The organism is Enterobacter sp. 4974935 (genome assembly GCF_058661735.1).
In genome coordinates, this window is sequence record NZ_JBZWGT010000003.1 from 678,470 (window position 1) to 793,110 (window position 114,641).

At 56.9% G+C, this 114,641-nt stretch carries 102 protein-coding genes, 3 tRNA genes and 1 pseudogene (2 of these 106 running past the window's edge); 71 read left to right on the forward strand and 35 right to left on the reverse strand.

Annotation, left to right across the window (positions count from 1 at the left end):
* Positions 1–728 carry the 3' portion of a lysophospholipid transporter LplT gene (lplT, locus tag AC4OVS_RS04475; RefSeq protein ID WP_022649240.1) on the forward strand. It extends 466 nt beyond the left edge of the window, so 728 of the gene's 1,194 nt are visible here — the last part of the coding sequence; its start codon lies beyond the left edge, outside the window; the stop codon is at positions 726–728.
* Between the two features lie 105 nt (positions 729–833).
* On the opposite strand, the gene AC4OVS_RS04480 is transcribed toward lplT, so the two are convergent.
* From AC4OVS_RS04480 to AC4OVS_RS04495, 4 genes and pseudogenes are all read right to left on the reverse strand, one after another.
* Positions 834–1,874: an NADP(H)-dependent aldo-keto reductase gene (locus tag AC4OVS_RS04480; protein ID WP_015571754.1), complete on the reverse strand. Its 1,041-nt coding sequence runs from the start codon at positions 1,872–1,874 to the stop codon at positions 834–836.
* A 132-nt stretch (positions 1,875–2,006) separates the two neighbouring features.
* A complete protein-coding gene (locus tag AC4OVS_RS04485; RefSeq protein WP_003862794.1) occupies positions 2,007–2,225 on the reverse strand; it encodes a YgdI/YgdR family lipoprotein in 219 nt (72 codons plus the stop codon).
* Between the two features lie 128 nt (positions 2,226–2,353).
* Positions 2,354–3,046 (reverse strand): DNA mismatch repair endonuclease MutH, encoded by a 693-nt coding sequence (mutH, locus tag AC4OVS_RS04490; RefSeq protein WP_022649239.1) that lies wholly within the window; start codon positions 3,044–3,046, stop codon positions 2,354–2,356.
* A gap of 155 nt (positions 3,047–3,201) precedes the next feature.
* Positions 3,202–3,276: pseudogene (locus AC4OVS_RS04495) on the reverse strand (hypothetical protein); the annotation flags it as partial.
* A 454-nt stretch (positions 3,277–3,730) separates the two neighbouring features.
* Here AC4OVS_RS04495 and rppH point away from each other — a divergent pair.
* The 12 genes from rppH to recD all read left to right on the forward strand — a co-directional run bounded on the left by rppH (position 3,731) and on the right by recD (position 22,093).
* The gene (gene rppH, locus AC4OVS_RS04500) at positions 3,731–4,261 is read left to right on the forward strand and encodes an RNA pyrophosphohydrolase (protein ID WP_032622373.1); all 531 of its coding nucleotides are present in this window, start codon (positions 3,731–3,733) and stop codon (positions 4,259–4,261) included.
* 12 nt (positions 4,262–4,273) lie between these two features.
* On the forward strand, positions 4,274–6,520 hold the full coding sequence (gene ptsP / locus AC4OVS_RS04505) for a phosphoenolpyruvate--protein phosphotransferase (protein WP_023306854.1): 2,247 nt from the start codon (positions 4,274–4,276) through the stop codon (positions 6,518–6,520).
* A gap of 228 nt (positions 6,521–6,748) precedes the next feature.
* Positions 6,749–7,624 carry a prolipoprotein diacylglyceryl transferase gene (gene lgt, locus AC4OVS_RS04510; protein WP_022649236.1) on the forward strand — a complete coding sequence of 292 codons (876 nt, stop codon included), beginning with the start codon at positions 6,749–6,751 and terminating at the stop codon, positions 7,622–7,624.
* 6 nt (positions 7,625–7,630) lie between these two features.
* Positions 7,631–8,425, forward strand: coding sequence for a thymidylate synthase (thyA, locus tag AC4OVS_RS04515; protein WP_006811817.1), 795 nt, complete (start codon positions 7,631–7,633; stop codon positions 8,423–8,425).
* Positions 8,426–8,609: 184 nt separating this feature from the next.
* A complete protein-coding gene (locus tag AC4OVS_RS04520; RefSeq protein WP_284097944.1) occupies positions 8,610–9,074 on the forward strand; it encodes a prepilin peptidase-dependent protein in 465 nt (154 codons plus the stop codon).
* A complete protein-coding gene (locus tag AC4OVS_RS04525) occupies positions 9,065–9,625 on the forward strand; it encodes a prepilin peptidase-dependent protein (protein WP_032626039.1) in 561 nt (186 codons plus the stop codon). Before AC4OVS_RS04520 ends, AC4OVS_RS04525 begins: the two co-directional genes overlap by 10 nt.
* Positions 9,622–10,020 (forward strand): DUF2509 family protein, encoded by a 399-nt coding sequence (locus tag AC4OVS_RS04530; protein ID WP_491922206.1) that lies wholly within the window; start codon positions 9,622–9,624, stop codon positions 10,018–10,020. Before AC4OVS_RS04525 ends, AC4OVS_RS04530 begins: the two co-directional genes overlap by 4 nt.
* On the forward strand, positions 10,005–10,328 hold the full coding sequence (locus AC4OVS_RS04535) for a prepilin-type N-terminal cleavage/methylation domain-containing protein (RefSeq protein ID WP_022649232.1): 324 nt from the start codon (positions 10,005–10,007) through the stop codon (positions 10,326–10,328). Before AC4OVS_RS04530 ends, AC4OVS_RS04535 begins: the two co-directional genes overlap by 16 nt.
* A gap of 12 nt (positions 10,329–10,340) precedes the next feature.
* Positions 10,341–13,715, forward strand: coding sequence for an exodeoxyribonuclease V subunit gamma (recC, locus tag AC4OVS_RS04540; RefSeq protein ID WP_284097945.1), 3,375 nt, complete (start codon positions 10,341–10,343; stop codon positions 13,713–13,715).
* 139 nt (positions 13,716–13,854) lie between these two features.
* Positions 13,855–16,737, forward strand: coding sequence for a pitrilysin (ptrA, locus tag AC4OVS_RS04545; RefSeq protein ID WP_023298507.1), 2,883 nt, complete (start codon positions 13,855–13,857; stop codon positions 16,735–16,737).
* Positions 16,734–20,276: an exodeoxyribonuclease V subunit beta gene (gene recB / locus AC4OVS_RS04550; RefSeq protein ID WP_353416973.1), complete on the forward strand. Its 3,543-nt coding sequence runs from the start codon at positions 16,734–16,736 to the stop codon at positions 20,274–20,276. The genes ptrA and recB overlap by 4 nt, the downstream gene beginning before the upstream one ends.
* The gene (gene recD, locus AC4OVS_RS04555) at positions 20,273–22,093 is read left to right on the forward strand and encodes an exodeoxyribonuclease V subunit alpha (RefSeq protein WP_491922207.1); all 1,821 of its coding nucleotides are present in this window, start codon (positions 20,273–20,275) and stop codon (positions 22,091–22,093) included. The genes recB and recD overlap by 4 nt, the downstream gene beginning before the upstream one ends.
* Positions 22,094–22,126: 33 nt before the next feature.
* Here the strand turns inward: recD and argA are convergent, their stop codons facing one another.
* Positions 22,127–23,458 carry an amino-acid N-acetyltransferase gene (gene argA, locus AC4OVS_RS04560; RefSeq protein WP_022649227.1) on the reverse strand — a complete coding sequence of 444 codons (1,332 nt, stop codon included), beginning with the start codon at positions 23,456–23,458 and terminating at the stop codon, positions 22,127–22,129.
* A gap of 227 nt (positions 23,459–23,685) precedes the next feature.
* Between argA and amiC the strand changes: the two genes are divergently transcribed.
* The gene (gene amiC / locus AC4OVS_RS04565) at positions 23,686–24,939 is read left to right on the forward strand and encodes an N-acetylmuramoyl-L-alanine amidase AmiC (RefSeq protein ID WP_022649226.1); all 1,254 of its coding nucleotides are present in this window, start codon (positions 23,686–23,688) and stop codon (positions 24,937–24,939) included.
* 89 nt (positions 24,940–25,028) lie between these two features.
* Here the strand turns inward: amiC and AC4OVS_RS04570 are convergent.
* From AC4OVS_RS04570 to AC4OVS_RS04580, 3 genes are all read right to left on the reverse strand, one after another.
* Positions 25,029–25,105, reverse strand: a tRNA-Met gene (locus AC4OVS_RS04570).
* 44 nt (positions 25,106–25,149) lie between these two features.
* Positions 25,150–25,226: transfer RNA gene (locus AC4OVS_RS04575), tRNA-Met, on the reverse strand.
* Between the two features lie 44 nt (positions 25,227–25,270).
* Positions 25,271–25,347 (reverse strand) — tRNA-Met (locus AC4OVS_RS04580).
* A 208-nt stretch (positions 25,348–25,555) separates the two neighbouring features.
* On the opposite strand from AC4OVS_RS04580, the gene mltA reads away from it, so the two are divergent.
* Both mltA and tcdA read left to right on the forward strand, forming a co-directional pair.
* Complete coding sequence (mltA, locus tag AC4OVS_RS04585; protein WP_022649225.1) at positions 25,556–26,653, forward strand: murein transglycosylase A; 1,098 nt, start codon at positions 25,556–25,558, stop codon at positions 26,651–26,653.
* Between the two features lie 75 nt (positions 26,654–26,728).
* Positions 26,729–27,535 (forward strand): tRNA cyclic N6-threonylcarbamoyladenosine(37) synthase TcdA, encoded by an 807-nt coding sequence (tcdA, locus tag AC4OVS_RS04590; protein WP_006811804.1) that lies wholly within the window; start codon positions 26,729–26,731, stop codon positions 27,533–27,535.
* On the opposite strand, the gene csdE is transcribed toward tcdA, so the two are convergent.
* Both csdE and csdA read right to left on the reverse strand, forming a co-directional pair.
* Positions 27,526–27,972 carry a cysteine desulfurase sulfur acceptor subunit CsdE gene (csdE, locus tag AC4OVS_RS04595; protein ID WP_193543174.1) on the reverse strand — a complete coding sequence of 149 codons (447 nt, stop codon included), beginning with the start codon at positions 27,970–27,972 and terminating at the stop codon, positions 27,526–27,528. The two genes, tcdA and csdE, sit on opposite strands and share 10 nt — an antisense overlap.
* A complete protein-coding gene (csdA, locus tag AC4OVS_RS04600) occupies positions 27,972–29,177 on the reverse strand; it encodes a cysteine desulfurase CsdA (RefSeq protein WP_045308734.1) in 1,206 nt (401 codons plus the stop codon). Before csdA ends, csdE begins: the two co-directional genes overlap by 1 nt.
* A gap of 192 nt (positions 29,178–29,369) precedes the next feature.
* Here csdA and AC4OVS_RS04605 point away from each other — a divergent pair, with 192 nt between their 5' ends.
* From AC4OVS_RS04605 to rlmM, 4 genes are all read left to right on the forward strand, one after another.
* On the forward strand, positions 29,370–29,597 hold the full coding sequence (locus AC4OVS_RS04605) for a YgdI/YgdR family lipoprotein (protein WP_015571738.1): 228 nt from the start codon (positions 29,370–29,372) through the stop codon (positions 29,595–29,597).
* Positions 29,598–29,947: 350 nt separating this feature from the next.
* The gene (gene gcvA / locus AC4OVS_RS04610) at positions 29,948–30,865 is read left to right on the forward strand and encodes a glycine cleavage system transcriptional regulator GcvA (RefSeq protein WP_022649222.1); all 918 of its coding nucleotides are present in this window, start codon (positions 29,948–29,950) and stop codon (positions 30,863–30,865) included.
* Between the two features lie 39 nt (positions 30,866–30,904).
* Positions 30,905–31,300, forward strand: coding sequence for a DUF423 domain-containing protein (locus tag AC4OVS_RS04615; protein WP_003862756.1), 396 nt, complete (start codon positions 30,905–30,907; stop codon positions 31,298–31,300).
* Positions 31,293–32,393 (forward strand): 23S rRNA (cytidine(2498)-2'-O)-methyltransferase RlmM, encoded by a 1,101-nt coding sequence (rlmM, locus tag AC4OVS_RS04620; protein ID WP_022649221.1) that lies wholly within the window; start codon positions 31,293–31,295, stop codon positions 32,391–32,393. The genes AC4OVS_RS04615 and rlmM overlap by 8 nt, the downstream gene beginning before the upstream one ends.
* Positions 32,394–32,450: 57 nt before the next feature.
* On the opposite strand, the gene xni is transcribed toward rlmM, so the two are convergent.
* The 5 genes from xni to queF all read right to left on the reverse strand — a co-directional run bounded on the left by xni (position 32,451) and on the right by queF (position 38,866).
* Complete coding sequence (xni, locus tag AC4OVS_RS04625; RefSeq protein WP_032626021.1) at positions 32,451–33,206, reverse strand: flap endonuclease Xni; 756 nt, start codon at positions 33,204–33,206, stop codon at positions 32,451–32,453.
* 112 nt (positions 33,207–33,318) lie between these two features.
* On the reverse strand, positions 33,319–34,686 hold the full coding sequence (locus AC4OVS_RS04630) for an L-serine ammonia-lyase (protein ID WP_022649219.1): 1,368 nt from the start codon (positions 34,684–34,686) through the stop codon (positions 33,319–33,321).
* Positions 34,687–34,748: 62 nt separating this feature from the next.
* On the reverse strand, positions 34,749–36,038 hold the full coding sequence (locus AC4OVS_RS04635; RefSeq protein WP_022649218.1) for an HAAAP family serine/threonine permease: 1,290 nt from the start codon (positions 36,036–36,038) through the stop codon (positions 34,749–34,751).
* Positions 36,039–36,542: 504 nt separating this feature from the next.
* Positions 36,543–37,907, reverse strand: a complete 1,365-nt coding sequence (gene ppnN / locus AC4OVS_RS04640; protein ID WP_023298502.1) for a nucleotide 5'-monophosphate nucleosidase PpnN — start codon at positions 37,905–37,907, stop codon at positions 36,543–36,545.
* Positions 37,908–38,023: 116 nt separating this feature from the next.
* Positions 38,024–38,866: an NADPH-dependent 7-cyano-7-deazaguanine reductase QueF gene (queF, locus tag AC4OVS_RS04645; RefSeq protein WP_023298501.1), complete on the reverse strand. Its 843-nt coding sequence runs from the start codon at positions 38,864–38,866 to the stop codon at positions 38,024–38,026.
* A gap of 69 nt (positions 38,867–38,935) precedes the next feature.
* On the opposite strand from queF, the gene syd reads away from it, so the two are divergent.
* The 8 genes from syd to AC4OVS_RS04685 all read left to right on the forward strand — a co-directional run bounded on the left by syd (position 38,936) and on the right by AC4OVS_RS04685 (position 47,270).
* Positions 38,936–39,481, forward strand: coding sequence for a SecY-interacting protein (gene syd, locus AC4OVS_RS04650; RefSeq protein ID WP_022649215.1), 546 nt, complete (start codon positions 38,936–38,938; stop codon positions 39,479–39,481).
* Between the two features lie 632 nt (positions 39,482–40,113).
* Complete coding sequence (locus AC4OVS_RS04655; protein ID WP_022649214.1) at positions 40,114–40,443, forward strand: YqcC family protein; 330 nt, start codon at positions 40,114–40,116, stop codon at positions 40,441–40,443.
* Positions 40,440–41,225, forward strand: coding sequence for a tRNA pseudouridine(65) synthase TruC (truC, locus tag AC4OVS_RS04660; RefSeq protein WP_023298500.1), 786 nt, complete (start codon positions 40,440–40,442; stop codon positions 41,223–41,225). The genes AC4OVS_RS04655 and truC overlap by 4 nt, the downstream gene beginning before the upstream one ends.
* Before the next feature lie 15 nt (positions 41,226–41,240).
* Positions 41,241–41,690: a flavodoxin gene (locus AC4OVS_RS04665; protein ID WP_022649212.1), complete on the forward strand. Its 450-nt coding sequence runs from the start codon at positions 41,241–41,243 to the stop codon at positions 41,688–41,690.
* 308 nt (positions 41,691–41,998) lie between these two features.
* Positions 41,999–43,354, forward strand: a complete 1,356-nt coding sequence (gene gudP, locus AC4OVS_RS04670) for a galactarate/glucarate/glycerate transporter GudP (protein ID WP_003862734.1) — start codon at positions 41,999–42,001, stop codon at positions 43,352–43,354.
* Positions 43,354–44,694: an enolase C-terminal domain-like protein gene (locus AC4OVS_RS04675; protein WP_023298498.1), complete on the forward strand. Its 1,341-nt coding sequence runs from the start codon at positions 43,354–43,356 to the stop codon at positions 44,692–44,694. The genes gudP and AC4OVS_RS04675 overlap by 1 nt, the downstream gene beginning before the upstream one ends.
* Before the next feature lie 15 nt (positions 44,695–44,709).
* Positions 44,710–46,047, forward strand: a complete 1,338-nt coding sequence (gene gudD / locus AC4OVS_RS04680) for a glucarate dehydratase (protein ID WP_491922208.1) — start codon at positions 44,710–44,712, stop codon at positions 46,045–46,047.
* A 77-nt stretch (positions 46,048–46,124) separates the two neighbouring features.
* Positions 46,125–47,270: a glycerate kinase gene (locus AC4OVS_RS04685; RefSeq protein WP_022649207.1), complete on the forward strand. Its 1,146-nt coding sequence runs from the start codon at positions 46,125–46,127 to the stop codon at positions 47,268–47,270.
* A gap of 49 nt (positions 47,271–47,319) precedes the next feature.
* On the opposite strand, the gene barA is transcribed toward AC4OVS_RS04685, so the two are convergent.
* Positions 47,320–50,079, reverse strand: coding sequence for a two-component sensor histidine kinase BarA (barA, locus tag AC4OVS_RS04690; RefSeq protein ID WP_491922209.1), 2,760 nt, complete (start codon positions 50,077–50,079; stop codon positions 47,320–47,322).
* Between the two features lie 57 nt (positions 50,080–50,136).
* Between barA and rlmD the strand changes: the two genes are divergently transcribed.
* The 5 genes from rlmD (at position 50,137) to eno (ending at position 57,818) form a co-directional block, all read left to right on the forward strand.
* A complete protein-coding gene (gene rlmD / locus AC4OVS_RS04695; RefSeq protein WP_022649205.1) occupies positions 50,137–51,435 on the forward strand; it encodes a 23S rRNA (uracil(1939)-C(5))-methyltransferase RlmD in 1,299 nt (432 codons plus the stop codon).
* Between the two features lie 51 nt (positions 51,436–51,486).
* Positions 51,487–53,718: a GTP diphosphokinase gene (relA, locus tag AC4OVS_RS04700; protein ID WP_022649204.1), complete on the forward strand. Its 2,232-nt coding sequence runs from the start codon at positions 51,487–51,489 to the stop codon at positions 53,716–53,718.
* A 66-nt stretch (positions 53,719–53,784) separates the two neighbouring features.
* The gene (gene mazG / locus AC4OVS_RS04705) at positions 53,785–54,576 is read left to right on the forward strand and encodes a nucleoside triphosphate pyrophosphohydrolase (protein ID WP_022649203.1); all 792 of its coding nucleotides are present in this window, start codon (positions 53,785–53,787) and stop codon (positions 54,574–54,576) included.
* A gap of 223 nt (positions 54,577–54,799) precedes the next feature.
* Positions 54,800–56,437: a glutamine hydrolyzing CTP synthase gene (gene pyrG, locus AC4OVS_RS04710; RefSeq protein ID WP_022649202.1), complete on the forward strand. Its 1,638-nt coding sequence runs from the start codon at positions 54,800–54,802 to the stop codon at positions 56,435–56,437.
* Positions 56,438–56,519: 82 nt separating this feature from the next.
* Entirely contained in the window at positions 56,520–57,818 is a 1,299-nt protein-coding gene (gene eno, locus AC4OVS_RS04715; RefSeq protein ID WP_022649201.1) for a phosphopyruvate hydratase, read from the forward strand.
* 52 nt (positions 57,819–57,870) lie between these two features.
* On the opposite strand, the gene AC4OVS_RS04720 is transcribed toward eno, so the two are convergent.
* On the reverse strand, positions 57,871–58,695 hold the full coding sequence (locus tag AC4OVS_RS04720) for a MurR/RpiR family transcriptional regulator (protein ID WP_023298494.1): 825 nt from the start codon (positions 58,693–58,695) through the stop codon (positions 57,871–57,873).
* Positions 58,696–58,861: 166 nt separating this feature from the next.
* On the opposite strand from AC4OVS_RS04720, the gene AC4OVS_RS04725 reads away from it, so the two are divergent.
* The 3 genes from AC4OVS_RS04725 to queE are packed head-to-tail and all read left to right on the forward strand — an operon-like array spanning position 58,862 to position 61,854.
* On the forward strand, positions 58,862–60,421 hold the full coding sequence (locus AC4OVS_RS04725; RefSeq protein ID WP_023306839.1) for a maltose/glucose-specific PTS transporter subunit IIC: 1,560 nt from the start codon (positions 58,862–58,864) through the stop codon (positions 60,419–60,421).
* Positions 60,421–61,128: an N-acetylmannosamine-6-phosphate 2-epimerase gene (locus AC4OVS_RS04730; RefSeq protein ID WP_023298492.1), complete on the forward strand. Its 708-nt coding sequence runs from the start codon at positions 60,421–60,423 to the stop codon at positions 61,126–61,128. Before AC4OVS_RS04725 ends, AC4OVS_RS04730 begins: the two co-directional genes overlap by 1 nt.
* A 54-nt stretch (positions 61,129–61,182) precedes the next feature.
* Positions 61,183–61,854, forward strand: coding sequence for a 7-carboxy-7-deazaguanine synthase QueE (gene queE, locus AC4OVS_RS04735; RefSeq protein WP_006811780.1), 672 nt, complete (start codon positions 61,183–61,185; stop codon positions 61,852–61,854).
* 17 nt (positions 61,855–61,871) lie between these two features.
* Here queE and AC4OVS_RS04740 read toward each other — a convergent pair whose 3' ends face one another.
* A complete protein-coding gene (locus tag AC4OVS_RS04740) occupies positions 61,872–63,269 on the reverse strand; it encodes an MFS transporter (RefSeq protein WP_491922210.1) in 1,398 nt (465 codons plus the stop codon).
* A 27-nt stretch (positions 63,270–63,296) separates the two neighbouring features.
* Entirely contained in the window at positions 63,297–64,466 is a 1,170-nt protein-coding gene (locus AC4OVS_RS04745) for a M20 aminoacylase family protein (RefSeq protein ID WP_023306836.1), read from the reverse strand.
* Between the two features lie 171 nt (positions 64,467–64,637).
* Here AC4OVS_RS04745 and AC4OVS_RS04750 point away from each other — a divergent pair, with 171 nt between their 5' ends.
* The gene (locus AC4OVS_RS04750) at positions 64,638–66,992 is read left to right on the forward strand and encodes a helix-turn-helix domain-containing protein (RefSeq protein WP_491922211.1); all 2,355 of its coding nucleotides are present in this window, start codon (positions 64,638–64,640) and stop codon (positions 66,990–66,992) included.
* Here AC4OVS_RS04750 and queD read toward each other — a convergent pair.
* A complete protein-coding gene (gene queD, locus AC4OVS_RS04755) occupies positions 66,977–67,342 on the reverse strand; it encodes a 6-carboxytetrahydropterin synthase QueD (protein WP_006811776.1) in 366 nt (121 codons plus the stop codon). The genes AC4OVS_RS04750 and queD overlap by 16 nt on opposite strands.
* A 303-nt stretch (positions 67,343–67,645) precedes the next feature.
* On the opposite strand from queD, the gene cysJ reads away from it, so the two are divergent.
* The 3 genes from cysJ (at position 67,646) to cysH (ending at position 71,997) form a co-directional block, all read left to right on the forward strand.
* A complete protein-coding gene (gene cysJ, locus AC4OVS_RS04760) occupies positions 67,646–69,451 on the forward strand; it encodes an NADPH-dependent assimilatory sulfite reductase flavoprotein subunit (RefSeq protein WP_491922212.1) in 1,806 nt (601 codons plus the stop codon).
* Positions 69,451–71,163 carry an assimilatory sulfite reductase (NADPH) hemoprotein subunit gene (cysI, locus tag AC4OVS_RS04765; protein ID WP_491922213.1) on the forward strand — a complete coding sequence of 571 codons (1,713 nt, stop codon included), beginning with the start codon at positions 69,451–69,453 and terminating at the stop codon, positions 71,161–71,163. Before cysJ ends, cysI begins: the two co-directional genes overlap by 1 nt.
* A 99-nt stretch (positions 71,164–71,262) precedes the next feature.
* Complete coding sequence (cysH, locus tag AC4OVS_RS04770; RefSeq protein ID WP_491922214.1) at positions 71,263–71,997, forward strand: phosphoadenosine phosphosulfate reductase; 735 nt, start codon at positions 71,263–71,265, stop codon at positions 71,995–71,997.
* A gap of 93 nt (positions 71,998–72,090) precedes the next feature.
* Here the strand turns inward: cysH and AC4OVS_RS04775 are convergent, their stop codons facing one another.
* Positions 72,091–73,134 (reverse strand): aminopeptidase, encoded by a 1,044-nt coding sequence (locus tag AC4OVS_RS04775; protein WP_491922215.1) that lies wholly within the window; start codon positions 73,132–73,134, stop codon positions 72,091–72,093.
* Positions 73,135–73,371: 237 nt separating this feature from the next.
* On the opposite strand from AC4OVS_RS04775, the gene cysG reads away from it, so the two are divergent.
* The 11 genes from cysG to AC4OVS_RS04830 all read left to right on the forward strand — a co-directional run bounded on the left by cysG (position 73,372) and on the right by AC4OVS_RS04830 (position 82,080).
* A complete protein-coding gene (gene cysG / locus AC4OVS_RS04780) occupies positions 73,372–74,730 on the forward strand; it encodes a siroheme synthase CysG (protein ID WP_063150174.1) in 1,359 nt (452 codons plus the stop codon).
* A 9-nt stretch (positions 74,731–74,739) separates the two neighbouring features.
* Positions 74,740–75,648: a sulfate adenylyltransferase subunit CysD gene (gene cysD, locus AC4OVS_RS04785; protein WP_022649190.1), complete on the forward strand. Its 909-nt coding sequence runs from the start codon at positions 74,740–74,742 to the stop codon at positions 75,646–75,648.
* Between the two features lie 9 nt (positions 75,649–75,657).
* A complete protein-coding gene (cysN, locus tag AC4OVS_RS04790; RefSeq protein ID WP_022649189.1) occupies positions 75,658–77,082 on the forward strand; it encodes a sulfate adenylyltransferase subunit CysN in 1,425 nt (474 codons plus the stop codon).
* Positions 77,082–77,687 (forward strand): adenylyl-sulfate kinase, encoded by a 606-nt coding sequence (gene cysC / locus AC4OVS_RS04795; protein ID WP_491922216.1) that lies wholly within the window; start codon positions 77,082–77,084, stop codon positions 77,685–77,687. The genes cysN and cysC overlap by 1 nt, the downstream gene beginning before the upstream one ends.
* A 58-nt stretch (positions 77,688–77,745) precedes the next feature.
* On the forward strand, positions 77,746–78,072 hold the full coding sequence (locus AC4OVS_RS04800) for a DUF3561 family protein (RefSeq protein WP_006811767.1): 327 nt from the start codon (positions 77,746–77,748) through the stop codon (positions 78,070–78,072).
* A 79-nt stretch (positions 78,073–78,151) separates the two neighbouring features.
* Positions 78,152–78,463: a cell division protein FtsB gene (gene ftsB / locus AC4OVS_RS04805; protein ID WP_003862095.1), complete on the forward strand. Its 312-nt coding sequence runs from the start codon at positions 78,152–78,154 to the stop codon at positions 78,461–78,463.
* A gap of 19 nt (positions 78,464–78,482) precedes the next feature.
* On the forward strand, positions 78,483–79,193 hold the full coding sequence (gene ispD / locus AC4OVS_RS04810; protein WP_000741569.1) for a 2-C-methyl-D-erythritol 4-phosphate cytidylyltransferase: 711 nt from the start codon (positions 78,483–78,485) through the stop codon (positions 79,191–79,193).
* Positions 79,193–79,672, forward strand: coding sequence for a 2-C-methyl-D-erythritol 2,4-cyclodiphosphate synthase (gene ispF, locus AC4OVS_RS04815; protein WP_003862097.1), 480 nt, complete (start codon positions 79,193–79,195; stop codon positions 79,670–79,672). Before ispD ends, ispF begins: the two co-directional genes overlap by 1 nt.
* Positions 79,669–80,718, forward strand: coding sequence for a tRNA pseudouridine(13) synthase TruD (truD, locus tag AC4OVS_RS04820; RefSeq protein ID WP_023298481.1), 1,050 nt, complete (start codon positions 79,669–79,671; stop codon positions 80,716–80,718). The genes ispF and truD overlap by 4 nt, the downstream gene beginning before the upstream one ends.
* On the forward strand, positions 80,699–81,460 hold the full coding sequence (surE, locus tag AC4OVS_RS04825; protein WP_017382816.1) for a 5'/3'-nucleotidase SurE: 762 nt from the start codon (positions 80,699–80,701) through the stop codon (positions 81,458–81,460). Before truD ends, surE begins: the two co-directional genes overlap by 20 nt.
* A complete protein-coding gene (locus AC4OVS_RS04830) occupies positions 81,454–82,080 on the forward strand; it encodes a protein-L-isoaspartate(D-aspartate) O-methyltransferase (RefSeq protein ID WP_022649184.1) in 627 nt (208 codons plus the stop codon). The genes surE and AC4OVS_RS04830 overlap by 7 nt, the downstream gene beginning before the upstream one ends.
* A 94-nt stretch (positions 82,081–82,174) precedes the next feature.
* On the opposite strand, the gene AC4OVS_RS04835 is transcribed toward AC4OVS_RS04830, so the two are convergent.
* Entirely contained in the window at positions 82,175–82,306 is a 132-nt protein-coding gene (locus tag AC4OVS_RS04835) for a peptidase (protein WP_306173474.1), read from the reverse strand.
* Between AC4OVS_RS04835 and nlpD the strand changes: the two genes are divergently transcribed.
* Positions 82,248–83,321, forward strand: coding sequence for a murein hydrolase activator NlpD (gene nlpD, locus AC4OVS_RS04840; RefSeq protein ID WP_306307778.1), 1,074 nt, complete (start codon positions 82,248–82,250; stop codon positions 83,319–83,321). The genes AC4OVS_RS04835 and nlpD overlap by 59 nt on opposite strands.
* 60 nt (positions 83,322–83,381) lie before the next feature.
* Complete coding sequence (gene rpoS, locus AC4OVS_RS04845; RefSeq protein WP_022649182.1) at positions 83,382–84,374, forward strand: RNA polymerase sigma factor RpoS; 993 nt, start codon at positions 83,382–83,384, stop codon at positions 84,372–84,374.
* Positions 84,375–84,424: 50 nt separating this feature from the next.
* On the opposite strand, the gene AC4OVS_RS04850 is transcribed toward rpoS, so the two are convergent.
* Positions 84,425–84,802 carry a DUF4440 domain-containing protein gene (locus AC4OVS_RS04850; RefSeq protein ID WP_023306830.1) on the reverse strand — a complete coding sequence of 126 codons (378 nt, stop codon included), beginning with the start codon at positions 84,800–84,802 and terminating at the stop codon, positions 84,425–84,427.
* The gene (locus AC4OVS_RS04855) at positions 84,799–86,001 is read right to left on the reverse strand and encodes an MFS transporter (protein ID WP_491922217.1); all 1,203 of its coding nucleotides are present in this window, start codon (positions 85,999–86,001) and stop codon (positions 84,799–84,801) included. The genes AC4OVS_RS04850 and AC4OVS_RS04855 overlap by 4 nt, the downstream gene beginning before the upstream one ends.
* Before the next feature lie 109 nt (positions 86,002–86,110).
* Between AC4OVS_RS04855 and AC4OVS_RS04860 the strand changes: the two genes are divergently transcribed.
* Complete coding sequence (locus AC4OVS_RS04860) at positions 86,111–86,998, forward strand: LysR family transcriptional regulator (RefSeq protein ID WP_023298477.1); 888 nt, start codon at positions 86,111–86,113, stop codon at positions 86,996–86,998.
* On the opposite strand, the gene AC4OVS_RS04865 is transcribed toward AC4OVS_RS04860, so the two are convergent.
* Positions 86,995–87,402 carry a MarR family winged helix-turn-helix transcriptional regulator gene (locus AC4OVS_RS04865; RefSeq protein ID WP_022651767.1) on the reverse strand — a complete coding sequence of 136 codons (408 nt, stop codon included), beginning with the start codon at positions 87,400–87,402 and terminating at the stop codon, positions 86,995–86,997. The two genes, AC4OVS_RS04860 and AC4OVS_RS04865, sit on opposite strands and share 4 nt — an antisense overlap.
* 172 nt (positions 87,403–87,574) lie before the next feature.
* Between AC4OVS_RS04865 and AC4OVS_RS04870 the strand changes: the two genes are divergently transcribed.
* From AC4OVS_RS04870 to AC4OVS_RS04880, 3 genes are read left to right on the forward strand one after another with little or no spacing between them, the layout of a single operon-like run.
* Positions 87,575–88,177: a non-oxidative hydroxyarylic acid decarboxylases subunit B gene (locus AC4OVS_RS04870; protein ID WP_003862111.1), complete on the forward strand. Its 603-nt coding sequence runs from the start codon at positions 87,575–87,577 to the stop codon at positions 88,175–88,177.
* The gene (locus AC4OVS_RS04875; protein ID WP_022649178.1) at positions 88,167–89,594 is read left to right on the forward strand and encodes a non-oxidative hydroxyarylic acid decarboxylases subunit C; all 1,428 of its coding nucleotides are present in this window, start codon (positions 88,167–88,169) and stop codon (positions 89,592–89,594) included. The genes AC4OVS_RS04870 and AC4OVS_RS04875 overlap by 11 nt, the downstream gene beginning before the upstream one ends.
* A 10-nt stretch (positions 89,595–89,604) precedes the next feature.
* The gene (locus AC4OVS_RS04880; protein WP_038416597.1) at positions 89,605–89,826 is read left to right on the forward strand and encodes a non-oxidative hydroxyarylic acid decarboxylases subunit D; all 222 of its coding nucleotides are present in this window, start codon (positions 89,605–89,607) and stop codon (positions 89,824–89,826) included.
* Between the two features lie 141 nt (positions 89,827–89,967).
* Here AC4OVS_RS04880 and mutS read toward each other — a convergent pair whose 3' ends face one another.
* Both mutS and AC4OVS_RS04890 read right to left on the reverse strand, forming a co-directional pair.
* Positions 89,968–92,529: a DNA mismatch repair protein MutS gene (gene mutS, locus AC4OVS_RS04885; protein ID WP_022649176.1), complete on the reverse strand. Its 2,562-nt coding sequence runs from the start codon at positions 92,527–92,529 to the stop codon at positions 89,968–89,970.
* Positions 92,530–92,642: 113 nt separating this feature from the next.
* A complete protein-coding gene (locus tag AC4OVS_RS04890; RefSeq protein WP_022649175.1) occupies positions 92,643–92,873 on the reverse strand; it encodes a SymE family type I addiction module toxin in 231 nt (76 codons plus the stop codon).
* Positions 92,874–93,038: 165 nt separating this feature from the next.
* Here AC4OVS_RS04890 and AC4OVS_RS04895 point away from each other — a divergent pair, with 165 nt between their 5' ends.
* Positions 93,039–93,383, forward strand: coding sequence for a nitrous oxide-stimulated promoter family protein (locus AC4OVS_RS04895; RefSeq protein WP_022649174.1), 345 nt, complete (start codon positions 93,039–93,041; stop codon positions 93,381–93,383).
* 130 nt (positions 93,384–93,513) lie between these two features.
* On the opposite strand, the gene flhA is transcribed toward AC4OVS_RS04895, so the two are convergent.
* The 6 genes from flhA to hypA all read right to left on the reverse strand — a co-directional run bounded on the left by flhA (position 93,514) and on the right by hypA (position 99,262).
* Positions 93,514–95,586 carry a formate hydrogenlyase transcriptional activator FlhA gene (gene flhA, locus AC4OVS_RS04900; protein WP_491922218.1) on the reverse strand — a complete coding sequence of 691 codons (2,073 nt, stop codon included), beginning with the start codon at positions 95,584–95,586 and terminating at the stop codon, positions 93,514–93,516.
* A 63-nt stretch (positions 95,587–95,649) separates the two neighbouring features.
* Positions 95,650–96,660: a hydrogenase expression/formation protein HypE gene (gene hypE, locus AC4OVS_RS04905; protein WP_150312472.1), complete on the reverse strand. Its 1,011-nt coding sequence runs from the start codon at positions 96,658–96,660 to the stop codon at positions 95,650–95,652.
* Entirely contained in the window at positions 96,657–97,778 is a 1,122-nt protein-coding gene (gene hypD, locus AC4OVS_RS04910; RefSeq protein WP_045308749.1) for a hydrogenase formation protein HypD, read from the reverse strand. The genes hypE and hypD overlap by 4 nt, the downstream gene beginning before the upstream one ends.
* A 3-nt stretch (positions 97,779–97,781) precedes the next feature.
* Positions 97,782–98,054 carry a HypC/HybG/HupF family hydrogenase formation chaperone gene (locus AC4OVS_RS04915; RefSeq protein WP_045308750.1) on the reverse strand — a complete coding sequence of 91 codons (273 nt, stop codon included), beginning with the start codon at positions 98,052–98,054 and terminating at the stop codon, positions 97,782–97,784.
* Entirely contained in the window at positions 98,045–98,908 is an 864-nt protein-coding gene (gene hypB, locus AC4OVS_RS04920) for a hydrogenase nickel incorporation protein HypB (RefSeq protein WP_032625971.1), read from the reverse strand. The genes AC4OVS_RS04915 and hypB overlap by 10 nt, the downstream gene beginning before the upstream one ends.
* A gap of 3 nt (positions 98,909–98,911) precedes the next feature.
* Positions 98,912–99,262: a hydrogenase maturation nickel metallochaperone HypA gene (gene hypA, locus AC4OVS_RS04925; RefSeq protein WP_045308751.1), complete on the reverse strand. Its 351-nt coding sequence runs from the start codon at positions 99,260–99,262 to the stop codon at positions 98,912–98,914.
* A gap of 210 nt (positions 99,263–99,472) precedes the next feature.
* Here hypA and hycA point away from each other — a divergent pair, with 210 nt between their 5' ends.
* The 9 genes from hycA (at position 99,473) to hycI (ending at position 107,284) form a co-directional block, all read left to right on the forward strand.
* The gene (gene hycA / locus AC4OVS_RS04930; protein WP_022649167.1) at positions 99,473–99,937 is read left to right on the forward strand and encodes a formate hydrogenlyase regulator HycA; all 465 of its coding nucleotides are present in this window, start codon (positions 99,473–99,475) and stop codon (positions 99,935–99,937) included.
* A gap of 73 nt (positions 99,938–100,010) precedes the next feature.
* The gene (locus AC4OVS_RS04935) at positions 100,011–100,619 is read left to right on the forward strand and encodes a 4Fe-4S dicluster domain-containing protein (protein ID WP_022649166.1); all 609 of its coding nucleotides are present in this window, start codon (positions 100,011–100,013) and stop codon (positions 100,617–100,619) included.
* Complete coding sequence (hycC, locus tag AC4OVS_RS04940; RefSeq protein WP_038416592.1) at positions 100,616–102,430, forward strand: formate hydrogenlyase subunit 3; 1,815 nt, start codon at positions 100,616–100,618, stop codon at positions 102,428–102,430. Before AC4OVS_RS04935 ends, hycC begins: the two co-directional genes overlap by 4 nt.
* A gap of 1 nt (position 102,431) precedes the next feature.
* Positions 102,432–103,355, forward strand: coding sequence for a respiratory chain complex I subunit 1 family protein (locus AC4OVS_RS04945; protein WP_022649164.1), 924 nt, complete (start codon positions 102,432–102,434; stop codon positions 103,353–103,355).
* 15 nt (positions 103,356–103,370) lie between these two features.
* Positions 103,371–105,080, forward strand: a complete 1,710-nt coding sequence (gene hycE, locus AC4OVS_RS04950; protein ID WP_022649163.1) for a formate hydrogenlyase subunit HycE — start codon at positions 103,371–103,373, stop codon at positions 105,078–105,080.
* A gap of 9 nt (positions 105,081–105,089) precedes the next feature.
* The gene (locus tag AC4OVS_RS04955; RefSeq protein WP_157506843.1) at positions 105,090–105,632 is read left to right on the forward strand and encodes a formate hydrogenlyase complex iron-sulfur subunit; all 543 of its coding nucleotides are present in this window, start codon (positions 105,090–105,092) and stop codon (positions 105,630–105,632) included.
* On the forward strand, positions 105,632–106,399 hold the full coding sequence (locus AC4OVS_RS04960) for an NADH-quinone oxidoreductase subunit B family protein (RefSeq protein ID WP_022649161.1): 768 nt from the start codon (positions 105,632–105,634) through the stop codon (positions 106,397–106,399). Before AC4OVS_RS04955 ends, AC4OVS_RS04960 begins: the two co-directional genes overlap by 1 nt.
* Positions 106,396–106,806 carry a formate hydrogenlyase maturation HycH family protein gene (locus AC4OVS_RS04965; RefSeq protein ID WP_202761453.1) on the forward strand — a complete coding sequence of 137 codons (411 nt, stop codon included), beginning with the start codon at positions 106,396–106,398 and terminating at the stop codon, positions 106,804–106,806. Before AC4OVS_RS04960 ends, AC4OVS_RS04965 begins: the two co-directional genes overlap by 4 nt.
* Entirely contained in the window at positions 106,799–107,284 is a 486-nt protein-coding gene (gene hycI, locus AC4OVS_RS04970) for a hydrogenase maturation peptidase HycI (RefSeq protein WP_022649159.1), read from the forward strand. Before AC4OVS_RS04965 ends, hycI begins: the two co-directional genes overlap by 8 nt.
* 59 nt (positions 107,285–107,343) lie before the next feature.
* Here the strand turns inward: hycI and AC4OVS_RS04975 are convergent, their stop codons facing one another.
* Both AC4OVS_RS04975 and ascF read right to left on the reverse strand, forming a co-directional pair.
* Positions 107,344–108,768 (reverse strand): 6-phospho-beta-glucosidase, encoded by a 1,425-nt coding sequence (locus tag AC4OVS_RS04975; RefSeq protein WP_491922219.1) that lies wholly within the window; start codon positions 108,766–108,768, stop codon positions 107,344–107,346.
* Between the two features lie 18 nt (positions 108,769–108,786).
* Positions 108,787–110,238, reverse strand: a complete 1,452-nt coding sequence (ascF, locus tag AC4OVS_RS04980) for a PTS cellobiose/arbutin/salicin transporter subunit IIBC (RefSeq protein ID WP_491922220.1) — start codon at positions 110,236–110,238, stop codon at positions 108,787–108,789.
* Between the two features lie 214 nt (positions 110,239–110,452).
* Between ascF and AC4OVS_RS04985 the strand changes: the two genes are divergently transcribed.
* From AC4OVS_RS04985 to AC4OVS_RS05000, 4 genes are all read left to right on the forward strand, one after another.
* Positions 110,453–111,466, forward strand: a complete 1,014-nt coding sequence (locus tag AC4OVS_RS04985) for a LacI family DNA-binding transcriptional regulator (RefSeq protein ID WP_491922221.1) — start codon at positions 110,453–110,455, stop codon at positions 111,464–111,466.
* A gap of 133 nt (positions 111,467–111,599) precedes the next feature.
* Complete coding sequence (gene hydN / locus AC4OVS_RS04990; RefSeq protein ID WP_017382793.1) at positions 111,600–112,145, forward strand: electron transport protein HydN; 546 nt, start codon at positions 111,600–111,602, stop codon at positions 112,143–112,145.
* Positions 112,146–112,151: 6 nt separating this feature from the next.
* A complete protein-coding gene (hypF, locus tag AC4OVS_RS04995) occupies positions 112,152–114,368 on the forward strand; it encodes a carbamoyltransferase HypF (protein ID WP_491922222.1) in 2,217 nt (738 codons plus the stop codon).
* 1 nt (position 114,369) lies between these two features.
* Positions 114,370–114,641, forward strand: partial view of a HoxN/HupN/NixA family nickel/cobalt transporter gene (locus AC4OVS_RS05000; RefSeq protein WP_022649154.1) — the start only. It continues 751 nt past the right edge of the window; only the first 272 of its 1,023 coding nucleotides appear in the window; it begins with the start codon at positions 114,370–114,372; the stop codon falls past the right edge of the window.

The following is a 114,641-nucleotide window of genomic DNA, read 5'->3' on the forward strand; positions in this document are numbered from 1 at the left end:
GCGTGCTGGCAGACTGGCATGTACTCGCCGCGCTTGGCATCTGTGCCCTGATGTACGGTGGCGCGGTGATCGCCAACCTGTTTATCCCCAAACTGGCCGTGGCGCGTCCGGGACAATCCTGGCGCTTCGGGCCAATGACCGGCAGCTTCTTCAACGCCTGCCGCGTACTGTGGCGTAACGGTGAAACACGCTTCTCGCTGATGGGCACCAGCATGTTCTGGGGGGCCGGCGTTACGCTGCGTTTCCTGCTGGTGCTGTGGGTGCCGGTGGCGCTGGGTATTACAGACAACGCCACGCCGACCTACCTGAATGCCATGGTCGCCGTCGGGATTGTGGTCGGGGCCGGAGCTGCGGCAAAACTGGTGACGCTCGAAACCGTTGCGCGCTGCATGCCCGCGGGGATCCTGATCGGCGTCGGCGTTCTGTTCTTCTCCCTGCAACATGCCATATTGCCTGCCTATGCCCTGTTGTTACTGATCGGCGTATTAGGCGGTTTCTTTGTGGTACCGCTCAACGCGCTTTTGCAGGAGCGCGGCAAGCAGACCGTCGGGGCTGGCAACGCCATTGCGGTGCAAAACCTTGGCGAAAACATGGCGATGCTGCTGATGCTGGGGATTTACTCGCTGGCGGTAAAAGCAGGTGCGCCGGTTGTGGCAATCGGGGTGGGGTTTGGCGCACTGTTTGCGCTGGCGATTACCGGGCTGTGGGTCTGGCAGCGTCGGCGGTGATATCTTTGCCGGGTGGCGGCTCCGCCTGACCCGGCCTACGTTTCGTGATGTTGGCGGATTTTGTAGGCCCGGTAAGGCAACGCCGCCACCGGGCAAATCGTCAACTTAAGGTGCCGGGTAAGTATAAACCTGATGCACCGCTTCAATCTCCGCTAAGACCTCTTCACTCAGGTTCAGGTGGAAACTCTCAATATTGGTTTTTAACTGATCCATTGTCGTTGCGCCGAGCAGGGTACTTGCCACAAACGGCTGACGACGCACGAAGGCCAGCGCCATCTGCGCCGGATCGAGTCCGTGACGCTTCGCGATATCCACATAGGCCGCCACGGCTTTTTGTGTCTGCTCGCCGCTATAGCGGGTGAAGCGGCTGAAAAGCGTGTTACGCGCGCCAGCCGGTTTCGCGCCGTTCAGGTATTTGCCCGTCAGGGTTCCGAAGCCCAGGCAAGAGTAGGCGAGCAGCTCCACCTCTTCGTACTGCGTCACTTCCGCGAGACCCACTTCATAACTGCGGTTCAGCAGGCTGTACGGGTTCTGGATGGTCACGATCCGCGGCAGGTCGTGTTTATCGGCCAGATGCAGATAGCGCATTACGCCAAACGCCGTCTCGTTGGAAACGCCGATGTAGCGGATCTTACCCGCGCGCTGGCATTCCGTAAGCGCCTCCAGTGTTTCCAGCAGGGTGACGGCCGGAGCACTCTCGTTCCAGGTGTAGCCAAGCTTACCGAAGCAGTTCGTCGGACGCTGCGGCCAGTGCACCTGATAAAGATCGAGATAGTCGGTTTGCAGGCGCTTGAGGCTGGCATCCAGCGCAGCACGGATATTCTTGCGATCGAGGATCTGGTTAGGGCGGATCCCGGCATCGTTATTACGGGAAGGGCCGCTAACCTTAGAAGCGATGACCAGCTTTTCGCGATTGCCGCGTTTCGCCAGCCAGTTGCCGACATACGTTTCGGTAAGACCTTGAGTTTCCGGGCGGGGAGGAACTGGGTACATCTCCGCCACGTCAATCAGGTTAATGCCCTGGCTGACGGCGTAATCGAGTTGTGCATGGGCATCGGCTTCGCTGTTTTGTTCACCAAATGTCATGGTGCCTAACCCCAGCTGGCTGATCTCCAGAGCGCTATGGGGGATACGGTGATAATGCATAGCCGGTTTCCTTTTTTAGACATACAGACCGCGTCAGGAACCTCCCGACAAAGGAATATAAACATGGCAGAGGGAAGGCAAAAGGGGAAGGAAAAAATCAAAAAGGCCAGCAAGCTACTGACCTTTATCTGTTTAACGCTCGATGATCTGGGAGACTTCGTCGCGATTAATTTGCATTTGATTGCCTTCGCGATCGCGGTAACTCACCAGACCGGTATCGTCGTCGACTTCGGGTTTGCCATCGGTCAGGATCATACGACCATCTTTCGTTGACATGACATAGTCGCTGCTACAACCCGATACCGCAAACGCTAAACCGACTGCTGAGATAATTACTGCCCATTTTTTCATCGTTCTCATCCTCACCTGGCTCGTATCAAATCATAGTGTAGTAATAACCTGATATTACGACAGGTGAAAGGGGGGAAATCTTAAAAAGGAGGAGATTATGTTAGCCGGAGCGCAAAATTGGTAAAAAACTATGTTTTCAACAGGAAGTGTCGTGCCAGCAGTGCACCGGTGAAATTCTTTTTAAGATAGAAGCCGCGCGGCAGCGTCAGGATCGGTTCGCCCTGTGCACCTACCGCTTCAGTGAGCGCTTTGCTGTTGGCGGCTTTGGGACGGAGTTGCAGCACTTCGCCATGCCGGGCGGTGATCTGCTCAACCTGTCCCAGCACAATCATGTCCATCAGCTCTTCCCAGTCCTGGGAAAGCTGTCTCTCTTCTTCTTCATCCGGGCTCCAGAGCAGTGGGGCGCCAACGCGACGCTCTGCCAGCGGGATCTGCCTGTCACCCTCAACGGGTACCCACAACACCCGCTTCAGCTTATGCCTGACGTGGCTGGTTTCCCATGTCACTCCGCTATTACCCGTTAGCGGCGCAACGCAGACAAAGGTAGTTTCCAGTGGCCGCCCCAGGCTATCAATGGGGATCGTCTTCAGTTCCACCCCCAGCGCCGCAAAATCTTGCTCGGGTTTACTGCCCGCGCTTGCGCCCAGCCAACGTTCAAGCAACACGCCGATCCAGCCTTTATCGCGCTTCAGATCGTTGGGTATCGTCAACCCCGCCATCACGGCCAGCTCGCCCAGTGCATAGCCTGCCAGACGTTGTGCCTGCTGGAGCAACTGGGCTTCACTGACGGGAGGAGAGAGCAGTGGGGCGAGAGAATGCATGCTGACAACCTTTTGGTTAAAAAATGAACTGATATTTTATCCCTTGTGGATAGAGTTTACTTTTTTCTGAGTACATATTCCATGTGGATGATTTATATTATGTTTTTTAGGAATGTATCCCGTCGCGCCATGGCTAAAAAACAGGTTGTGCAATTCTGGTCACTGACAATAAACAGGATCTTACACCATGTTATCCACAGAAAAATGGGATAACTGGGAATAACCGCCACTACTGTTTCAATTTACAGCCTTGACGTGCGATGAAAATCGAATTTTCACACAAATTGTGCCTAACTTATTGGCACAATCTGTGGATAAAACCGACGCTGTTCGATCTTTCATCACCAGGAAGATCTTTGATGTGACGATCGTCACGTTAATCGCCTTTGATACCCTAAATTTACGTTTAACTAGATGAATTTAAATAATTTATTTTAAGTGATGAAAGTTGACGATTCGCCGGGCCACAAGGTTGTTCATCTGTAATTCCATACTTCTTCACAACTATATCCACAGAAAAGGTGAATAAAAATGGTCTCAGTCGCCCTCATCTGTTTATAACTCCTCACAAAATTGTGAGTTATTCAAATGTTATTAGGTTGCAGGCCTGTAAGAGAGTGGTTTACCGCCTCCCTGTAGTGTGAAACAATCATTCATATATCAGATTTAGTTTGGGGTAGTCCGGTGATTGATGACGATGGCTACCGCCCAAACGTAGGAATAGTAATTTGTAATCGTCAGGGCCAGGTGATGTGGGCCCGGCGATATGGTCAGCACTCCTGGCAGTTCCCGCAAGGCGGGATCAATCCTGGAGAGTCCCCAGAACAAGCGATGTACCGGGAGCTGTTTGAAGAGGTTGGTTTAAGCCGAAAAGATGTTCGCATCCTGGCTTCGACCCGCAACTGGTTGCGTTACAAGTTACCGAAACGTTTGGTGCGTTGGGACACAAAGCCGGTTTGTATCGGCCAGAAACAGAAGTGGTTTCTTTTGCAGTTGGTGGGCAACGATTCAGATATCAATATGCAAACCAGCAGCACGCCAGAGTTTGATGGCTGGCGCTGGGTAAGCTACTGGTATCCGGTTCGTCAGGTCGTGTCATTCAAGCGCGATGTATACCGTAGGGTGATGAAAGAGTTCGCAAGTGTCGTGATGCAGCTTCAGGAGACGACTCCGAAGCCACAGAGCGCACCTGCCTGGCGACGTAAAAGAGGTTAAGCTACGCAAATCATGCTCACCCGCTTGCGAGAAATAGTTGAAAAGGTCGCCAGTGCGCCTCGCCTCAACGAGGCGCTGAATATTCTGGTGACGGACATCTGTCTTGCGATGGAAACCGAGGTCTGTTCGGTCTACCTGGCCGACCATGACCGACGTTGCTACTACCTTATGGCAACCCGCGGATTAAAAAAACCACGGGGACGCACCGTCACGCTCGCGTTTGATGAAGGTATTGTTGGCCTGGTCGGGCGACTGGCGGAGCCAATCAACCTTGCCGATGCGCAAAAACACCCCAGCTTCAAATATATCCCTTCCGTCAAAGAAGAGCGTTTCCGCGCGTTTCTTGGCGTACCGATTATTCAGCGCCGCCAGCTGCTTGGCGTGCTTGTTGTTCAGCAGCGCGAGCTGCGCCAGTACGATGAAAGCGAGGAGTCCTTCCTCGTCACGCTGGCAACGCAGATGGCGGCGATCCTCTCTCAGTCCCAACTGACAGCTCTTTTTGGTCAGTATCGTCATACGCGTATTCGCGCGCTTCCGGCCTCGCCGGGGGTCGCTATAGCCGAAGGCTGGATGGATGCCACGCTCCCGCTGATGGAGCAGGTCTACGAAGCCTCTACGCTGGATGAGGCGCTTGAGCGCGAACGGCTCACCGCTGCGCTGGAAGAGGCGGCGAATGAGTTTCGTCGCTACAGCAAACGCTTTGCCGCTGGCGCGCAAAAAGAGACGGCGGCCATTTTCGATCTCTACTCACACCTGCTTTCCGATGCGCGTTTGCGTCGTGAGTTATTTGCCGAGGTCGATAAGGGGTCGGTGGCAGAGTGGGCGGTTAAAAAGGTCATTGAAAAATTTGCCGAGCAGTTTGCGGTACTGACTGACGGCTATCTGAAAGAGCGCGCCGGCGATTTACGCGCGCTTGGGCAACGTCTGCTGTTCCACCTCGATGATACTATTCAGGGGGCGAATGCCTGGCCGAACCGGTTTGTGCTGGTGGCCGATGAACTCTCGGCGACGACGCTGGCGGAATTACCGCAGGACAGGCTGGCGGGCGTGGTGGTGCGCGATGGCGCAGCTAACTCTCATGCCGCCATTATGGTGCGTGCGCTCGGTATTCCGACCGTGATGGGGGCGGATATTCAGCCCTCCGTACTGCATCGCCGTACGCTGGTGGTGGACGGATATCGCGGTGAGTTGCTGGTGGATCCTGAGCCGGTTCTCCTTCAGGAGTACCAGCGTCTTATCAGCGAAGAGAATGAATTAAGCAAGCTGGCGGAAGATGACGTCAACCTGCCCGCGCAGCTCAAGAGCGGTGAGCGGGTGAAGGTGATGCTCAACGCGGGGTTAAGCCCCGAGCATGAAGAGAAGCTCGGCAGCCGCATCGATGGCATTGGTCTCTACCGCACCGAAATACCGTTCATGCTGCAAAGCGGCTTCCCGTCAGAAGAGGAGCAGGTTGCGCAGTATCAGGGCATGTTGCAGATGTTTAACGACAAACCCGTCACGTTGCGCACCCTCGACGTCGGCGCGGATAAGCAACTGCCCTATATGCCCATCAGTGAAGAGAATCCCTGCCTCGGCTGGCGTGGGATCCGCATTACCCTCGATCAGCCGGAAATTTTCCTTATCCAGGTTCGTGCGATGCTGCGTGCCAACGCGGCCACGGGGAATCTCAGCATTTTGCTGCCGATGGTCACCAGTATTGACGAGATCGACGAAGCGCGGCGGTTGATTGAGCGTGCAGGGCGCGAAGTGGAAGAGATGATCGGCTACGCGATCCCTAAACCCCGTATTGGCGTGATGCTGGAAGTGCCTTCGATGGTCTTTATGTTACCGCAGCTGGCAACCCGCGTTGATTTTATCTCCGTTGGCACCAACGACTTAACGCAATACATTCTGGCGGTCGATCGCAACAATACCCGCGTGGCCAGTATCTACGACAGCCTGCATCCGGCGATGCTTCGTGCCCTGGCGATGATCGCCCGCGAAGCCGAGCAGCATAATATCGACCTGCGCCTGTGCGGTGAAATGGCCGGCGATCCGATGTGCGTGGCGATCCTGATTGGCCTCGGTTTCCGTCACCTGTCAATGAACGGACGTTCCGTTGCGCGTGTGAAATACCTGTTACGTCACATCGAACAAGATGAGGCGCATGAGCTGGCCGCGCGTAGCCTGGAAGCACAGCTGGCAGCCGAAGTGCGCCATCAGGTGGCGGCGTTTATGGAGCGACGCGGCATGGGCGGTTTGATCCGCGGCGGCCGCTGATCCCCACAAAATAATGACTGCTCGGACGACCCCCTCTCCCTTGAGGAAGAGGAATGGGGTGAGGGGGAACAGCGCGCATAAAACCCTATACACATCTTTTACATCTCAGGCGCATCCTCCGCGCCTGCCTTATGCTATGATTCGCAACTTTGGAGCACCTGCCAACGGCGGGAATGCAATTCAGCCGCTGTCCACTTTCAGCGGAATAACAACATCTTGTGGTGACAGATGAACAGTGGTTATCTGCATTTTCCGGAATTCGATCCGGTTATTTTCTCAATAGGACCTGTAGCGCTTCACTGGTACGGACTGATGTACCTGGTGGGCTTCGTCTTTGCCATGTGGCTTGCTGGTCGTCGCGCCAGTCGTCCGGGCAGCGGCTGGACGAAGAACGAAGTGGAAAACCTGCTTTATGCTGGCTTTCTTGGCGTATTCCTGGGCGGGCGCATCGGCTATGTCCTGTTCTACAACTTCCCGGTATTCCTGAACGACCCGCTCTATCTGTTCCGCGTCTGGGACGGCGGCATGTCCTTCCACGGCGGACTGATTGGTGTGATCCTCGTGATGGTGATCTTCGCCAAACGCACCAAACGTAACTTCTTCCAGGTGGCTGATTTTATTGCGCCATTAATCCCGTTTGGGCTGGGTGCAGGGCGTCTGGGCAACTTCATCAACGGTGAACTCTGGGGGCGTGTCGATCCGAGCGTGCCGTTTACCATGCTGTTCCCGGGCTCCCGCGCAGAGGATATCGCGCTGCTGCCTTCGCATCCTGAGTGGCAGTCCATTTTCGATACCTACGGCGTTCTGCCGCGTCATATGTCTCAGCTTTATGAGCTGGCGCTGGAAGGTGTGGTGCTGTTTATCATCCTGAATCTGTATATCCGCAAACCGCGCCCAATGGGGGCAGTATCTGGTCTGTTCCTGATTGGCTACGGCGCGTTTCGTATCATCGTCGAGTTCTTCCGCCAGCCGGATGCACAGTTTACCGGCGAGTGGGTACAGTACATCAGCATGGGGCAGATCCTCTCCATTCCGATGATTGTCGCGGGTGCCATTATGATGATTTGGGCGTATCGTCGTCGTCCACAGCAACAACTTTCCTGAGGAATCATGAAACAGTATCTTGAATTGATGAAAAAAGTGCTCGACGAGGGCACGCCGAAAAACGACCGCACCGGCACCGGTACGCTCTCCATTTTTGGCCACCAGATGCGCTTCAATCTGCAAGAAGGCTTCCCTCTGGTGACGACGAAGCGCTGCCATCTGCGCTCGATCATTCATGAACTGCTCTGGTTCCTGCAAGGCGATACCAACGTTGCTTATCTGCATGAAAACAATGTCTCCATCTGGGACGAGTGGGCAGATGAGAACGGCGACCTGGGGCCGGTTTACGGCAAGCAATGGCGCGCGTGGCCTACCCCGGACGGCCGCCATATCGACCAGATCACGACCGTCATGAACCAGCTGAAAAATGACCCGGACTCGCGCCGTATCATTGTTTCTGCCTGGAACGTGGGTGAACTGGATAAAATGGCGCTGGCGCCTTGCCACGCGTTTTTCCAGTTCTACGTGGCGGACGGCAAACTCTCCTGCCAGCTGTATCAACGCTCCTGCGACGTGTTCCTCGGCCTGCCGTTTAACATCGCCAGCTACGCGCTGTTAGTGCACATGATGGCGCAGCAGTGCGATCTTGAAGTGGGCGATTTTGTCTGGACGGGCGGTGACACCCACCTCTACAGCAATCATATGGAACAGACGCATCTCCAGCTGACGCGCGAACCGCGTGCATTGCCGAAGCTTGTGATCAAACGCAAACCGGACTCGATCTTCGATTACCGTTTTGATGACTTCGAGATTGAAGGCTACGACCCGCATCCTGGCATCAAAGCCCCTGTCGCCATCTGATACGGCGAATCCTGACACAACCGGTGCTCTTTAGCGCCGGTTTTTTTTCGCGCTCGTTTTGTTCTTCGAGCCTGTTTCCAGAGACGATGTAACGCGTTGCAACGGGTGAAAATCTCCGGAAAGCGGCTCGTAATGTTCTGGTTTAACGCTCGCGCCTTTTCTGCCATTTCGCCACACTCCCGCCATGAAAAACGAACATGGCTTTACGCTTATCGAAACCCTTTTCGCCATCTCGCTGGTTGTGATCCTCAGCGCGACGGGACTTTATGGCTGGGACAGCTGGCAACAGCGGCAGCGGCTCTGGCAGACAGCCTGTCAGGTGCGGGATTACCTGGCGTTCTTGCGAAACGACGCAAATCGTCACAACAGCGAGCACAGGATCGCGCTGCATAAAGACGGTGAAAGGGACTGTCTGGTGAGTTCAGCGGCTGCAGGTTGTGACAGCGGCGACCCGTTCGTGATGAAACCGTTATGGCCGGAGGTCACGCTGAGCGACGTAACGCCTGCGCTGGGATTTTACGGCTTAAGGGATACCGCATGGGCCGGACATATTCGAGTGCAGAGCCGCGCCGGTGCGTGGTGGGTTATTGTCTCAAATGGCGGACGTATCAGGCTGTGTGATGCCGCAGGAGAAGGTGCATGCCAGTAAAACAAAAAGGGTTCTCCCTTCTGGAGGTCCTGATTGCGATGACGATAAGCAGTATTCTGTTACTCAGCACGTCACGTTTTTTACCGGGGCTACAGCGGGGTGTTTTACTGCAATCCGGGCAACGGGAGCTGGAAGATGAGGTGTGGCAACGCCTGCTTGCGATGGGTAAACAGCTCCAGCGAGCAGGATACTGTGCAGGGCATTGTCAGGGGCAAGGGTTAATTATCGGCAGGCAAGGGCGTTGTGCAATTGTGCAATGGGATGCAAACAGCAACGGCCAGTGGGATAGCACCGCGTCAGAAAATGACAGCACGGGATTCCGGCTTGAGTCCGGAACGCTCGAAACGCTGCGGGGCGCGACATCCTGTGAAGGTAAGGGATGGGATAAGCTCACTGACCCGGATCGGGTCCTGATAGAGCAGTTTATGGTCACTAAAACCGATCGTGCTGGCTTTGCGCCGGTCATCAGTATCGAGCTGCGTGCCCGCCGCAAAGGTGAACTGACTGCACCTTTTTCGGCTCGCCACACCGTAACGGGGTTTAATCTGTGAATCGTCAGCGGGGCATGTCATCGCTGGCGCTGGTCTTGCTATTGCTGGTGCTCGGCACGCTGATCCTCACCGGATTAAACCAGCAGTTGCAAACCTTTAGCACGCTGATGAGTGGTGAGAGTCTCTCTATTCGCCAGCAGGCTGCCTTGCAATCTGCACTGGAGCGGGGACGCGTTCAGGACTGGGCTTTACAGCCAGAGGTTCAGTGCAAGCAGACACAAGGTCTGCGGGTCTGTGTAAGGCTGTTTGAGGAGCGTGTTTTGCTTATTGCCGGAAATGACGATCTGTTGCTATGGCGAGGCGGGGATATCGCGGAAGGACAGATACGCTTTTCTGCCCACGGCTGGAGCGACTTCTGCCCCCTTAAGGAAAGTGCGCTATGTCAGTTACCCTGAGCAGACAAAAAGGATTTAGCATGGTTGAGGTTTTGCTGGCAATAATGTTGCTGGTTGTGGTTGTGACGGCGTTATCCGGATATCATCGCGCGCTGGCAGCCCGGTATGCGGCGCTTAGCCAGTATCGCCAGCTATGGCATCATGCGTGGAATCAGTCGCAGATCTCAACATTAACGCTCCCGCCGGGCTGGCAGGTCAGTCGGGGGCAGACAACACAGTCCGGATGTGTCAGCATCACGGTCACACTTATTTCTCCTCTGGGGCGGCAGGGCGCGTTGACGCGTCTGCATTGCCCGGTTAGCCGCTAGTCGGGAGCGTTTATGCTAAGGGTTTACCACTCAAATCGTCTGGATGTGCTGGAAGCACTGATGGAGTATATCGTTGAGCAAGAGCGTCTTGACGATCCGTTTGAGCCAGAAATGGTGCTGGTGCAGAGCACCGGTATGGCGCAGTGGCTACAAATGTCCCTTTCGCAGAAGTTTGGCATTGCGGCGAATATCGATTTTCCGCTGCCCGCGAGCTTTATCTGGGAGATGTTTGTACGCGTCCTGCCGGATATTCCTGAGCAGAGTGCCTTCAACAAACAAAGCATGGCCTGGAAACTGATGACGCTGCTGCCGGACATGCTGGCGCATGATGAGTTCGCCATGCTGCGCCACTATCTGAATGACGACACCGACAAGCGCAAACTTTTTCAGCTGGCCTCACGCACTGCTGACCTCTATGACCAGTATCTGGTTTACCGCGCAGAATGGCTGATTCGCTGGGAAGCGGGAGAATTAGTCGATGGGTTACCGGAAGCGCAAATCTGGCAGGCGCCACTCTGGAAAGCGCTGGTCGAGCATACCGGGCAGCTCGGTCAGCCTAAATGGCACCGTGCTAACTTGTACGATCGCTTTATCTCAACACTTGAGAACACCGCAGAACGGCCAGCCCGTTTGCCGTCACGCGTGTTCATTTGCGGTATCTCCGCGCTGCCGCCTGTCTACCTGAACGCGCTAAAAGCGCTCGGTAAGCACATTGATATCCATATCCTCTTTACCAACCCATGTCGGCACTATTGGGGAGATATTCAGGATCCGCGCTGGCTTTCACGGCTGGTCACCCGCCAGCGTAAACGCCTCTTTGAGGAACGCGCCGTGCCGCTGTTTAAAGACACTGAAAACGCGGCGCAGCTTTTCGATGAAGAGGGGATTCAGAACCTGCCAAACCCGCTACTTGCCTCGTGGGGCAAGCTGGGGCGCGACTATATTTATCTGCTTTCAGATATCACCTCCTCGGGAGAGGGGGACGTGGACGCGTTTGCGGATATTACGCCGGACAGCCTGCTGCACAATATTCAGCTTGATATTCTGGATTTAGAAAACCGTGCCGTGGCCGGGATCACTGCCGAGGAGTTTGCGCGAAGCGATAAGAAGCGAAAACTGGATCCTGACGATCGCAGTATCGCGATCCACGTTTGCCACAGCCCACAGCGTGAAGTTGAAATTCTTCATGACCGCCTGTTGGCCATGTTGCAGGACGACCCAACCCTGACACCCCGCGATATCGTGGTGATGGTGGCGGATATCGACAGCTACAGCCCGTTTATTCAGGCTGTATTTGGCAGCGCAACGGGCGACCGCTATCTTCCCTACGCGATCTCTGACCGCCGTGCTCGTCAGTCACACCCGGCGCTACAGGCCTTTATCAGCCTGCTTTCGCTGCCTGATAGCCGGTTTATCTCTGAGGATGTGCTGGCATTACTGGATGTGCCTGTTCTGGCCGCACGCTTCAGCATTAACGAAGAGGGCTTGCGCTACCTGCGCCAGTGGGTCAACGAATCCGGCGTCCGCTGGGGAATCGACGATGATAACGTCCAGGAGTTTGAGCTGCCCGCGACTGGCCAGCATACCTGGCAGTTTGGCCTGACGCGTATGCTGCTGGGGTATGCGATGGAGAGCATCCACGGCGAATGGAATGACGTGCTGCCGTACGATGAGTCCAGTGGGTTAATTGCGGAACTGGTTGGTCACTTAGCCTCGCTGCTGATGCAGCTCAACCGCTGGCGCCGTGCATTGATGCAGCCCCGCCCACTCGAAGAGTGGCTGCCGATTTGCCGCGAAATGCTGAATGACTTCTTCCTGCCGGACAGCGAAACGGAAGCCGCCATGGCGCTTATCGAGAAGCAGTGGCAGGCCATCGTTGATGAGGGGGTTAATTCGCACTATCACGAGGCGGTACCCCTTTCGCTTCTGCGTGATGAGCTGACGCAACGTCTCGATCAGGAGCGCATCAGCCAGCGCTTCCTTGCTGGGCCGGTGAATATCTGCACCCTGATGCCGATGCGTTCAATCCCGTTCAAAGTAGTCTGTCTGCTTGGCATGAACGACGGTATTTATCCACGTGCGCTGCCACCCCTGGGCTTTGATCTCATGAGCGCACAGCCGAAGCGGGGCGACCGCAGCCGCCGCGATGATGACCGTTATCTCTTCCTTGAGGCGCTGATGTCTGCGCAAAGCAGGCTTTATATCAGCTATATCGGCCGTTCAATTCAGGACAACAGCGAGCGTTTCCCGTCCGTGCTGGTGCAGGAGCTGGTGGACTACATCGGGCAGAGTCACTATCTGCCGGGCGATGAGGCCTGTAACTGCGACGAAAGCGAACGTCGGGTGAAAGCGCATATTACCTGTCACCATAGCCGTATGCCGTTTGATCCTGTCAATTACGTTCCTGATGAACTGCAAAGCTACGCCCGCGAGTGGCTTCCCGCTGCGAAGAACGCGGGCACACCGCAAACCGATTTCATTCAGGCGCTCGAACCGCGCGCCATAGACACCCTTACGTTTGAGCAGCTGCAGCGCTTTTGGGCCCATCCGGTTCGGGCTTTTTTCCAGCAACGCTTGCAGGTGAACTTCCGCTCGGAAGAGAGCGAAATCCCTGATGCGGAACCGTTTATTCTTGATGGACTGGAGCGTTTTAAGCTTAATTCCCAGCTTTTGAATGCGCTGGTTGACGAAGAAGACGCCAGTAAACTGTTCCGACGTTACAGGGCGTCGGGATTACTGCCGTATGGTGCGTTCGGCGAAATCGTCTGGGATGCCCAGTGTGATGAGATGCAAGCGCTTGCTGACCGGGTTATCGCGTGTCGGCAACCGGCGAGCAGCATTGAAATTGATCTCGATTGTAACGGTATGCACCTCAGCGGCTGGCTCACGCACGTGCAGTCTGACGGGCTGCTACGCTGGCGCCCATCTATGCTCAGCGTTTCACATGGCCTGCAACTCTGGCTCGAACATCTTGTCTACAGTGCGAGCGGTCACGAAGGCGAAAGCCGGTTGTTTGTACGTAAGGACGGCGAGTGGCGCTTCCCGCCGATGGAGCCTGAGCAGGCGTTGACGTATCTGTCGCTTTATATTGAAGGTTATCGTCAGGGCATGAACAAGCCTCTGCTTTTGCTGCCTGAAAGTGGGGGGGCATGGATAAAAGCCTGTTACGACGCGCAGAATGATGCCATGTTAACGGATGAGGCTTCGCTCCAGAAAGCGCGCAGCAAGTTTTTGCAGGCCTACGAAGGGAACATGATGGTACGTGGCGAGGGCGACGATGTCTGGTATCAACGTTTATGGCGAACGCTGGAGCCAGAATATTTCGACATTATCACGGAAGAGGCGCAACGCTACCTGTTACCGTTGTTCAAATTTAAGCAGTCCTGAGTGCTGTATAAAAATTGCACAGCACGGGGTGTTCATTTATGATGCACCTCTTATCACGGACTGATGTACCCAAAGAAAGAGATGCTGGCGTGTCCAGCACGCACGTTGTTAATGATGTAGCCGTGATAAAGAGGTCGTAATGCCAGGCAGCACCTTGTTCAAAGCGTTTGTTTTGTTTATCGCCCTTTGGGCTCCCGTCACTCAGGCCGATTCCGGTTGGCAACCTGTCCAGGAAACAATCCGTAAGAGCGATAAGGACACCCGTCAGTATCAGGCGATTCGTCTTGATAACGGGATGACCGTGCTGCTGGTTTCCGATCCTCAGGCGGTTAAATCGCTCTCCGCACTGGTTGTGCCGGTCGGATCGCTGGAAGATCCTGACGCCCATCCGGGACTGGCGCACTACCTTGAGCACATGACGCTGATGGGGTCTAAAAAATACCCACAGCCTGACAGCCTGTCCGAATTTCTGAAAATGCATGGCGGCAGCCACAACGCCAGCACTGCGCCGTATCGTACCGCGTTTTACCTGGAAGTGGAAAATGATGCGCTTGATGGGGCGGTGGACCGTCTGGCGGATGCCATAGCCGCACCGCTGCTGGATAAAAAATATGCTGACCGGGAACGCAACGCCGTAAACGCCGAACTGACGATGGCGCGCACGCGAGACGGTATGCGCATGGCGCAGGTTAGCGCTGAAACCATCAATCCGGCGCACCCGGGTTCGCGCTTCTCAGGCGGCAACCTTGAAACGCTGAGCGACAAGCCGGGTAGCCCGGTGCTCGATGCGCTGCATGCGTTTCGTGAAAAATACTATTCCGCCAATCTGATGAAAGCGGTTATTTACAGCAATAAACCGTTGCCGACGCTGGCAAACATGGCTGCGCAGACCTATGGCAGGGTGCCAAATAAAAATATCGATCTGCCGCAGATTAACGTGCCGGTTGTCACGGACGCGCAAAAAGGCATTGTTATTCACTATGTGCCGGCCTTGCCGCGCAAGGTGTTACGCGTTGAATTCCGTATTGATAACAACACGGCGCAGTTCCGCAGCAAAACCGACGAGCTGGTGACTTATCTTATCGGTAACCGCAGCCCGGGTACGCTCTCCGACTGGCTGCAAAAGCAGGGGCTGGTGGAAGGTATTCGCGCTGACTCCGATCCCGTCGTAAACGGGAATAGCGGCGTGCTGGCCATCTCCGCGACGCTGACCGATAAAGGGCTGGCTCACCGTGACGACGTCGTTGCGGCCATTTTCAGTTATCTCTCTCTGCTGCGCGACAAAGGCGTCGATAAACGCTACTTCGACGAGCTGGCGCACGTGCTGGATCTCGATTTCCGCTATCCCTCTATTACGCGTGATATGGACTACGTCGAGTGGCTGGCAGATACCATGATCCGCGTGCCGGTGGAACATACGCTGGATGCGGTAAATATTGCCGATCAGTATGACGCCGGGGCGCTCAAAGCGCGTCTGGCGATGATGACTCCGCAGAATGCCCGCGTCTGGTATATCAGCCCGAACGAACCGCATAACAAAATGGCCTACTTCGTTGATGCCCCGTATCAGGTTGAAAAAATCAGCGAACAGACCTTCGCGGGCTGGCAGAAAAAGGCGGGGGAAATTGCGCTGAAGTTACCGGAGCTTAACCCCTACATCCCGGACGATTTCTCGCTGATCAAACCTGCAAAGGCCTATCCGCATCCGGAGCTGATTGTTGATGAGCCGACGCTGCGCGTGGTCTACACCCCAAGCCGCTATTTCGGCGACGAGCCAAAAGCGGATGTCAGCGTAGTGCTGCGTAATCCTAAAGCAATGGACAGCGCCAGAAACCAGGTGCTGTTTGCGCTTAACGATTATCTGGCCGGTATTGCCCTCGATCAGCTCAGCAACCAGGCTGCCGTTGGCGGTATCAGTTTCTCCACCAATGCCAATAACGGCCTGATGGTGAATGCCAACGGCTATACCCAGCGTTTGCCGCAGCTGTTCCAGGCGCTGCTGGACGGTTATTTCAGCTATACGCCTACGGAAGAACAGCTCGAGCAGGCTAAGTCCTGGTATGCCCAGATGATGGATTCTGCCGAGAAGGGTAAAGCCTACGATCAGGCGATTATGCCAGCACAGATGTTGTCCCAAATTCCTTATTTCCAGCGCGAAGATCGCCGCGCGTTATTGCCCTCAGTCACCTTAAAAGAGGTGCTGGCTTACCGTGATTCGCTGAAAACCAATACTCGTCCGGAGTTCCTGGTTGTAGGGAACATGAGCGAAGATCAGGCTAAAACGCTGGCACAAAACGTGCGTGCGCAACTGGGTTCAAAAGGCGATGAGTGGTGCCGTAACCAGGATGTGCTGGTAGAGAAAAAGCAGAATGCGATCTTCGAAAAAGCGGGAAGCAGCACGGATTCCGCGCTGGCCGCGGTGTTTGTCCCTGTCGGATATGACGAATTTACCAGCTCTGCCCAGAGTGCGGTGCTCGGTCAAATTATTCAGCCGTGGTTTTACAACCAGCTGCGCACCGAAGAGCAGCTTGGTTATGCGGTATTCGCTTTCTCGATGAATGTGGGCCGTCAGTGGGGGTTGGGCTTCCTTCTGCAAAGCAGCGACAAACAACCCGCTTACCTGTGGCAACGTTATCAGGCATTCTTCCCGCAGGCGGAAGCAAAACTGCGCGCCATGAAGCCGGAAGAGTTTGCCCAGATCCAGCAGGCGGTTATCGCCCAGGTGATGCAACCGCCGCAGACGCTGGGTGAAGAGGCCTCGCAGCTGAGCAAAGATTTTGATCGCGGTAATATGAAATTTGATTCGCGTGATAAAATAGTGGCCGAAATAAAACAGCTGACGCCACAAAAAGTTGCCGATTTCTTCCATCAGGCGGTAGTTAAACCGCAGGGTATGGCCATCCTGTCTCAGGTTTCTGGCAGCCAGAACGGGAAAACGGACTACGTAAAATCAAAAGAGTGGACCGTCTGGAAGAGCGTCAGCGCGCTGCAACAAACTATGCCCTGGAGTAAGAAAGAATGACCCATACCGCTGAGCCGCTTGATCCCCTAAGTTTACCTCTACAGGGTGAGCGACTGATTGAAGCCTCAGCGGGAACGGGAAAAACCTATACCATCGCCGCGCTCTATCTGCGTCTGCTGTTGGGGCTCGGCGGCAACGCCGCTTTTTCGCGCCCGTTAAGCGTGGAAGAGCTGCTGGTGGTAACTTTCACCGAAGCGGCCACTGCCGAGCTGCGTGGCCGTATTCGCAGCAACATTCATGAGCTGCGCATCGCCTGTCTGCGTCAGACGACGGATAACCCCCTCTACGCGAGCCTGCTGGACGAGATTGCGGATAAGCAACAGGCTGCGCAATGGCTGCTGCTGGCCGAACGGCAAATGGATGAAGCGTCCGTCTTCACCATTCACGGTTTTTGTCAGCGCATGCTGAGCCTGAATGCGTTTGAATCCGGCATGCTCTTTGAGCAGCAGCTTATTGAAGATGAATCCGAGCTTCGCTATCAGGCCTGTGCGGATTTCTGGCGTCGTCACTGTTATCCGTTGCAGCGCGACATTGCTGAAGCGGTTCACGCCCTGTGGAAAGGTCCGGAAGAGCTTCTTCGCGCCATCGACCGTTACCTGCAAGGCGAAGCGCCGGTCATTAAATCTCCTCCGCCTGCCGATGAAACGCTGGCCTCGCGCCATGAAAAGATCGTCGCCAAAATTACCGCGCTTAAGCAGAAGTGGAATGAGTCGGTTGGTGAAATTGATGCAATCATCGAAAACTCAGGCATCGACAGACGCAAGTTCAACCGTGGGAACCAGGGGAAGTGGATCGAAAAGATCAGCGCCTGGGCCCAGGAGGAGACGCGGGGTTACCAGCTTCCGGACGCACTGGAAAAATTTTCGCAGCGCTTTTTGACCGAGCGAACCAAAGCCGACGGTATTGTGCCTGAGCATCCCCTGTTTGTGGCGATTGAAGCGCTGCTTGCGGAGCCATTAACGCTCAATGACCTGATGATCACCCGCGCCATGACGGAGATCCGCCAGGCAGTCGCGCGCGAAAAACGTCGCCGGGGCGAGCTGGGGTTTGATGACATGCTGAGCCGCCTGGACGAAGCCCTGTCCAGCGAGAATGGTGAAGCGCTCGCCAGCGCGATCCGTACCCGTTTTCCGGTGGCGATGATTGACGAATTTCAGGACACCGACCCCCAGCAGTACCGCATTTTTCGCCGCATCTGGCGACAGCAGCCCGACACTGCCCTGCTGCTGATAGGCGACCCTAAACAGGCCATTTACGCCTTCCGTGGGGCAGATATCTTCACCTATATGAAAGCCCGTAGTGAGGTTGTCGCGCATTACACGTTAGATACCAATTGGCGCTCCGCTCCGGGGATGGTTGAGAGCGTCAATGCGCTGTTCAGCCGTATGGAGACGGCATTCATGTTCAATGAAATCCCTTTCCTGCCGGTGAAATCCGCCCCAAACAACGCGACGCTGCGCTTTGAAGTCAGCGGTGCGGTGCAACCCGCCATGACCTTCTGGCTGCTTGAGGGGGAAGGCTATGGCGTTGCCGATTATCAGGCGGCGATGGCCCAGCACTGCGCCGCGCAAATCCGTGACTGGCTAAGCGCAGGCGCGCGCGGCGAGGCACTACTGTGGAAGGGGGAACAGGCATATCCTGTAAAGGCCTCTGATATTACCGTGCTGGTGCGCAGTCGTCAGGAAGCGGCGTTAATCCGCGATGCGCTAACGTTGCTGGATATTCCGTCAGTGTATCTCTCTAACCGCGACAGCGTGTTCGACACGCTGGAAGCCCAGGAAATGCTCTGGTTGCTTCAGGCGGTGCTGGCGCCGGAGCGCGAAAATACGCTTCGAAGCGCGCTGGCCAGTTCTATGCTGGGGTTGAACGCACGGGATATTGATGAACTCAACCATGACGAAAACGCATGGGATGCGGTGGTAGAAGAGTTTGTCCATTACCGTGAACGCTGGCAAAAGCGCGGCGTTATGGCGATGCTGCGCGAGCTGATGACACGGCGTCAGATTGCCGAAAATATGCTGGCGACATCCGGCGGTGAAAGGCGTCTGACCGATATTTTACACATCAGCGAACTGTTACAGGAAGCGGGTACCCAGCTTGAAAGTGAACATGCCCTTGTGCGCTGGCTGGCGCAGCAAATCGCGGATCCAAACAGTAACTCTTCAAGCCAGCAGATGCGTCTTGAGAGCGATAAGCATCTGGTGCAAATCGTCACCATTCACAAATCCAAAGGTCTCGAATATCCGCTGGTCTGGCTGCCTTTCATCGCGAACTACCGGGTTCAGGATCAGGCCTTTTACCATGACCGCGAGACTTTCGATGCGGTGCTCGATCTCAGCAAGGCGGAGACCAGCGTTGAACTGGCAGAAGCGGAGCGTCTGGCGGAGGATTTGCGCCTGCTTTACGTGGCGCTGACCCGTTCTGTCTGGCATTGCAGCCTGGGCGTCGCCCCGGTTTTCCGCCGTCGCGGGGAGAAAACAGGGGAAAGCGATTTCCATTTAAGCGCGTTAGGGCGGCTTATTCAGCGTGGCGAGCCGAAAGATGCTGCGGGGTTGCGCCTTTGCATTGAGTCGCTCTGCGGTGACGATATCGCGCTGCATATCCCGTCTCTGCCAGACAATAGCCGCTGGCAAATGGCGCAAGAGCCCGCGACCGACCTTAATGCGCGCCAGATCACGCGGGTGCTTGCCGACGACTGGCGCGTCACCAGCTATTCTGGCCTGCAACAGCACGGGCAAAGTATTGCGCTGGATCTCATGCCGAAGCTGGACGTGGATGCCGCAGGGGTGGGTGATATTCCGGTTGAACCGACGTTAACTCCGCATCAGTTCCCACGCGGCGCGTCGCCGGGCACCTTTTTGCACAGCCTCTTTGAAGAGCTTGATTTTACTCAGCCTGTCAGTGAGGAGTGGGTGCTGAAGATGCTACAGAGCGGGGGCTATGACGCGCACTGGCAGCCCGTTCTCACTGACTGGATCAACGCCATTTTGCAGGCACCGCTGACTGAGCAGGGCTTCGCTCTTCGTCAGCTAACGGCCAGAAATAAACAGGTTGAGATGGAGTTTTATCTGCCTGTCGCAGGCCCGCTTAAGGCCGACGCGCTCGATGCGCTTATCCGTCAGTACGATCCGCTCTCAGCCGGTTGCCCGCCGTTGAACTTCCGTCAAGTGCAGGGCATGCTGAAAGGCTTTATCGACCTGGTCTTCCGTCACGAAGGACGGTACTACCTGCTGGATTACAAATCGAACTGGCTGGGCGAGAACAGCGAAGCCTATACCCAGCAGGCGATGGCGGCAGCCATGCAAATGCATCGCTACGATCTGCAATATCAGCTCTACACGCTAGCGCTGCACCGCTATTTGCGCCACCGTATTGCGGATTACCGCTACGACAATCATTTTGGTGGCGTCATCTACCTCTTCTTGCGCGGGGTCGACGCTGCCGATCCGCGCTCCGGGATCTTCAGCACCCGTCCGGATGCGGAATTGATTAATAAAATGGATAACCTGTTTGCAGCAAACACGGAGGAGATGGCATGACGATGCAGGACTTATTGCTGGAAGCGGTAGAGCAACGCGTGCTGCGTCAGCTGGATGTGCAGTTTGCCATGATGATTGCCGCTGACCAGCCCGCCGTGATGCTTGCCGCTGCCCTATTGAGTAAAGACGCCGGAGAGGGGCATGTGTGTCTGCCGCTCTCGCGTCTGGTAGTTGACGAGAAAATGGCGCCTGTCCTCCAGTCCTGCTTTGCGCTGCTGGGGGAGAGGGTGGACTGGCAGAAAATTTTGCGCGAATCGTCGGCCGTCGGGCCGGGAGAAAACCAGGCGCCGCTGATCCTGACGGGGGAGCGCTTATATCTGAACCGTCTGTGGCGAAACGAACTGACGGTAGCGCGTTTCTTTAGTGAGACCAACGCGCCGCTTCCCTGCGACGAAGCGCAGCTTCGCCAGACACTGGACAGGCTGTTTGACTCCGGTGAGACTACAGACTGGCAGAAAGTGGCGGCGGCCGTCGCCCTGACGCGGCGGATTTCGGTGATTTCAGGTGGCCCGGGGACCGGGAAAACCACGACCGTCGCAAAGCTGCTGGCAGCCCTGATCCAGCTATCAGGCGAGCAGCGATGTCGTATTCGTCTGGCGGCGCCCACCGGGAAAGCAGCGGCGCGACTGACCGAATCACTGGGCGGTGCGATGCAACAGCTGCCGCTCACTCAGGAGCAGCTTGCGCTTTTCCCGGGTGAAGCGAGTACCCTGCACCGTCTGCTCGGCGCGCAGCCGGGTAGCCAGCGGCTGCGCTACCATGCGGGTAATCCGCTGCATCTGGACGTGCTGGTGGTGGATGAAGCCTCCATGATTGACCTGACCATGATGTCGCGCCTGATCGATGCTCTGCCGCCGCATGCGCGCGTGGTTTTCCTGGGCGATCGCGACCAGCTCGCCTCCGTGGAAGCCGGGGCGGTACTGGGGGATATCTGTACCTACGCCAGCTACGGTTATACCGCCGCGCGGGCGCAGGAGCTTGCCCGCCTGACCGGCTGCTCGCTTGAACCCGATCACTCGCCAGTCGCAGGCGCACTGCGTGACAGCCTGTGCCTGCTGCAAAAAAGCTACCGTTTCGGTAGCGACTCCGGCATCGGTCAGCTGGCTGCGGCGGTCAACCGTGGCGATCGGCATGCCACGCGCACGGTGTTTGACGGCTCTTTCACTGACATTGAAAAGAAATCGCTGCAAAGCGGGGAAGAGTATCAGGCTATGCTTGAGGAGGCTCTCCATGGATACCAGCGTTTTCTGAGCTGCGTGCAGCAGCGCAGTCAGCCCGGGCAGGTCATTGCCGCATTTGGCGAATACCAGCTTCTGTGCGCATTGCGGGAAGGGCCGTTCGGCGTTGCGGGCCTGAATGACAGGCTGGAGCAGTTGCTGGTGCAGAAACGCAAAATTAACCGTCAGCAGCATTCGCGATGGTATGAAGGCCGGCCAGTGATGATCTCCCGCAACGACAGTACTCTGGGGCTGTTCAACGGGGATATCGGTATTGCGCTCGATCGCGGTAACGGTTTGCGCGTCTGGTTCCAGCTGCCGGACGGCAGCGTGAAGTCCGTCCAGCCCAGCCGTCTGCCAGAGCATGAAACGGCATGGGCGATGACGGTACACAAGTCTCAGGGCTCAGAGTTCAACCATGCGGCCCTGATCCTGCCGACACAGCTTTCGCCGGTCGTAACCCGTGAGTTGGTCTACACCGCCGTTACCCGTGCGCGCCAGCGTCTGTCGCTGTATGCGGATGAACGCGTGCTGGGACAGGCGATTGCCACTCGCACCGAGCGCAGAAGCGGATTAAGCGCGATTTTTGAATCTGTCTGAGTAATCACCCTCTCCGACAGGAGAGGGTGATTGTTATCCCAGGTCCGCCATTAACACCTTCGAGCGGCGCTGGTAGTTGTACATCTCTTTCTTACTTTCCGGCAGAGAATCAATATCCACCGGCGTGAAGCCGCGCTCCTGGAACCAGTGAATGCTGCGCGTGGTGAGCACGAACAGCTTGCTCAGACCCATCTGGCGCGCCTGTGCCGCCACGCGTTCAAGCAGCAGTTCCCCCCGCGAGGAGCTACGGTAATCCGGGTGCACGGCAACGCACGCCATTTCGCCAATCTGCTCTTCCGGGAACGGATAAAGCGCCGCACAGGCAATGGTCAGGTTATCTCGCTGGATGATGGTGAACTTGTCGATCTCCATCTCCAGCTGCTCGCGGGAGCGGCGAACCAGAATGCCCTGTTGTTCCAGCGGACGGATCAGCTCCAGAATGCCGCCGATGTCATTGATGGTGGCACGGCGGATCTGCTCGGCGCTCTCCATTACGATCTGCGTACCGATCCCGTCCCGGGAGAACAGTTCCTGCAACAGCGCGCCGTCTTCCTGATAGCTGATCAGGTGGCTGCGGCGTACCCCGCTGCGGCACGCTTTGACGGCGCCGCGCAGAAAACGCACGGTACCGGAATAGTAATCGCCTTGTGCTTCCAGCGCTTCGACGCGCGCCTGGGCTTCATTCGGAAAAAGTTCTGGCACAATCACGCCCTCATCGTTCACGACGCCCTGTGATGAGCAAAAGCCGATCATTTTTTCCGCTTTCAGCTTGATGGCCAGCTGGGTGGCAATCTCTTCCGAGGTCAGATTAAAACTTTCACCCGTTACGGAAACGGCAACGGGTCCCATCAGGACGATCGCGCCATTGTCTAACTGGCGGTGAATGGCTTCTTCATCAATGCGCCGGATGCGGCCGCTGTGGCAGTAATCCACGCCATCGTCCACGCCGAGCGGCTGAGCGATGATAAAGTTGCCGCTCACCACGTTGATGTGCGCGCCCTGCAGCGGCGTATTACTCAGGCTCATCGACAGGCGGGCGGTGATATCGAGCTGCAACAGACCCGCCGCCTGTTTGACCAGTTCGAGGGTTTTCGCATCCGTCACGCGGGTATGTTTGTGGTAGATCGGCTCATGGTGATGGGCGGCCAGGTTGGCTTCGATTTGCGGACGTGCGCCATACACCACCACCAGACGGATGCCGAGGCTGTGCAGCAGGCCGATATCATTGACGATACTGGAAAAGTTCTCATGCTCAATGGCTTCGCCGCCAAGCATGATGACAAAGGTTTTCCCCCGATGGGTGTTGATATAGGGAACAGAATGGCGGAATCCCTGGACCAGTTCGGTTCTGCGTTCCTTAACCATGACACAACCCTTAATGAATGTTTATTCGTTATTTATGTATTTTTATTCGATTGTGGCCGCGTGTGCAAGCCAAAATTTTCTGCGACCCACAGAAAATAATAAGTAATCCGTGCGTTAACGTATGATTGTTTACCCTTTTATAGATGACAGTTTATGCGTCATTCGTTAAAGTTTTCGGTCAATTTGGGCGTTTTGTTCATCAATCAGATTTCTTGCTCGGGAGAAGCATGTCGGGATCCAATTCAGCAATAAGCCGCCGCCGCCTGTTAAAAGGGGCCGGGGCGATGTGGTTGCTTAGCGTCAGCCAGGTGGGTCTTGCCGCCACAAGCCAGGTAGTCGCGGTGCGCGTCTGGCCGTCGTCGACCTATACGCGCGTGACGGTCGAGTCCAACCGCGTGCTGAAATACAAACAATTTGCCCTCAGCAATCCTGAACGTGTGGTGGTTGATCTCGAAGGTGTGAATCTCAACTCCGTGCTTAAAGGCATGGCGGCGCAGATCCGTGGCGACGATCCTTTTATCAAATCGGCGCGCGTCGGGCAGTTCGATCCGCAAACCGTGCGCATGGTGTTTGAGCTCAAGCAGAACGTGAAACCGCAGCTCTTTGCCCTTGCGCCTGTTGCCGCCTTTAAGGAGCGCCTGGTAATGGATCTCTATCCGGCGAATGCAACGGATATTCAGGATCCGCTCCTGGCGTTACTTGAAGATTACAACAAAGGCGATCTCCAGCGGCAGGTCCCACCTGCGCAAAGTGGTCCTAAGCCGGGCAGGGCGGGGCGCGATCGTCCGATTGTGATCATGCTCGATCCTGGCCACGGCGGAGAAGATTCCGGCGCCGTTGGGAAATATCACACCCGCGAAAAAGATGTGGTGCTGCAAATTGCCCGTCGTCTGAAGGCGTTAATCGACAAAGAGGGCAATATGCGCGCCTACATGACGCGCAACGAAGATGTCTTTATCCCGCTGAAGGTCCGCGTGGCGAAAGCGCAGAAGCAGCGCGCGGATCTGTTTGTCTCTATTCATGCGGATGCCTTCACCAGCCGCCAGCCGAGCGGATCGTCGGTGTTTGCCCTGTCAACGAAAGGGGCGACCAGTACCGCCGCGAGATACCTGGCGGACACGCAGAACGCCTCGGATTTAATCGGTGGCGTGAGCAAAAGCGGGGATCGTTACGTCGACCATACGCTGTTTGATATGGTGCAGTCGCTGACCATTACCGACAGTCTGAAGTTTGGTAAAGCGGTGCTGGGCAAACTGGGCCGGGTCAACAAGCTGCACAAAAACAGCGTCGAGCAGGCCGGATTTGCAGTACTGAAAGCGCCAGATATTCCGTCCATTCTGGTCGAAACCGCGTTTATCAGTAACGTGCAAGAGGAACGCAAGCTCAAGACGGCTAAATTCCAGCAGGAAGTGGCGGAGTCGATTCTGGCGGGTATTCGGGCCTATTTCTCAGACGGGGAAACGCTGGCGCGGCGGGGATAGGGTATTACGCCGGGTATCTCGCCCGGCACTTTCACAAACGGCAGATACAAAAAAACACCCTTAAGGGTGTTTATTGTTTTAAGAAGTGTTGGTTGCGGGGGCCGGATTTGAACCGACGACCTTCGGGTTATGAGCCCGACGAGCTACCAGGCTGCTCCACCCCGCGTCCGTCTTTCTACACTTGTAGAAACTTACTTCTTCAAATTTGATTGGTTGCGGGGGCCGGATTTGAACCGACGACCTTCGGGTTATGAGCCCGACGAGCTACCAGGCTGCTCCACCCCGCGTCCGTCTTTCTACAGTCGTAGAAGATACTTCATCAAATTTTAATTGGTTGCGGGGGCCGGATTTGAACCGACGACCTTCGGGTTATGAGCCCGACGAGCTACCAGGCTGCTCCACCCCGCGTCCGTGGAAGCGCACTATACTCGGATAGGTTTGTGATGCAACCCCTTTTTCGCATAATTCATTATTTTGTATGCAAAATGAACGGGAATAGCCACTTTGGACTATTTTTTGTCCAGAATTTGCCAAAGGGAAGGCGATCGCATTTCATTACCACGGTGGGTTTGTTATCTTCATCACGCGGAATTGGGCAACTAAAAGACGAGATATAATGAAAGGACGTTGGGTGAAGTATCTGATGACAGGCGCAATGGTAGCGATTCTTGCGGCCTGCTCTTCCAAACCGACCGATCGCGGTCAACAGTATAAAGACGGGAAGTTATCCCAGCCTTTCTCTTTAGTTAACCAGCCAGATGCCGTGGGTGCTCCAATCAATGCCGGGGATTTCTCCGAGCAGGTGTACCAGATCCGCAAAGCGTCGCCGCGCCTGTATGGCTCACAGAACAACGTTTATAGTGCAGTGCAGGACTGGCTGCGTGCTGGCGGTGATACGCGCAATATGCGCCAGTTTGGTATTGACGCGTGGCAGATGGAAGGGGCGGATAACTACGGTAACGTTCAGTTTACCGGCTACTACACCCCGGTTGTCCAGGCACGACACACGCGTCAGGGCGAATTCCAGTATCCGATTTACCGCATGCCGCCAAAACGCGGTCGTCTCCCGTCCCGCGCTGAAATCTATGCCGGTGCGCTTAGCGAAAATTACGTGCTGGCCTACAGCAACTCGCTGATGGATAACTTCATCATGGACGTGCAGGGCAGCGGCTATATTGATTTTGGCGACGGCTCGCCGCTGAACTTCTTTAGCTATGCCGGGAAAAACGGCCATGCCTATCGCAGCATCGGTAAGGTGCTCATCGACCGTGGTGAAGTGAAACGAGAAGATATGTCGATGCAGGCGATCCGCGAGTGGGGCGAAAAACACAGCGAAGCGGAAGTGCGTGAGCTGCTTGAGCAGAATCCATCGTTTGTCTTCTTCAAACCGCAGAACTTTGCGCCGGTGAAAGGGGCGAGCGCCGTCCCGCTGATTGGCCGCGCTTCTGTGGCATCGGATCGTTCGATTATCCCGGCGGGTACCACGCTACTGGCGGAAGTCCCTCTCCTCGACAACAACGGCAAATTCAACGGCAAGTATGAATTACGCCTGATGGTGGCGCTGGACGTGGGCGGGGCGATTAAAGGCCAGCACTTCGACATTTATCAGGGCATCGGCCCGGATGCCGGCCACCGTGCAGGCTGGTATAACCACTACGGGCGCGTGTGGGTGCTGAAGACAGCGCCGGGTACCGGGAACGTATTTAGCGGCTGAGTGTGGTATTCTGAGCGCAAGACGGATTACGGTTCAGGGTGAGGAATACCTCACCCTTTTTACATCTGAGGTTTTATGTCTGTGGTAATCAGCGATGCCTGGCGCCAGCGTTTCGGCGGCACGGCACGGTTATACGGTGAAAAAGCCCTGCAACTGTTCGCGGATGCGCATGTCTGCGTGGTGGGCATTGGTGGCGTGGGTTCGTGGGCGGCAGAAGCGCTGGCGAGAACCGGCATTGGCGCAATTACGTTGATTGATATGGATGACGTCTGCGTCACTAACACTAACCGTCAGATCCACGCCCTGCGTGATAACGTCGGTCTGGCGAAGTCCGAGGTGATGGCGGAGCGTATTCGTCTCATCAACCCGGAGTGCCGCGTAACGGTGATTGACGACTTTGTGACGGCAGATAACGTCGCGGAGTACATGAGCAAAGGCTACAGCTATGTGATTGACGCCATCGACAGCGTGCGGCCAAAAGCGGCGCTGATCGCTTACTGTCGTCGTTACAAGGTGCCGCTGGTGACAACGGGCGGCGCGGGTGGACAAATTGATCCGACGCAGATCCAGGTGGCAGATCTGGCGAAAACCATTCAGGATCCACTGGCTGCTAAGCTGCGCGAGCGCTTAAAAAGCGACTTCAACGTGGTGAAGAACAGTAAAGGCAAGCTGGGCGTGGACTGTGTGTTCTCGACAGAAGCGCTGGTTTATCCGCAGGCGGATGGTTCGGTCTGTGCAATGAAAAGCACAGCGGAAGGGCCAAAGCGGATGGATTGTGCCTCAGGGTTTGGAGCGGCCACCATGGTGACCGCCTCCTTCGGCTTTGTGGCGGTCTCTCACGCCCTGAAGAAGATGATGGCGAAGGCGGAACGTCAGGCCTGAGCCTGACGGGCGGCCTCCAGCACCGCGTCGTTTAGCGCAATCAGTCCCTGACCGCGCGAGGCGCTAAGCTGCGTGCGAAGTCCCAGCTCATCAAACAGCGCCAGCGGAGAATGCGCCAGCAGCTCTGCGGCGCTTTTCCCTTCGATTGCGGTCAACAGCACCGCCATCAGACCGCGAACAATGCGTCCCTCGCTGTCGCCGAAGAAATGCAGTTTCTCACCGGATATGCTAAACCCAAGCCAGACGCGGTTCTCGCAGCCAGCTATCTCCTTCGCCTGCGATTTCAGTTCGTCTGACAGCGTGGGCAACTGTTTGCCCAGCAGGATCAACTGACGATATTTATCTTCCCACTGCGTGAGCGGGACGAAGGTCTGTTTTAACGTCTCTTCAGTGATAACGGTGCCGAACGGATGCCCGGCTAAGGCTGAACTTGTCATTAATCCACCAGTAATTCCAGGGCGCGGTCGACGGCGGAAACCAGCGCGTCGACGTCACTTTTTGTGTTGTACGGTGCAAACGAGGCGCGCAGGGTACCGCTCACCCCCATGGCCGCCAGCAGCGGCTGGGCGCAGTGCTGTCCTGCGCGCAGGGCAATGCCGTATCCGGCAAGCAGCGTCACCATGTCGCTATGGTGTACGCCCGCAAAATCAAAGGCGAGCAGGCTGGAGTCCTGGACGCGGAACGAGCGAAACCCGGGGCGTTTCTTAAGCTCTTCTTCTGCCAGCGTCGCCAGGCCCCGGCTCCAGCTTTCAGCCTGAGCCACGTCCGTATCTGCGAGAAATTCGAGCGCTGCGCTCAGACCGATAACCCCTGCCACGTTCGGCGTACCGGCTTCCAGGCGGTAAGGCACATCCTGCGTTTTGAAACCGTCGAAGGTGACTTCGGTAATCATCTTGCCGCCGCCGAGCCACGGCGTCATCCGGGCCAGCAGTTCAGGTTTGCCGTACAGCGCGCCGATACCGGTTGGCCCGTACAATTTATGCCCTGAGAAGGCATAGAAGTCGATATCCAGCGCCTGAACGTTAGCCGGAAAATGCACCACACCCTGCGCACCGTCGACCATTACTACCACGCCGCTGGCATGGGCAATCTCAATGGCGCGCGCCAGATCCGGACAGCCGCCGGTGACGTTGGACATCTGCCCCAGCGCCAGAATACGGCTGCGCGGCGTAATCAGCTCAGGCAGACGCGCCACGTCAGGCAGGAAGTCTGTACCCAACGGGAGTTTTACAACCCGTGCCCCGGTTTGTTCGGCCACCATCAGCCAGGGCACCAGGTTGGCGTGGTGTTCCGCCTCGCTGACGATGATCTCATCCCCGGGCTGCAACAGCGGACGCGCGTAACATTGCGCCACCATGTTAATGGCCTCGGTAGTGCCCCGCGTCCAGACGATGTTCTTACCGCTGTCAGCATTGATCAGGCGCGCGACCTTATCCCGTGCGGCTTCGTATTGCGCCGTTAAGCGCTGCGCGTCGGCATACTGGCTGCGATGCACGTTCCCGGCGCTCAGGCTGTAAAACTGGCGGGTTGCCTCAATCACCGCCTGCGGCTTAAGGGCCGTGGCGGCGCTATCAAGATAAATGCCGGCATCGGCCAGCGCAGGAAACTGTGCGCGAAACTGCGCAGGACTGAAAGCGTTCATGGAATTCCTCATATCGATTCTACGATCGTCGCGCAAATTCATCGGCAGGGCAAGGAAGTTGATATCTATCAGATTTGTCTGCTTATCCTGGCGAGTCTGAAAAAGCAGGTTATGCTAAATAGTGTTAGGCGGATGTTTTAGCCTGTTATAAATCGAGGTTTGAATAGCATTAATTGCTAAAGGAGAATAATCATGAAAAAGACAGCTGCAATCATTTCTGCCTGTGCGTTGACCTTTGCCCTGAGCGCATGTTCTGGAAATAACTACGTAATGCATACCAACGATGGTCGATCTATCGTCTCTGAAGGGAAACCGACAACCGATAATGATACCGGGATGATTTCATATAAAGATGCTAACGGGAACAAACAGCAGATCAATCGCAGTGACGTGAAAGAGATGAAGGAAATCGAGCATTAACAGTTAGATAAGCGAAAAAAAAGCACCGCAAGTTGGCGGTGCTACATTAATCACTATGGACAGACAGGGTAAATGTACAGGAAGTGAAAAATTGGTAGCGTTGCTACCGTGGTCTGAATCGCAGACCAATTGCAAACACAACAACACAACATCACAACCGTAAGCCAAAAGCTCTTCAGAACACGCATTCCAAAAAAAGCTTTTCGTTCCGGCTCAGGAAGTGCCGCCACTATAGGTATTTGCTGGTAGTTCCTCAACGGACAAATTATAATGGCTCAGATAAAAAAAACTAATAGGTTAAACGTTGTTTCCTATATGTTAAATCTCGTTAACATCTAAGCCAGATAACCATGTCCAAGCGATTGCCACCCCTAAATGCATTACGTGTTTTTGATGCAGCAGCACGCCACCTCAGCTTCACCCGCGCAGCCGATGAGCTTTTTGTGACACAGGCCGCAGTAAGTCATCAAATCAAGTCTCTGGAGGATTTTCTGGGGCTTAAGCTGTTCCGTCGCCGCAACCGTTCGTTGCTGTTGACCGAAGAAGGGCAGAGCTATTTTCAGGATATTAAAGAGATTTTCTCCCAGCTGACGGAAGCCACCCGTAAGCTTCAGGCACGGAGCGCAAAAGGTGCCCTGACTGTGAGTTTATTGCCCAGTTTTGCCATTCAGTGGCTGGTGCCGCGACTCTCAAGCTTTAACTCAACTTATCCGGGAATCGATGTCCGAATCCAGGCAGTGGACCGTCAGGAAGACAAGCTTGCAGACGATGTGGATGTGGCGATTTTTTACGGTCGCGGTAACTGGCCGGGCTTGCGTGTTGAAAAATTATACGCAGAATATCTGCTGCCGGTCTGTTCACCACTGCTGCTGACGGGGGAGAAAGCGCTCAAAACGCCCGCCGATCTGGCGCAACACACGCTTTTGCACGATGCGTCGCGTCGCGACTGGCAAACTTATACCCGCCAGTTAGGTCTTAATCATATAAACGTGCAGCAGGGACCCATTTTTAGCCACAGCGCGATGGTGTTACAGGCTGCCATTCACGGGCAGGGCGTGGCATTAGCGAATAACGTCATGGCGCAGTCCGAAATTGAGGCAGGCCGTCTGGTTTGCCCATTTAACGATGTACTGGTCAGCAAGAATGCATTTTATCTGGTTTGTCATGACAGTCAGGCAGAACTGGGTAAAATAGCCGCTTTCCGGCAGTGGATACTGGCGAAAGCGGCAAGCGAGCAAGAAAAATTCCGCTTCAGGTATGAACAATAACGTTTGTGTGCCGGGCACGCATTAATTCAGGACTTAAACATGACCAGCCGATTCATGCTGATTTTCGCCGCGGTGAGTGGCTTTATTTTTGTAGCTCTGGGCGCGTTTGGCGCGCATGTCTTAAGCAAGTCTTTGGGCGTTGTGGAAATGGGCTGGATCCAGACCGGCCTTGAATATCAGGCGTTCCACACGCTGGCAATTTTTGGGCTGGCGGTGGCGATGCAGCGCCGTATCAGCATCTGGTTTTACTGGAGCAGCGTCTTTCTGGCGCTGGGTACCGTACTGTTCAGCGGCAGTCTCTACTGTCTGGCGCTGTCGCATTTACGCCTGTGGGCGTTTGTTACACCTGTCGGCGGCGTCAGCTTCCTGGCGGGTTGGGTTTTAATGTTTATCGGAGCTATCCGTCTGAAACGCAAGGGCGTTGTTCATGAATAAGGTTGTTTTATATTGTCGCCCGGGGTTTGAGAAAGAGTGCGCCGCGGAAATCACCGATAAAGCGGCGAAGCGTGAAGTCTTCGGATTCGCTCGCGTCAAAGAGAACGCGGGTTATGTGGTATTTGAATGCTATCAGCCTGATGATGCCGACAAGCTGGCGCGCGAACTGCCGTTCAGCTCGCTGATTTTCGCCCGTCAGATGTTTGTCGCGGGCGAACTGCTGAAAGATCTTCCGCCGGAAGATCGCATCACGCCGATTGTTGGCCTGTTGCAGGGCGTGGTGGAGAAGGGCGGCGATTTGCGCGTGGAAGTGGCTGACACCAATGAAAGCAAAGAGCTGATGAAGTTCTGCCGTAAGTTTACCGTGCCGCTCCGCGCGGCACTGCGTGATGCGGGTGTGCTGACAAACTACGAAACGCCAAAGCGTCCAGTCGTGCATATCTTCTTTATAGCGCCAGGATGTTGCTACACCGGCTACTCGTATACCACCAATAACTCGCCGTTCTTTATGGGGATCCCGCGTCTGCGCTTCCCGTCAGACGCGCCGAGCCGTTCAACCCTGAAGCTGGAAGAGGCGTTCCACGTCTTTATCCCGGCGGACGAGTGGGACGAACGTCTGGCAAACGGCATGTATGCCGTCGATCTTGGCGCGTGCCCGGGCGGCTGGACCTATCAGCTGGTGAAACGCAACATGTGGGTTTCGTCTGTGGATAACGGCCCGATGGCGCAAAGCCTGATGGACACCGGGCAGGTCACCTGGCTGCGTGAAGATGGTTTCCGCTACCGTCCTACCCGTAACAACATCTCCTGGATGGTGTGCGACATGGTAGAAAAACCGGCGAAAGTCGCGGCGCTGATGGCCTCCTGGCTGGTGAACGGCTGGTGTCGTGAGACGATTTTCAACCTCAAGCTGCCGATGAAAAAGCGTTACGAAGAGGTGTCGCAGAACCTGGCTTATATTCAGCAGCAACTGGACGAACACGGGATTAACGCGGAAATCCAGGCGCGTCAGCTGTATCACGACCGTGAAGAAGTGACGGTGCATATCCGTCGCTGGTGGGCGGCCGTGGGTGGGCGTCGCGACGAGCGATAACGTTTGTAACGCCCGGTGGCGCTGCGCTTACCGGGCCTACAAAATCGTGTAGTTGTTTTAACGTTCTAACCTTAACTGCTGTAAATTCCCGTCCAGCTGTAAATCCGTCTGTAGCGTTGCGATTTCCCGGCAGATAAACGCCATCTCTTTATTCGCCTCCAGCTTCTTGCGCCATTTTTCCGGCACTTCCTCAAGCCTTGCGTAAATCCCTTCCAGATTCTGAAACTCCGTCAGCAGCTGTGCGGCACTTTTGGGTCCAATACCGGCGACACCCGGCACTCTGGAGCTGCTGATCCCCGCCAGCCCCCAGTAATCCGGCAATTGCTCAGGCGATACGCCAAACTCGCTGGCAATAAATGGTGCGTCCAGCCAGCGTTTTTGAAAGTAGTCGCGGATGCGGACCGTTGGAGAGAGCAGCTGGCAGTAGCCTTTGTCGGTTGAAACGATAGTCGCCTGATGCCCGGCGCTCGCGACTTTAACCGCCAGCGTTGCGGCTAAATCGTCAGCCTCATTACCGTGTGCGCCCCAGCACGGAACGCCGCGCTGTTCAAAGGCCGCGCGTATAACGGGCATTTCGGCGTGCAGATCGTCCGGCATCGGCGCACGTCCGGCTTTGTAGTCCGGCAGGCGCTGGTGCCGCCAGCCGGTATTGCGTGCTTCATCGTCGAATACGGCAACAGCGTGGGTGGGTTCGCTATGGCGAATGAGCTGCTCCAGCGCGTGTAAACAGGTGTCCTTGCAGGGGGTGCCCTGTACCGCGTGAATACGGCGAATCAGGTTAAGTGCATCGACGATAAGCAAATGAACGGCCACAGATAATCTCCCTTCTGTCTAATGGGGGAAGGGTAACACTGAGCGCAGCATGAAACTATGAATGGTGGGGAAAACAGGAAGAAGCCTCGCAAAACGAGGCTTCCTGAGAGGCTTAATCGCAGGTAACGATCTTCATCGCCAGGCCACCGCGGGAGGTTTCGCGGTATTTGGCGTTCATATCTTTACCGGTTTCGTACATGGTTTCGATAACCTTGTCGAGACACACGCGCGGTTCACTGGTGCGGCGCAGCGCCATACGGGCCGCGTTCACCGCTTTCACAGAGGCGATGGCGTTACGCTCGATGCATGGCACCTGGACCTGACCGCCGACCGGATCGCAGGTCAGCCCCAGGTTATGTTCCATGCCGATTTCCGCCGCAATACAAACCTGCGCAGGACTTGCGCCCAGCAATTCGGCCAGACCCGCCGCCGCCATAGAGCAGGCTACGCCCACTTCACCCTGACAGCCCACTTCCGCGCCGGAAATCGAGGCGTTCATCTTGTACAGTGAGCCAATCGCACTGGCGACCAGCATATACCGCGCGAGTGAGTTTGCATTCACTTCACGGATAAACTTGTCGTAATACGCCAGGACCGCCGGAACAATGCCGCACGCCCCGTTGGTTGGCGCGGTGACGACGCGGCCACCCGCGGCGTTCTCTTCGTTCACCGCCAGCGCGAACATGTTGATCCAGTCGACAACGGCCATCGGGTCGGTGGTGGTTTTGTCGGTGCTGACCAGCATGCGGCGCAGCGCAGCCGCACGACGTGGAACACGCAGTTTCCCCGGCAGCACGCCTTCGGTGGTGATCCCGCGCTCAATGCCGCTGCGCATCACTTCCCAGACGTTTGCGAAGTGCTGTTCCAGCTCCTCTTTGCTGTGCAGGGCCAGCTCATTTTTCATCATCAGGCCGGAGAGAGAAAGGCCTGTCTCCTGGCAGTGACGCTGTAAATCGGCCGCGTTTTTGTACGGGTACGGCACCTCAACGGCGGAGCCGTTGGTTTGACCAAAATGGTCTTCGTCGACAATAAACCCGCCGCCGATGGAGTAATACGTCTGGCTGTAAACCGCTTTATCGCCGACCAGCGCGGTAATGCGCATGCCGTTTTCGTGCAGCGACAGGTTATCCGCATGGAAATTCATGCAGTGGTCAACCGGGAATTCAACCTCATGCTCGCCGTTCGCCAGCAGCAAACGACCGTGGGTGTTCACGTCCTGGATAAAGCCAGGAATGGAGTCAATATCAACGGTATCCGGCAGGTTACCCGCCAGCCCCATGATAATGGCAATATCGGTATGGTGGCCTTTACCGGTCAGGGAAAGGGAACCGTATACATCGACAACCACGCGGGTGATGTCGTGCAAAATGCCGCGTGCAATCAAGTCATCCGTGAATTGTTTACCGGCTTTCATTGGTCCGACGGTGTGAGAGCTGGAAGGACCAATACCGATTTTGAAGATATCGAATACGCTAATCATGATGCGTCCATTGCTTCAGTCAGAGGGGAGGAGTGCGCCATCCGCAGACGGCGCAGGAGGTATTAGCTGAACAGCGAGTAGAAAATAGCGGAGATGGCAATCAGACCCATCACAACAACGAACACGTTGCTGATATGGCCGCTGTATTTACGCATCGCTGGCACTTTCTGAATCGCGTACATCGGCATCAGGAACAGAATCATCGCGATAATCGGGCCGCCCAGGGTTTCAATCATGCCCAGAATGCTTGGGTTCAGGGTGGCTACCGCCCAGGTGGTCACCAGCATGAACAGCGCGGTGATTTTGTTCAGACGGTTGATTTCAATGCTCTTGCCTTTACCGCGCAGAGATTTAATCACCATACCGTTGAAGCCTTCACGTGCGCCCAGGTAGTGGCCCAGGAAGGATTTGGTGATGGCGATAATCGCGATGATCGGTGCCATCCACGCAATCAGCGGTGCGTTAAAGTGGTTTGCCAGGTAGGACAGAATAGAGATGTTCTGCTCTTTCGCCGCCGCCAGATCCGCCGGGGAAAGGCTCAGCACGCAGCTGAACACGAAGAACATAACTGTCAGTACCATCATGATGTGTGCGCGAGCCAGGATGCTGGAGCACTTCTTCTCTGCACCATTGCCGTACTCTTCACGCTTCGCCACCGCGAAGGAGGAGATGATTGGCGAGTGGTTGAAGGAGAACACCATTACCGGGATCGCCAGCCACAGGGTCAGTAGCAGGCCGTTACCGGTTGCGGATGCGCTGCTCAGAGACAGAGTTTCCAGCGCAGCGCCGTTCCACTGTGGGATCAGGTACAGCGCCAGCACCATCAGGGCTGCAACAAACGGGAATACCAGCACGCTCATCGCTTTGACAATCATCTGCTCGCCAAAGCGCACGATGGTCATCATACCGACGATCAGGATCAGGGACAGGATCGCACGCGGCGGCGGGGTCATCTGCAGCTGGTGCATCATGAAGCTTTCAACGGTGTTGGTGATAGCGACGCTATACACCAGCAGAATCGGGTAAATCGCGAAGAAGTAGAGCAGGGTAATCAGCTTACCTGCGCCGACGCCGAAGTGTTCTTCAACGACTTCAGTAATGTCTTCGCCCGGGTTTTTACCGGACAGCACGAAGCGGGTCAGGCCGCGGTGTGCAAAGAAGGTCATCGGAAAGGCGATGATGGCCATGATGATCAGCGGGATCAGACCGCCGACACCTGCGTTGATAGGAAGGAACAGTACACCAGCGCCGATTGCCGTGCCGTACAGGCCAAGCATCCACATGGTATCCGTTTTGCGCCAACCGCTTCGGGATTCAATCGAAGCAACGGTGCTGGTTTGAGTGGTTTCCATCTGTATCTCCTGGAGGAAGCAAATTGTCAGGTTTTTAGTCAAATCCGATGAAAAAGTGCCTGACGGTAATATGAAATTCGTTCAGTGACGGTTTTTTAATAATTTTTGCCCGTAACTATTGGCGGGCGGAAAGATACATTCTCGTTATGAATCTATCAGTGATCGCGATCCCAAATGCAATAATCCACTTATGATGTGGGCATATTTAGACCATTTATCTGTTAAAAAAACATCAAAGAGGATTTACGGGCGCGAAGGCTACCATTAACGACATGTTTTCGAAAAGGCTGACCCGCGAGATAGGTGTCTTTCGCTGTAAAGAAATAGGATTTTAGGATTTTCTGGCAGGTAATTTCGATTAAGGCTGATTATTTACGGTTTCAAAAACGAGGTAATCGTTTGCGCGGGCGCCAGATTTGTTAATAACATTGAAGATCGCTATGAATTACATCACTAATAAAAAAGCCGGATGACAATCCGGCTTGAGAGGAGGGAAAGGACGCTTTATTTGATGATTTCGTAACAGGGAATATAGGCAGAACCCGGAAGTTTCATGCGGTGCTGAGCCACAAAGCCCTGCAGCATGTCATCCATGCGGCGCATCATCTCCGGGTCACCGTGGATTTTATACGGCCCGAACTCCTCAATCGCGCGGATCCCCACCTCCTTCACGTTCCCCGCCACGATGCCAGAGAAGGCGCGACGCAGGTCAGCTGCCAGTACTTCCACCGGCTGATCCGGATAGAGTTTGAGGTTCGCCATGTTCTCATGCGACGGCTCGAAGGGGATCTGGAGATCCGGTGCGATACGGATGGACCAGTTAAAGCTGTAGGCATCCCCGGTATCACGACGGTTCTCTTTCACCAGCGGCATCGCTTTTTTCATCTGACGGGCCACTTCTGCGGCATCGTCAATAATAATGCGGTAGTGACGGCGCGCGTCTTCCCCCAGCGTATGCACGATAAACTCGTCCAGCACGCGGAAGTAGTCGGCGCTCTCTTTCGGGCCGGTCAGGATCAGCGGCAGAACCTGATTTTTGTTGGCCGGGTTCATCAGGATCCCGAGCAGATAAAGCAGTTCTTCCGCCGTACCTACGCCGCCCGGGAAGATGATAATGCCGTGCGCGATACGGACAAACGCCTCAAGACGTTTTTCGATATCCGGCATAATAATCAGTTCGTTAACCAGCGGGTTAGGCGGCTCAGCGGCGATGATTGACGGCTCGGTCATGCCGATAAAACGGCCTTCTTTATAGCGTTGCTGCGCGTGTCCTACTGCCGCGCCTTTCATCGGCGCTTCCATCGCGCCAGGACCGCAGCCGGTACAGATGTTCAGCTCGCGCAGGCCGAGCTGATTACCCACGCGGCGGGCGTACAGGTATTCGGTTTCGTTAATGGAGTGACCACCCCAGCAGACGACCATGTTCGGCGCTTCGCCAACGTGCAGGGCGCGGGCGTTACGCAGAATGGAGAAAACCAGGTTGGTGATATGAACGGAGCTTTCCAGATCGAGATGCTGGAAACGACCGGCGTTGCTGATCTGTCCGTTAACAAACAGGATGTCGCGCAGCACGGCAAAAAGGTTGGCCTGAAGTGAGCGAATAATACGCCCATCGACAAACGCCTCTTCCGGCGGGTTGATCACTTCCAGCTTCACCCCGCGCTCGCGGCGCAGCACATTGATATCAAAACTTTCGAAGCGGGACAGCAGCTCTTTACTGTTGTCGGTCAGGCTTCCGGAGTTCAGTACAGCAAGTGAACAGTTACGAAACAGTTGATACAGGTCGCTACTGGCGGTGCGTTTAAGCATGTCCACTTCCAGTTGCGACAACATATCCATAGAGCCAAGCGGGCTAATATGTGTAATCAAGTGAGCTCCTTATGGGACGATTATCGTCTTTCCCTGTTGATTACAATAGCCCTGGCTTATGACGTTTCACAACACTTCGGGCGGAATACCGCCCGCATATTGTGAAAATATTTATCTTACTGGCGCACCAGCCGTCCGGTGGCAGGCACAAAATCGGTATTGGTGCGCCATGGGTTAATGTCCAGGCCGCCGCGACGGGTATAGCGGGCATAAACGCTCAGCTTTTCGGGCTGGCAGAAACGCTGGATGTCATTGAAGATGCGTTCCACGCACTGCTCGTGGAATTCGTTGTGATGACGGAATGACACCAGGTAACGAAGCAGCTTTTCCCGGTCAATCTGCGGGCCGCGATACTGGATCTGTACCGAGCCCCAGTCCGGCTGATGGGTGATAAGGCAGTTGGATTTCAGCAGATGGCTTACCAGCGTTTCGTCGACCACTTTTCCGCCCGCCGCGTTTTCCAGATAGTCGGTGCTAAATTCGTAGCTCTCCACATCAATGTCCTGATCGTCGATGCAGGTGCCGTGGAAATGGGCGATGGGCTGACCTTCCAGCTCATGCAGACGGTATAACGAGACGGTTACGTTCCCCTGCGCGCACGCGCTTAAATCACGTTCAAGCGTCTGTTGTACCTCGTCCCAGCTGTTAAATTTGGTCTGGTTAAAGCTGTTGAGATAGAGCTTAAAGCTCTTGGATTCGACCAGGTTTACGCTGGCGTAATCCAGCTCGACATGGCCCACGGCCACCTGCGGCAGACCGCGCGCATTCAGCCAGGAGAGTTCGTACAGCGTCCAGATGTCGCCGCCGACGAACGGCAGCGCGTCGGCATGAAGGCCAAGCGGATCGCGGTTCAGGCTGCGCGGCACACCCTGAAGCAGGCTTGCGTCGTAGGTGTCGCGGTAATCGGTCGATTTACCCAGCGTTAAGCCCGTTAACGCCTGATGATTTTCGTAAGACATGTTTCATAGCCACTTTACAGGTACACTTAGGGGCTGAGTTTATCCTGTCTTACAAGAAGAGAGAAATCGGTGGATATCGAAACTGCAAATGCCCTGACGTCCTTCACGACCCGCTATTGCGATGCCTGGCATGAAAAGCGGGGGACGTGGCCGCAAAGTACTGACTTATATGGCGTGCCGTCACCGTGCATTATCGCTTCGCAGGATGATTACGTTATCTGGCAACCGAAACCGTTCACGGGCGAGCAGAATGTAAATGCGGTTGAACGCGCAATGGACATTGTGATACAACCTGCGCTTCATGCAATTTATACCACGCAGTTTGCCGGGGATATGACTGCATGTTTTGCAGGACAGCCGCTGACGCTGCTGCAAACCTGGAGCGAAGACGATCTTCAACGCGTTCAGGAAAACCTCATTGGTCACCTGGTCACGCAAAAACGCCTTAAGCTTTCCCCGACTCTCTTTATTGCGACGCTCGACAGTGAACTGGACGTCATTTCAGTCTGCAACCTGTCTGGCGAGGTCATTAAAGAGACGCTCGGCACCCGCAATCGCGACGTTCTCGCGCCTTCTCTTGCGGATTTTCTTACCCGACTTGAGCCGCTTCTGTAATCCATGATGCTACTGGACGTGTGAGAGATCTCTTACACGCACTGTAAGACATCGCCGAAACAATTAGCTTTGTCTTAGGGATTTCAGATTAATATTAACTTCCCTTTCAACAGGTTAGCGATTTCCTGAAACGATTATCCCCGTTTCGCCAAGCTTACCTTGCTCACAGGGTGGGTTGTAAGAAGAGGCAGAATAGCGGATTCTATCTGTGTCGACAGGATGCCGACGCGAGAAACGAACATCAGGATGATGGCGTTTCTCACCAGGAACACGTCAGGACGACGCCGCAGGAAGGCTTCAGGATGAAGCAAAGTGGATCACGCAGGATGCGTAAGGGACACCTCCAGGAAGGAGAACGTGAGCCGGTCAGGATGGTCGGTGGGTCAGGATGGCCAGGACGTTTCAGGACGAAACCTACACGTCAGGATGATGTGAGCAGGAAGCAAAAGGTAAAGGGATGACCAGGCCTTCGGGCATCAGGAAAAGTTGTCACGGATGAGCAGGGAGCACGTATTGTAGCTGGAATGCTGCGAAACGAACCGGGAGCACTGTTTTTACAGTGCTCCCTTTTTTTATTTCTGTCTTCCGCAATGCTATGCTTCGCGCCATTCCGTTTTTCAGTTGAGGTTACTATGACGCATCACGATAGCGTTCGTGCGCAGTTGCACGCCATCGAAGCCCTTATGCGCCAGCATCAGCTGTGGCAGGAAAGTGCGCCGCAGCCAGACGCGTTCGCCAGCACCCAGCCGTTTTGTCTGGATACGCTGTCTCCATTCGAATGGCTCCAGTGGGTATTAATTCCGCGCATGCACGCGCTGCTGGAAGGGGGACACGCGTTGCCCCAGGCGTTTGCCGTCTCTCCCTATTACGAAATGGCGCTGGAGGCGACTCACCCGGCGCGCGACGTTATGTTGGTTGAGCTGGAAAAGCTGGATACGCTTTTCGCCGGTGACGATGCATGACGCTTGAGATCCTGTATCAGGATGAGTGGCTGGTGGCGGTGAATAAACCGTCCGGCTGGCTGGTACACCGAAGCTGGCTCGATCGCGATGAGAAAGTGGTTGTTATGCAAACCGTGCGCGACCAAATCGGTCAGCACGTCTTTACTGCCCACCGTCTGGATCGGCCAACCTCTGGCGTTCTCCTGATGGGACTTTCCAGTGAGGCCGGGCGCCTGCTGTCGCAGCAGTTTGAACAGCACCAGATCCAGAAGCGCTACCACGCCATTGTGCGCGGCTGGCTGACGGATTCCGCCACGCTGGATTATCCGCTGGTGGAGGAACTGGATAAAATCGCCGATAAATTTGCCCGCGAAGATAAAGGTCCGCAGCCTGCGGTGACCGACTATCGCGGTATGGCGACCACAGAACTGCCGGTGGCGACCAGCAAATTTCCCACTACGCGATACAGTCTGGTTGAGCTTTTGCCCAAAACCGGGCGCAAGCACCAGCTTCGCCGCCACCTTGCACATCTGCGCCACCCAATTATCGGCGACAGCAAGCACGGCGATCTGCGGCAGAACCGCAGCGCGGCAGAGCACTTTGGCTGTAACCGACTGATGCTGCACGCCAGCGAGCTAAGCCTGACGCACCCGTTTACCGGCGAACCGCTGACTATTCGCGCGGGGCTGGACGAGGTCTGGATGCAGGCGCTGTCACAGTTTGGCTGGCTGGGACAACTCCCCGAAAATGAAAGGGTTGAGTTTGCCGCAGGCAACGTTCAGGATGAACAGCAAGCGCAATAATTACGGGAGCAAAGCATGGCTGAAGTAGGTATTTTTGTCGGCACGATGTACGGCAACTCGCTGCTGGTTGCGGAGGAAGCAGAAGCAATCCTCGTCAATCAGGGCCATAAAGCAACGGTCTATGAAGACCCGGAGCTGGCAGACTGGGAAAAGTATAAAGATAAATACATTCTGGTGGTGACCTCCACCACCGGGCAGGGCGATCTCCCGGACAGCATCGTCCCGCTTTTCCAGGGCATTAAAGACCAGCTTGGCTATCAGCCAGATGTTCACTATGGCATCATCGCCCTCGGCGATAGCTCTTACGCCAATTTCTGCGGCGGCGGTAAGCAGTTCGACGCGCTGTTGCAGGAACAGCACGCTCAGCGGGTCGGCGAGATGTTACTGATTGATGCTGGCGAGCACCCCGAACCGGAAAGCGAGTCAAATCCCTGGGTTGAACATTGGGCCACGCTCCTGAACTAACCCTGTACTATACGAGCTATATGCCGGGTAGGGCGTAGCCGCCACCCGGCAACGAAGCTGCACCATATCCTCAATTCCGTGAAGTATCTTCCACCACTTTGGGCTTATGCCCCAAACCACGTTCCCCACGCCCGTCAATGTTGTGTTCCTGCACGGTGAGAGAACCGGTCACTCCTTCATATACTTTTCCCGTCACTATAAAACGGCTTCGGGCCGTACCAAAACCAAACACAAATCTCTCATTCTGATTACCCTACAGGTGCTGTACAGAATGAACCAGGCGAAAGCTATGTTTCAGGAGTGCAACAATGAGTACATTAAGCCACGCGGCGAGCAGCGCTGAGAAGCGCACCAACGCCCGATACTGGATAGTGGTGATGCTGTTTATCGTCACCTCTTTCAACTACGGCGACCGTGCCACGTTATCCATTGCCGGCTCTGAGATGGCAAAGGACATCGGACTTGATCCGGTGGGTATGGGTTATGTTTTCTCCGCATTTTCATGGGCCTACGTAATCGGCCAAATCCCTGGCGGCTGGCTGCTGGACCGCTTTGGCTCAAAACGGGTCTATTTCTGGTCCATTTTCATCTGGTCGATGTTTACCCTGTTACAGGGCTTCGTGGATATCTTCAGCGGCTTCGGCATTATCATTGCGCTCTTTACCCTCCGCTTCCTGGTGGGTTTAGCGGAAGCGCCATCTTTCCCGGGCAACAGCCGCATTGTGGCCGCCTGGTTCCCGGCGCAGGAGAGGGGAACGGCGGTAGCAATCTTTAACTCGGCGCAATACTTTGCGACGGTTATTTTCGCGCCAATTATGGGCTGGCTGACGCACGAAGTGGGCTGGTCGCACGTCTTCTTCTTCATGGGCGGGCTGGGGATCGTCATCAGCTTTATCTGGCTGAAAGTGATCCACGAACCAAACCAGCACCCGGGCGTGAACAAGAAAGAGCTGGACTACATTGCTGAAGGCGGGGCGCTGATCAACATGGATCAGAAAACCCAGAAAGCAAAAGTCCCGTTCAGCCAGAAATGGGGGCAGATCAAACAGCTTGTCGGCTCACGGATGATGATCGGTATCTATCTCGGCCAGTACTGCATTAACGCCTTAACCTACTTCTTCATCACCTGGTTCCCGGTTTACCTGGTGCAGGCGCGCGGGATGTCGATTCTGAAGGCGGGTTTTGTCGCCTCTGTGCCAGCCATCTGCGGCTTCGTGGGCGGGGTGCTCGGCGGGGTCATCTCCGACTGGCTGATGCGTCGCACCGGTTCGCTGAATATTGCGCGTAAAACGCCAATCGTGCTTGGCATGCTGCTCTCCATGACCATGGTGTTCTGTAACTACGTCAGCGCGGAGTGGATGATTATCGGCTTTATGGCGATGGCCTTCTTCGGTAAAGGCATCGGCGCGCTGGGCTGGGCGGTGATGGCAGATACCGCGCCGAAAGAGATCAGCGGCCTGAGCGGCGGTCTGTTCAACATGTTTGGCAACATTTCCGGCATTGTCACCCCAATCGCTATCGGTTACATCGTCGGCACCACCGGCTCCTTCAATGGTGCGCTGATTTATGTAGGCGTCCATGCGCTGGTGGCGGTACTCAGTTACCTGGTGCTGGTGGGTGACATCAAACGAATCGAACTGAAACCTGTTGGGGAGCGCGGATGATGACAACGCAATCAAGCCCGATCGTGACGGAGATGAAAGTCATCCCGGTGGCGGGTCAGGACAGCATGCTGCTCAACATTGGCGGCGCGCATAACGCCTGGTTCACCCGCAACATCGTGGTGCTGACCGACAGCGCAGGGAATACCGGCGTCGGGGAAGCGCCTGGCGGAGAGGTGATTTACCAGACGCTGGTCGACGCCATCCCGCAGGTGGTTGGGCAGGAGGTTGCCCGCCTGAACAAGGTGGTTCAGCGGGTGCATAAGGGCAACCAGTCGGCTGATTTTGATACCTTCGGCAAAGGCGCCTGGACGTTTGAACTGCGCGTTAATGCGGTGGCGGCGCTGGAGGCGGCTCTCCTTGATTTACTGGGCAAGGCGCTGAATGTGCCGGTCTGCGAACTGCTGGGGCCAGGCAAACAGCGTGATGCGGTAACGGTGCTGGGCTATCTGTTCTACGTTGGCGACCGGACGAAAACCGATCTGCCGTATCTGGAACGCTCGCCGGGCAGCCACGCGTGGTATCACCTGCGTCATCAGGAAGCGCTCTCTGGCGAGGCGGTGGTACGCCTGGCAGAGGCGGCGCAGGATCGCTACGGCTTTAAAGACTTCAAGCTGAAAGGCGGCGTTCTGCCGGGCGAACAGGAGATTGACAGCGTGCGCGCGTTGAAAAAACGCTTCCCGGAGGCACGCATCACCGTCGATCCGAACGGCGCCTGGCGGCTGGATGAAGCTATCGCGCTGTGCAAAGGACTGGGCGACGTGCTGACCTACGCGGAAGATCCGTGCGGCGCCGAGCAGGGCTTTTCTGGTCGCGAGGTGATGGCCGAATTCCGCCGCGCTACCGGGCTGCCGGTTGCGACCAACATGATCGCCACTAACTGGCGCGAAATGGGCCACGCGGTGATGCTGAATGCGGTGGACATACCGCTGGCTGATCCGCACTTCTGGACCCTTTCCGGCGCGGTGCGCGTGGCGCAGCTGTGCGATGACTGGGGGCTCACCTGGGGCTGCCACTCCAATAACCATTTCGACATTTCGCTGGCGATGTTTACCCACGTTGGCGCGGCGGCGCCGGGTAACCCGACCGCCATCGATACGCACTGGATCTGGCAGGAAGGCGAAGCGCGCCTGACCAAAAATCCACTTGAAATCAAAAACGGCACCATTGCCGTACCGGATGCGCCGGGGCTGGGCGTGGAGCTTGACTGGGATCAGATCCACAAGGCGCATGAAGCGTATAAAAAACTGCCGGGCGGCGCGCGCAACGACGCAGGCCCGATGCAGTACCTTATCCCCGGCTGGACATTTGACCGTAAGCGCCCTGTATTTGGACGTCACTGATAAAAGGATCGAACGATGAGCACATTTTCTACCCCTGTAGTCACCTCCATGCAGATCATTCCTGTCGCGGGACATGACAGCATGCTGATGAACCTGAGCGGCGCCCATGCGCCGTTCTTCACCCGTAATATTGTGGTGATCAAGGACAACTCAGGGCATACCGGTGTCGGTGAAATCCCGGGCGGGGAGAAGATCCATAAAACGCTGGAGGACGCCATTCCGCTGGTGGTAGGTAAAACGCTGGGCGAGTACAAAAATGTGCTGACCAGCGTGCGTACGACCTTTGCCGATCGTGATGCGGGTGGCCGTGGTCTGCAAACGTTTGATCTGCGTACCACTATCCACGTGGTCACGGGCATTGAAGCCGCGATGCTGGATCTGTTAGGCCAGCATCTGGGCGTCAATGTCGCCTCCCTGCTGGGCGACGGCCAACAGCGCAGCGAAGTGGAAATGCTCGGCTACCTGTTCTTTATCGGCAACCGCAAACTCACCCCGCTGCCGTACCAGAGCCAGCCGGACGAAAAATGCGACTGGTATCGTGTGCGTCACGATGAAGCGATGACCCCGGATGCGGTGGTGCGCCTGGCTGAAGCCGCGTATGAAAAATATGGCTTTAATGACTTCAAGCTGAAAGGCGGCGTACTGGCGGGTGAAGAAGAAGCTGAGGCGATTGCCGCGCTGGCGAAGCGCTTCCCGCAGGCGCGCGTCACGCTGGATCCGAACGGTGCCTGGTCGCTTGAAGAGGCGATCAAAATTGGTAAGCAGCTCAAAGGCGTGCTGGCCTACGCGGAAGATCCGTGCGGCGCAGAGCAGGGGTTCTCTGGACGTGAAGTGATGGCGGAGTTCCGTCGCGCCACCGGGCTGCCAACCGCCACCAACATGATCGCGACCGACTGGCGCCAGATGGGGCACACGCTCTCGCTGCAATCGGTGGATATTCCGCTGGCAGACCCGCACTTCTGGACGATGCAGGGCTCGGTTCGCGTGGCGCAGATGTGCCATGAGTTCGGCCTGACCTGGGGCTCGCACTCCAACAACCACTTCGACATCTCGCTGGCGATGTTCACCCACGTAGCGGCTGCTGCGCCGGGCAACATTACCGCTATCGACACCCACTGGATCTGGCAGGAGGGCAATCAGCGCCTGACTAAACAGCCGTTTGAGATCAAGGGGGGGATGGTGCAGGTTCCAGCTACGCCGGGGCTGGGCGTTGAACTGGATATGGATCAGGTCATGAAAGCGCACGAGCTTTACCAGAAACACGGGCTGGGCGCACGTGATGATGCGCTGGCGATGCAGTACCTGATCCCAGAGTGGTCATTCGACAATAAACGTCCGTGCATGGTACGATAAGCCAACTGGGACCGCTCCCATGGGCGGTCCCTTACGTGGTGTATGCTTAACGTAACTAACATGCGTAAGGATGGCTTATGAAAATTGTTATCGCTCCGGACTCGTATAAGGAAAGCTTGAGCGCGCTGGAGGTGGCGACAGCGATAGAGGTCGGTTTTCGCGAAATTTTCCCCTCAGCGGAGTACGTCAAATTACCGGTTGCCGATGGCGGCGAAGGGACGGTGGAAGCGATGGTGGCAGCCACCCATGGGCGTCTTGTCCATGTTCCCGTTACCGGGCCTTTGGGAGAACACGTGGAAGGGTTTTTCGGGTTATCCGGAGACGGGAAAAGCGCGTTTATCGAGATGGCGGCCGCGAGCGGTCTGGAGCTTGTTGCTCCTGCAAAGCGTAACCCGTTAATCACCACCTCGTGGGGGACCGGGGAACTGATCCGTCATGCGCTGGATGCGGGCGTTAAGCATATCATTATTGGCATTGGAGGCAGCGCGACCAATGACGGTGGCGCAGGCATGGTGCAGGCGCTGGGCGTAAAACTGCTGGATGCGAAAGCACAGCCCGTTGGGCCGGGCGGCGGCGAACTGGCAAGCCTTGCGCATATCGATCTTAGTGGGCTGGATGAGCGGCTGGCAGACTGTCGAATTGAAGTGGCCTGCGATGTGACCAACCCCCTGATCGGCGAGACTGGCGCTTCTGCGGTATTCGGTCCGCAGAAAGGGGCGACGCCGGAGATGGTCAGGACGCTGGACAACGCGCTTGCGCATTACGCAAACATTATCGCCAGGGATCTGGACATTGACGTCTTAAACCTGGCGGGGGGCGGAGCAGCTGGCGGAATGGGGGCGGCGCTGTATGCATTTTGCGGGGCACAGCTTCGTCGGGGGATTGAGATTGTCACCGATGCCCTGCATCTCGATGAACAGGTCGCGGACGCCGATCTGGTGATCACGGGCGAAGGGCGTATCGACAGCCAGACGATCCACGGCAAAGTGCCCGTTGGCGTGGCGAGAGTCGCGAAACGCTATAACAAACCGGTTATCGGCATTGCCGGCAGCCTGACGGCGGATGTTGGCGTGGTGCACGAGCACGGACTGGATGCGGTATTCAGCGTGATTTACACCATCTGCTCGCTGGAGGATGCGCTGGAAAATGCGCAACAGAATGTACAGATGGCCGCAAGGAATATTGCGGCGGCCATAAAGGTGGGGCAGGGGATGTCGCGTTAACGTTCGTGCTCCTGTAGGCCCGGTAAGCGAAGCGCCACCGGGCTTTTTCTTAGCTTCCCAGCACCTTCATCGCTTCCCGCGTCACGTTGTCCATCTCGTCCAGCAGCTCCAGAAACTCCGGCTCAAGATCGGATTCTGGCGTACCCGCGCGGAGCTGCTGTTCAAGCAGTTGGCAGAGATTTTTCAACCGCGGCACGCCGCTGTAGCCGCAGCTACCGTGCAGTTTATGGATGGCCTCCAGCAGCCCTTCAGGGTTTTCGCCCACCAGCTGTTCTTCAACCTTGTTACGGATCTCAGGCAGGAAGTCCACCAGCATTTGCAGCATATCGCGGGCCAGATCGGCTTTGCCTGCTGCCTGGCGCAGCGCCAGTTGCCAGTCAAACGTGGCATTCTGGTTAACGCTGATTTCCGGCGATTCAGCTGAAATGGTGTACGTCCCGCCAATGTGCCCCGGTTTGTAGCGCAGCAGCAGGCTGTGCAGCTTCTCTTCATCAATCGGTTTCGCCAGATAATCGTTCATGCCCGCACCCAGCAGTTTCTCTTTTTGTCCCGCCATCGCGTGCGCCGTCACGGCAATCACCGGCGTCTGCTGCTGGTGCGGAAGCTGACGAATTAATTCGCAGGCGCGGATGCCATCCATGCCCGGCATCTGAATATCCATCAGGATCAGGTCAAACTGCATCTGTTTGGCTTGTTCTACGGCTTCGGCGCCGCTGGTACACAGCTCAACGTGCTGAACCTGATCCTCAAGCAGCACGCCAATCAGCTTAAGGTTTGCCGGGTTATCATCCACGGCCATCACCGTCATCGGCAGCTTATGTTCGTCGTTTTCCAGCGGCAGGGACTGATGCGTCAGACGGCAATATTCGGTCAACGCAGGTAACAGCCGTGTGGCGGTGAGGGGTTTCAGCAGACATGCCGCCGCCCCGTCGTTTTTAAGCTCTTCGGCGTTGATTTGGGCGTGGCACGGCAGAGCCAGCAGCAGGTAGTCCGTCATTGAGGCCGCCTTCGCCAGCCGTTCCTGCTGCATGGTCAGTTCTCCGGTAAACGTCACCGGAATCCCCAGCAAAAGAATATCGTAATGATCGTTCGCCAGCGCGGAGAAGGTCGGGCTGTAGACCACCTTCAGCGGCGTGCTGCTTAATACATCCAGCGTACACTGCGCCGCGGCGGCGTTCGGTTCCACATAGGCCAGACGCATCCCTTTCAGGCAGTCGGTGACCGGACCGTCGGTTTGCACGTTCGGATTAAGATCAAGATTGATATGGAACCAGAAGGTCGAGCCCCGGTTAGGCTGGCTGTGGAAGGAGATATCGCCTCCCATCTCTTTCACCAGCTTTTGGGTGATCACCAGACCCAGGCCCGTTCCGCCGTGACGACGGGAAATGCTCGCATCGGCCTGGCGGAACGCCTGGAACAGACGCGACTGATCGCGCTCCGGAATGCCGATGCCGGTATCCCGGATCTGAACTTCAATCTGGACCTTATTATTACTGAGCGCCCTTTTTTCGACCAGAATGTCGATGTTGCCGCTCTCGGTGAACTTAATCGCGTTGCCCACCAGATTGGTGATGACCTGTTGCAGGCGCAGCGGGTCGCCAATGACGTTATCCGGTACGTCATTTTTGATATTGAGCGTCAGTTCCAGCCCCTTATCATGCGAGGAGTGGGCGAGAAGCGTGACCACGTCATCCAGTGTGCTGCGCAGCGGGAAGGGGATACTCTCCAGAATCAGCTTGCCCGCTTCCAGCTTCGAGAAGTCCAGTACGTCGTTAATAATGGTCAGCAGGTTGTTGGCTGAGCGTTCAATGGTATGCAGGTGGTCACGCTGGGTCGGGTTGAGCTCGCTTTTGAGCGTCAGACGGGTGAAGCCAATCACCCCGTTCAGCGGCGTGCGCAGCTCATGTGACATGTTTGCCAGGAACTCAGACTTAATACGGGCCGCCTCCTGAGCGCGTTTTTTCGCCAGATCCAGCTCCACGTTCTGGATCTCCATCTGCTCCAGCGTTTCGCGCAGGTCAGAGGTGGCCTGGTCAACGTTGTGCTGCATCTCTTCGTGATAAGCCGCCAGCGACATCGCCATTGAGTTGATGCCGTTTTTCAGCATATCCAGCTCGCCGAGCATGAAGCCTTCCACGCGGCTGTCCAGCTGACCCCGGCGGATCCGGTCAACGGTATTCACCATGTTACGGATAGGCCCCGTGACGTCGCGCATCAGCCGCCAGCCGAAGATCAACGCGATGCCGATACAGAACAGCATCATCACGCCGGAGATGAATATTTCTTTGTACTGCTGGAGCCGCACCGACTTGAGATCCAGCTCCAGCGCCACATATCCCAGCATATTATTGCTGGACTTCGCATCGGACTGGGCGGATTCGTCGGGTGAATAGCTTTCTGAGATAATCGGCGTGCGCAGGATCATGATATCGCCGCGCCGCAGGACCGTGAGATGACGCGGGAAAGGGGTACCTTCCGGGATTTTCAGCGACGTGGGATCCAGATGGAAATTCGAGGTGACGAAAAGACGGTTATGCTCATCGTAAACGGAAATGGCGCGCACAATCTCTGAATGACGGCGGTGCAGCACGCTGATTAACTGACCAATGGATTCACGGTTTTGCAGGTTCATACCGTACTCGCTGGAGACGGCCAGCGGTTCGATAATGCTGGCCCCGGCATCTTCAAGCTGTCTCTGCAAATCGTTATAGCGATGCACCACAAAGAAAATGCTCAGCAGCAAACCGATGAGAACGGTAGGAGCGAGGATCAAAATCATCATGCGCGCGCGCAGGCTGTAGTTGGTCATGGAGTTCCGTTATGGGACAATCAGGCTAATTATGTTTATTTGAGAACAATCTCGGCGATGGCGCAATTCTACTCTGCAAAACGACGCGTGACGACGCGTCAGATCATAACTGTTGAAGCCTCTGACCTCGATCCTTTTGGACAGGGGGTAGCGCGTCACAAGGGTAAGACACTGTTTATCACAGGTTTGCTGCCAGGAGAACGCGCAGATATTACGCTGACGGAAGACAAACGCCAGTATGCGCGCGGCCAGGTCAAGCGCCGTCTTAATGATAGCCCGGAGCGCGTGACGCCTCGCTGCCCCCATTTTGGCGTTTGCGGAGGCTGTCAGCAACAGCATGCCAGCACAGAATTACAGCAAAAAAGTAAAAGCAACGCGCTGGCCCGCCTGCTAAAACATGACGTCAGTGACATTGTCGCTGACCAGCCGTGGGGCTACCGTCGCCGCGCTCGCCTGAGTCTAAGCTACCAGCCAAAAACTGAACGGCTGGAGATGGGTTTTCGCAAAGCCAGCTCCAGCGATATCGTCTCCATCACGCAATGCCCTGTTTTGGTGCCCCAACTTGAGGCACTGCTCCCGGCCGTGCACCACTGTCTTGCATCGCTGGATGGTGTGCGTTCGCTGGGCCATGTCGAACTGGTGCTGGCAAACGGCGGCCCGCTGATGGTGCTGCGCCACACCGCACCGCTGTCCAGGGCAGATCGCGAAAAACTGGAACGCTTTTCGCATTCTCATGAGCTTGCGCTTTTCCTCGCGCCGCAAAGCGAGATACTTGAGCAGGTTAGCGGAGACGCGCCCTGGTATGCGTCAGACGGGCTACGCTTAACGTTTAGCCCGCGGGATTTTATCCAGGTCAATGACGGCGTGAACCAGCAGATGGTGGCGAACGCGCTGGCGTGGCTTGACGTCCAGCCCACCGATCGGGTGCTCGATCTGTTCTGCGGTATGGGTAACTTTACCCTGCCGCTGGCCCGCAAAGCCGCAAGCGTGGTCGGGGTGGAAGGCGTTGAGGCGTTGGTGGCGAAAGGCCAGGAGAACGCCCAACAGAACGGCTTGCAAAATGTGACATTCTTTCATCAAAATCTTGAGGATGATGTTACTCAGCAACCGTGGGCTAAGCAGGGCTTTGATAAGATCCTGCTCGATCCGGCGCGCGCAGGTGCGCCGGGCGTGATGCAGCATATAATTAAACTCGCGCCTGAACGCGTGGTCTATGTTTCCTGTAACCCGGCGACGCTGGCCCGTGACAGCGAAGCATTATTGAGCGGGGGTTACCAGATTCGGCGTCTGGCAATGCTGGACATGTTCCCGCACACTGGACATCTGGAATCAATGGTGTTGTTCGAGCACATCTAATGAGTTTGGCTTGTCGACTTCGACAGGCCCTTGTCCCTAAAGGAGAGGACGATGGTTGCGGTAAGAAGTGCACATTTAAATAAAGCTGGTGAGTTTGACCCTCAAAAATGGATCGCAAGTCTGGGGATTTCCAGCCAGCAGTCGTGTGAACGCTTAACCGAAACCTGGGCCTATTGTTTACGCACAACGCAGGGGCATCCGGACGCTGAACTGCTGTTGTGGCGCGGCGTGGAGATGGTTGAAATTCTCTCCATGCTTAACATGGATATCGAAACGCTACAGGCCGCGCTGCTGTTCCCACTGGCAGATGCTAACGTGGTGACGGAAGACGTGCTGCGTGAAAGCGTCGGCCAGTCCGTCGTGGCGCTCATCCACGGCGTGCGTGATATGGCCGCCATCCGTCAACTGAAAGCCGCGCAAACGGATTCTGTCTCTTCCGAGCAGGTGGATAACGTCCGCCGCATGCTGCTGGCGATGGTGGATGATTTTCGCTGCGTGGTTATCAAGCTGGCCGAACGGGTTGCCCATCTGCGCGAAGTGAAGGATGCCCCGGAAGACGAGCGCGTCCTGGCCGCCAAAGAGTGTACGAATATCTATGCGCCGCTGGCGAACCGTCTGGGTATCGGGCAACTGAAGTGGGAGCTGGAAGATTACTGCTTCCGCTATCTGCATCCGGCGGAATACAAACGCATTGCAAAATTGCTGCACGAACGCCGCATCGACCGCGAGCACTATATCGAGGAATTTGTCAGCGGGCTGCGCCAGTCGATGAAAGAGGAGAATGTGCGCGCCGAGGTCTACGGGCGTCCGAAGCACATCTACAGCATCTGGCGCAAAATGCAGAAGAAACATCTCGCTTTTGACGAGCTGTTTGACGTGCGCGCCGTGCGTATCGTGGCGGAGCGTCTCCAGGACTGCTACGCCGCGCTGGGGATAGTACATACTCACTTCCGCCATCTGCCGGATGAGTTCGATGACTACGTCGCGAACCCCAAACCGAATGGCTATCAGTCCATCCACACTGTGGTGCTCGGCCCCGGCGGCAAAACTGTGGAAATTCAGATCCGTACTAAACAGATGCACGAAGACGCCGAGCTGGGCGTCGCCGCGCACTGGAAGTACAAAGAAGGCACTTCCGGCGGCGCGCGCTCCGGTCACGAGGACCGTATCGCCTGGCTGCGTAAGCTGATTGCGTGGCAGGAGGAGATGGCCGACTCCGGCGAAATGCTCGACGAAGTGCGCAGTCAGGTCTTCGACGATCGCGTCTACGTCTTTACCCCGAAAGGGGATGTGGTTGATCTGCCGGCAGGCTCTACGCCGCTCGATTTCGCCTACCACATTCACAGCGACGTGGGGCACCGTTGCATCGGGGCGAAGATCGGCGGACGTATCGTACCGTTTACCTATCAGCTACAGATGGGTGACCAGATTGAAATCATCACCCAGAAGCAGCCAAACCCAAGCCGCGACTGGCTGAATCCAAACCTCGGTTACGTGACCACCAGCCGCGGGCGCTCTAAAATTCACGCCTGGTTCCGCAAGCAGGATCGTGACAAGAATATCCTTGCCGGTCGTCAGATCCTTGACGACGAGCTGGAGCATATCGGGATAAACCTGAAAGAGGCGGAGAAGTTCCTGCTGCCGCGCTACAACTTCAACGAGCTCGACGAACTGTTAGCGGCGATTGGCGGCGGCGATATCCGCCTGAACCAGATGGTGAACTTCCTGCAAGCGCAGTTCAACAAGCCAAGCGCGGCAGAGCAGGATGCGGCAGCGCTGAAACAGCTCCAGCAGAAAACCTACGCTCCGCAGCAGCGCAGCAAGGACAATGGCCGCGTGGTGGTTGAAGGGGTGGGTAACCTCATGCACCATATTGCCCGCTGCTGCCAGCCGATACCGGGTGACGATATTGTCGGCTTTATTACCCAGGGGCGCGGGATCTCAATTCACCGCTCCGACTGTGATCAGCTTGCTGAGCTGCAATCGCATGCGCCGGAACGTATCGTGGAAGCCGTCTGGGGTGAAAGCTACTCCGCTGGCTACTCGCTGGTGGTGCGCGTCACTGCCAACGACCGCAGTGGCCTGCTGCGCGACATCACCACGATTCTCGCCAACGAGAAGGTCAACGTGCTGGGCGTTGCCAGCCGCAGCGATACCCGCGAGCAGCTTGCCACCATCGATATGACCATCGAAATCTATAACCTGCAGGTGCTGGGCCGAGTGCTCGGTAAACTGAACCAGGTGCCGGATGTGATTGACGCGCGTCGTCTGCACGGCGGCTGAACATCCTCTTCTGTAGGCCGGGTAAGGCAACGCTGCCACCCGGCATTTTGACATCAGGACAGAACTATGACTCAAATCGACCGCCTGCTTGGCATCATGAAACGCCTGCGCGACCCGGAAAACGGCTGCCCGTGGGATAAAGAGCAGACTTTCGCCACCATTGCGCCTTACACGCTGGAAGAGACCTACGAAGTGCTGGACGCGATTTCGCGCGAAGATTTCGACGACCTGCGCGGTGAGCTGGGCGACCTGCTGTTCCAGGTGGTGTTCTACGCACAGATGGCGCAGGAAGAGGGGCGCTTTAACTTTGACGACATCTGCGCCGCTATCAGCGACAAGCTGGAGCGCCGTCATCCGCATATCTTTGGCGATGCCTCCGCAGGCAACAGTGCGGAAGTGCTGGCGCGCTGGGAGCAGATCAAAAGCGCCGAACGCGCTGAAAAATCCCAGCACTCGGCGCTGGACGACATTCCCCTGAACCTTCCTGCGCTGATGCGCGCGCACAAAATTCAAAAGCGCTGCTCGGCGGTAGGGTTTGACTGGACCTCTCTCGGCCCGGTGCTGGAAAAAGTGCACGAAGAGATCGACGAAGTGATGCATGAAGCGCAGCAGGCCGTTGTGGATGAAGCAAAGCTGGAAGAGGAGATGGGCGATCTGCTGTTCGCGACCGTCAACCTTTCTCGCCACCTCGGTGTAAAAGCGGAAACCGCCCTGCAAAAAGCGAACATTAAATTCGAACGTCGCTTCCGCGAGGTTGAGCGCATTGTGGCCTCGCGCGGCCTGGAAATGAGCGGCATTGACCTCGAGGCGATGGAAGAAGTCTGGCAGGAAGTAAAACGCCAGGAACATGATCTCTAACGAAATTTTGCGATCAAGCGCAATTTGTGTGATTTTTTAAATGACAAGCGCTTGATTTGTGTCAAAAACATTTACCCAAAAGGGGCTATTTTCTCACTCCTTATGTTTGTCATGGCCTGGGAAGGAGACGGAGAATGAAAGTTTGTGGCGCTCGTCGTGTTCGGGTATACTACTTTCCCGTCCTGGTTATTCCATCGTTTCACCCTAACTTCTCAGGTTCAGCATGACAACGAACTATATTTTTGTGACCGGCGGGGTCGTATCCTCTCTGGGTAAAGGCATTGCCGCAGCCTCCCTCGCAGCCATTCTTGAAGCCCGTGGCCTCAATGTGACCATGATGAAACTGGATCCGTACATCAACGTCGATCCAGGCACCATGAGCCCAACCCAACACGGGGAAGTGTTCGTTACTGAAGACGGCGCTGAAACCGATCTGGATCTTGGCCACTACGAGCGTTTCATCCGTACCAAAATGACCCGTCGTAACAACTTTACGACTGGCCGTATCTACTCTGACGTTCTGCGTAAAGAGCGCCGTGGTGACTACCTGGGCGCGACCGTGCAGGTCATCCCACACATCACTAACGCCATCAAAGAGCGTGTCCTTGCCGGTGGCGAAGGGCATGACGTTGTGCTGGTTGAAATCGGCGGTACCGTAGGGGATATCGAATCCCTGCCGTTCCTCGAAGCGATTCGTCAGCTGGCGGTAGATATTGGTCGTGAGAACGCGCTGTTCATGCACCTGACGCTGGTGCCTTACATGGCGGCAGCAGGTGAAGTGAAAACCAAACCGACTCAGCACTCTGTTAAAGAGCTGCTCTCCATCGGTATTCAGCCTGATATCCTGGTTTGCCGTTCCGATCGCGCGATTCCGGCGAACGAACGCGCGAAAATTGCATTGTTCTGTAACGTGCCTGAAAAAGCCGTTATTTCAATGAAAGACGTCGATTCCATTTATAAAATCCCGGGCCTGTTGAAATCACAGGGTCTGGACGATTATATTTGTAAACGATTCAGCTTGAACTGTCCGGAAGCTAACCTGTCTGAATGGGAGCAGGTGATCTACGAAGAAGCCAATCCGGGCGGCGAAGTGACTATCGGTATGGTCGGTAAGTATATTGAACTGCCGGATGCCTATAAGTCAGTTATCGAGGCGCTGAAGCACGGTGGTCTGAAGAATCGCGTCTCCGTCAACATCAAGCTGATTGATTCGCAGGATGTTGAAACGCGCGGCGTTGAAATTCTCAAAGATCTGGATGCGATTCTCATCCCTGGCGGCTTCGGCTACCGTGGTGTTGAAGGCAAGATCGCCACTGCACGCTATGCGCGTGAAAACAATATTCCATACCTCGGCATCTGCCTGGGTATGCAGGTTGCGCTGATTGAATTTGCGCGCAACGTAGCGGGAATGGAAAACGCGAACTCTACGGAATTTGTGCCAGACTGTAAGTACCCTGTCGTGGCGCTGATTACGGAATGGCGCGACGAAGACGGTAACGTCGAAGTCCGTACCGAGAAGAGCGATCTGGGTGGCACCATGCGTCTTGGCGCACAGGCCTGCCAGCTGTCAGACGATAGCGTGGTTCGCAAGCTGTACGGCGAGCCGGTGATTACCGAGCGCCATCGTCACCGCTATGAAGTCAACAACATGTTGTTGAAACAAATTGAAGCTGCAGGTCTGCGTGTTGCAGGCCGTTCCGGGGATGATCAGTTAGTCGAGATCATCGAAGTGCCAAACCATCCGTGGTTCGTGGCCTGCCAATTCCACCCGGAATTTACTTCAACGCCGCGTGACGGGCATCCGCTGTTTGCAGGCTTCGTGAAAGCCGCCAGCGAGTACCAGAAGCGTCAGGCGAAGTAAAAAAAGTTAGAACGGCAACGCGTACCCCTGGTACGCGTTGTTTGTCTGGAGTTTTAGTTTAACTTGTACTGAGGAAAATCTAATGTCCAAAATCGTTAAAGTCATCGGTCGTGAAATCATCGACTCCCGTGGTAACCCGACCGTTGAAGCCGAAGTTCATCTGGAAGGTGGTTTCGTCGGTATGGCTGCTGCTCCATCAGGCGCATCTACAGGTTCCCGCGAAGCGCTGGAACTGCGTGATGGCGACAAATCCCGTTTCATGGGCAAAGGCGTACTGAAAGCGGTTGGCGCTGTTAACGGTCCTATTGCTCAGGCTATCGTTGGCAAAGATGCCAAAGATCAGGCTGGCATCGACAAGATCATGATCGATCTGGACGGTACTGAAAACAAATCTAACTTCGGTGCGAACGCAATCCTGGCAGTTTCCCTGGCGAACGCCAAAGCAGCCGCTGCTGCTAAAGGTATGCCACTGTTCGAGCACATCGCTGAACTGAACGGCACCCCAGGCAAATACTCCATGCCTGTACCAATGATGAACATCATCAACGGTGGTGAGCACGCAGACAACAACGTTGATATTCAGGAATTCATGATTCAGCCTGTTGGCGCGAAATCCCTGAAAGAAGCGGTGCGTATGGGTTCTGAAGTGTTCCACAACCTGGCTAAAGTTCTGAAAGCTAAAGGTATGAACACTGCTGTTGGTGACGAAGGTGGCTACGCGCCAAACCTGGGTTCTAACGCAGAAGCGCTGGCTGTTATCGCTGAAGCGGTTAAAGCAGCAGGCTACGAGCTGGGCAAAGACATCACCCTGGCGATGGACTGTGCAGCATCTGAATTCTACAAAGACGGTAAATACGTTCTGGCTGGCGAAGGCAACAAAGCATTCACCTCCGAAGAGTTCACCCACTTCCTGGAAGACCTGACCAAACAGTACCCAATCGTTTCTATCGAAGACGGTCTGGACGAGTCTGACTGGGATGGTTTCGCATACCAGACCAAAGTACTGGGCGACAAAATCCAGCTGGTTGGTGACGATCTGTTCGTAACCAACACCAAGATCCTGAAAGAAGGCATCGAGAAAGGCATCGTTAACTCCATCCTGATCAAATTCAACCAGATCGGTTCTCTGACCGAAACGCTGGCTGCGATCAAAATGGCGAAAGACGCTGGCTACACCGCTGTTATCTCTCACCGTTCTGGCGAAACTGAAGACGCTACCATCGCTGACCTGGCTGTGGGTACCGCTGCTGGCCAGATCAAAACCGGTTCTATGAGCCGTTCTGACCGTGTTGCTAAATACAACCAGCTGATTCGTATCGAAGAAGCGCTGGGCGAAAAAGCACCTTACAACGGTCGTAAAGAGATCAAAGGCCAGGCATAAGCCTGAACTTTCGTTCTTATGAAAAAACCCGCTTCGGCGGGTTTTTTGTTTTCTATAGCAGAAGCGGCAGCGTGGCGCTGGCCGTTTGCTGGCTTACGTCACCGTAATGGCTGTCTACTGCAATAAGGGAAGTGGTAAGCAGTTCAACCAGCAGCATCACGCCAACCTTGGCATTGAGCGCACCCGCGCTCAGCGGTCCCTCGGGCTTGGCTGCAACCAGCTGTAAATCGCTCAGGGAGGCCAGCGGGCTGCGGGGTGTATTGCTGAGCGCCAGTACCTTAACGCCACGCTTGCGGGCGAGTTTCACCACGTGAAGCAGATCCCGTGTAGAGCCAGAACTTGAGATGGCCACCACCAGCGTCTCTTTTGAGAGCGTCGTCGCATTCATGGCGGCGCGATGCATATCGCTAAACAGCTGTGCAGGTTTGCCGAGTCGCAGCAGCTTGTAATGCAAATACTCTCCCAGAATCGCGCTGGCCGCCACCCCGTAAATTTGCACTGATTGCGCCTGATGCAGGGCCAGTGTCGCCTGTTCAAGCTGGGCCCGGTCGAGGAGTTTTGCGGTATCTTGCAGCGCCTGGACAGACTCATCCACCACGTTATCTATCGCATCTCCTGCCTGACGATCTGGCAAACCCTGCTGAATATCCAGCGCAAGCGCCATTTTAAATTCGTTATATCCCTTACAGCCCAGCGTGCGGCATAGGCGTGTGACGCTGGCCTCGCTGGTGCCGCTTTCACGCGCCAGCTCGGTGATCGTCAGGTACAGCACCCTGGCAGGATCGTTGAGAACAAACTCCCCCAGTTTTTGTTGCGTTGGGCTGTACCCGGAAGCCTCCTGGCGTAGCTTCAGCAGCAGGTTTTCATGGTCCGACATGCTAGATCCTTAATGCGTTTCTCTGCCAACTAGTGTGGCGGAAAGCGGGGGAGAGATGCCAGTCATTTCGAAAAAGTATGATCGGCGTCCTGGTTTTTGGTGGTAATTTTCACAATTAAAATTATATGTGGTAAAAATTTTCATCAACAACCAGGGGGATAAAAAAATGATGCAAATGTTCAGCGGAGCGTCTTCCGGCGGATGGTTTGAAAAAGCGCAGCGCTTTGGCAAATCCTTTATGTTACCCATCGCCATACTGCCCGCAGCAGGTCTGTTGCTGGGGATCGGCGGGGCGCTATCGAATCCGAATACGCTAACCGCTTATCCATTTTTAGACGTTGGCTGGCTACAGGCCATCTTTACCATCATGAGCAGTGCAGGCTCGATTGTGTTCGCAAACCTGTCGGTACTGTTTGCTGTTGGGGTCGCCGTTGGGCTGGCAAAAAATGATAAAGGTACGGCAGGGCTGGCGGCATTACTCGCTTATCTGGTGATGAATGCCACTATCAATGCGCTGCTGATCCTGACCGGAAAACTGGCGCATGAGAACCCGGGCGCCGTAGGGCAGGGCATGACGCTGGGTATTCAGACGCTTGAAACGGGCGTGTTTGGTGGTGTCGTTATTGGGCTTGTGACCTGCGCACTGCATCATCGGTTTAATAAAATCGCGCTTCCGCAATTCCTTGGCTTTTTTGGCGGCTCACGCTTCGTACCCATTATCAGCTCACTGGCGGCGATACTCGTCGGCGCGCTGATGACCGTGGTCTGGCCGCATTTTCAGAAGCTGATCTTTGGCCTTGGCGGTCTGGTGGATGCCACCGGCTATCTGGGGACATTGCTGTACGGCTTCATCCTGCGCATGCTTGGCCCGTTTGGCCTGCACCACATCTTTTATCTGCCGTTCTGGACCACCGCGCTTGGCGGCAGTGAAATTGTTAACGGTCACCTGGTTGAGGGCACGCAGCGGATCTTCTTTGCTCAGCTCGCGGACCCGAACACCCAGCACTTCTATGAGGGCACGTCGCGCTTCATGTCCGGGCGCTTTATTACGATGATGTTTGGCCTGCTGGGCGCCTGCCTGGCGATGTACCACACGGCTAAACCCGAGAACAAGAAGCGCGTAGCCGGGCTGCTGCTGTCAGCGGCGTTAACCTCTTTCCTGACGGGCATTACCGAGCCCATCGAGTTCTCATTCCTGTTTATTGCGCCGGTGCTGTACGTCATTCATGCGCTGTTTGACGGGCTGGCGTTTATGCTCGCGCACATGCTGCATATCACCATCGGGCAAACTTTCTCCGGCGGGTTTATTGATTTCGTGCTGTTCGGCATTTTGCAGGGTGAAGCGAAAACTAACTGGATGTTCGTCCCGCTGGTAGGCGTACCGTGGTTCTTCCTTTACTACTGTACTTTCCGCTATCTGATTAAACGTTTTGATTTTGCCACGCCGGGCCGTGAAAAGGAGGCGTTGGCTGACGAGGCTACCCTGCCGCAAAGCGAGCGCGCCGCAGCGGTGATCGCCGGGCTGGGAGGAAAAGACAATCTGGATGACGTTGACTGCTGCGCCACGCGCCTTCGCGTCACGGTGAAAGACGGTAGCAAAGTCAATGAAGCAGCACTGAAAGCGACCGGCGCGCGCGGCGTTATCGTCCGCGGCAACGGTGTCCAGGTCATCTATGGCCCGCACGTCACCCTTATCAAAAACGAAGTGGAAGAGATCTTATCGTAATGAAAACTGTACTGGATAACCTGAAAGGAAAACTGGTCGTCTCCTGCCAGGCGCTGGAAAATGAACCGCTGCACAGCCCGTTTATTATGTCGCGAATGGCGCTGGCAGCAGCCCAGGGCGGTGCCGCTGCGATCCGCGCCAATAGCGTGGTGGATATCAAGGCTATCAAAGGGCTGGTCTCACTGCCGGTCATCGGCATCATCAAACGGGACTATCCGGATAGCGAGGTGTTTATCACCGCGACGCTCAAAGAAGTGGATGAGCTGATGGCGGTCGCCCCGGACATCGTTGCGCTGGATGCGACCGCCCGGAAACGGCCCGGTGGCGTATCGCTGGACATGCTGATCGCGCAGATCCGCACCCGTTACCCTTCGCTGCTGCTGATGGCGGATATTGCCACCGTGCAGGAGGCCGTGACCGCGCAGGCGCTGGGGTTTGATTGTGTCGGAACCACCCTTTACGGTTATACGGCAGAGACCGCGGGCCATTCGCTACCGGAAAATGACTGCGCGTTTTTGAAAGAGGTGCTGTCTGCCGTCACGATCCCCGTGATTGCCGAAGGTAACGTGGATACCCCCGATCGCGCGGCCAGGTGTCTGGAGTTGGGGGCGCATACGGTTGTCGTCGGCGGGGCGATCACCCGACCGCAGCAAATTACGGAACGGTTTATGGCGGCAATTGGCGCGCAAAGCACCGATGGAGCATGATCATCTGACGGGGATCTGCGATACTTATCGTTTATTCCCTTAACAGAGTTGACTATGCAGTACCCGATTAACGAGATGTTCCAGACCCTGCAAGGCGAGGGTTACTTTACCGGCGTTCCCGCTATCTTTATTCGTTTACAGGGATGCCCGGTTGGCTGCGCCTGGTGTGATACCAAACATACGTGGGATAAGCTCGCAGATCGGGAAGTGTCGCTGTTCAGCATTCTGGCGAAAACCAAAGAGAGCGATAAATGGGGCGCGGGCAGCGCGGAAGATCTGCTTGCCATAATTGGTCGTCAGGGCTGGACGGCGCGGCACGTGGTGATCACCGGTGGGGAACCCTGCATTCACGATCTGATGCCCCTCACCGAACTGCTCGAGAAGAACGGCTATAGCTGTCAGATCGAAACCAGCGGTACCCATGAAGTGCGCTGCTCCCATTCAACGTGGGTAACGGTTTCACCGAAAGTGAATATGCGCGGCGGTTATGACGTACTGTCGCAGGCGCTTGAGCGTGCGGATGAGATCAAACATCCGGTGGGGCGCGTGCGTGACATCGAAGCGCTGGACGAACTGCTGGCGACGCTGACGGACGAAAAGCAGCGCGTGATCGCGCTACAGCCTATCAGCCAGAAAGACGATGCAACCCGTCTGTGCATTGAAACCTGTATCGCCCGCAACTGGCGCCTGTCGATGCAGACGCACAAATATCTGAACATTGCCTGATACTTTTGTGGCCCCGCTTAACGCGGGGCTTTTGTTGTTGGCAGTAATGCCCAGGTCACTACGGCTGACCCAAGACAAATCGCACTGTTGAACAGCAAGGCATACTGCGCGGCACTGGCCGTTCCCATCGGCAGCCATAGGGCGTACAGCGATGCGGTGACCGCGATCCCCATTGCGCCGCCCAGGGAACTGCCCATCTTATAGATCCCTGAAGCCACCCCCACTTTGTTTTCAGGGGCATTCATTACCGCCGTGTCCGTTGAGGGCGTGGCGTAACATCCGAGCCCCAGCCCGAATAAAATATTGCTCAGAAAGACGGTGACAATGTAGACCTCTTTGCTTAAGAAGGTGCATGAAATCAGCGTAATACCTGTTGTGGTCAGCAGCGGGCCGGTCATCATCGGCAGCCTGGCGCCATAGCGCTGAAGCAGTTTTTCACCCACCCGGATCATCGCCAGTACGGTAACCAGATACCCCAGCGTCATCATGCCGGTCTGTAGCGGTGACAGATGATGGCCTTGCTGCAACCAGATGCTGGCGATCATCATGGTGCCAATGCAGCCGTTGAGCAGGAAATTTGAGAATACCGAGGCGCTATAGGCACGGTTTTTAAACAGGGCGAAATCGATCAACGCCGCATCGCCCTTCCGCCGCCCGGTAACGACAAAGCACATCAGTGCAATCACGGCTCCACACAGTACAAGAAGCGATAAACTGCTGCTCCAGCCCCAGCTGTGTCCTTTGCTGATAAACAGATTGAACAGCACCAGCATAAGGACAAAACTCACCAGGCCGCTGATATCCAGCTTGTGTCGACACGCATCAGGGCTGCGGCTTTCCGGCGTGGCGCGGATAAGCAATAGCGCGACCAGAGCCACCACTATCGACAAAATAAAAATCCAGCGCCAGCCCAGCGTGGTGGCGATGGCGCCTCCCACAAACGAGCTCAGGCCACTCCCGCCCCATGAACCAATAACCCAGAAGCTGATTGCGCGCTGGCGTGCTTTACCTTCATACCAGGTCTTAATCAGCGCCAGCGTGGCGGGCATGATGCAGGCCGCGGATAGCCCCTGTATCGCTCTTCCCAACAGAAACAGGACGGGCTCCCATGAAATGAACAGCAGACCGCTTCCGATTATGCTCAAAATCAGGCCTGTCATGGTCAGGCGCATGCGCCCAAACTTATCGGCAAACCCACCGCAGGCTACGACAAAACAGCCGCTAAACAACGCGCTCAGGCTGACGGCCAGCGTAAGGGTTTCGAGGGCAATGTCGAGGCTATTCTGCATGGCCGGAACCACGTTGATAACCGACTGGGCAAACAGCCAGAAGGTCAGAACGCTCATGACGATACCCGCCAGCAGCCGATCGTTACCGGCGTAGGCGGATGCGTCTGTCAGGGAAACGGTACTCATAATGCAGCCCTCCCGGGAAGGTGCGAATCAGCGCAGATAGTGTTCGGTCAGTGCGGCCCACAGCGCCGCGCCGGTGAGGAGAATAGTGTCGTTAAAGTCGTAGCCCGGGTTATGCACCATGCAGCGGTCAGGCTCATCGCCAGCGCCAAGGGTGAAATAACAGCCATTGGGATTTTTCTCGAGCATGAACGCAAAGTCCTCGCTGCCCATAAACGCATTCACCTCCGCGACGGAATCCTGACCGAACAGATCGGTGGCGACGTTGCGCACCATCTCATTGGCTTGCGGATTGTTTTTCAGTACCGGGCTGCCATTAATGTGTCGAATGGTAGCCGTGGCATTGAAACTTTCCGCCTGCGCAACGGCGATATCATGGATGCGCTGTAGCACGGTTTGCCGCACGCTTTCATCCAGCGTGCGCACGGTAAGTTTCATCAATACTTTGTCGTTGATGATGTTGGGGGCATGTCCAGCCTGAATGCTGCCTACGGTAACGACGGCAGGCTGAAAAGGGGTGATATTGCGCGAAACAATGGACTGCAAAGCGATAGTGATATGACAGGCAACCAGGGTGGCATCTACGGTATGTTCTGGCACCGCGCCGTGCCCCCCCACGCCGTTAACCTCAATATGAAGGGTGTCGGAAGAGGCCATCATGGCGCCATCGCGCAGACCAATTTTTCCGACGGGCTGTGACGGCATATTGTGCAGACCAAAAATGTGGTCGCAGGGGAACAGGTCAAACAAACCGTCCTCTACCATAACGCGTCCGCCATACAGAAGTTCTTCCGCAGGCTGAAAAATAAGGTGCAGCGTGCCGTTAAAATTGCGGGTGCGTGCCAGGTACTCCGCTGCATACAGGAGCGTTGTGGTGTGGCCGTCATGACCGCAGCCGTGGAATTTACCCTCAACGGTACTGCTCCAGGCCTTGCCGCTGTTTTCCTGCATAGGCAGCGCATCCATGTCGGCGCGCAGACCCAGGCGTTTAGGCCCGTTACCCACCTTCAGCGTGCCGACCACACCGGTTTTCGCCAGGCCGCGATGAACCTCATATCCCCATTCCTCAAGCAACGCCGCAACGCGATCGCTCGTATTGTGCTCCTCAAAACCAATTTCAGGATGCTGATGAAAATAGCGACGTAATTCAGTGAACTGGGCCTCTTTGCCGCGCAGAGCTTCGATAATTGGATGTGTCATTTTTGTTATCCTTTTTATGCCAAACGGTGATAATTTCGAGTCTATGACGATCGCACTGCCAGAAAATGCATTTTTTTGTTGTAAAGCGACGGTTTTGTTTTGATTGTTTTTCATACAATTCCGTTATGACAAAAAAGAGCCGGTCATTATTTGTCTTTGATGAGGGGAAAGATGAATCAGCGGGGAGATGAATTTTGGGTGGAGATCCAGGACATTCGCCACTGCGTGGAGGATGAAGGCGATACGCTAACGTTGCTCTGGGTGCTGGAAGGGCGGGCTGAGCTGAATACCGATGTGGGACGTGACATCCTGGAGGCCAATACCCTTGCCATCATCAACCGTCATCGGCGCTGGCAGTTCACGAGCGAAACGGCAAATATCACCCTGCGCGTGTCCCTTTCCGGGCGCTGGGTGGTCCAGCTCTGCAATGATTTTTTTGTCCATGATTACGCTATACCGGCAGAAGCCGGAGGCGTCTGGCCCCAATGCGATGCGCTTCGCGATCAACTGCGCCAGCTTCTTGTGGTCACCCTCATCAACGATCCACACCGCTACCGGCTGGAGGCGTACCGCTGGCTGAGCGAGATATTGCTGTTGCTGACCAGCCGCTTTCAGCAGCCCGCCCGGTTTTTGTCCCGTGAACTTTCCCCAACGCACAGCAAACGCATTGCCCGGGTGATAGAGCGGATCAATGCCAGTTATTCTCGCCGTATTACGCTTGCGGAAATCGCCGCGAGTGAATATGTCTCTGAAGCCTGGCTCTCTCGTCTCTTTAGAAAGGAAGTGGGGATCAGTTTCATGCAGTACATCACCACCCTGCGGCTGGAAAAGGCGGCTGACGCGCTCCGTCTGACGAACCGACCGCTGCATCAGATTGCGCTTGAGCAGGGTTTCGCCAGCACGCGTATGATGACCGATCGGTTTCGGCGTGTTCACAATATGTCCCCGGGTGAGTTTCGTAAGTCCCGACGCCAGCACCCGGAGGCCACACGTGTTCGTACGGACAGGTGTGAGCAGCGCTATCCGGTGGCCATGGATAAGCTGTTTAGCCTGCTCAATGAACCGGTGGCGCGCGGCTGGGGAGCCTCCCCGCTTATCGATCGACCGCAGCAGGAGCAGACACTGGATCTTGAGCAGCTTAATCCTCTCTCCACCTCGCTGCGTCGTATGCGGGTGGTCATTACCCTGCGTGAGCTCGACGATTTATTGCGTGAGGACGTTCGTCAGAATCTTGAAGCGATAAATGAGGCCATTCCCATAGAGGGAATTGATATCGCCGAACCTTTTCTCAGCAGCCGTCTGTTTGCCACCGGGTGGGATGACCCCCAGATGGCGGGCTACGCCTGCTGGTACAATCTGCATCAGCTCTTCACCTGGCTGGCAAAAAAGCAATGGACGGTGCTGCTGCACACCGGCGTAACGACCCGTCGCGATCTACTTGCCCGTTTTTTACAACGGTCGGTCAATCATTTTTCGCCCGAGATCACCGCGGGCTGGCACTTTGTCATGCACTGGTCAACACAGGCGAGTGAGGAGACCCGGGAGCAGGTCTGGCTGGCGCAACAAAACGTCATACGCAACTATCTGCCACAGGCAAAGTTTGGTTTATGGCATCGATTTTCACCCGACAGCGCGGGCGTGAGCGACAATACCCTGTTCAGCTCAGCCATCCTGATGCAGGCCGATTTTCTTGCCTGTTCAGCCGATGCCAATGAACTTCTCGATCCTGCGCAGCGGGAGCCAGCCCAACTCTCTTCTACAGAAAATTATCCGGTACAGAAGATCCGCCAGATTATCGCCGCCCTTCGTCTGCGCAAATGTTCGCTTCCCGTCTGGCTTCTCTCCTGGAATACCCTCACCGGGAACACGCGGGCGACAAACGGCTGGTTTTTTCGTGGGGCGCTGCTGATGCAGAGCCTGCTCGGGCTATCGGAGCAGGTCTGGCTAGGGGGATTCTGGCTCAATTCGGGCCTTCAGGGTGAAGCTCGTGCGAACAATACCATCGATACGTCAAGCCTTGCGCTACAGTACAACCATGGTCTCCCACGGCCGGTTTATTGGGTACTCTGGCTCTGGCAACGCCTGCGGGGCGAGGTGCTGGTAAACGACGGGCGTGTTCTGCTCACGCGCCATCACAATGGTTACCAGTTGCTGCTGCGTAATGTGGTGGTTTTTAATCCGCTCCTTTCCAGTGAAGAAGCATTCATCCAGCGTTTTCGCCAGCAGTATCATTTACACCTGAAGGGAATGCGCGGTATTTGGCGAATTAAACGCCATCTTTTCGATCAGCATAACGGCGCGCTCTATCCGTTGCTTGAAGGGGTAGGCAGCGAAAGCGGCCCTGACGAAGAGATGTGGCGCTGGATAGCGCACAAAGCGCGTCCAACGCTTTCTCTATACGATGAACGCATTGATGACGGCTGGCAACTGACAGAATCACTGGAGAGTAATGCGCTGGTGCTCTATGAGTTTACGCCGCTCGTGCCTCTTGAGGCCGAAACGGAGGAGATTCACTCCCCGCGGTAGACGCAGCCTGCCGTGCAGGTCTCTTTGATCATCACCGCGCTCAGCAGCGGCACAAGCGGTTTCATCTGATCCCAAATCCATTTCGCCAGCACTTCGCTGGTCGGGTTTTCAAGGCCCGGAATATCATTCAGATAGTAGTGATCGAGACGATCGTAGGTCGGCTTAAACGCGGCCTTCAGTTCGGCAAAGTCCATGATCCAGCCCGTATGGGGATCGACTTCACCGGTGATTTCAAGACGCACCATAAACGAGTGTCCATGCAGGCGGCCACATTTGTGCCCGGCAGGAACGTGTGGAAGGTGGTGTGCGGCTTCGAAGGTGAAATCTTTAAACAGTGTGGTGGACATCATAGCTCTCAGGAATGCGGAAAAAACCGCCGCATAGTACCGGAAAGCACAATTTTTATCATTAACTAAAACGGCTCTGAACGGTCAACGCCTCGTATTCATGGTGTTTATCGATTTTTGTTGTTTTATTTCATATGGTTATTTAATCGCTTTTATCGTTAAGAACGATAACTAAAACAGGTTAGTCCATTTGGTTATTAATTATTTCCATCCCTTCTTTAATTGTTATTATCCCCGCCGTTAACCTTATCTTCAGTTTGGATTTATTCGCTTAAAGTCCGCTTTGCTACTGGAACATAACGACGCATGACAACACAGGCCCCACCTTCAAATTTGCTTCCCCTTAACCCGGAGCAACTGGCGCGCCTCCAGGCCGCGACTTCCGATTTTTCACCCACCCAGCTTGCCTGGGTCTCCGGCTATTTCTGGGGAATGCTGAACCAGCAGCCGGGTGCTGTGGCAGGCATCCCGCCAACGGCCGTTGAAATTCCTGCCATTACGCTGATTAGCGCCTCGCAGACGGGCAACGCCCGCCGTGTGGCCGAAGCGCTGCGTGATGACCTGCTCGCCGCGAAGCTGAACGTTAACCTGGTCAACGCCGGGGATTATAAATTCAAACAGATCGCGTCAGAAAAACTGCTGGTGGTGGTGGCGTCAACGCAGGGGGAAGGTGAGCCTGCTGAAGAAGCCGTCGCGCTGCATAAGTTCCTGTTCTCGAAAAAAGCGCCAAAGCTCGAGGGCACCGCCTTTGCCGTCTTCGGCCTCGGTGATACGTCCTATGAATTTTTCTGCCAGTCCGGTAAAGATTTCGACAGCAAGCTGGCGGAGCTGGGCGCAGAGCGCCTGCTGGATCGCGTAGACGCTGACGTGGAATACCAGGCTGCTGCTGCCGAATGGCGGGCGCGCATCGTTGAGGTGCTGAAGGCCCGCGTCCCGAAAGAGACGCCAGCGCAGGCCGCCGTTACCGCAGCCGGCACCGTTAACGAAATCCACACCAGCCCTTACACGAAAGAGGCGCCGCTGACGGCGAGCCTGTCGGTAAACCAGAAAATCACGGGCCGTGATTCTGAAAAAGACGTGCGCCATATCGAAATCGATCTCGGTGACTCTGGCCTGCGTTACCAGCCTGGCGATGCGCTGGGCGTCTGGTATCAGAACGATCCGGCGCTGGTGAAAGAGCTGGTCGAGCTGCTGTGGCTGAAAGGCGATGAACCGGTTACCGTGGATGGCAAAACGCTCTCGATCTCCGAGGCGCTCCAGTGGCATTTCGAACTGACGGTGAACACCGCCAACATCGTTGAAAACTACGCCACCTTAACCCGCAGCGAATCGCTCCTTCCGCTGGTCGGGGACAAGGCGAAGTTACAGCAATACGCGGCGACAACGCCGATTGTCGATATGGTGCGTTTCTCTCCGGCACAGCTGGATGCTGACGCGCTGGTCGGCCTGCTGCGTCCGCTGACCCCGCGCCTGTACTCCATCGCCTCCTCGCAGGCGGAAGTGGAAAACGAAGTCCACATCACCGTTGGCGTGGTGCGTTACGACATCGAAGGCCGCGCGCGCGCGGGTGGGGCGTCAGGCTTCCTGGCAGACCGCGTGGAAGAAGAGGGTGAAGTTCGCGTCTTTATCGAGCACAACGACAACTTCCGCCTGCCGGCGAACCCCGAAACGCCGGTGATTATGATTGGCCCAGGCACCGGTATTGCGCCATTCCGCGCCTTTATGCAGCAGCGTGCGGCAGACGACGCGCCGGGTAAAAACTGGCTGTTCTTCGGCAACCCGCACTTTACTGAAGATTTCCTCTACCAGGTTGAGTGGCAGCGCTACGTCAAAGAGGGCGTGCTGACCCGCATCGATCTGGCCTGGTCCCGCGATCAGAAAGAAAAAGTATACGTACAAGACAAACTGCGCGAACAGGGCGCAGAGCTGTGGCGCTGGATCAATGACGGCGCCCACATTTATGTCTGCGGCGACGCCAATCGCATGGCGAAAGACGTTGAGCAGGCACTGCTGGAAGTGATTGCCGAATTCGGCGGTATGGATGCCGAAACGGCGGATGAATTTTTAAGTGAGCTGCGCGTAGAGCGCCGTTATCAGCGAGATGTCTACTAATGAGCGAAAAACATCCTGGCCCACTGGTGGTCGAAGGCAAACTGACTGATGCCGAGCGCATGAAGGTAGAGAGCAACTACCTGCGCGGTACCATTGCCGAAGATTTAAATGACGGCCTGACCGGCGGTTTCAAAGGCGACAACTTCCTGCTGATCCGTTTCCACGGTATGTACCAACAGGACGACCGCGATATCCGCGCCGAGCGTGCCGAACAGAAGCTGGAGCCGCGTCACGCGATGCTGCTGCGCTGTCGTCTGCCGGGCGGGGTAATCACTACGAAACAGTGGCAGGCGATCGACAAGTTTGCCGGTGAAAACACAATCTACGGCAGCATTCGTCTGACCAACCGTCAGACCTTCCAGTTCCACGGCATTCTGAAGAAGAACGTCAAGCCGGTGCACCAGATGCTGCACTCCGTGGGTCTGGACGCGCTGGCGACTGCCAACGACATGAACCGTAACGTGCTCTGCACCTCGAACCCGTACGAATCTGAGCTGCACGCCGAAGCGTACGAGTGGGCGAAAAAAATCTCCGAACATCTGCTGCCACGTACCCGCGCCTATGCGGAGATCTGGCTCGATCAGGAGAAAGTCGCCACCACCGATGAAGAGCCGATCCTCGGTCAGACCTACCTGCCGCGTAAGTTTAAAACCACGGTGGTGATCCCGCCGCAGAACGATATCGACCTGCACGCCAACGACATGAACTTCGTGGCGATTGCCGAAAACGGCAAGCTGGTCGGCTTTAACCTGCTGGTGGGCGGCGGTTTGTCCATTGAGCACGGTAACAAGAAAACTTACGCCCGCACCGCGAGCGAGTTCGGCTTCCTGCCGCTGGAGCACACGCTGGCCGTGGCAGAGGCGGTGGTTACGACCCAGCGCGACTGGGGTAACCGTACCGATCGTAAAAACGCGAAAACCAAATATACCCTTGAGCGCGTAGGCGTCGAGACGTTCAAAGAAGAAGTGGAGCGTCGCGCGGGCATCAAGTTTGAGCCGATCCGCCCTTACGAATTCACCGGTCGCGGCGATCGCATCGGCTGGGTGAAAGGCATCGACAATAACTGGCACCTGACGCTGTTTATCGAAAACGGCCGTATTCTTGATTATCCGGGCCGTCCGCTGAAAACCGGCCTGCTGGAAATCGCAAAGATCCACAAAGGCGAGTTCCGTATTACCGCCAACCAGAACCTGATCGTCGCCAGCGTGCCGGAAAGCGATAAGGCGAGAATTGAAGAGCTGGCCCGCGAGCACGGGTTGATGAATGCGGTGAGCGCGCAGCGTGAAAACTCAATGGCCTGCGTGTCGTTCCCGACCTGTCCGCTGGCGATGGCCGAAGCCGAGCGATTCCTGCCGTCCTTCACTGATAAAGTGGAAGCGATTTTGGAAAAACACGGTATTCCGGACGAGCATATTGTTATGCGCGTGACGGGCTGTCCGAACGGCTGCGGCCGCGCGATGCTGGCCGAAATCGGTCTGGTAGGGAAAGCGCCGGGTCGCTATAACCTGCACCTGGGCGGTAACCGTATCGGGACACGTATTCCGCGTATGTTCCGCGAGAACATCACCGATCCGGAAATTCTCGATTCCCTCGACGTGCTTATCGGACGCTGGGCGAAAGAGCGCGAAGCGGGTGAAGGCTTCGGCGACTTTACGGTACGTGCGGGTATCATTCGCCCGGTGCTCGATCCCGCAAGGGATTTCTGGGAGTAATCCATCCTTTGCCCGGTGGCGCTTCGCTTACCGGGCCTACGGGTTTTGTAGGCCGGGCAAACGCAGTGCCGCCCGGCGAAACAGGCAAACGAGGTTCTTATGTCCGTACTCGATCTAAACGCCCTTAATGACCTGCCAAAAGTTGAACGCATTCTGGCTCTGGCAGAAACTAACGCCCAACTGGAAAAGCTCGACGCCGAAGGGCGCGTGGCGTGGGCGCTGGAAAACCTGCCGGGAGACTATGTGCTTTCGTCGAGCTTTGGCATTCAGGCGGCGGTCAGTCTGCATCTGGTGAATCAGATCCGTCCGGACATTCCGGTGATCCTCACCGATACCGGCTATCTGTTCCCGGAGACCTATCAGTTTATCGACGAGCTGACGGACAAGCTCAAGCTGAACCTGAAGGTTTATCGCGCAACCGAAAGCGCGGCCTGGCAGGAGGCGCGTTACGGCAAGCTGTGGGAGCAGGGCGTTGAGGGCATCGAGAAATACAATGAGATCAACAAGGTCGAGCCGATGAACCGCGCGCTGAAAGATCTTCATGCGCAGACGTGGTTTGCTGGGCTCCGCCGCGAGCAGTCCGGGAGCCGGGCAACGCTGCCGGTGCTGGCGGTGCAGCGTGGCGTGTTCAAAGTGCTGCCGATCATCGACTGGGATAACCGCACGGTGTACCAGTATCTGCAAAAGCACGGGCTGAAGTACCATCCGCTGTGGGATCAGGGCTACCTGTCGGTAGGCGACACCCATACCACGCTTAAATGGGAACCGGGAATGGCGGAAGAAGAGACGCGATTCTTTGGGCTGAAGCGCGAGTGCGGGCTGCACGAAGGGTAATGTTTTTTCGCCCGGTGGCGGCTACGCCTTACCGGGCCTACGTTTCGTGCCGTTGTAGGCCCGGTAAGCGCAGCGCAACCGGGCTTAATTGCATCAGGCTTTCCCCGCTTTCGCCAGCTCCTTCACCAGTGGCAGCATCACTTTCACGACATCCCGGCTGCGGTGCTCAATCCGCTGCGGCAGCGTTTTATCAATGTGCTGCTGGTTATCCAGCCGCACGTCATGCCAGCTGGTCCCGTTTGGGAACGCCTTCGATTTAGCGCGCTGCTGATAGCCATCTTTTTTGCCCAGCGCCCAGTTAGTCGCCTCGACGTACAGCACCGGAATGCCCGCCTTATCAAACACTTCACCGTCATTACAGCAGCCCGTGCCTTTGGGATAATCGGGGTTACCGCCCGGATTTGTCGCGGCATAGACGCCATGCGTGCGGGCAAGCGCCAGCGCGCGGTCGCGGGTGAGTTTACGTACGCTGCTCGGCGTGCTCTGTCCGCTATTAAAATAGAGCTTATCTCCCACGATCAGATTATCGAGGTTAATCACCAGCAACGTATTTTTCTTCACCTCAGCGGTCATGCGCTTAAGGAGATTCTCAGCGCCGAGTTTTCCTTCTTCTTCACCGCTGGTCGCAACAAAGCGAATGCTGTATTTCGTCGGAATATTCTTCAGGCGTTCGGCCAGCTCAAGCATGACGCCCAGCCCCGCCGCATTGTCATCCAGTCCCTGAAGCGTCAGCCCGCCGAGGTTATTATCGACATCAGCGTCGCTCATCGGCGTGTAGGTATCAAGGTGCGCCATAATAATAATCTGCTCAGCCGCCTTTCCTTCGTGCGCCGCAATGACCGTGCTGCCGGTTACGTTATGCCAGTTCTGCGTTTTATTGCGTGAGGTATAGATGTAGCGGCTGTGGAAAGCGCGAATGTCGCTCTCATAGCCCATATCCGCAAACTGCTGACGAATATAGTCTGCCGAGAGCATTTCGGCTGGGGTTCCGGTCATGCGGCCCGGAAAGACCGTCGCAATATGCCGCGCCTGCATACTGGCTATTTCACCGTAAGATTGATTTTTTGCCTGAGCCGGAAGGATAAAGCAAACGCCGAGCGCCAGGGCAACGAATCGGTGGCGCATTGCGGAAAACATAGTGAGTCCTTAAAAACAGAGCAAAATTTTAACCCGCATAGTATGAAACTGTGATCGGGTAGACACAATTTGAATTGCGCTTAAATGCCCGAAATTTCGCATGTTAAGCACTTTTTGATATTTGCTTTTCCACGGCGTTATTCCATTGAGTAACTACTCATTCCAATTCGTAATTTCATTCGATCTAAGCCGCCCCCTATAGTCCCTTTATTCCTGGTTGTTAGTGAGTTGTTGCCTGTGGACTATCTCCCCCTTTTTGCCGCCTTGAAAGACCGACCGGTACTGGTTGTCGGGACGGGTGAAATTGCCGATCGCAAAATCGCGTTCCTGCAACGCGCCGGGGCGCAGGTGCAGGTCGTTGCAGAGGCGGATTTTGAAGAGTCTCAGATCGACAGCGTGGTGCTGGTGATTGCGGCAACCGAAGATCGGGCGCTCAACCGCCGAATCTCCGACGCAGCTCAGGACCGTCACCGTCTGGTGAACGTGGTAGACGACCAGCCGCTGTGCTCGTTTATCTTCCCGTCGATTGTTGACCGCTCGCCGCTGCTGGTGGCGATCTCCTCCGGCGGCACCGCGCCGGTGCTGGCGCGCGTACTGCGGGAAAAAATCGAAGCGCTGCTGCCGACCAGCCTCGGGCGCATGGCGGAGAAGGCCAGCTACTGGCGCAACCACCTTAAAACGCGTCTGACCAGCGTGACGGAACGCCGTCGCTTCTGGGAGCGTGTGTTTCGCGGCCGCTTTGCCAGCCTGATGCATGCCGGTAACGAGACGGCGGCGCAACAAATACTCGAAGACGAACTGGATAACCCCGGCAGTACGGGCGGGGAGATCATTCTGGTGGGCGCCGGGCCGGGCGATGCCGGGCTGCTCACGCTGCGTGGCCTCCAGGTTCTTCAGGATGCGGATGTCGTGTTCTACGACCATCTGGTCACCGACGGTATTCGCGAACTGATCCGCCGTGACGCGGAGCAAATTTGCGTCGGCAAACGTGCCGGCGAGCACTCCGTGCCGCAGCACGACACCAATCAAATGCTGATTGCCGCCGCGAAAGCGGGCAAGAGCGTGGTGCGTCTGAAAGGGGGCGACCCGTTTATCTTCGGCCGTGGTGGCGAGGAGTTGCAGGCGGCAGCCGAAGCGGGCGTCCCGTTCCAGGTGGTCCCCGGCATTACGGCGGCGTCTGCCGTCACGGCCTACGCCGGTATTCCGCTGACCCATCGCGATTACGCCCAGAGCGTGACCTTTGTGACCGGGCATTATAAAGCCGACAGCACGCCGTTTGACTGGTCGCATCTCGCCCAGAGCCGACAAACGCTGGCGATTTATATGGGCACGATGAAAGCGGCAGACATCAGCGAACAGCTTATTCAGCACGGTCGCGATGCGGCGACGCCGGTAGCAGTGATTTCCCGCGGGACACGCGTCGATCAGCATGTCGCCATCGGCACTTTACAAGACCTTGCAACCCTGGCGAAAGACGCCCCGATGCCCGCCCTGATCGTGGTGGGAGAAGTGGTGCAGTTGCACAGCTCGCTCGCCTGGTTCCAACACACAACCGACACAGAAGGCTTCGGCGCTTCTGTTGTAAATTTGGCTTAAGGAACGGTTATGGACCAAAAACGACTTACTCACCTGCGGCAGCTCGAAGCGGAAAGTATCCACATTATCCGCGAAGTGGCCGCCGAGTTCTCTAACCCGGTGATGATGTACTCCATCGGTAAAGATTCCAGCGTCATGCTGCACCTGGCGCGTAAAGCCTTTTATCCGGGGACGCTGCCGTTCCCGCTGCTGCATGTGGATACCGGCTGGAAATTCCGCGAGATGTACGAGTTTCGTGACCGTACCGCCAAAGCCTACGGCTGCGAGCTGCTGGTGCACAAAAACCCGGAAGGGGTGGCGATGGGCATCAACCCGTTCGTGCACGGCAGCGCCAAGCATACCGATATCATGAAAACCGAAGGGCTGAAGCAGGCGCTGAATAAATACGGTTTTGATGCGGCCTTCGGCGGCGCGCGGCGTGACGAAGAGAAATCCCGCGCCAAAGAGCGTATCTACTCTTTCCGCGACCGCTTCCACCGCTGGGACCCGAAAAACCAGCGTCCGGAGCTGTGGCACAACTACAACGGCCAGATCAACAAGGGCGAAAGCATTCGCGTCTTCCCGCTCTCCAACTGGACCGAGCTGGATATCTGGCAGTACATCTATCTGGAAAATATTGAGATCGTTCCGCTGTATCTGGCAGCAGAGCGCCCGGTCCTGGAGCGCGACGGCATGCTGATGATGATCGACGACGATCGCATTAATTTACAGCCGGGTGAAGTGATCAAAAAACAGATGGTCCGTTTCCGTACTCTCGGCTGCTGGCCGTTGACCGGCGCGGTGGAATCCAGTGCGCAGACGCTGCCGGAGATCATCGAGGAGATGCTGGTGTCGACCACCAGTGAGCGACAGGGCCGCGTGATTGACCGCGACCAGGCAGGCTCCATGGAGCTGAAGAAACGTCAGGGTTATTTCTAAGGAGCCGCCATGAATACGACTATTGCCCAACAAATTGCCGATGAAGGCGGCGTAGAAGCTTATCTGCACGCCCAACAGTACAAAAGTCTGTTGCGTTTCCTGACCTGCGGCAGCGTTGATGACGGGAAAAGTACCCTGATTGGTCGTCTGCTGCACGACACGCGACAAATTTACGAAGATCAGCTCTCTTCCCTGCACAATGACAGTAAACGCCACGGCACCCAGGGCGAAAAACTCGACCTGGCGCTGCTGGTGGACGGCTTGCAGGCGGAGCGCGAGCAGGGCATTACCATTGATGTCGCCTATCGCTACTTCTCTACCGAAAAGCGCAAATTTATTATCGCCGACACCCCGGGGCATGAGCAGTACACCCGTAACATGGCGACCGGCGCGTCCACCTGTGACCTGGCGATCCTGCTGATGGACGCCCGTAAAGGCGTGCTGGATCAGACGCGTCGTCACAGCTTTATCTCTACGCTGCTGGGGATCAAACACCTGGTGGTGGCGGTGAACAAAATGGATCTGGTGGACTACAGCGAAGCGCGATTCGACGAGATCCGCCAGAGCTACCTGACCTTTGCTGAACAGCTGCCGGGCAACCTCGATATTCGCTTTGTGCCGCTGTCGGCGCTGGAAGGGGATAACGTCGCCTCTCAGAGCGCGAACATGCCGTGGTACAGCGGCCCGACGCTGCTGGAGGTGCTGGAAACCGTTGAAATTCAGCGCGTGGTTGAGACCCAGCCGATGCGCTTCCCGGTGCAGTACGTAAACCGTCCGAACCTCGATTTCCGCGGCTTCTCCGGCACCCTTGCGTCCGGCTCGGTCAACGTGGGCCAGCGCGTGAAGGTGCTGCCGTCCGGCGTGGAATCGACCATTGCCCGTATCGTCACCTTTGATGGCGATCTGGACGAAGCAGGGGCTGGTGAAGCGGTAACCCTGGTGCTAAAAGACGAGATTGACATCAGCCGCGGCGATCTGCTGGTCGACGCGCAGGAAACGCTGGCGGCGGTGCAGGGCGCATCCGTGGACGTGGTGTGGATGGCGGAACAGCCCCTGACCGCAGGCCAGAGCTATGACATTAAAATTGCCGGCAAGAAAACCCGCGCCCGCGTGGACGGCATTCAGTTCCAGGTGGACATCAACAACCTGACCCACCGTGACGTGAGCGAGCTTCCGCTGAATGGCATCGGTCTGGTGGATCTGACCTTCGACGAGCCGCTGGTGCTGGATCCGTATCAGCAGAATCCGGTGACGGGCGGGCTGATCTTTATCGACCGCCTGACCAACGTCACCGTCGGCGCCGGGATGGTCCGTGAGCCAAACGCGCAGGCTACCGTGGCCTCTGAGTTCAGCGCGTTTGAACTTGAGCTGAATGCGCTGGTGCGTAAACACTTCCCGCACTGGGGCGCACGCGATTTGCTGGGAGGCAAGTAATGGCTGCCCATGATGAGAACGTCGTCTGGCATCCTCATCCGGTCACCGTCGCCCAGCGCGAACAGCTCCACGGTCACCGTGGGGTTGTGCTGTGGTTTACCGGGCTGTCTGGCTCCGGTAAATCCACGGTGGCAGGCGCGCTGGAAGAGGCGCTGCATCAGCAGGGAGTGAGCACCTACCTGCTGGACGGCGACAACGTGCGTCACGGCCTGTGTAGCGATTTAGGGTTCAGCGATGAAGACCGTAAAGAGAACATTCGCCGGGTGGGAGAAGTCGCCAGCCTGATGGCGGATGCCGGGCTGGTGGTGCTGACGGCGTTTATCTCACCGCACCGCGACGAACGTCAGATGGTGCGTGAGCGCGTGGGCCGGAATCGCTTCATTGAAGTGTTTGTGGATACGCCGCTGGCAATCTGCGAAGCGCGCGATCCGAAAGGGCTGTATAAAAAAGCCCGCGCGGGAGAGCTGCGAAACTTCACCGGTATTGACTCGGTTTACGAAGCGCCTGAATCCCCTGAGATTCATCTGGAAGGTCAACAATTGGTAACAAATTTAGTAAGCCAATTATTAGACCTGCTCAGACGGGACGATATTATCAGATCCTGAGACGGTATCGTTCGGGAGCTGTCTTCCCGAGCGATGAGTCACGGTCACAGGATTAGCTATGCGCAACAGTGAAAACTACATGATTACCACCGGGTCGGAACCGTTAACGACCGACGACGAGACGACCTGGTCCTTCCCTGGGGCGATTGTCGGCTTTGTGTCGTGGCTACTGGCGCTGGGTATCCCGTTCTTGATCTACGGTGGAAACACCCTCTTTTTCTTCCTCTATACCTGGCCTTTCTTCCTGGCGCTGATGCCCGTTGCGGTTGTGGTGGGCGTGGCGCTGCACTCCCTTTTCAACGGCAAGCTCCTGTATAGTACGCTCATCACTATCGCCACCGTTGTGGTCATCTTTGGCCTGCTGTTTTTATGGCTGATGGGCTAACTTACGGCATAATTAAAACCCCGCAGTAGAGTCCAGCGGAAAGTTATGGGATGATGATGCCGTTTTTTCAGGGGGCAGGATGGGTAAACTAACGCTGCTGTTGCTGGCTTTGCTGGTCTGGCTGCAATATTCGCTGTGGTTCGGCAAAAACGGACTGCACGACTACAGCCGGGTGAGCGATGACGTCGCGGCACAGCAGGCGACAAACGCCAAACTTAAAGCGCGTAACGATCAACTTTTTGCTGAAATTGATGACCTCAATGGCGGCCAGGAGGCGATTGAGGAGCGCGCACGCAATGAACTTAGTATGACTAAGCCGGGCGAAACGTTTTATCGCCTGGTTCCGGATGCGTCTAAACGCAATCAGGGCTCCGCACAAAACAATCGATAATCAGGCCCAGGATTACGACATGGCAGCAACTTTTTCGGACGTCTGTGCCGTGGTGCCGGCCGCAGGTTTTGGCCGGCGTATGCAGACAGAATGTCCTAAGCAGTATCTCTCAATTGGCGATAAAACGATCCTCGAGCACGCCGTGGCGGCGCTGCTGGCGCATGCCCGGGTGAAACGCGTTGTTATTGCCATCAGCCCCGGCGATGCACGTTTTGCGCAGCTCCCGCTGGCGAATCATCCTCAGATTACCGTCGTTGACGGCGGCGCAGAGCGGGCTGACTCCGTTCTGGCGGGCATTCAGGCTGCCGGGAACGCGCAGTGGGTGCTGGTGCACGATGCCGCGCGTCCCTGTCTGCATCACGACGATCTGTCGCGTCTGCTGGCCCTGAGTGAAACCAGTAAAGTGGGCGGCATTCTGGCCGCCCCGGTGCGTGACACCATGAAGCGTGCCGAACCGGGTAAACCAGCGATTGCCCACACCGTCGAGCGCGTCGATCTATGGCACGCGCTGACGCCACAATTTTTTCCCCGCGAATTACTCCACGACTGCTTAACGCGAGCGCTTAAAGAAGGTGCGACCATTACGGACGAAGCCTCGGCGCTGGAGTATTGCGGTTTCCACCCCACGCTTGTTGAAGGACGCGCTGATAATATAAAAGTGACGCGCCCGGAAGACTTACAGCTCGCGGAATTTTATCTTACCCGTACGACCCCTCAGGAGAAGGCATAATGCGTATTGGACACGGTTTTGATGTACACGCCTTTGGCGGCGTTGGCCCAATTATCATTGGCGGCGTGCGCATTCCTTACGAAAAAGGTCTGCTGGCGCATTCTGATGGCGACGTGGCGCTGCATGCGCTGACCGACGCGCTGCTGGGTGCCGCCGCGCTGGGCGACATTGGCAAACTGTTCCCGGACACCGATCCTGCTTTTAAAGGCGCAGACAGCCGCGAACTGCTGCGCGAAGCCTGGCGTCGTATTCAGGCCAAAGGCTACACCCTCGGCAACGTTGATGTGACGATCATTGCTCAGGCACCAAAGATGCTGCCGCACATCCCTCAGATGCGCGTGTTTATCGCTGAAGATCTGGGTTGCCATATGGACGACGTCAACGTCAAAGCGACCACCACGGAGAAGCTGGGCTTTACCGGTCGTGGCGAAGGCATTGCCTGTGAAGCCGTGGCGCTGCTGGTGAAGGCGGCCAAATGACGGATTTCGACAATCTGACGTATCTGCACGGTAAACCGCAGGGCAAGGGTCTGCTGAAAGCCAACCCTGAAGATTTCGTGGTAGTGGAAGATCTGGGTTTTGAGCCGGACGGCGAAGGCGAGCACATCCTGGTGCGCATTCTGAAAAACGGCTGCAACACCCGCTTCGTGGCGGACGCGCTGGCAAAATTCCTCAATATTCACGCCCGCGAAGTGAGCTTTGCCGGTCAAAAAGATAAACATGCCGTGACCGAACAGTGGCTTTGCGCCCGCGTGCCCGGCAATGCCATGCCCGATTTAAGCAAATTTGAGCTTGAGGGCTGTAAGGTACTGGAGTACGCCCGCCATAAACGCAAATTGCGTCTGGGCGCACTGAAAGGCAATGCCTTTACCCTGGTGTTGCGCGAAGTGACCGAACGCGAGGACGTTGAAAAACGCCTGAAGGCCATTAACGAACGCGGCGTACCAAACTATTTCGGCGCTCAGCGCTTTGGTATCGGTGGTAGCAACCTGCTGGGCGCGCTGCGCTGGGCGCAAAGCGGTGCACCGGTGCGCGATCGTAATAAACGCAGTTTTTGGTTGTCGGCGGCCCGCAGTGCGTTGTTTAATCAGATTGTGAGCGAGCGGCTGAAAAAACCGGACGCGAATCAAGTTGTTGTCGGCGATGCGCTACAATTAGCGGGACGCGGAAGCTGGTTTGTGGCAACGGCCGAAGAGATGGCCGATGTCCAGTCGCGCGTGGACGCTAAAACGCTGATGATTACCGCCGCCTTGCCGGGTTCAGGCGACTGGGGAACCCAGGGCGAGGCGCTGGCCGCTGAGCAGTCAGCGGTGGCGGATGCGCCAGAATTACAATCGTTGCTGGTGCGGGAAAAGGTCGAGGCGGCACGCCGTGCGATGCTCCTCTACCCGCAACAGCTGAGCTGGAACTGGTGGGATGACGTAACCGTCGAGTTACGCTTCTGGCTGCCGGCAGGTAGCTTTGCCACCAGTGTTGTCAGGGAACTTATCAACACGTCGGGTGATTATGCGAATATTGCTGAGTAACGATGACGGGATCCATGCGCCAGGTATTCAGACGCTGGCGAAACACCTCCGCGAATTTGCGGATGTGCAGGTCGTGGCTCCCGATCGTAACCGCAGTGGCGCGTCTAACTCATTGACGCTGGAGTCTTCACTTCGCACCTTTACCTTTGAGAATGGCGATATTGCCGTCCAGATGGGGACGCCGACCGACTGCGTGTTTCTGGGCGTGAACGCGCTGATGCGCCCGCGGCCGGACGTTGTGGTCTCCGGCATCAATGCCGGGCCAAATCTTGGCGATGATGTGATTTACTCCGGCACCGTGGCTGCGGCGATGGAAGGGCGTCACCTGGGGTTTCCGGCGCTGGCGGTCTCGTTAAACGGTCACACCCACTATGACACAGCCGCTGCGGTGACCTGCTCCATTCTCCGTGCGCTTGGCCGCGAGCCGCTGCGTACCGGACGTATCCTCAATATTAACGTGCCGGACCTCCCGCTGGACGAGATCAAAGGGATCCGCGTGACGCGCTGTGGCAGTCGCCATCCTGCCGATCAGGTTATTCCCCAGCAGGATCCGCGCGGCAATACCCTGTACTGGATCGGCCCGCCGGGAGATAAATGCGATGCCGGGCCAGACACCGACTTCGCTGCGGTGGATGAGGGTTACGTTTCCGTTACGCCGTTGCACGTAGATTTAACCGCTTATAGCGCGCATGATGTGGTGTCGGACTGGTTAGATCGGGTCGGAGTGAACGCGCAATGGTAAGTAAACGTGTACAAACTCTTCTGGAACAATTACGCGCACAGGGGATCGCCAACGAGCAGGTGCTGAACGCGCTTGCCCAGGTTCCCCGTGAGAAGTTTGTAGATGAGGCGTTTGAACACAAAGCGTGGGAAAACGTGGCGCTGCCCATTGGGCAAGGCCAGACGATTTCGCAGCCCTACATGGTGGCGCGTATGACGGAGCTTCTGGAGCTAACGCCAGAGTCCCGGGTGCTGGAAATTGGCACCGGTTCAGGGTATCAAACCGCGATCCTGGCTCACCTTGTGCACCATGTCTGTTCGGTGGAACGGATTAAAGGGTTGCAGTGGCAGGCGCGCCGTCGCCTGAAACAGCTTGATTTACATAATGTATCGACACGCCACGGCGATGGATGGCAGGGTTGGCAGGCTCGCGCCCCGTTTGACGCCATCATTGTCACGGCAGCGCCACCTGAAATCCCCACTGCGCTTCTTTCGCAGCTGGACGAGGGTGGCATTCTTGTATTGCCCGTCGGCGATGAGCAGCAGCTTTTGAAGCGCGTTCGTCGACGCGGCGGCGAGTTTATTATCGATACCGTGGAAGCCGTGCGCTTTGTGCCCCTGGTTAAGGGCGAACTGGCCTGAGACTCGGATTTTTCCAGGGTTATTAAGGCAAATTCAGCGTATGGTGTGGCGCGATAGATTCGTGCCATCACGGTTATTTTTAAGTCACTGGTAGTTAACACATTCCTGGGGGATAAATGAGCGCGGGAAGCCCAAAATTCACCATCAGCCGTGTTGCGGCATTATCACTGGTTTCGCTCTGGCTGGCAGGCTGTACAAGTTCAAATAACGCGCCTGCGCCCGTCAGTTCCGTTAATGGAACCAGCGGCTCGGGTAACACGTCCAGCGGAATGTTGATCACCCCTCCGCCTAAAATGGGCACCTCAACGGCGCAGCAAACTCCGCAGATCCAGCCGGTTCAGCGTCCAGTTACGCAGCCTACGCAGATTCAGGCAGTGGAACAGCCTGTTCAGACTGAAAATGGCCGCATAGTGTATAACCGTAAGTATGGGAACATTCCGAAAGGTAGCTATACCGGCGGCAGCACCTATACCGTGAAGCGCGGCGATACGCTGTTCTATATTGCCTGGATCACCGGGAACGATTTCCGCGATCTGGCACAGCGAAACAACGTCCAGGCCCCGTATGCTCTGGAAGTCGGGCAAACGCTTCAGGTTGGCAACGCGACGGGGACACCGCTTACGCCAGGCAACACCGTTTCAGCGGCCGACGTAACTGCGCAAAATAACAGCGTTACTCCTGCACAAAAAACCACCACGGTGGTTGCTTCACAACCTGTAATTACGTATTCTGAGGATTCAGGTGATCAGAGTGCTAACAAAATGTTGCCGAATAATAAAGGTACTGCGACTGTTGTCACAGCACCGACTACGGCACCTGTGGTTAGCTCTACTGTACCGACTGCAAGCAGTCAGAATGCCAGCTCGTCAATCACCACCTGGCGCTGGCCAACTGACGGCAAGATTATCGAGAACTTCGCTACCTCTGAGGGGGGCAACAAAGGGATCGATATCGCAGGCAGTAAAGGACAGGCAATCATCGCGACCGCAGACGGACGCGTTGTCTATGCCGGTAACGCACTGCGCGGTTACGGTAATCTTATTATCATCAAACATAACGATGATTACCTGAGTGCCTACGCCCATAACGACACTATGCTGGTCCGGGAACAACAAGAAGTTAAGGCGGGGCAAAAAATCGCTACCATGGGTAGCACCGGAACCAGTTCTACACGCTTGCATTTTGAAATTCGTTACAAGGGGAAATCCGTAAACCCGCTGCAATATTTACCGCAGCGATAAATTGACGGGGCATGCCAGCCAGGGTGTCTCGTCCAGGGATCACGGGTAGGAGCCACCTTTATGAGTCAGAATACGCTGAAAGTTCATGATTTAAATGAAGACGCGGAATTTGATGAGAACGGATCAGAGGCTTTTGACGAAAAAGCCTTAGTAGAAGAGGAACCCAGTGATAACGATTTGGCTGAAGAAGAGCTGTTATCGCAGGGTGCCACACAGCGTGTGCTGGACGCGACTCAGCTTTACCTTGGGGAGATTGGTTACTCCCCACTGCTAACGGCCGAAGAAGAAGTCTATTTCGCACGTCGTGCTTTGCGTGGTGATGTTGCCTCGCGTCGTCGCATGATCGAAAGTAACCTGCGACTGGTCGTGAAAATTGCTCGCCGTTACGGCAATCGTGGTCTGGCTCTGCTGGATCTGATTGAAGAGGGCAACTTAGGTCTCATCCGCGCAGTTGAGAAGTTTGACCCGGAACGCGGGTTCCGTTTCTCAACCTACGCGACCTGGTGGATTCGTCAGACCATCGAACGGGCTATTATGAACCAGACCCGTACGATTCGACTGCCGATCCACATCGTCAAAGAGTTGAATGTTTATCTGCGTACCGCGCGCGAGTTGTCCCATAAACTGGACCACGAGCCAAGTGCGGAAGAGATTGCAGAGCAACTCGACAAACCGGTTGATGACGTAAGCCGTATGCTGCGTCTCAACGAGCGCATTACCTCGGTTGACACCCCGCTGGGTGGTGACTCCGAAAAAGCGCTGCTGGACATCCTGGCCGATGAAAAAGACAACGGCCCGGAAGACACCACGCAGGACGATGACATGAAACAGAGCATCGTCAAATGGCTGTTCGAACTGAACGCCAAACAGCGTGAAGTGCTGGCACGTCGTTTCGGTTTACTGGGGTATGAAGCTGCGACACTGGAAGATGTCGGCCGTGAGATTGGCCTGACCCGTGAACGTGTTCGTCAGATTCAGGTTGAAGGGCTACGCCGCCTGCGTGAAATCCTGCAAGGGCAAGGTCTGAATATCGAAGCGCTGTTCCGCGAGTAAGCAACCATTCGTCAGAAAAGGCCCGTCGTGAGACGGGCCTTTTTTATGCCTTACGATTGCGCCGTTTCGTGCAGCAAACGCCAGGTGATGTTATCCCCTTCCTGATTAAGCACCGCGGTTGACCAGCGCACGTTGACGGGCTGGCCTGGCCGGGTTTGCGTCTCCCGGTAATGGAGCACCGCGCCGTTGTCCCATGTCTGAAGCGTTGTTAACGCATCAATACCGATCCTGAGCCCGGGTCGGGTTCCCCGCTGCGCATATAAAAATTTGGCCAGAGCGTGATGATCTAAATGGGCGCCACTCGGTGGAACCATCAGAAAATCCGGACGGAAACGGGCGAGCAGGGCGTCCTGTTCGCCTTCGCCTGCACCTAACCAGTTTTCAAGGGCGACGTGGATGTCGAGGATCTCTTGTTCGAAATGAGTCATGGGTGCTCCTGTTGCAGTTGCGCAAGTAACTGCGTGTTATTAAGACGGTAGACGTACAGTACGGGCAGCAGAGTGATAACTGCGGCAAAAATAAACATCCCGTGCCAGGCGGCCAGCGGCGTAAAATAAGCTTGCATGAAGCTCAGCGCCTGCGCCAGCAGCAGGGTACCCGCAAAAAAGCTCAACTGACGATTCAGATTCCATAGCGCACTGGCATCAGGCATATCTTCCCGCCGCATTGTCAAAAACGCGCTGCTCTGAGCCGTACTGCTGCAAAGGCTTCCCCCCGCACCCATTAACGCAAACGCAAAGGCAGGTAACAGCATAGCCGGGCCGACGTTAATTAAAAGCAGAATGCCCGTCGCCTGCAAAAGGCAACCGATGACCACCAGCGGCCGCGGGCCGATACGGTTGAAATAGCGTCCTGTCGCGGTGATAGCCAAAAACGATGCCACAGACCACGGCAGCATAAGCATGCCCGTTGCGGTGGGCGTCATATTGGCCTCGCTCTGAAGGTAATACATGCCCGTTACGTTCACGCCAATAAAGATGCCGGGTACGCACACATAGATAAGCATGGATAAGCGCAACAGCGGATCCGTCAGCAAAGACAGGTTTACTATTCTGGTGGTGTTTATCGGTGACGGTTCTGTTTTAAGCCACGCGCAGGCCAAAACAAAGGTGACAATGGCGACGGGCAGGGTGGCAAAAAATATCCAGCGCCAGGTGAATGTCTGAACCAGCATGCCGCCCACAACCGGTGAGCAGGCGGGGGCAAGCAGCGCGACCAGCATCACCGCCGAGGTGAGTCTGGCCCGCTCATGAGGCTTAAACTGTTGCCAGGTCAGCGCCTGACCAACCGGGATCAGTAAACCCCCTCCGGCGCCCTGCACAACGCGCCAGGCAATCAAACTTTCCAGCGAAGATGAGAGACCCGCCGCAACGGAGGCCGCGCTAAAGAGAAGCAGTGAGAGCAGAATAACGCGCTTCGGCCCGACGCGGCGCGTCAGAATACTGCTGAATGGGATGACTAACGTCAGCCCGGCAATGTATCCGTTACTTACCCAGGCAAGCGCGGAAGGTGTGGTATTGAATGCGTGAGCCATCGCCGGAAAGGCGACGCTGGCAATAAACATGTTTATCAAATCAAGGAAAAAGCCGAGCAGAAAGACGACGGCGATTTTGCTGCGATACGTCATGGAAATTCCTCCGGTGAGGTGGCGTATCGTATCGGCCCGCGCTTTACGGATAAACGCGACAAAGGACGATATACTGTCAACATTATTTTGACAGTTAACCAGGCAAGCGATGCTTAATTTACAGCGTACGGCGATGTTTATCGCCGTAGCGGACACCGGCAGTTTCACCGCCGCGGCGGAGGCGATGGGGCTGACAAAAGCGGTGGTCAGCTTTCATATTCGTCAGCTTGAAGAGGAGCTGGGCGTCACCCTGTTGCTGCGAACCACCCGACGCCTGACGCTGACCGAAGCGGGGAAGCTCTTTCATCAACGAAGCGTGATGCTGTTACGGGATGCAGAGCGATTGCAGGATGATGTTCGCGCCAACCACGCCGGGCTGACGGGAGAACTGCGGATCACCACCACGCCCGAGTATGGCTCGCAGGTGGTGGTGCCTTTGCTGGCTGAGTTTAGCCAGCTGCACCCTGATCTCCGCGTGCGGCATGTCTCGTCCTCTTTGCATGCCGATCTTATCGCCGAGCGCTTCGATGTCGCTATCCGGCTCGGCACGCTTGCAGATTCGCGCTACCACGCCGCGTTGATGACCTCCTTCACCATCCTGCCCGTGGCGACGCCATGCTGGCTGGCAAACCATCCGGTTGACTCGCTGGAGCAGCTGGCGGAAGCGGACTGGATCATTCACGAGCGTTTAACGTCGCCGCTGCGCTGGCAGGTGAGAGGCGTTGATCGGCATCCTGTTTCCTTTGAGATCAGAAAAGCGCCGCGCCTGTATGCAGACAGTGCCCAGGCGTTGATGGCTTTTGCCCTCGCGGGATGTGGCGTGGCGCTGTTGCCGGAGTGGCTGGTGCGTAACGCACTGGATGCAGGGAAGCTGGTCTCGCTGTTACCGGAGTACACGTTTGCTCAGCAGGGCATCTATGCTGTTTATCCCGATGCCCGGCATGTGCCCGCGAAAGTGCGAACATTTATTGATTTTATGCGCGTCAGGGTTACTTAACCCTGCATCATCTTTTTAATGAGCGCTGAAAATTGCTCTCGTTCCGCGCCGTTAAGGCGCCCTAAAAACGCCTCATCCACCTCATTTCCAATCGGTTTACTGCTCTCAAGCAGGGCCTCACCTTCGGCCGTCAGAAAGACAAACCGACGGCGCTTGTCTGCCGGATCGTGCTCGCGCCTGACCAGGCCGCGTGCTTCCATGCGGCTCAGCATTTCTGCCAGCGTCGCTTTGGTGCTCACCGCGACTTCAGTCAGGGCAACCTGCTCAATGCCAGGATTTTCAGCAATTGACCGCATCACCGCATATTGTGGTTTGGTCAGTTCGGGCAATGCGTGTTGCCACTGGGCGGTATGCTGTTGAAAAAGCTGACGTAGCAGGTGAAAAGCTTCTTGTCTTAACTCCATGGACACTCCGACGGAAAAATACTCCCTCTATGATAGCCGCTCTCGGGCTGAATTTTAACGCGAGAGTTTTTAGCGAATAGTGTGATCGTATGCGAACGATCTTGTCAGCAGCAGGATCGAGGCGTAGTTTAGTTAATATGTTCGTATACGAACAAACTAATTGAGGTGCTGAATGAGATTGATTGTGGGAATGACAGGCGCGACGGGTGCGCCATTAGGCGTGGCGTTGTTGCAGGCGCTGCGGGAAATGCCGGAGGTGGAAACGCATCTGGTGATGTCGAAGTGGGCAAAAACCACGATTGAGCTGGAAACGCCCTTCACTGCGCATGACGTTGCTGCACTGGCGGATGTCGTCCATAGCCCGGCCGATCAGGCTGCCACCATCTCCTCCGGCTCGTTTCGCACCGACGGCATGATCGTCATTCCGTGCAGCATGAAAACGCTGGCGGGTATCCGCGCGGGCTACGCCGAAGGGCTGGTAGGGCGTGCGGCAGACGTGGTGCTGAAAGAGGGACGCAAGCTGGTGCTGGTTCCGCGTGAGACGCCGCTCAGCACCATCCATCTTGAGAACATGCTTGCCCTTTCCCGCATGGGCGTGGCGATGGTGCCACCTATGCCTGCGTACTACAACCACCCGCAAACCGCCGATGACATAACCCAGCATATCGTGACCCGCGTTCTCGACCAGTTTGGTCTGGAGCATAAAAAAGCCCGACGCTGGGAAGGTTTGCAGGCAGCGAAACATTTTTCACAGGAGAATAAAGATGGCATTTGATGATTTGAGAAGCTTCTTGCAGGCGCTCGATGAGCAAGGGCAGCTGCTGAAAATTGAGGAAGAGGTAAACGCTGAGCCGGATTTAGCGGCCGCCGCCAACGCTACCGGACGCATTGGCGATGGTGCGCCTGCGCTGTGGTTCGATAATATTCGCGGCTTCACCGATGCCCGTGTGGTGATGAACACTATCGGCTCGTGGCAAAACCACGCTATTTCGATGGGGCTGCCAGCAAATACCCCGGTGAAAAAACAGATCGACGAGTTTATTCGTCGCTGGGACAAATTCCCCGTCTCGCCAGAGCGTCGTGCAAATCCGGCCTGGGCGCAGAACACGGTGGACGGGGAAGACATCAACCTGTTCGACATTCTGCCGCTGTTCCGCCTGAACGACGGTGACGGGGGCTTTTATCTCGATAAAGCGTGCGTTGTCTCCCGCGATCCGCTCGACCCCGAACACTTCGGCAAGCAGAACGTCGGGATTTACCGTATGGAAGTGAAGGGCAAGCGTAAGCTCGGCCTGCAACCGGTGCCGATGCATGATATCGCGCTGCATCTGCATAAGGCAGAAGAGCGCGGCGAAGACCTGCCTATTGCCATTACGCTGGGTAACGATCCGATCATCACCCTGATGGGTGCCACGCCGCTGAAATACGATCAATCCGAGTATGAGATGGCCGGTGCGCTACGCGAAAGCCCGTATCCGATTGCGACGGCTCCGCTGACCGGTTTCGATGTGCCGTGGGGGTCGGAAGTGATCCTCGAAGGGGTGATTGAAGGCCGAAAACGTGAAATTGAAGGGCCATTCGGTGAGTTTACCGGACACTACTCCGGCGGGCGCAACATGACGGTCGTGCGCATTGATAAAGTCTCTTACCGCACAAAACCCATTTTCGAATCTCTCTACCTGGGGATGCCGTGGACCGAGATTGATTATCTGATGGGGCCCGCTACCTGCGTGCCGCTCTATCAGCAGCTGAAGGCGGAATTCCCGGAAGTGCAGGCGGTAAACGCCATGTACACCCACGGCCTGCTGGCGATTATCTCCACCAAAAAACGATACGGCGGTTTTGCCCGTGCGGTCGGGCTCCGCGCCATGACCACGCCACACGGTCTGGGTTACGTGAAAATGGTGATTATGGTGGATGAGGACGTCGATCCGTTTAACCTGCCGCAGGTGATGTGGGCGCTGTCATCGAAGGTCAATCCGGCAGGCGATCTGGTGCAGCTACCGAATATGTCTGTGCTGGAGCTTGACCCCGGCTCCAGCCCGGCGGGGATCACTGACAAGCTGATCATTGATGCCACCACCCCTGTTGCCCCGGACAACCGTGGTCATTACAGCCAGCCGGTACAGGATCTCCCTGAAACCAAAGCCTGGGCCGAAAAACTGACCGCGATGCTGGCGGCACGTCAATAAGGAGGAAAAAATGATTTGTCCACGTTGTGCCGATGAACAAATTGAAGTGATGGCAACATCACCGGTGAAAGGTGTCTGGACGGTATACCAGTGTCAGCACTGTCTGTATACCTGGCGCGATACCGAACCGCTGCGCCGTACCAGCCGTGAGCATTACCCGGAAGCGTTCCGCATGACGCAGAAGGATATTGATGAGGCACCGCAGGTGCCGACGATCCCGCCGCTGCTGTAATAAAAAGCCCGGAGGCGGCTGTGCTTACCGGGCGTTAATATTGTGCGGTCTTTTGCCCGGTGGCGCTACGCTTACCGAGCCTACGGGTTTTGTAGGCCGGGTAAGGCGAAGCCGCCACCCGGCAAAAAAGACCGCAGAGAACTAAACCAGACTCTTCAACCGATAAATCCACTCCAGCGCCTGACGCGGCGTCAGCGAATCCGGATCGAGATTTTCCAGCGCTTCCACAGCCGGAGAGGTCTCTTCCGGCACCGCCAGCAGTGACATCTGCGTACCATCTATCTGCGTAGCTGCCGCATTCGGTGACAAACTTTCCAGCTCACGCAATTTCTGACGCGCGCGCTTAATCACCTCTTTCGGCACACCCGCCAGCGCGGCGACGGCCAGGCCATAGCTCTTGCTTGCCGCGCCGTCCTGCACCGTGTGCATAAAGGCGATGGTGTCGCCGTGCTCAAGCGCATCAAGGTGGACGTTAGCCACGCCTTCCATTTTCTCTGGCAGCTGTGTCAGTTCGAAATAGTGCGTCGCGAACAGCGTCAGCGCCTTGATTTTATTCGCCAGACTTTCCGCGCACGCCCAGGCCAGGGACAGGCCGTCATAGGTGGAGGTACCGCGTCCTACTTCGTCCATCAACACCAGACTGTTCTCTGTCGCGTTATGCAGAATGTTGGCGGTTTCGGTCATCTCGACCATAAAGGTAGAGCGACCGCTCGCCAGATCGTCCGCCGCACCCACACGGGTGAAGATACGGTCGACAGGGCCAATCTCAACCTTCTGCGCCGGAACGTAGCTGCCGATGTAGGCGAGCAGCGCGATAAGGGCTGTCTGGCGCATATAGGTACTTTTACCGCCCATATTGGGGCCGGTAATGATCAGCATTCTTCGCTGCGGTGACAGGTTCAACGGGTTGGCAATAAACGGCTCGTTCAGCACCTGCTCAACCACCGGATGGCGACCTTCGGTAATGCGAATACCGGGTTTGTCAGTAAAGGTAGGACAGGTGTAGTTCAGCGTTTCGGCGCGCTCGGCCAGGTTTACCAGGACATCCAGCTCGGCCAGCGCAGCGGCGCTCATTTGAAGGTCAGCCAGATGCGGCATCAGGATGTCGAACAGCTCGTCATACAGCTGTTTCTCCAGCGCCAGCGCTTTACCTTTCGACGTGAGCACTTTGTCTTCGTACTCTTTCAGCTCGGGAATAATGTAGCGCTCGGCATTTTTCAGCGTCTGGCGGCGAACGTAGTGAATCGGTGCCAGGTGGCTCTGCCCACGACTGATCTGGATATAGTAACCGTGTACGGCGTTGTAGCCGACTTTCAGGGTGTCGAGCCCCAGACGTTCACGCTCGCGGATTTCCAGCTTATCCAGATAATCCGTCGCGCCATCGGCCAGCGCACGCCATTCGTCCAGCTCTTCGTTATAACCCGGAGCAATAACCCCGCCATCCCGCACCAGAACAGGCGGCGCATCAATGATGGCGCGTTCCAGCAGTTCGCGAAGCTCGGTAAATTCGCCCATGGTTTCGCGCAGCTTTTGCACTGGCGCGCTGTCGATCTCTCCCAGCTGAGCGCGCAGTTCCGGCAACTGCTGGAAAGCGTGACGCATACGGGCGAGATCGCGTGGACGCGCGGTACGCAATGCCAGGCGCGCCAGGATACGCTCAAGATCACCCACCTGACGCAGCACCGGCTGCAATTCGGTGTAACGATCCTGCAATGCGGCAATGGTTTGCTGACGGCCAATCAGCGTTTCGGTGTTGCGGATCGGCATATGCAGCCAGCGTTTGAGCATACGGCTGCCCATGGGGGTAACCGTGCTGTCAAGAACCGACGCCAGCGTATTTTCCATGCCGCCAGCGAGGTTCTGCGTGATCTCCAGGTTGCGGCGCGTGGCGGCATCCATGATGATGCTGTCCTGCTGACGCTCCATGGTAATTGAACGGATATGGGGCAGGGCGGTACGCTGCGTATCCTTCACGTACTGCAACAGGCAGCCTGCGGCACATAGCCCGCGCGGGGCATTTTCCACACCAAAGCCAATCAAATCGCGCGTGCCAAATTGCAGGTTCAACTGCTGGCGCGCGGTATCAATTTCGAACTCCCACAGTGGACGACGACGCAGGCCGCGGCGACCTTCAATCAGCGCCATCTCGGCGAAATCTTCTGCATAAAGCAGTTCTGCCGGATTAGTACGCTGTAGTTCAGCCGCCATGGTTTCACGGTCAGCCGGTTCACTCAGGCGAAAACGACCGGAGCTGATATCCAGCGTGGCATAGCCAAACCCTTTACCGTCCTGCCAGATCGCCGCCAGCAGGTTATCCTGGCGCTCCTGAAGCAGGGCTTCATCGCTGATGGTTCCCGGCGTCACGATGCGTACGACCTTGCGCTCAACGGGGCCTTTCGACGTGGCCGGGTCGCCAATTTGTTCGCAGATAGCGACAGATTCGCCCTGGTTCACCAGCTTCGCCAGATAGTTTTCAACCGCGTGATGCGGGATACCCGCCATCGGGATGGGTTCGCCTGCCGACGCGCCACGTTTCGTCAGAGAAATGTCGAGCAGCTGAGACGCACGTTTCGCATCGTCATAAAAAAGCTCGTAAAAATCGCCCATACGGTAAAACAGCAGAATTTCCGGATGCTGTGCCTTCAGCTTCAGGTACTGCTGCATCATCGGCGTATGCGCGTCGAAATTGTCGATTGTGCTCATGGAGTTATGATATCCATTTCTTTGAAAATATTACGCTTTGAGCGGCTCAATGGCCGATTGTTCCTTCTATTGTCGCATGAAAAAAAGGTGCGGCGCAGAAAAAAGTCACGACTTTACGAGGCATCTTCCGCTATTAATTCAATGATGATTTTTCCGTGCTCGACGCCCACCCGAACCTGCGAGTTGGTGGTAAATCCCGCTTGTTCAAGCCAGTCGCCTTTCAGGCTCAGCGCTGCGTGTACGCTGTAGCGTTTTGGAATTTTCGTTTTACGGTCTTCATGACGTTTTCTGAAGTAACCCACTTTTAAGTGCCGATAGGGTTTGGCGATCGCGATCTGTTGCATAAGCTCTCCGGTGAATGCGGTTATTTACACCTGTATAAAATACCAGTAAAACGCAGCGAGGGGAGGGGTAATTCTGGAAGGACGCTTCAGAAAACGGAATGCAATAACTGAAAATGTGCGGATAAAAAGGTATTATAAATACACTTTATTGTTGAGGACGACGTTATGTCCGGTAAACGTATTTCACGAGAAAAAAAGACGATCGCCAGAATGATCGCCCTGTACGAAAACAGGTGTCCGCACGCCATAAAAGAAGAGGGGCACTATTCGGCGCTTAAGGCTTATGCCGATAAGCGGCTGGATAAATGCGTGTTTGGTGAGGAAAAACCTGCCTGCAAACAGTGCCCGGTGCACTGTTATCAGCCCGCCCGACGGGAAGAGATGAAGCAGGTAATGCGCTGGGCAGGGCCACGTATGTTATGGCGTCATCCGATTCTGACCATCCGACATCTGATCGACGATCGTCGTCCGGTTCCGGAATTACCGGAAAAGTATCGGCCTAAAAAATAATCGTCTCAGCGCCGCAGTGGACGACAAATCACGCTCAGGGCTACGGCGCGGCGCAGGCAGACATAAAAAGAGCACCAAATATCCCTGCGCCAGCGCGGGAGCGATATGTACCCGCTGACGGAATGACTGGTTATTTCAGGCTCTCTTTATCGATTCCCAGACGCTTCATACGCGAGAGCAGGGTGGTACGCTTCAGCCCCAGCCGTTGCGCCGCACCTTTCGGTCCGGCTACCACGCCGTTGGTCTCCTTCAGCACTCGCATAATGAGCTGATATTCATCTTCTCCCTCTTTCGCAAGCTCGCTTGCGGCCACGGTCGTTTCAGAGAGAGTAACCTCTGGCAGGGAGAGCTGGAGCACGTTCCCGCGCGTCAGCAGGACCGCGCGCTCAATGACGTTTTCCAGCTCGCGCACGTTCCCCGGCCACTCCATCGCCGAAAGGGTGCGTAGCGTTTCGGCAGGAATACTGTCGATATTTCGCCCCATCCGGCGGGCAATCTTCGCGGTAAAGGCTTTCACCAGCAGCGGAATATCTTCCGGGCGTTCGCGCAGCGGCGGCAGGCAGATCGGGAAGACGTTCAGACGATAGTAAAGATCGCTGCGAAACTCGCGGTCGGCGACCATTTTTTTCAGATCGCGGTTGGTGGCGGCAATCAGACGCACGTCGGTCTGGATCAGCTTGTTGCTACCGAGGCGCTCGAACTCCTGCTCCTGCAAAACGCGCAGCAGCTTAGGCTGAAGCTCCAGCGGCATATCGCCCACTTCGTCGAGGAACAATGAGCTTTTATCCGCCAGTTCAAAACGGCCCAGCCGCTGGCTGCTGGCGCCGGTAAACGCGCCGCGCTCGTGGCCGAACAGGTCGCTTTCCAGTAAGCCCGCAGGCATCGCCGCGCAGTTCATCTTCACCATCCGGCGGCTGTTGCGGTTGCTCAGGTTGTGGATCGCCCGGGCAATCAGCTCTTTCCCTGTGCCGGTTTCACCGAGGATCAGCACCGTGCTGTCGCTCTGCGCCACCATCTCCACCTGCTTGAGGATGTTGTACATGGCATCGCTGCGTCCGATGATTTCGCCAAACTCGCTGTCCACATTGTTGAGCTGCTCGGTCAGCGCCAGGTTTTCGTCCACCAGCCGTTCTTTCAGACGGTGGATCTCCTGATAGGCGAGGGCGTTATCCAGCGCAATGGAGATACGTTCGGCGATCTGGCGCAGCAGCTTCAGGTTGGCGGTGGTAAATACGGCTTCATCGCACTGCGCCAGTTTAAGCACGCCGAGCATGGTGTTGCCGGACATCAGCGGCAGCAGGCACAGGGTCTGGATCTTGTTGCCCCAGGTGTTAAACAGCATCCGCTCGTAGGGCGCTACCGGATCCTGCTCGCTGAGGTTTAACAGCAGGATCTCTTTGCTTTTAAATACCCGTTCAGACAGGGTTCCCGCTTCGTCCACTTCGCTTTGCTCGTGCGCCGGGTTAGCTTCGTCGAGGTAGTGGGTGGAGTAGATGTTCAGCTTGCCCTTACGGTTGCCGCGCAGCGCAATGCTGATAGCATCGATCCTGAAATAGTGATGGATCTCTTTGGCGACTTCGCTCACCAGTTCGTCCATATCGAGACGCGACAGCACGGCATTGGTGATGGCGACCAGTATGCGGAAATTATCGCGCTCGCGGCTCAACAGGTCGTAATCCACGTTATTGGTGACGCGGCTTTGGATCTGCTCTGCCACGACGGCCACAATCTGCGTGAAGGTATGCAACCGCTCGTACTCAGCCTCGGTCCAGGGCTGGTCGTTATTACGGATAAACTCGCAGCCGCCAAAAATTTGCCCTTCCACCGCCAGCGGCAGCATGCTGTAGTGGCCGAACGGGTGGTAAAGGTTGCTCTCTGCCAGCTTCGGCCAGGCCTGGCGAAACTGGTCAAAATTGCAGTGCAGCGCTTCCGGGCGGGAGAGAATACGTCGCACCGGACCGTGGGCCAGAAACGTTTCATCTTCATATTCGAAGATTTTGCCGTTATCACGCGTTGAGAAATAGCTCGCGCGGTGGGTTGCGCTATGCCAGAGCACAATGGCGGCGCTGTCCGCCAGCGCTGATTGCCTGACCAGCCGCGTCAGGGTATCGCTCAGCGCGCCGAGGTCGGGCTGTTGTAAAAGTGTGCGCGTGATGTCAAACAGGCCCTGCTGTCCAAGATCGCTCATCGGTGTATACGGCATTATTGCTTTCCAATAGAAACTGGCAAAAAAGAGACATTCAGCGCTGACCGCTTTTGGCGCGGTCTAGCAAATTCGGGGTAACGGTTCAGCGTGCGGCAGATCCAGCGTGCGCTTCACGCCGTAAAGCCCGGTCAGGCGCACCCCTTTGCGCTCAACCACGTCGCCGATGATGGCCGCGTCTTTCCCTAAGGGATGTGCGCGCAGTTGTTCAAGTACGGCTTCCGCCACCGTGCGTTCCACGCCGATCACCAGCTTGCCTTCGTTGGCAAAGTTAAGCGGGTCTAGCCCTAATAGCTCGCACAGCCCGCGTACAGCAGGCTTAACGGGCAGGCCGCGCTCGGTCAGTTCAATTCCGCAGCCGCTGCTTGCGGCAAATTCGTGTACCACGGCATTCACGCCGCCTCGCGTGGCGTCGCGCAGGGCTTTTACACCCGGCATGTCGCGCAGCGTCTGGATCAGCGGCGTGAGTACCGCGCAGTCACTGTGCAGCTCGCCATCCAGCCCTAAGCCTTCGCGCAGGTTCAGGATGGTTGCCCCGTGGCAGCCCAGCGTGCCGCTGACAATCAGCACGTCGCCTGCACAAAGCTGCTGCGCGCCCCAGTGAATGTCGGCGGGGATCGCCCCCATTCCGGCGGTGTTAATGAAGAGCTTATCCGCCGCGCCGCGCTGCACCACCTTGGTATCCCCGGTCACGATGGCGATCCCCGCCTCGCGGGCGGTGTGCGCCATGCTGTTGACCACCGCCGTGAGCGTCTCCATGGGTAACCCTTCTTCGAGGATAAACCCGCAGGAGAGGTAGCGGGGGATCGCGCCGCTGACGGCCACGTCGTTTGCCGTGCCGCAGACGGCGAGCTTGCCGATATCGCCGCCCGGGAAGAACAGCGGGTCAATCACGTAGCTGTCGGTAGAGAACGCCAGCCTGTCGCCGTGGGCGGTCAGGGCCGCGAGGTCAATACGCGCCTGATCTTCCTGCTCGGCGAGCCAGGGGTTGTTAAAGGCTTCCATGAACAGCCTGTTAATCAACTGCTGCATCGCCTGTCCACCGCTTCCGTGCGCCATTTCCACCGTGTTCATGCTTCACACTCCTGGTTGCGATAGTGATACCACGCGGCGCATGCCCCTTCGGAAGAGACCATCAGCGCGCCAAACGCGGTTTGCGGGTTACAGGCGTTGCCAAATAACGGGCAGTGATGAGGTTTGCATTTGCCGGTGAGTACGTCGCCACAGCGGGCGCGGGGATCGTCGCACACCTTCTGCGGCTGCGGGCGGAAATGCGCTTCGGCATCGAAGGCGCGATACGCGGGCGTCAGGTGTACGCCGGATTCGGCAATCAGCCCCAGTCCGCGCCACTCGCTGTCGCCTTCGACGCTAAACACGTCGGCTATCGCCTGCTGTGCCCGTCTGTTACCTGCATCGGGCACCACGCGGCGATACTGATTTTCCACCACACTCAGGGCCGCTATTTTCTGCTCAACCAGCATGGTCACGCCTTGCAGTAGATCAAGTGGCTCGAAACCAGCCACCACTAACGGACGATTGTACTGTTCAGCGATAAAACCGTAGGCTTCTGTGCCGATCACCATGCTGACGTGTCCTGGTGCCAGGAAGGCGTCGATGCCGTTGTCCGGCGCTTCAAGCAGGCTACGCAGCGTGGGAATAAGCGTGATGTGCTGGCAGAAAAAGTAAAAGTTAGTGACGTTGCGGGCTTTCGCCTGCTGGAGAGTGATAGCGGTGGCGGGCATGGTGGTTTCAAAACCCAGCCCGAAAAAGACCACCTTACGCTCAGGATTAGCCTCTGCCAGCGTCAGGGCATCCATCGGTGAGTAGACGATCCGCACGTCCGCGCCGCGCGCCTTCGCCTGGAGCAGCGAGCCATTTTTTCCCGGTACGCGCATGGCGTCGCCAAAGGTGCAAAAAATCACACCGGGGCGGCTGGCGATGTCGAGACAGCTGTCGATGCGCCCCATGGGCAGCACGCACACCGGGCAGCCGGGGCCGTGGATAAATTCGATGTTCTCCGGCAGCAGCTGGTCGAGGCCAAATTTAAAGATGGCGTGGGTGTGTCCGCCGCACACCTCCATGATCCGCAGCGGTTTTTCTTTCGTGTAGTCCAGCAGGGACGCGCGGGTTTTCAGGCGATCGATAAGCTGCAACACCTGCTCAGGCGCGCGATATTCATCAACGTAACGCATGTGTTATCGTTCCTCACCATACAGCAGGGCACCCACGTCCGGCTCAACGTCGAACATATTCTGTAGCGCGTCCAGCGTGTCACGGGCTTCTTCCTCATTAATCACGCTCATGGCAAACCCCACGTGGACCAGCACCCACTGGCCGAGACGCGTTGCGCCGGTCTCATCGTGGCTGCCCACCAGCGTCAGATCGACATCGCGCAGGATGCCGCAGATCTCCACTTTGGCCTGATTGCCGTCGATCGAATGAATTTGTCCGGGGACGCCTATGCACATCGTTCGCTCTCCAGCCAGTTCAGCCAGGCGTCCATCCCGTCGCCGCGCGTGGCGGAAACCAGCAGGATCTCAATGTCCGGGTTCACTTCCCGGGCGTAAGCCAGGCACTTATCCACGTCGAAATTCAGGTACGGCAGCAGGTCGACTTTGTTCAGCAGCATGAGGGAGGCGGCGGCAAACATATGTGGATACTTCAGCGGCTTGTCTTCCCCTTCGGTCACGGAGAGCACCGCCACTTTATGCCGCTCGCCAAGGTCGAAGCTTGCCGGGCAGACCAGGTTGCCGACGTTTTCAATAAACAGGATGCCGTTATCCGCCAGCGGCAGGCGCGGGGCGGCGTCGGCAATCATCTGCGCATCCAGGTGGCAGCCCTTGCCGGTGTTGACCTGAATCGCGGGCGTACCGGTTTCGCGGATGCGCGCCGCGTCGTTTACCGTTTGCTGATCGCCTTCGATAACGGCGCAGGAGACACGTTTATTCAGTCGTTTGAGGGTTTCGGTCAGCAGGGTGGTTTTACCGGAGCCGGGGCTGGAGACCAGGTTCAGTACCAGCTGTTGACGGGCGGCAAAGCGGGCGCGATTGCGAGCGGCGAGCTGGTTATTTTTGTCCAGCACATTGATCTCCACCTCCAGCATCTCGCGCTGGCTGATGCCCGGCGCGTGGGTGCCTGCTTCGCCGTGGCCGTAATGCAGGTCGCCCGCGTCTGAACGCTGCGGCGCAAAGGTGATGCCGGTCAGTGCCGCCGCAGGACGCGGGGCAGGAGAAAAGGGTGCGGAGCGAAACGCGGAGTGGGGACGGTGTTCATCCCCTTCTATATACAGGTTGCCTTCAGCGCAACCGCAGGTACTACACATACATTACTCCTTCTCGATTTCGAGGCGTTGGATCTGCATACCGTCATCCGCCACGATGCGCAGCCCGCTGCTCTGGCACTGCGGACAGCGCTGTACCTTCGATGACAGCAGCGTGACGTACTGCTGACACTGCTCGCACCAGCACTCCGCCTGCTGCTCCTCGATATACAGTGCGCAACCCTCCGCCAGCGTGCCGCGGCACACCAGCTCAAAACAGAAGGTGAGGGCGCTGGTCTCGACGCAGGAAAACGCCCCGACCTTCAGCCAGACGCCGGTCACGCGCTTCGCATGGTTCTGCACAGCCTGCTGTTCGATAAGTTCCAGTGCCCGCTGGCAGAGGGTGATTTCGTGCATGACGCCTCCTTAATGAATTGCCCCTTTAATGCAATAACAGTGCCAGCTTGTTTTGCGTTACGGCGTGACGATGTCAACGCTGTCGAAATGACACGTCGACACCGCGGCGGTGACAGTGCGCATCTCTTTAAAATCCATTTAAATCAATAAATTAAAAATTGGCACGAAATCTGCTTAACAGCCGCTAACTCCATTAACCGGATACCTTTTATGACTATTTGGGAAATTAGCGAAAAAGCGGATTACATCGCGCAACGTCATCAGCAGCTTCAGGATCAGTGGCACCTCTACTGCAACTCTCTGATTCAGGGGATCACCCTGTCAAAAGCCCGTCTGCACCATGCCATGAGCTGCGCGGCGCAGGGGGATATGCGCTTTGTGTTGTTTGGACACTTCACGATTTTTGTCACCCTGGCGGAGAGCTTCAACAGCCACACCATTGAGTATTACGTTGAGACAAAAGAGGGTGAAAAACAGTGTATTGCGAAAGCCCAACTGATGGCCGACGGCATGGTGGACGGTCACGTCAGCACCCGCGATCGCCAGCAGGTGCTGGAGCACTATCTGGAGAAAATCGCGCCGGTTTATAACGGCCTCTACGCTGCCGTTGAGCACGATCAGCCGATCAACCTGAAACAGCTGATCGACGGAAAATCCTCCGCGAACGTGGCCTGAAAAGCGAGTGTCGAGAAGTGTCGATAAGACAGTTTTTTTTCGTCAAAAATGACCATCACCAGAGGATGACCCGGTGAACCGTTTTGTAATTGCTGACTCGACGGTCTGTATTGGCTGTCGAACCTGTGAGGCGGCGTGCTCGGAAACGCACCGCCTGCACGGGCTACAGTCCATGCCGCGCCTGCGCGTCATGCGTAATGAGAAAGAGTCTGCCCCGCAGCTCTGTCACCACTGTGAAGACGCGCCATGCGCGGGCGTCTGTCCCGTCAATGCCATCACCCGCGTTGACGGCGCGGTACAGCTGAACGAAAGCCTGTGCGTGAGCTGCAAGCTGTGCGGCATCGCCTGTCCGTTTGGCGCCATTGAGTTTTCCGGCAGCCGTCCGCTGCATATTCCGGCGAATGCCAACACCCCGAAAGCGCCGCCTGCGCCACCGGCTCCGGCACGCGTGAGCACGCTGCTGGACTGGGTGCCGGGCATTCGCGCCGTCGCGGTGAAGTGCGACCTGTGCAGCTTCGATGAACAAGGTCCGGCCTGCGTGCGCACCTGTCCGACCAAAGCGTTAATTCTGGTTAATATTCGCGACATCGCCCGCACCAGCAAACGCAAGCGCGAGCTGACCATCAATACTGACGTCGGCGATCTTTCGCTGCTGCGGGCGCTTAACGAGGGGGCGAAATGAACGCGATAGTTATGATGACCAGCGGCGTGGCCTGGTTTGCCGCCGCCGCTGTCCTGGCGCTGCTCCTCTCCTTCCATAAAACGCTGAGCGGCTGGATCGCCGGTATCGGCGGGGCGGTCGGCAGCCTGATGACGCTGGCGGCGGGCGGCGTTGTCCTGATCGACGGCCAATCCGTCGACACCCTCATCCCGCTGATTCACCACGCCGTTGAGCTTACGCCGCTAAATGCCATCTGGCTGGTCACCTTTGGTCTGTGTGGGCTGTTTATCAGCCTGTTTAATATCGACTGGCACCGCCATCAGCATACCAACGCCAACGGCCTGCTGGTCAACCTGTTGATGGCCGCCGCGGTCTGCACTGTTGTCGCCAGCAACCTCGGCGCGCTGGTGGTGATGGCTGAAATCATGGCCCTGTGCGGCGTGTTCCTGACCGGATGCAGCGCCTCCGGCAAGCTGTGGTTTGCGCTCGGACGACTCGGCACGCTGCTGCTGGCGCTGGCCTGCTGGCTGGTGTGGCAGCGTTTCGGCACGCTGGACTTTGCCGTGCTTAACGGCCAGCCGCTGGGGAATGACGTCTGGCTGTTGGGCGTAGTCGGTTTTGGCCTGCTGGCCGGGATTATCCCGCTGCACGGCTGGGTGCCGCAGGCGCATGCCAATGCCTCGGCCCCGGCTGCCGCGCTGTTCTCCACCGTGGTGATGAAGGTCGGTCTGTTCGGCATCCTGACGATAACCCTGACGGGCGGCCAGCCGCCGCTGTGGTGGGGCGTGGCGCTGCTGATTGCGGGGATGATCACCGCATTTGTCGGCGGGCTGTACGCCCTGATGGAGCATAACATCCAGCGCCTGCTGGCGTACCACACTCTGGAGAATATCGGCATCATCCTGCTCGGCATGGGCGCGGGTGTCAGCGGGCTGGCGCTCAACCAGCCGGCGCTGATTGCCGCCGGGTTTATTGGCGGTCTGTATCACCTTATCAACCACAGCCTGTTTAAAAGCACCCTGTTCCTCGGCGCGGGCAGCGTCTGGTTTCGCACCGGGCACCGCGATATTGAAAAGCTCGGCGGGATTGGCAAAAAAATGCCCGTCATTTCGCTGGCGATGCTGGTCGGGCTGATGGCGATGGCCGCGCTGCCGCCGCTGAACGGCTTTGCCGGGGAGTGGGTGATCTATCAGTCCTTCTTCGCGCTCGGCCAGAGCGACGCGTTTATCGCGCGGCTGCTCGGCCCGCTGCTGGCGGTTGGGCTGGCGATTACCGGGGCACTGGCGGTGATGTGTATGGCAAAGGTTTACGGCGTCACCTTCCTGGGTGCGCCGCGCACCCGCGAAGCGGAAAACGCCTGTTGCGCCCCGGTGCTGATGGCCACCAGCGTGGTCGCGCTGGCGCTGTGCTGTATCGCAGGTGGGGTTGCCGCGCCGTGGCTGCTGCCGCTTCTGGGCCACGCCATTCCGCTGCCGCTGGCTACGGCGCATACCGTCGTGTCCCAGCCGATGATGGCGCTGCTGCTGATTGCCGCGCCGCTCCTGCCGTTCGTGCTGATGCTGTTCTTCAGACGCGACCGTCTCGCCTCCCGCTCGCGCGGCGCGGCGTGGGCCTGCGGCTACGAACACGAGCAGTCGATGGTCATCACCGCCCACGGTTTCGCCATGCCGGTGAAGGAGAACTTCGCCGCCGTGCTGAAGCTGCGCCACTGGCTGAACCCGGTGGGCTGGGTGCCGGGCTGGCAGAGTGCCGCCGTGCCCGTGCTGTTCCGTCGCCTGGCGCTGATCGAGCTGGCGGTGCTGGTGGTGATTGTCATTTCACGAGGAGCCTGACATGAGTTTGTTACTGGCAATACTTCAGGCGCTGGTGTTGTTCGCCGCCGCGCCGCTGCTGTCGGGCATCACGCGCGTGGCGCGCGCCCGGCTACACAACCGTCGCGGGCCTGGCGTGCTCCAGGAGTACCGCGATCTCTTCAAGCTGCTCTCCCGTCAGAGCGTCGCGCCGGATGCCTCAGGTTGGGTGTTCCGCCTGACGCCGTTCGTGATGGTCGGCGTGATGCTGACCATCGCCACCGCGCTGCCGGTAGTGACGGTGGGCTCGCCGCTGCCCGTGCTTGGCGATCTGATTACGCTGATCTACCTCTTCGCCATCGCGCGTTTCTTCTTTGCGATTGCGGGCCTGGACACCGGCAGCCCGTTTACGGGTATCGGCGCCAGTCGTGAGGCGATGCTCGGCGTGCTGGTTGAGCCAATTCTGCTGCTGGGGCTGTGGGTCGCCGCGCAGGTTGCTGGCTCGACCCACATCAGTTTCATCACCGACACCGTTTACCACTGGCCGGTTTCACGTTCGCTCCCGCTGGTGCTGGCGCTCTGCGCCTGCGCGTTCGCCACCTTTATCGAGATGGGCAAGCTGCCGTTCGATCTCGCGGAAGCGGAGCAGGAATTGCAGGAGGGGCCACTCACCGAGTACAGCGGCTACGGCTTTGCGGTGCTGAAGTGGGGCATCAGCCTCAAGCAGCTGGTGGTGTTGCAGATGTTCGTCGGCGTTTTCTTCCCGTGGGGGCAGATGACGCACTTCTCTGCGGGCGGCCTGCTGCTGGCCGTTGTGGTGGCTGCGCTCAAGCTGCTTATCGGCGTGCTGGTGATTGCCCTGTTTGAAAACAGCATGGCGCGCCTGCGTTTTGTCGAAACGTCACGCATTACCTGGGCTGGTTTTGGTTTTGCATTTTTAGCGTTCGTCTCCTTGCTGGTGGCGTGATTAAAGAGAGTGTTTATGTCTGAAGAAAAGAAAGGTCAGCAGTATCTCGCCGCGTTGCATCAGGCTTTCCCGGGCGTGGTGCTGGAGGAGTCATGGCAAACCAAAGACCAGGTAACCGTCACCATTAAGGTGAACTATCTGCCGGAAGTGGTGGAGTTTCTCTACTACCAGCAGGGCGGCTGGCTGTCGGTGCTGTTCGGCAACGACGAGCGTCAGCTGTGCGGCAACTATGCGGTGTACTACGTGATGTCGATGGAGCAGGGCGAGAAGTGCTGGCTCACCGTGCGCGTCGAAGTTGACCCGAACAAGCCGGAGTACCCGTCCGTCACGCCGCGCGTACCCGCCGCCGTCTGGGGCGAGCGCGAAGTGCGCGACATGTACGGCCTGGTGCCGGTTGGTCTGCCTGACGAGCGTCGTCTGGTGCTGCCGGACGACTGGCCGGATGAACTCTATCCGCTGCGCAAGGACAGCATGGACTACCGCCAGCGTCCGGCCCCGACAACCGACAGCGAAACCTACGAGTTCATCAACGAGCTGGGCAGCAAGAAGAATAATGTGGTGCCGATCGGCCCGCTGCACGTCACCTCTGACGAACCGGGCCACTTCCGCCTGTTCGTCGACGGCGAAAACATTATCGACGCCGACTACCGCCTGTTCTACGTCCACCGCGGCATGGAGAAGCTGGCGGAGACCCGCATGGGCTACAACGAAGTCACGTTTCTTTCTGACCGCGTGTGCGGCATCTGCGGCTTTGCCCACAGCACCGCCTACACCACCTCGGTGGAGAACGGCATGGGGATCGTGGTGCCGGAACGCGCGCAGATGATCCGCGCCATTCTGCTGGAGGTGGAACGCCTGCACTCACACCTGCTGAACCTCGGCCTGGCCTGCCACTTCGTCGGCTTTGACTCCGGGTTTATGCAGTTCTTCCGCGTGCGTGAGGCATCAATGAAGATGGCGGAGATCCTCACCGGGGCGCGTAAAACCTACGGCCTGAACCTGATCGGCGGGATCCGCCGCGACCTGCTGAAAGACGACATGATCCAGACCCGCCAGCTGGCGCAGCAGATGCGCCGCGACGTGCAGGAGCTGGTGGACATGCTGCTCAGCACGCCCAACATCGAGCAGCGCACCGTCGGGATTGGTCGTCTTGACCCGGAAATCGCCCGCGACTTCAGCAACGTCGGTCCAATGGTGCGCGCCAGCGGCCACGCCCGCGACACCCGCGCCGATCACCCGTTCGTCGGCTACGGCCTGCTGCCGATGACCGTGCACAGCGAGCAGGGCTGCGACGTCATCTCCCGCCTGAAGGTGCGCATCAACGAGGTGTTTACTGCGCTGAACATGATCGACTACGGCCTCGATAACCTGCCGGGCGGCCCGCTGATGGTGGAAGGCTTCACCTACATTCCAAACCGCTTTGCCCTCGGATTCGCCGAAGCGCCGCGCGGGGATGACATTCACTGGAGCATGACCGGCGACAACCAGAAGCTCTACCGCTGGCGCTGCCGTGCGGCGACCTACGCCAACTGGCCAACCCTGCGCTACATGCTGCGCGGTAACACCGTCTCTGACGCGCCGCTGATCATCGGCAGCCTCGACCCGTGCTACTCCTGCACCGACCGCATGACCGTCGTGGACGTACGCAAGAAGAAAAGCCAGGTGGTGCCGTACAAAGAGCTTGAGCGCTACAGCATCGAGCGTAAGAACTCGCCGCTGAAATAAGGACTCGTCATGTTTACCTTTATCAAAAAAGTGATCAAAACCGGCGCGCAGACCAGCAGTTATCCGCTGGAGCCGATGCCGGTGGATAAAAACTTTCGCGGCAAGCCGGAGCACAACCCGCAGCAGTGCATCGGCTGCGCGGCCTGCGTCAACGCCTGCCCGTCGAATGCCTTAACGGTGGAAACGGACCTGAAAACCGGCGAGCTGGCCTGGCAATTTAACCTCGGGCGCTGCATCTTCTGCGGCCGCTGCGAGGAGGTCTGCCCGACGGTAGCCATTCGCCTGTCTCAGGAGTACGAGCTGGCGGTGTGGAAAAAAGAGGATTTCCTCCAGCAGTCGCGCTTTGCGCTGTGCAACTGCCGCGTCTGCAAGCATCCGTTCGCCGTGCAAAAAGAGATCGACTACGCCATCGCGCTGCTGAAGCACAACGGCGACGTGCGTGCGGAGCATCACCGTGAAAGCTTCGAAACCTGCCCGGAGTGCAAACGTCAGAAATGCCTGCTGCCGTCTGACCGCATCGATTTAACCCGTCATATGAGAGAGGCCAGCTGATGGAAAACTTACTCGGCCCGCGCGACGCTAACGGCATTCCGGTACCGCTGACGGTGGAGGAGTCCATCGCCAGCATGAAGGCGTCGCTGCTGAAAAAAATCAAACGCTCGGCCTACGTCTATCGCGTGGACTGCGGCGGCTGCAACGGCTGTGAGATCGAAATCTTCGCCACCCTGTCGCCGCTGTTTGACGCCGAACGCTTCGGCATCAAAGTGGTGCCGTCCCCGCGCCACGCGGATATCCTGCTGTTCACCGGCGCGGTCACCCGCGCGATGCGCTCGCCTGCGCTGCGCGCCTGGCAGTCTGCGCCGGATCCGAAAATCTGCATCTCCTACGGCGCCTGCGGCAACAGCGGCGGCATCTTCCACGATCTTTACTGCGTCTGGGGCGGCACCGACAAAATCGTGCCGGTGGACGTCTACATTCCGGGCTGCCCGCCGACGCCCGCCGCCACGCTGTACGGTTTTGCCATGGCGCTCGGCCTGCTGGAGCAGAAGATCCACGCCCGCGAGCCGGGCGAGCTGGACAACCAGCCAGCCACTCTCCTGCACCCGGATATGGTGCAGCCGCTGCGGGTGAAGATCGACCGCACGGCGCGCAGGCTGGCGGGTTACCGCTATGGCCGTCAGATTGCCGACGATTATCTGCGCCTGCTGAGCCAGGGCGACCATCAGGTGGCGCGCTGGCTGGAGGCCGAGAACGATCCGCGTCTCAATGAGATCGTGGCAAACCTGAACAGTATTGTGGATGAGGCGCGTATCCGATGAGTGAAACGGTGGTGTTCAGCCAGCTGAGCCGTAAGTTTATTGATGAGAACGATGCCACGCCGGATGCGGCGCAGCAGGTGGTCTATTACAGCCTGGCGATTGGGCACCACCTCGGGGTGATCGACTGCCTTGAAACGGCGCTAAGCTGCCCGTGGCCCGAGTACCTGGCGTGGATCGCCACGCTGGAGGAGGGCAGCACGGCGCGGCGCAAAATGGAGGGCGTGCCGAAGTACGGCGAGATCGTTATCGACGCCAACCACATTGCGATGCTCGCCAACGCCTTTGACGCGGCGCTCGGCAGGCAAACCCCAGAGCAGCAGGCGTGGAGCAAAACGCTGCTCGGCATGCTGCACGATATTCATCAGGAGAGCGCCATCTACCTGATGGTGAGGAGATTACGTGACTGACGTTTTACTGTGTGTCGGCAACAGCATGATGGGCGACGACGGCGCGGGCCCGCTGCTGGCGGAGATGTGCGCCGCGAACCCGCCGGGCAACTGGGTGGTGATTGACGGCGGCAGCGCGCCGGAAAACGACGTGGTGGCCATTCGCGAGCTGCGCCCGGACAGGTTGTTAATCGTCGATGCCACCGATATGGGGCTCAACCCCGGCGAGATCCGCCTGATTGACCCGGACGACATCGCCGAGATGTTTATGATGACCACCCACAACATGCCGCTGAACTACCTGGTGGATCAGATTAAAGACGACGTGGGTGAGGTGCTGTTTCTGGGCATTCAGCCGGACATCGTCGGGTTTTATTATCCGATGACGCCGCCGGTGAAAGAGGCGGTGGACGTGGTGTATTCACGGCTTGCCGGGTGGGTTGGGGACGGGGGATTTCAGCCCCTCACCCCGGCCCTCTCCCCAGAGGGGAGAGGGTGAAAACCGCATCGAGCAGTTTGTAGGCCGGGTAAGGCAACGCCGCCACCCGGCAAAACAGGCTACTCCAGATCCGCCCCGTTACTCGCAATCACCTTCTTATACCACCAGAACGATTTCTTGCGCTTGCGGTCCAGCGTGCCGTTCCCGGCGTCGTCGCGGTCGACGTAGACAAACCCGTAGCGCTTACTCATCTCCCCGGTTGAGGCCGAGACCAGGTCAATGCAGCCCCAGGTGGTGTAGCCCATCAGCGGGACGCCGTCCTCAATCGCGTCACCCATCGCACGGATATGCTCGCGCAGGTAGCTGATGCGGTAGTCGTCGTTGATCTCGCCGTTTTCATCAATGACGTCCTTCGCCCCGAGGCCGTTTTCCACCAGGAACAGCGGCTTCTGGTAGCGGTCATACATCATGTTCATGGTGATGCGCAGCCCGAGCGGGTCGATGCCCCAGCCCCACTCGCTCACCTGAATATGCGGGTTGTGCAGGGACTTCACGATGTTCGCCGCGCTGGTGTTGCCCGCGTTCATATCCGCCGACGCGCAGCGCGAGGCGTAATAACTGAACGAGACAAAGTCGACGGTGTTTTTCAGCAGGTCGTCGTCGCCGGGGTCTTTCACAATCACCACCCCTTTCTCGCGGAACACGCGGGCGGAGTAGGCCGGATAGCTGCCGCGCGCCTGCACGTCGATAAAGAACAGGTTCTCGCGATCTTTCTCCAGTGCCATCCACACGTCTTCCGGCTTGCACGAGTAGGGGTAAAAATTGCCGCCCGCCAGCATGCAGCCGACCTGGTTTTCCGGGTTCACCTCGTGGGCGATTTTGGTCGCCAGCGCGCTCGCCACCAGCTCGTGGTGCGCGGCCTGGTATTTCACCTGGTCTTCGTTTTCCCCTTCCTCAAACACCAGCCCCGCGCCGGAGAACGGGCTGTGCAGCATAATGTTGATTTCGTTGAAGGTCAGCCAGTATTTCACCAGCCCGTTAAACGCCTCGAAGCAGGTGCGGGCGTAGCGGGCGAAGAAATCCACCATCTTACGGTTGCGCCAGGAGCCGTACTCCGTCACCAGGTGCATCGGCACGTCGAAATGGCAGAGCGTCACCAGCGGCTCGATGTTGTACTTTTTGCACTCCTCGAACACCGCGCGGTAGAAGGCAATGCCCTCCCGATTTGGCAACGGTTCGTCGCCGTTCGGGTAGAGGCGGCTCCAGGCAATCGAGGTGCGGAACACCGTAAAGCCCATCTCCGCCATCAGGGCAATGTCTTCTTTGTAACGATGGTAAAAATCAATCGCCTCGTGGCTCGGGTAAAATTCGTCGTCACGCAACGAAAACCGTTTTTCCTTGCCGACTTTTACCGCCAGACGGTTTGCGCCGTGGGGGATCATATCGACCGTTGTCAGTCCTTTGCCGCCTTCACGGTAAGCCCCTTCACTCTGGTTGGCGGCAAGCGCGCCGCCCCATAAAAATCCTTGTGGAAAAACAGACATTCTTACCTCGCTTTCAGTTTATGCTTCTGCTGTTTTGTTCTGTACCGGTGCGGTTTGCAGGGCGCGTGCTTTTTCGGCTTCGTCTTCTACCGGGATATCTTCAAACCCTAACAGCAGGGTCAGCACGAACGACAGCACCACCGCCAGACCCATCACACCAAACACCCAGACGATGGTCATCGGGTTGGCCGGGTCGAAGAACTGCACGCTGGTGAACAGCCCCGGCGCTGCCATGGAGTGGCTGGCAAGACCGGCCATGCCGGCCACCGCGCCGCAGATAAAGCCGCTGATCAGGCTCGCAATCAGCGGACGCTTCAGGCGTACCGCCACGCCGTACAGCGCCGGTTCAGAGATCCCCGCCATGATGGCGGAGGCCGCAGCCGCCAGCGCCGTCTGGCGCAGCTCCGGGTTTTTCGTTTTCCACGCCACCGCCAGCGACGAACCGCCGAGCGACAGGTTGGCGCCGATTTCCGACGGCATCACCATCCCTTCTTTGCCCGTTTCGGCAATGGTCTGGATGATGGTCGGCGTAAACACGCGGTGCATCCCGGTCATCACCAGCAGCGGCCACAGCGCGCCCATAATGGCAACGGAGAGCCAGCCCAGATAGCCGTGAATGGTGTAGACCAGCGCGGAGATGGCGCTACCGATCCAGATCCCGAGCGGGCCAATCAGTACGATGGCGAGCGGGGCGGCAATCAGCACGATCAGCATCGGCTTGAGGAAGTTTTTGGTCACCGCCGGGGTGATGCGATCCACCCAGCGTTCGATATACGACAGGCACCAGGTCATCACCAGGGCCGGGATAACGGTATAGGTGTATTTCACCGCCGTCACCGGAATTAAGGCAAATTCTACATGCTCGCCCTGCGCCGCTTTCGCCATCAGCTCGATAAAGCTCGGGTGAACCAGTACGCCCGCAATGGCTATCGCCAGGGACATGTTGGTTTTGAACTTCACCGCTGCGGAAGCCGCCACCATCAGCGGCAGGAAGAAGAACGCGCCATCGCCGATAACGGTCAGGATCGTCAGCGTCGGGTCACCTTTGCCCAGCACGCCGGTCATCTCAAGGATCATCGCCAGCAGCTTGACCATCGACCCGCCGATGATCGCCGGGATCAGCGGAGACATGGTGCCGATCAGCGCGTCGAGGATCCCGGCGCCAATCCGGCGCAGCGTAAGCTTCTGTGGACCTTCCGCTACGGCAGGTTGCAGGTTGGCGGGCAGCAGGCTCACCACTTCACGGTATGCCTGGGACACGGTGTTGCCGATGATCACCTGGCACTGATTGTCGTTGCGCACCACGCCGAGCACGCCGCTGATGCTTTTCAGACGCGCGGCGTCGGTAAGGCTTTCGTCTTTCAGAACGAAGCGCAGGCGCGTCATGCAGTGGGTGACGGCGACGATGTTCTCTTTACCGCCCAGCGCGCTAACCACGTCATTTGCCAGCGCAGCGTAATTTTTTGCCATCGGATGTGATCCTGTTATCGTTGTGAGAAGTGTAGGAAACCGGTTTCACATAATCATCATGAGTTTCTTTTAATGAAACAAGACCACTTTTTATGCATTTTTTCGTTTCGTGATGACGATCACTCGTGGCCGTAAAAAGCGTGATAACGCCGCTGCGACAATTTTTCTGCGGTGAAGTACACTGCGGCTCATCAGATTTGAATGGAATAACACTATGACCACGATGCTGGAAGTGGCGAAGCGGGCAGGCGTGTCGAAAGCGACGGTCTCCCGGGTGCTGTCGGGGAACGGTTACGTCAGCCAGGAGACGAAAGACCGCGTGTTTCAGGCCATCGAAGAGAGCGGGTATCGCCCCAATCTGCTGGCGCGAAACCTGGCGACCAAACGCACCCAGACCCTGGGGCTGGTGGTGACAAACACCCTGTACCATGGGGTCTACTTTAGCGAGCTGCTGTTTAACGCCGCGCGGATGACGGAAGAGAAGGGGCGTCAGCTGATCCTGGCGGACGGCAAGCACAGCGCCGAAGAGGAGCGCGAGGCGATCCAGTATCTGCTCGACATGCGCTGCGACGCGGTAATCATCTACCCGCGTTTCCTGAGCGTGGAAGCGCTGGACCAAATTATTGAGAAATGCGAGCAGCCGATTATGGTGCTCAACCGCCGTTTGCGGAAAAACAGCAGCCACAGCGTCTGGTCCGATCATAAAGCGTCGTGTCAGGACGCAGTATCGCAGTTGATCGCGAAAGGCCACCGGGAGATTGCGTTTATCACCGGTTCGCTGGATTCCCCCACCGGCGTGGAGCGTCTTTCCGGCTACAAGGACGCGCTGGCGCAGCACGGCATTGCCCTGCGTGACGCGCTGATCGCCGAAGGGAAGTGGAGCCCGGCCAGCGGCGCGGCGGCGGTCTCTCAGCTGCTCACCCGCGGCGAAACGTTTACCGCGCTGGTGGCGAGTAACGACGATATGGCGATTGGCGCCATCAGGCAGTTGCACGAGAGCGGCGTCGCCACGCCGGGCGCGGTGTCCGTCATCGGCTTTGACGACGTGGCAATCGCGCCCTATATCGTGCCGTCCCTCTCCAGCGTGCGTATTCCGGTAACGGAGATGATCCAGGAGACTATCAGCCGCCTGATCTTCATGCTCGACGGCGGTGAGTTTAAGCCTCAGCAAACTTTTTCCGGCGAGCTTATCCTGCGCAACTCCGTCATTGACGGCCCGCATCGCTGACGTCGACATCTGTCATCGTCACAAATGACGATGACAGATCCTCTTCTTTTTTATTTCGCTTTAAAATCAATGTATTAAATATTGGCACGGTTTATGAATAGCTTCGCGCATAACAGTTATGCCGGAGAAGCAGATGAACCGTTTTATTATGGCCGATGCCAGCAAATGCATTGGTTGCCGTACCTGTGAAGTGGCGTGCGTGGTGTCCCATCAGGCGGAGCAGGATTGCGCCTCCCTGACCCCCGACACCTTCCTGCCGCGCATCCACGTCATTAAAGGCGTGAATATTTCCACCGCCGCTATCTGTCGCCAGTGCGAAGACGCGCCGTGCGCCAACGTCTGTCCGAACGGGGCGATTAAGCGCGAGAAAGGCTTCGTGCATGTGATGCAGGAGCGCTGCATCGGGTGCAAAACCTGTGTGGTGGCGTGTCCGTATGGCGCGATGGAGGTGGTCGTTCGCCCGGTGGTGCGCAACAGCGGTATCGGGCTCAGCGTGCGCGCGGAGAAAGCCGAAGCCAATAAATGTGACCTCTGCTACCACCGCGACGCCGGTCCGGCGTGTATGGAAGCCTGTCCGACGCATGCGCTGGTCTGCGTCGATCGCGACAAGCTCGAACAGATGAGTGCCGAAAAACGCCGCCGTGCGGCGTTCGACACCTCGTCATCGCTGCTGTTTTAAGCTGCAATGCGCGTTAACGGCGTACAGCTTCGGGTGCGCGGCAAGGTGCAGGGGGTAGGATTTCGTCCCTTCGTCTGGCAGCTTGCACACCAGCTGGGGCTGGCGGGCGACGTGTGCAACGACGGAGAGGGTGTCCTGGTGCGTCTCGCGGGTAGTGGGGGTGACTTTACCGCGAGACTGCGCCAGGACTGCCCACCGCTGGCGCGCATCGATCGCGTTGAAACGCAGCCGTACAGCTGGAATACGCTGCCGGACGAGTTTGTCATCCGCCACAGCGAGAGCGGGGCGATGGACACGCAAATCGTCCCGGATGCCGCTACCTGTCCCGCATGCCTGGCGGAGATGCGCGATCCGCGCGAGCGCCGTTATCGCTACCCGTTTATCAACTGCACCCACTGCGGACCGCGGTTTACCATTATCCGCGCCATGCCCTATGACCGCCCGGCCACGTCAATGGCGCCTTTCCCGCTCTGTGTGCCCTGTGAAACGGAGTACCGCAACCCGGCTGACCGGCGTTTTCACGCCCAGCCGGTGGCCTGCCCGGACTGCGGACCGCAGCTGGAGTGGCAAGCCGGGGATGCTGCTGCCACCCGCGAATCGGCGTTAAGCGCGGCGGTGGAGAGATTGAAAAACGGCGGGATTGTGGCGGTCAAAGGGCTGGGCGGATTTCACCTGGTCTGCGACGCGCTTAACCCACAGGCGATTCGGAAATTGCGGGCACGCAAGCAGCGCCCGACCAAGCCGCTGGCAGTGATGATCCCGCATGCGAACGATCTGCCGGAGGCCATCCAGACGCTGTTACGTTCACCCGCTGCGCCGATTGTGCTGACGCCAAAAGCCTGCCTTCCTGCGTTTCCTGAGGAGATTGCGCCGGGGCTGAATACAATTGGCGTGATGTTGCCTGCGAACCCGCTCCAGCATTTGCTGATGTTGGACTGCCAGCGCCCGCTGGTGATGACCTCCGGCAACCTCAGCGGCCATCCACCCGCCATAAGCAACCAGCAGGCGCTGGAAGAACTCAGTGACGTCGCTGACGGCTTCCTGCTGCACAACCGCGATATTCTTCAACGGATGGATGATTCAGTAATGGATCGGGAGGGCACGATGCTGCGTCGCGCACGCGGTTTTGTGCCGGATGCCATCACATTGCCCGCCGGATTCCGCGACATCCCGCCCATGTTATGCACCGGCGCGGAGATGAAAAATACCTTCTGCCTGGTGCGTGGCAACCAGGCGGTGCTGAGCCAGCATTTTGGCGATCTGAGCGACGAGGGCATAGAGGCGCAGTGGCGCAGTGCGCTCTCGACGATGCAGGACATCTACGCCTTCCAGCCAGAGCGCGTGGTGTGCGATGCCCATCCGGGATATCACGCCCGACAGTGGGCCCGGGCGCAGGCGCTGCCCGTTGAGACCGTGCTGCATCATCATGCGCATGCAGCAGCGTGTCTGGCGGAGAATGGCTGGCCGCTCGACGGCGGGGATGTTATTGCCCTGACGCTGGATGGGATCGGTATGGGTGAGAATGGCGCGATGTGGGGCGGCGAGTGCCTGCGGGTGAACTATCGCGACTGCGAACGGCTGGGCGGTCTGCCAGCCGTTGCGTTGCCGGGGGGCGATCTGGCGGCAAAACAGCCGTGGCGCAATTTGCTCGCCCACTGTCTGGCGTTCGTACCTGACTGGCAGCAGTACCCGGAAACCGATGCCGTACAGCGTGAGAACTGGCCGCTGCTGGCAGCGGCCGTGACGCGCGGTATCAATGCGCCGCGGGCCTCCTCCTGTGGTCGTCTGTTCGACGCCGTGGCCTGTGCGCTGGGCATTGAAACGCAACGCTATGAGGGCGAAGCCGCGTGCCGGCTGGAGGCGCTGGCTGAACGCTGTGCAGGGGTTGATCATCCGGTGACGCTCAAGACGGATAACCTTGCGCTGTTCTGGCAGCAGTGGCTGGCCTGGCGGGCGGAGCCCGGCGAGCGCGCCTGGGCCTTTCATGATGCGCTGGCAAAAGGGCTGAGCGAACTGGCGGCAACGCATGCCCGCCGACGGTCGCTCTCTACGGTGTGCTTCAGCGGAGGTGTCCTTCACAACCGCCTGCTACGCGCGCGCCTTCGTCATTACCTTTCTGATTTCACGCTTCTTTTTCCTTCGCGCCTGCCCGCAGGCGACGGAGCGATCTCCTTCGGGCAGGCGGTGGTTGCTGCCGCCCGATCATGTTCACAAAGGATTTAAAATGTTACGACTTTTACGCAATGAACCTCGTGCAGCGTGCCTGCTGCTGGCTCTGGTGATGGCTAACCTGCTGGCCTGGGGGCTGGCGTGGCACACCTTTAGCGGCAGTACGGCGCTGATGGCGGCCAGCCTGCTGGCCTGGTGTTACGGACTGCGTCATGCGGTGGATGCCGACCATATCGCCGCGATTGATACCGTGACGCGTAAGATGATGCAGCAGGGCAAGCGCCCGTCCGGCGTGGGCGCATGGTTTTCCCTCGGACACTCCACCAT

What these genes read in the sequence shown, in the direction of transcription:
- AC4OVS_RS04485 (WP_003862794.1), bottom strand. Translation starts at nt 2,225, where the DNA reads ATGAAAAAATGGGCAGTAATTATCTCAGCAGTCGGTTTAGCGTTTGCG.
- ftsB (WP_003862095.1), top strand. Translation starts at nt 78,152, where the DNA reads ATGGGTAAACTAACGCTGCTGTTGCTGGCTTTGCTGGTCTGGCTGCAA.
- hydN (WP_017382793.1), top strand. Translation starts at nt 111,600, where the DNA reads ATGAACCGTTTTATTATGGCCGATGCCAGCAAATGCATTGGTTGCCGT.
- AC4OVS_RS04730 (WP_023298492.1), top strand. Translation starts at nt 60,421, where the DNA reads ATGAAAACTGTACTGGATAACCTGAAAGGAAAACTGGTCGTCTCCTGC.
- argA (WP_022649227.1), bottom strand. Translation starts at nt 23,458, where the DNA reads ATGGTTAAGGAACGCAGAACCGAACTGGTCCAGGGATTCCGCCATTCT.
- recD (WP_491922207.1), top strand. Translation starts at nt 20,273, where the DNA reads ATGACGATGCAGGACTTATTGCTGGAAGCGGTAGAGCAACGCGTGCTG.
- hypA (WP_045308751.1), bottom strand. Translation starts at nt 99,262, where the DNA reads ATGCACGAAATCACCCTCTGCCAGCGGGCACTGGAACTTATCGAACAG.
- ptsP (WP_023306854.1), top strand. Translation starts at nt 4,274, where the DNA reads ATGCTCACCCGCTTGCGAGAAATAGTTGAAAAGGTCGCCAGTGCGCCT.
- queF (WP_023298501.1), bottom strand. Translation starts at nt 38,866, where the DNA reads ATGTCTTACGAAAATCATCAGGCGTTAACGGGCTTAACGCTGGGTAAA.
- AC4OVS_RS04860 (WP_023298477.1), top strand. Translation starts at nt 86,111, where the DNA reads ATGCTTAATTTACAGCGTACGGCGATGTTTATCGCCGTAGCGGACACC.
- AC4OVS_RS04720 (WP_023298494.1), bottom strand. Translation starts at nt 58,695, where the DNA reads ATGTCGGACCATGAAAACCTGCTGCTGAAGCTACGCCAGGAGGCTTCC.
- AC4OVS_RS04605 (WP_015571738.1), top strand. Translation starts at nt 29,370, where the DNA reads ATGAAAAAGACAGCTGCAATCATTTCTGCCTGTGCGTTGACCTTTGCC.
- AC4OVS_RS04965 (WP_202761453.1), top strand. Translation starts at nt 106,396, where the DNA reads ATGAGTGAAACGGTGGTGTTCAGCCAGCTGAGCCGTAAGTTTATTGAT.
- AC4OVS_RS04895 (WP_022649174.1), top strand. Translation starts at nt 93,039, where the DNA reads ATGTCCGGTAAACGTATTTCACGAGAAAAAAAGACGATCGCCAGAATG.
- surE (WP_017382816.1), top strand. Translation starts at nt 80,699, where the DNA reads ATGCGAATATTGCTGAGTAACGATGACGGGATCCATGCGCCAGGTATT.
- hypB (WP_032625971.1), bottom strand. Translation starts at nt 98,908, where the DNA reads ATGTGTAGTACCTGCGGTTGCGCTGAAGGCAACCTGTATATAGAAGGG.
- AC4OVS_RS04675 (WP_023298498.1), top strand. Translation starts at nt 43,354, where the DNA reads ATGACAACGCAATCAAGCCCGATCGTGACGGAGATGAAAGTCATCCCG.
- gcvA (WP_022649222.1), top strand. Translation starts at nt 29,948, where the DNA reads ATGTCCAAGCGATTGCCACCCCTAAATGCATTACGTGTTTTTGATGCA.
- mutS (WP_022649176.1), bottom strand. Translation starts at nt 92,529, where the DNA reads ATGAGCACAATCGACAATTTCGACGCGCATACGCCGATGATGCAGCAG.
- AC4OVS_RS04725 (WP_023306839.1), top strand. Translation starts at nt 58,862, where the DNA reads ATGATGCAAATGTTCAGCGGAGCGTCTTCCGGCGGATGGTTTGAAAAA.
- AC4OVS_RS04535 (WP_022649232.1), top strand. Translation starts at nt 10,005, where the DNA reads ATGTCAGTTACCCTGAGCAGACAAAAAGGATTTAGCATGGTTGAGGTT.
- hycE (WP_022649163.1), top strand. Translation starts at nt 103,371, where the DNA reads ATGTCTGAAGAAAAGAAAGGTCAGCAGTATCTCGCCGCGTTGCATCAG.
- cysH (WP_491922214.1), top strand. Translation starts at nt 71,263, where the DNA reads ATGTCCGTACTCGATCTAAACGCCCTTAATGACCTGCCAAAAGTTGAA.
- eno (WP_022649201.1), top strand. Translation starts at nt 56,520, where the DNA reads ATGTCCAAAATCGTTAAAGTCATCGGTCGTGAAATCATCGACTCCCGT.
- cysD (WP_022649190.1), top strand. Translation starts at nt 74,740, where the DNA reads ATGGACCAAAAACGACTTACTCACCTGCGGCAGCTCGAAGCGGAAAGT.
- AC4OVS_RS04740 (WP_491922210.1), bottom strand. Translation starts at nt 63,269, where the DNA reads ATGAGTACCGTTTCCCTGACAGACGCATCCGCCTACGCCGGTAACGAT.
- AC4OVS_RS04865 (WP_022651767.1), bottom strand. Translation starts at nt 87,402, where the DNA reads ATGGAGTTAAGACAAGAAGCTTTTCACCTGCTACGTCAGCTTTTTCAA.
- AC4OVS_RS04975 (WP_491922219.1), bottom strand. Translation starts at nt 108,768, where the DNA reads ATGTCTGTTTTTCCACAAGGATTTTTATGGGGCGGCGCGCTTGCCGCC.
- AC4OVS_RS04830 (WP_022649184.1), top strand. Translation starts at nt 81,454, where the DNA reads ATGGTAAGTAAACGTGTACAAACTCTTCTGGAACAATTACGCGCACAG.
- AC4OVS_RS04875 (WP_022649178.1), top strand. Translation starts at nt 88,167, where the DNA reads ATGGCATTTGATGATTTGAGAAGCTTCTTGCAGGCGCTCGATGAGCAA.
- AC4OVS_RS04750 (WP_491922211.1), top strand. Translation starts at nt 64,638, where the DNA reads ATGAATCAGCGGGGAGATGAATTTTGGGTGGAGATCCAGGACATTCGC.
- mazG (WP_022649203.1), top strand. Translation starts at nt 53,785, where the DNA reads ATGACTCAAATCGACCGCCTGCTTGGCATCATGAAACGCCTGCGCGAC.
- AC4OVS_RS04745 (WP_023306836.1), bottom strand. Translation starts at nt 64,466, where the DNA reads ATGACACATCCAATTATCGAAGCTCTGCGCGGCAAAGAGGCCCAGTTC.
- recB (WP_353416973.1), top strand. Translation starts at nt 16,734, where the DNA reads ATGACCCATACCGCTGAGCCGCTTGATCCCCTAAGTTTACCTCTACAG.
- hycA (WP_022649167.1), top strand. Translation starts at nt 99,473, where the DNA reads ATGACTATTTGGGAAATTAGCGAAAAAGCGGATTACATCGCGCAACGT.
- rlmM (WP_022649221.1), top strand. Translation starts at nt 31,293, where the DNA reads ATGAATAAGGTTGTTTTATATTGTCGCCCGGGGTTTGAGAAAGAGTGC.
- AC4OVS_RS04615 (WP_003862756.1), top strand. Translation starts at nt 30,905, where the DNA reads ATGACCAGCCGATTCATGCTGATTTTCGCCGCGGTGAGTGGCTTTATT.
- AC4OVS_RS04850 (WP_023306830.1), bottom strand. Translation starts at nt 84,802, where the DNA reads ATGACTCATTTCGAACAAGAGATCCTCGACATCCACGTCGCCCTTGAA.
- AC4OVS_RS04665 (WP_022649212.1), top strand. Translation starts at nt 41,241, where the DNA reads ATGGCTGAAGTAGGTATTTTTGTCGGCACGATGTACGGCAACTCGCTG.
- thyA (WP_006811817.1), top strand. Translation starts at nt 7,631, where the DNA reads ATGAAACAGTATCTTGAATTGATGAAAAAAGTGCTCGACGAGGGCACG.
- AC4OVS_RS04685 (WP_022649207.1), top strand. Translation starts at nt 46,125, where the DNA reads ATGAAAATTGTTATCGCTCCGGACTCGTATAAGGAAAGCTTGAGCGCG.
- AC4OVS_RS04525 (WP_032626039.1), top strand. Translation starts at nt 9,065, where the DNA reads ATGCCAGTAAAACAAAAAGGGTTCTCCCTTCTGGAGGTCCTGATTGCG.
- amiC (WP_022649226.1), top strand. Translation starts at nt 23,686, where the DNA reads ATGTCGGGATCCAATTCAGCAATAAGCCGCCGCCGCCTGTTAAAAGGG.
- AC4OVS_RS04855 (WP_491922217.1), bottom strand. Translation starts at nt 86,001, where the DNA reads ATGACGTATCGCAGCAAAATCGCCGTCGTCTTTCTGCTCGGCTTTTTC.
- mutH (WP_022649239.1), bottom strand. Translation starts at nt 3,046, where the DNA reads ATGCATTCTCTCGCCCCACTGCTCTCTCCTCCCGTCAGTGAAGCCCAG.
- gudD (WP_491922208.1), top strand. Translation starts at nt 44,710, where the DNA reads ATGAGCACATTTTCTACCCCTGTAGTCACCTCCATGCAGATCATTCCT.
- rlmD (WP_022649205.1), top strand. Translation starts at nt 50,137, where the DNA reads ATGGCGCAATTCTACTCTGCAAAACGACGCGTGACGACGCGTCAGATC.
- cysC (WP_491922216.1), top strand. Translation starts at nt 77,082, where the DNA reads ATGGCTGCCCATGATGAGAACGTCGTCTGGCATCCTCATCCGGTCACC.
- AC4OVS_RS04520 (WP_284097944.1), top strand. Translation starts at nt 8,610, where the DNA reads ATGAAAAACGAACATGGCTTTACGCTTATCGAAACCCTTTTCGCCATC.
- AC4OVS_RS04655 (WP_022649214.1), top strand. Translation starts at nt 40,114, where the DNA reads ATGACGCATCACGATAGCGTTCGTGCGCAGTTGCACGCCATCGAAGCC.
- AC4OVS_RS04880 (WP_038416597.1), top strand. Translation starts at nt 89,605, where the DNA reads ATGATTTGTCCACGTTGTGCCGATGAACAAATTGAAGTGATGGCAACA.
- flhA (WP_491922218.1), bottom strand. Translation starts at nt 95,586, where the DNA reads ATGCCGTATACACCGATGAGCGATCTTGGACAGCAGGGCCTGTTTGAC.
- csdE (WP_193543174.1), bottom strand. Translation starts at nt 27,972, where the DNA reads ATGACAAGTTCAGCCTTAGCCGGGCATCCGTTCGGCACCGTTATCACT.
- cysI (WP_491922213.1), top strand. Translation starts at nt 69,451, where the DNA reads ATGAGCGAAAAACATCCTGGCCCACTGGTGGTCGAAGGCAAACTGACT.
- barA (WP_491922209.1), bottom strand. Translation starts at nt 50,079, where the DNA reads ATGACCAACTACAGCCTGCGCGCGCGCATGATGATTTTGATCCTCGCT.
- lgt (WP_022649236.1), top strand. Translation starts at nt 6,749, where the DNA reads ATGAACAGTGGTTATCTGCATTTTCCGGAATTCGATCCGGTTATTTTC.
- AC4OVS_RS04800 (WP_006811767.1), top strand. Translation starts at nt 77,746, where the DNA reads ATGCGCAACAGTGAAAACTACATGATTACCACCGGGTCGGAACCGTTA.
- rpoS (WP_022649182.1), top strand. Translation starts at nt 83,382, where the DNA reads ATGAGTCAGAATACGCTGAAAGTTCATGATTTAAATGAAGACGCGGAA.
- recC (WP_284097945.1), top strand. Translation starts at nt 10,341, where the DNA reads ATGCTAAGGGTTTACCACTCAAATCGTCTGGATGTGCTGGAAGCACTG.
- gudP (WP_003862734.1), top strand. Translation starts at nt 41,999, where the DNA reads ATGAGTACATTAAGCCACGCGGCGAGCAGCGCTGAGAAGCGCACCAAC.
- ascF (WP_491922220.1), bottom strand. Translation starts at nt 110,238, where the DNA reads ATGGCAAAAAATTACGCTGCGCTGGCAAATGACGTGGTTAGCGCGCTG.
- truC (WP_023298500.1), top strand. Translation starts at nt 40,440, where the DNA reads ATGACGCTTGAGATCCTGTATCAGGATGAGTGGCTGGTGGCGGTGAAT.
- cysJ (WP_491922212.1), top strand. Translation starts at nt 67,646, where the DNA reads ATGACAACACAGGCCCCACCTTCAAATTTGCTTCCCCTTAACCCGGAG.
- ispD (WP_000741569.1), top strand. Translation starts at nt 78,483, where the DNA reads ATGGCAGCAACTTTTTCGGACGTCTGTGCCGTGGTGCCGGCCGCAGGT.
- AC4OVS_RS04890 (WP_022649175.1), bottom strand. Translation starts at nt 92,873, where the DNA reads ATGCAACAGATCGCGATCGCCAAACCCTATCGGCACTTAAAAGTGGGT.
- tcdA (WP_006811804.1), top strand. Translation starts at nt 26,729, where the DNA reads ATGTCTGTGGTAATCAGCGATGCCTGGCGCCAGCGTTTCGGCGGCACG.
- mltA (WP_022649225.1), top strand. Translation starts at nt 25,556, where the DNA reads ATGAAAGGACGTTGGGTGAAGTATCTGATGACAGGCGCAATGGTAGCG.
- queE (WP_006811780.1), top strand. Translation starts at nt 61,183, where the DNA reads ATGCAGTACCCGATTAACGAGATGTTCCAGACCCTGCAAGGCGAGGGT.
- relA (WP_022649204.1), top strand. Translation starts at nt 51,487, where the DNA reads ATGGTTGCGGTAAGAAGTGCACATTTAAATAAAGCTGGTGAGTTTGAC.
- pyrG (WP_022649202.1), top strand. Translation starts at nt 54,800, where the DNA reads ATGACAACGAACTATATTTTTGTGACCGGCGGGGTCGTATCCTCTCTG.
- AC4OVS_RS04945 (WP_022649164.1), top strand. Translation starts at nt 102,432, where the DNA reads ATGAGTTTGTTACTGGCAATACTTCAGGCGCTGGTGTTGTTCGCCGCC.
- AC4OVS_RS04480 (WP_015571754.1), bottom strand. Translation starts at nt 1,874, where the DNA reads ATGCATTATCACCGTATCCCCCATAGCGCTCTGGAGATCAGCCAGCTG.
- AC4OVS_RS04985 (WP_491922221.1), top strand. Translation starts at nt 110,453, where the DNA reads ATGACCACGATGCTGGAAGTGGCGAAGCGGGCAGGCGTGTCGAAAGCG.
- AC4OVS_RS04870 (WP_003862111.1), top strand. Translation starts at nt 87,575, where the DNA reads ATGAGATTGATTGTGGGAATGACAGGCGCGACGGGTGCGCCATTAGGC.
- hypD (WP_045308749.1), bottom strand. Translation starts at nt 97,778, where the DNA reads ATGCGTTACGTTGATGAATATCGCGCGCCTGAGCAGGTGTTGCAGCTT.
- hypF (WP_491922222.1), top strand. Translation starts at nt 112,152, where the DNA reads ATGCGCGTTAACGGCGTACAGCTTCGGGTGCGCGGCAAGGTGCAGGGG.
- AC4OVS_RS04960 (WP_022649161.1), top strand. Translation starts at nt 105,632, where the DNA reads ATGGAAAACTTACTCGGCCCGCGCGACGCTAACGGCATTCCGGTACCG.
- ispF (WP_003862097.1), top strand. Translation starts at nt 79,193, where the DNA reads ATGCGTATTGGACACGGTTTTGATGTACACGCCTTTGGCGGCGTTGGC.
- AC4OVS_RS04955 (WP_157506843.1), top strand. Translation starts at nt 105,090, where the DNA reads ATGTTTACCTTTATCAAAAAAGTGATCAAAACCGGCGCGCAGACCAGC.
- AC4OVS_RS04630 (WP_022649219.1), bottom strand. Translation starts at nt 34,686, where the DNA reads ATGATTAGCGTATTCGATATCTTCAAAATCGGTATTGGTCCTTCCAGC.
- AC4OVS_RS04915 (WP_045308750.1), bottom strand. Translation starts at nt 98,054, where the DNA reads ATGTGCATAGGCGTCCCCGGACAAATTCATTCGATCGACGGCAATCAG.
- queD (WP_006811776.1), bottom strand. Translation starts at nt 67,342, where the DNA reads ATGATGTCCACCACACTGTTTAAAGATTTCACCTTCGAAGCCGCACAC.
- ptrA (WP_023298507.1), top strand. Translation starts at nt 13,855, where the DNA reads ATGCCAGGCAGCACCTTGTTCAAAGCGTTTGTTTTGTTTATCGCCCTT.
- AC4OVS_RS04635 (WP_022649218.1), bottom strand. Translation starts at nt 36,038, where the DNA reads ATGGAAACCACTCAAACCAGCACCGTTGCTTCGATTGAATCCCGAAGC.
- hycC (WP_038416592.1), top strand. Translation starts at nt 100,616, where the DNA reads ATGAACGCGATAGTTATGATGACCAGCGGCGTGGCCTGGTTTGCCGCC.
- csdA (WP_045308734.1), bottom strand. Translation starts at nt 29,177, where the DNA reads ATGAACGCTTTCAGTCCTGCGCAGTTTCGCGCACAGTTTCCTGCGCTG.
- cysN (WP_022649189.1), top strand. Translation starts at nt 75,658, where the DNA reads ATGAATACGACTATTGCCCAACAAATTGCCGATGAAGGCGGCGTAGAA.
- AC4OVS_RS04775 (WP_491922215.1), bottom strand. Translation starts at nt 73,134, where the DNA reads ATGTTTTCCGCAATGCGCCACCGATTCGTTGCCCTGGCGCTCGGCGTT.
- hypE (WP_150312472.1), bottom strand. Translation starts at nt 96,660, where the DNA reads ATGAACACGGTGGAAATGGCGCACGGAAGCGGTGGACAGGCGATGCAG.
- truD (WP_023298481.1), top strand. Translation starts at nt 79,669, where the DNA reads ATGACGGATTTCGACAATCTGACGTATCTGCACGGTAAACCGCAGGGC.